Genomic DNA, 115343 nt, shown 5'->3' on the forward strand with positions numbered 1-115343 from the left:
TCCAATTTGCCGCCTTCGTCGCGGCCGGATCTTGCGCCGCTCTGGCAGGCGTCGTCTTTGCCGCCCAGATCGGCTTCATTCCGAACCAGGCGGGCAACGGCATCGAACTCAAGGCGATCGCGGTCAACGTTCTCGGCGGTGTCAGCCTTCTCGGTGGCACCGGATCGGTCGCAGGCGTTGTCGCCGCCGTGATCTTCATCACCTCGATCGACAGCGCACTCGTCTTCCTGAAAATTCCCGCCTACTGGAACGACTTCATCGCCGGTGCGCTCCTGCTCTCGGTACTCCTTCTCGATGGCCGCATTCGTCAACTTATCGATCGGCGCATTCGTGCGCGCCGCTACGCCATCCACGATCGTGCGCCCGCCCACGATACTAAGTCTACAACATCCAGGATTGCGGAGACGAGCCGATGAAAAAGTTGATCTTCCGCTGGGAGACCGCGTTGCTCGCCATGCTGGTGGCGGAGCTTGCAATCTTCGGCATCATCAATCCGCGCTTTCTCAATCCCGCGAACCTGATCTACGGCACCTCGGATTTCGTCCAGATCGGCATCGTCGCCTTGCCGTTGACTTTGGTGATCATCGCCGGCGGCATCGACGTCTCCTTCGCATCGGCCATCGGCCTTGCAGCAATTGTGTTCGGAGTCGCGACTTTCTACGCCGTACCGCTGCCGCTATCGATCCTGATATCGCTTGCGACCGGCGCGGTTTGCGGCCTGTTCAACGCCAGCGTTATTCACCTGTCGAAGATCCAGCCTCTCGTTGTCACCCTCGGCAGCCTCTATCTGTTTCAGGGAACCGCGACCGTCGCTTCGGGCTTTGTCGGGGCCGGCGGTTACGAGGGGATCGGCAACTTCCCGGAAGCCTTCAATGGGTTCGGCTACGCACAACTGTTCGGGCTGCCCGCGACCCTTGCCGTATTTCTCGGGCTTGCATTCGTGCTCGTAGTGCTCCTGCATTTCACGCGCTTCGGCCGTGCCGTCTTTCTTGTTGGCCAATCGGAGAGTGCGGCTCGTTTCGCCGGCATTCCCGTGGCCACCATCCAGACCGTCACCTACGTCGTCACCGGACTTTGCGCCGCGGTGGCGGGGCTGGTGATGTCCGCCTATTTCGGCTCTGCGCGCGTCGATCTCGGAGCCGCGACACTGCTTCCAGCCGTCACGGCGGCCGTGCTTGGTGGTGCGTCGATCTACGGCGGGCAGGGGTCCATTCTCGGCACGCTGATTGCCACATTCGTCATCGGCTACCTGCAGCAGGGCCTGCAGGCGAGCGGTGTTTCAAGCCAGATTTCCAGCGCACTTTCGGGAGGGTTGCTGGTTATAGCGGTCGCACTGCGCCACGGAAGCGCTTTGCTTTCCGATTTCGTCGCCGTTGCCCGGCAACAGAAGAGCCGGGCGGCTGTCACCTCAGGAGGAGAAAGAAAATGAACAACACAATCGTCAAAACCGCCGCCCTTGCGGCCAGCCTTCTTGCCGGCACCGTGCTTGCATCAGGCACGGCGCAGGCCGAATCCCAGATCGCCTTCATCCCCAAGCTAGTCGGTGTCGGCTTCTTTACTAGCGGTGGGGCCGGAGCGGTAAAGGCCGGCGAAGAGGTTGGCGCCAAGGTCACCTACGACGGTCCGACCGAGCCAAGCGTCTCCGGCCAAGTGCAGTTCATCAACAACTATGTGAACCAGGGCTACAACGCCATCATCGTTTCGTCCGTTTCGCCGGATGGACTTTGCCCGGCCCTGAAGCGTGCGATGGAGCGCGGTGTGCTGGTGATGACCTGGGATAGCGACGTCAATCCGGATTGCCGGAGCTACTACATCAATCAGGGCACGCCAGAACAACTCGGAGGTCTGCTTGTCGACATGGCCGGCGAGGGCGTGAAGAAGGAGAAGGCGAAGGTTGCCTTCTTCTATTCGAGCCCGACCGTCACCGACCAGAACGCCTGGGCGGAAGCTGCCAAGGCGAAGATCGCCAAGGAGCATCCCGGCTGGGAGATCGTAACCACGCAATATGGCTACAACGATGCGCAGAAGTCGCTGCAGACGGCAGAAAGCATCCTGCAGACTTACCCCGATCTCGACGCGATCATCGCGCCCGACGCCAACGCCTTGCCGGCCGCAGCCCAGGCCGCTGAAAACCTGAAGCGGGCAGATGGCGTCACGATCGTCGGGTTTTCGACACCGAACGTCATGCGGCCCTACATCGAGCGGGGCACGATCAAGCGGTTCGGTCTCTGGGATGTGACCCAGCAAGGCAAGATCTCGGTCTTCGTCGCGGACCACGTCTTGAAGAACGGTCCGATGAAGGTCGGTGACAAGCTGGAAGTCCCAGGCGTCGGCACGGTCGAAGTCTCGGCCAACAAGGTTCAAGGCTACGACTACGAGGCCGAAGGCAACGGTATCGTGCTGCTGCCCGCACGGACCGTCTTCACCAAGGACAATATCGGCAATTTCGATTTCTGATCTTGCAAGTACCATGCCGGGCGGCCAGCGAATGGCCGCCCGTTCTCATTGTGGAAATGGATAACCGTCATGAAAAGCCGCTGGAACGACATCGAAGCCGAAAGTTACAAGGAGGCGGCCCGTGCCACCGGACATGATGAGGCATTGGGTATGCGCATCTATACCTCGCGCATCATAGGCGGCGATCCGGACCTCGTGCTGCACGGTGGAGGCAATACCTCGGTCAAGGTGACGGGCGAGGACGGCCGCGCGCTCATGCATATCAAAGGCAGCGGCTGGGATCTCGACACGATCGAGGCGCCTGGCCTGCCAGCGGTGCGATTGCCGGAGCTTTTGGCCGCGCGCGACGGGCCGAGGCTCTCCGATCCCGATATGGTCACCTTGCTGCGCGCCAATCTGCTGGATGCCAGCGCGCCCAATCCTTCGGTCGAGGCGCTTTTGCATGCCTTCATCCCCCACGAGTTCGTCGACCATACGCATGCAACCGCGATCCTGGCGCTAGCGGATCAACCTGACATGCGGGATGCCGTCGAGCGCATCTACGGCGGTCGCGTAGCCTTCGTGCCGTATGTGATGCCAGGTTTTGACCTGTCTATCGAAGCAGCTCGCATCTTTCAGGCCTACCCCAATTGCGAGGGCCTCTGGCTCGAAAGCCATGGGTTGTTCACATTCGCTGATACGGCGCGGGGTTCGTACGAATTGATGATCGAGTTTGTAACATTGGCCGAGGAGGAACTGGCGAGCAAAGGGATTAAACTGACCGGTCCGCAACAGAGCGACCGGGGGTCGGATAGTGTGCTGCAAACACACCTTATCGCAGTGCTGTCTGGAGAAGGCACGCCCTTTGCCTCCGGCGTTTCGCTGGACTATCGCTCAACGGAGGCAATACGTCAGCACGTGCGCAAGAGCAATGTCGAAGAGATTGCCCTTCGCGGCACCGTTACGCCAGATCACGTCATTCGCATCAAGCCTTGGCCGATGTTCATTGACGCAGGTGCGCGTGATCTCGAAATCGAACAGGCGCTGGAGAGTTACAAGGAGCGCTACCGCGCTTACTTCAATCGCCACGCCGCGCACTCAGCAGAGCCGAAAACCATGCTCGATCCCTATCCGCGTGTCGTGGTCGTGCGTGGAGAGGGCATGTTTAACATCGGCACCAACGTAAAGGCCGCCAAAATCGGCGGAGATCTTTGCGAGCAGGCGACACGTGCGATCAATGCTGCTGAGTCGTATGGCCGATTCACGCCAATTGGAGAGGCCGACTTGTTCGCCATGGAGTACTGGGTTCTCGAACAGGCGAAACTGAAGGTCACTCAGGCAAACTGAGCCGGAAGACGGCAGCGGCGATTATGGCTGTATCGGCGCATGGCAAACACAAGAATTGGCGCCGTTTTCCGCGTGGCTGCTTGACCGGGGATCGTCTCTAACCTGCGGGTATGCCGCATGCCATCGCCGCGCATCAACTGTTTTTTTACTTGAAGAATTCTTCGATATTGGCCGGAGTTTTTTGCCGGTTATGTTGGGTACGTTGCACCCAACTCCTTGGTCATGCTGGCGACGTGTTTTCGCGAGGCGGATTGCCAAACTCTAGTCCAGAAGCGACAAGCCACCGGACATTCGCGTGGTAGTTTTAGAAAAAAACATGCTCCATAATGGGTCCGGTCTTTAACTTCCTCTTGTTGTCTCACGGACAGTCCCTATTACCTGCGACGACACGCCCTCTACTTCCTCACTGCCGATCTTCGGGGCGTTCCTTGCCGATCTCCTGATTACCCCGCCGCAGAACTTGGAAGAGCATCTTTCGGCCTTGCTCCGTCAACAAGTCCGTACCCTCCTGCAGAGCCTCGCGCCATGCAGGTCCGCGCTCTTCGGCTTCTTCATATGCAAGTGCAAAGTCGGATGCCCGCCGCGTCTCGTAGAGAGCTTCGAAGAGGAGTTCGGCCTGTTTAAGGTCTTTGTCGCGCTTCAGAACGAAGTGGCCGTCCGTTCGGCGCTTGGTCGCAATGATAAGCTTGTGAACAGCGTACCGAGACGGCTCCGGAACATTAACCGGGATACCGCTCTTGTGCAGCAGCACCGTTCTCATCGGATCTCGGATGAGGAAGTCCAAGTAGCGCAGCGGATCTGCGCTGGCACCGCCGAGAGCGGGCATCGTTGACGGCTGATCGCTATAGTCGTCGGAACCGCGGTTGGAGGTCAGGAACTCCACCCTGTAGCCGCGCTTGGTTTGGAACGCACTCGACGCTGCCGATCCCGATCGATGCGGGACAGGCCGGAAGGTGGGATCGACCGAGCGCAGGAGATCGAGGATCGGGGGGAGGGAATCTTCGACCTCCCGGCTGACGGCGTAGTCTTGAGCGATGTCAGCATCGCCCGTTAGGATCGCCGCCATGGGCAGGCGCACGCCGAGGATGCCGCTGTAGGTCTGGAAGGCCACCGTGCCGATGAGGACGCCGCGGAGCCGAAATAGGCCTCCGGCTGCGAGCGCCTCGACGATATCGCCGGACATGGGGTCGGGCGCGATCATGCCTCCTTGCCGGGTCAGCGAGGCCACGATGCGCCTGCGATCCCGCAGACTGTCCTTGTCACGTTTGAAGTCCTCGACGCGCTGCGCGATCTCCTCATCGTCAGCAGGACCGACGTAGCGGCGCTTCTTGCCGCCCGAGCCATCCGGCATGTCGAAATACCAGTAGCGCTTGCCCTTGACCTCTGATGTGATGAAACGGCCCTCGGGCGGGAAGTCTGCTGTCCATGCCGCGTCCATAGTCCTCTGCGCCAGCTCAGCAAGCATCGTCTGGTACATGAGGTCAATGTTCTTCAACGTCATCTCCTTCGAGTTGTGACCGTTTACGCAAATATGGTCATAACAGAAAGGAGGCAGGACGGGAACAGGTTGGAGACGGTTGTAGCGTGGACCGGGGTTCCGTCCGTGGTTACGATTTGAGACCAAGGTATTCAGCACCTTCGAGAAGGCATTTATGGTCTATCTGTATTTAACCAATCTCGGGGAGCCTTGGATAGCAGTTATTTAGCTCCCTTGTCGATTTCACGTCGCGTACGGCGCCGTGTGCTTCGTCAGTGCAGAGCGTGACTGCATTGAGGCAACATTGCAGTCAATGAAATCGAATAGGAAGGTCTGACTATGGCTATCCTGACAGCCTGATGAAGTGCACCGTGCATTGCGTGTTCGGGCAGCTAATCACGGCCGCAGCACAGAGGCGGAAGTACGCGAGATTTTGGAACGTGCGGTAAAGTCCGAACAGCGTGTCCGCATAGGCGACGCCTTGGCTGAGTTGAGCGGGCGGCTTGGATTGTCCAATGAGGATTTTGAAGTGTTTGACCAGGTGCGAGACAAAGCGCGGGCTGAGCCAATGAAGCCGGCCCCGAGCCGCCAGCAGATCCATGACTTTGGCGAGATAATGAAAGGAAAGAACCGACGCCTGCGATGGCGCAAACCCCGTGACCTAAAAGGCACCTTGACCAGCCCATCGAGCTCGGCAAGCTTCTCGGCTGCCAAGGTTGGACCCAAATCGGTTCCTGCTCGCCTGCCATTGGAACCCGCTTGATTAAAGCCGGAGTCACGCCAGCGTGTTGGTTGTCCTCAAGGCTTCGTCGAGTGCCCTGCGTCCGTTCCCGGCAAGCCAAGATCGGAAAGTGAGTAGCTCTGGGTTGATCTCACGCATGGCGTTCAGATCGACACATTCTGCAAGCGGACCATCTTCCAAGCTCTTCGCCATGTGTGCGAGGTCCGCATTCGCCGCGAGAACGTCATCGGAAAAGCGTGCGTAGGCGATTGGACGACCGGCGCCTTCGGTAAGGGCGGCTTCAAGCTCGTGCCCCGTCACGCGGTCGCTTGCGATCTTCAAAGTCATGCCGCCGAAGCGGGTCTTGTCGGCAAACACCGCAGCAACGAATTTGCCGATGTCCTCCACCGCGGTAAGCTGGATTGAATGATCCGGTCTGATCAGGGATACCAATCGTCCCTCATCCAAACCGAAACCAGGTCGTACGAGCATTTCCATGAAGATCATCGGCCGGACGATGGTCGTGGTGATGCGGAGTTCTCGAACGTGCGCTTCGATGCGAGGCTTGGCATCGAAACGCGCGACACCTGTCAGTTCATCCCCAACGCTAGCGCCTGAAGAATAAACGAGATGGTCGACACCGATTTCGGCTGCCAGATCAGCAATTGAGATACCGTAGCGGACTTCGTCTTCTGCCGCTAAGTTGGCCGGCAGTACGCTGAAAACACCATAGGTGTCTTTCATAGCTGCGCGGATCACGTCCGTGTCTTCGAAGGCGCCCTGCACAAGCTCGACGCCTGTAATCTCCAGCTCTAAAGACGCGGCATCAGTGGAATTCAAAACAAGCGCGCGAACAGGCCATCCCACCTTCAATAAGGCTTTGGCAACAGATCCTCCCTGCCGTCCGGTGGCGCCGAAAACAAAAATTGGCTGTTTGCCATTGGTCATTGAAAACCCTCGTGTTGAACAACAAGGGTCATCCATATATACGAATGGAAAACCGCTGGAAGACGGCACATTTTTCAGCGTCAGGCACAAGGATGATACCCTTGGACAAACAACTCCATGCCGATGCGCTGCAAGGATCAGAGGGTAATCGGCTGTTCAGACCTATCCCGGCAAACGGGGTGTGCACGCTGCTGGGCGACAAATGGACTGTTCAAGTCCTTTGGCGCCTTTCGCTCGCGGAGGAGCATCGGCTCCGCTTCTCAGCCCTTAAGAAAGAGGTTGATGGCGTCACCCAGCGGATGTTGACGCTTACACTGCGCAATCTGGAGCGTAACGGCCTCGTTGTGCGCCATTATTTTCCCGAAGTGCCGCCGCGTGTCGAATATGAGCTGACCGAGATGGGCGGCGGGGCTTTGCGCGCCCTTGAAGGGTTCAACTTTTGGGTCCGTGATAATCTGCACACCATCCAGGAATACCGTCGCGCTTACGACGATGCCAAGTAGTTAACACAAGCGTCGTTTTCTACTCGACGACTGCGGGACTACCGGTAGTTCCTCCCGCAAGATCCGCTTTCGGGCAATTTTGCGCTGTTCACTGTCGGTGCCGACTATCTCATCAAACTCTGTGCTTGGTCGGAAATCAGCCGGCATGCGTATCGGCTGCGTTGCGAAAACATTATAGCTGGTCGAAGTTATAATGTTTCTGCGTAAACGTTATAACTCTCCTGCTGGCATTAGCCGCGGTCGATCTTTGCAAGAGTCTGCGCCCGGTCGAGAACGCACGTGGAACTCGGAACTGGGAACTCGTTCATCGTTCGTGTTCTGTCGAGCGCTTTTATTCCGGGTAGGGGAGGCCATAACGCTCGCGGACCGTTCGCTCTTCATACCGAGTGCGGTAGACGCCGCGATCCTGCAGGATGGGCACGACCTTGTCGATGAACTCCTCGATATCGTCAGGGGCGCGTGGTGGCTGCAATGTATAGCCATCCACGGTTCCGTCAGCCCAAAGATCAATGATGGCTTCGGAGACCTCCTCCGGCGTGCCGAGCAGCAGACGGTGATGGCCCTCCGAGCGGCGCACGACTTGTCTTGCCGTAAGCTTCTCGTGTTTCAGCAGGTCCGAGAGCCCGAGGCCCATGCCCACCGCCTGAAGCCGGTTGGGATCGGGGACGAAGCGTTCGGCATCGAGAACGGCATCCGGGTCAAAGCCGCCAGGATTGATACCGTTCTCCTTGGCAAACCTCGCGATCAGCGCGTCTTCAGAGCCGGCGCCGCTGAACAGTTCGTGCTTGCGCAACGCCTCCTTTCTTGTCTCACCGAGGATGACCACGAGCCCGGGCACGATGCGGATGCCGGCCGGATCACGGCCAAGGGCGGCAGCGCGACCTCTGACTTTCGCGCCGAATGCCCGGCCGGCGGCGCGGGAGAGGATATTGCAGTAGATAATTTCGCCATGGCGCGCGGCGAGATCAATCCCGCCCTCCGATGCCCCTGCCTGCGCGATTACCGGGTGACCCTGAGGGCCGCGCGGCACATTGAGCGGTCCCCTGACGCTGAAGTGGTCGCCTTCGTGGTCGATCGCCTGGGCGCTTGCCGCGTCCCAGAACCGATCGTCGGGGACGCTGCCCTCGCGGGCAGGATCCCAGCTTGCCCAGAGTTTCTTGGCGACATCGAGAAACTCGGAAGCCTTGGCGTAGCGCTCGTTGCGCGGTGGCAGGGGTGCCGAGCCGAAATTGGCGGCGACATTCGGGTTAAAGGACGAGACGATGTTGATGATCAGCCGGCCGCCGGAAGTGATATCCGTCGACTGGGTGCGGCGAGCCAGATTGTAGGGTGAGTTGTAGGTGGACGACATCGTCGCCACGAAGCCGATGTCGGGCACCTGTGCCGCCAGGGCCGTACAAAGGATCAGCGGGTCGATCGTGTGGAACGGCCGGCTGTTCGGGTCGGTCATCATCGCCGGATGGTCGGAGAAGAACACGGCGTCGAACAGCCCCCTGTGCGCGAGCTCGGTCAGGCGGCGGTAATAGTCCGGATCGTAGATGTCGTGACGGTCGCCAGTGCGGTATTTCCAGGCGGCCGGCAAATAGCCTGTCGTGTTGATGCCGACATTGAGGTTGAGCTTGCGCGTCTTGCGGGACATGCCAATCACTGTCCTTCAATAGGCTGCGGTGAAGCGGCGGCGGATGAACTGTCCTTGGTCCAGCTCATCGAGAATGGCGATGGCGAAGTCGGCCTCCGAAATGCGACTTTCGCCCGCTTCGTCGCGCAACAGCCGGTCTTCGCCAAGCCTGTAGGTGCCGGTTCTCTCGCCGGCCTTGATCGAAAGCGGCGGAGAGACATAGGTCCAGTCGAGATCGTGTTCGCCGCGCTTCAAGCTGCGCAGGATCTCGCGGTTGCGCAACGTATGGGCCTTGTGTTCGACGGGATAAAAGTCGCTGTCGACAACGTCGACACCGGGGCTCGCCTCCAGGCTGCCCACGCCGCCGACGATGATGATGCGGCGGACGCCCGCTTGCTTCACGCCGGCAAATAGCGCCGCGTGGGCATCTCGGATCAGTTCCGCGGCCACTTCTGCGGAATGACGGCGCAAACCTGGGCTATAGGCACTGATGACGGCATCGTGTCCTTTGACGATGCTTGCGACCGCGCTCGCATCGGCGATATCGGCCTTGCGCAGGGTGAGGCGCTCTTCGGGTTCGATGTCGGTGGACCGGGTGACGGCTGTCACACGACGGCCACGCGACAGCGCCTCCCTGCGGATATTGCTGCCGATGTTTCCGGAGGCGCCGAAGACGACGATGGACATGATCAGATCTTTCCTGGGATTAGAGTGCAGGCACCGACTTTAGCGGCCGGTTTGCCCCGACATTGCGTTGCATGGCTGAGAGCGAGGAGCGGACGGCCTCGTAGCCGTGTTCTCGCATGGCGTTCTCATAGTCGTGGACGGCTGCGATCAGCGGCTTGTCATGGCGTCGCGCGGCGACGAGCTCGCGAACCAGCAGACCGGTGTCGTAGAGCGCGGTGTTGCCGCCGAGAGCGCGGAAATAGGTCATCGCGTGGATCGCATCGCCGAGCAGCGTGACCGGACCGGGCTGCCATTTCGCGCCGGGCGTCGAGCTTTTGACCTTGAGGAAGGCGACCGTCGACGGATCGCTGTGGCGGATGAGCTTCAGGATGCGCTCGTCCCAATGGCCGATACGTTGAAGTAGCGCTTGCAGCAGGCCGGCGCCATCGAGCGTTTCAAGGAGTTCATCCGGTCCCAGTTCGTCCGTATCGTAAGCGGTGTTCCACCAGGTGTAGCTGGTGGTGTTGTTGAAATGGAAACCGGGGATGTTGCGATGATCGGGGTCTTCGGCGCCAATGAAATCGTGCCGGGCATAGGCGGCTGGATCGACCCGGTGGCTGGTGATCATCAGGCCACGGCCGTCGCTCGGGCGGATATTGGTGTTGAACTCGGTAAGAAGCGGTGAGATGTCATGGTGCGCAGCCGCTTCAAGGCTGATCTTGCCCGCCAGGCGCCGAACACCGGTATCGATGCTCTTCAGATCCGGCAGCAGTTGGCGGCGAACGGCCGACCCCGCACCGTCGGCACCGACCAGAAGGTTGGCGCGGACAGTCGAGCCGTCAGCAAAATGCGCGATAACCGTGCCGTCTGGGAGCGGTTCATAGCGCTCGAAGCGTTTGCCCGTATGGAACCTGCCCTTCAGCCCGGAAAGAAGGATCTGCCGCAGCGTGATCCTGCTCACAGACTTTTCGATATGCGTGTCCTCGGTCTCCCGACTTTCGAGCCCGGCATTATCGAGACGCTCGAAGCCCTCGTCGAGAATCAGGTTCTCGGTCGGGGCAAACCCGAGCGTGTCCAGAAAGACCTGGAAGAGATGCGTCGGCAGATTGGCCTGAAGTGCGTCGATGCCACGCTGGCGGATACGCATGCGAAAGCCTTGCACGTAGTCGGCCCGGCCCGGATCGCGTTCGAACACGGCGGCATCGATGCCGTTCTTCTTCAGACCCTGGGCCAGCGCAAGGCCGCCTGGGCCCCCGCCAATAATGGCGATGTCAACAAAAGAGATGCTCATGACTGTTACTCGCTGAGCGCTGCCTCTGCGGCTGCATGTTCGGAGATGAAGGCTGCGACACTGCGCGGTGGTCGGCCCAGCAGCGATTTCACGACATCGGTCGTCGTGGCCGCACGACCGGCAGCGATCAACTTCGCGAATTGCGCTATGGCACGGTGTTCGAAGTCGGCATCGCCTGATGCCGCCAAAGGGGGCTTCTCGACGACGGCAAACCGCCGCTTCAAAGTCGTCGAGAGCAGATCGGCGAGCTGGCGCGCGCTGACGATGTCAGGACCGGTGAGATTGAGTGTTCGCCCAGTGACGGTGTCGGCGAGAAGCTGATCGACGGCGACATCGGCGATATCTCGTGCATCGATGTAGCCGACACCGGCGTCGGGATTGGCCGCTGCCACCGTATCGGTAGCGATTGCCTGGCGGACGGCGTTGGCGAGCGAGACCTGCATCCAAGCATTCGGTCGAAGCGAAACGGTATCCAGTGCAAGACTGTTGAGGTGCCGCTCGACAGCGGCGTGGGCATCGCCGGAGATGGAATGACCGGGCGGATCGATGGTCCAGTCGGAACCTGAGATCTTGACGATGCGCCGGACGCCGGCCGCTAAGGCGGCATCGGCTGCGCTGATCTGATCGGTGACGAGCCTGGCGCTGATGGGCGACAGGAGCAGGAGCCGTCCGGCGCCGCGTACCGCGGTATCGAGCGAAGTACGATCGCCGAAGTCGCCGACGGCAATCTGTACGCTTTCGCCAAACAGGCGGCGTGCGGCATCGGGCCGGCGCGTAAGGATGCGAACCGGTTGTTTCAGAGCGGCCAGCCTCCGAACGATGAGCTGGCCGAGCTTGCCGGTGGCGCCGGCGATGATGGTTGTCGCACCGGTGACAGGAACTGCTGCTTTGCTCATGCGGCCGCCCGCCGTGATGCGGCCTCCAGCGGCCGGTGATCGATCCAGCCAAACACGTCGAAGTCGGCCGGAAGGAAGCCCCATTCGAGCAGGAAGCGTTTGAAGTGGTCGAAGGCAGCCAACTGCTCATCGTCGAGTGTCAGCTTGAGATGGCTGTGGACATCCGGACCATTCGCAGCCCGGATCGCGTCTTCGCCCACGCCGATTTCATTGGCGATGAAGCGCACCGCTTCATTCGGGTTCGCCTCCGCCCATTCGGCAACACGTGCGACCGTTGCGACAAGGCCCGTGACAAGGTCGAAATGCTCGTCGAGAAATTTGAGGTCGACGGTCAAGGGCCTCGGCGTACCGTTGTTGATGCGGATCTTTGCATCAGAGTGGAAGCCGAATTCCGAGACGACGACGGCGCCGATCTGATTGGCTAGCACCAAACCTTCGGCACCCTTGACGAAGAAGGCATCGATCTTGCCGCCCGCCAGCGCCAGAAGCTCGTCGCCGTAGGGATAGCGGCGCTTCAACCCGAGAAACGCGGCATTGCCCCTTTCGATCAGGTTTGCCTCGCTGCTGTCGAGATAGACCAGTTCGACATCGCGATGGGTGAGCCCCTCAAGCTCCAATGCGGACACGATGCCTTTCAACGCGGTGGCGCGCTGGAAGTCGACGATGGCTTCATTCGGTTTGCGCGGCACCCCGATGCGCCGGCCCTTCAGATCCGAGCCTTTGGCGATGCCTGAGCCGGGAAGCGCGATGATCGCCTGGAATTCGTCCGTGGTCGTAATGCCGACCACTCGGGTCTGCCGTCCGCCCGATCGTGCCCAAAGGGGCGGGATGTTGCCACCCTGGCGGAACGAGTGGTCCAGCGTATGGGTGAAATGGCTCTCGCGGACGGTCTGATCCTTGCTGTCGCGGATCGATCGAACCGCGACACCGGTGGCTTCGAACTGCCGATCGACCCAGCCGAGTTGGTGGGCGATCGACAGGGGCGTGGGGGCCGGGCAACGGGTGTACCAGACGGAATTGAGTGATGACATCGCGAGGCTCCTAGCTGCGGCCGACAACGGCAAGGCGGGGTTGTTGATGGGTGCGAACCGGCACCGGCTCCAGCGGCAGCGCCGGGGCAGCGGCGTGCCGGCTGAGTGCCGCCTTGGCGAGCATCGTGCGGATCAGGTTGTTCTGCGGCGCATGGGCCTTGCCGGACAGCGCATCGCGGTGGTGACGCTCCAGCGGGTTGTCGCGGCTGATGCCGGGATTGCCGCCGAGTTCCAGTGCAAGCGTGGTTGCGGCGATCGCATTCTCGATGACGGTGTGCTTGACCGCCGCCGCATCCGGGCCGAATGGCCGACCGGCGTCGAAATCCTCGGCAATAGACCGGAGCAGCCGGCGATTGACCGTCAGCAGGACCTCGATCTGGCCGAGCCCGTCCTGGATGCGCGGCACGGTGGAGAGCGGTGCGCCGAGGCTTGTGGGTGCCCGCGTGGTGGTGAACTCGATCAGCCAGTCGCGGGCGCCGCGCGCAGCACCGTCGTAGATCGCTGGCACAAGGCTGAAGTACCAGGCGCCCATGCGTTCGTCGCGTTTCAGGCCTTCGCTCGCGGGCGCTATATCAAGCACATCCTCCACCGGAACGGCGACGTCGTCGAGGATCAGATCGTCGCTGTTGGTGGCGCGCATGCCGGTGGCGTTCCAGGTCTTTTCGACGCGAATGCCGTCGGCGGACGTCGGCACGAGAAACGACCCGAGGCGCGGCACCGGCTCGTCGGTAACGGCGAGCACGGCGACCCAACGCAACAGCGGAATGCCAGTCGCATAGGTCTTGTGGCCAGTAATCCGCCAGTGATCGCCGACCCGGCGCGCGATGGTCTCCGGTAAAGAGCCGTGTGACGGAGATCCGACACGCGGTTCGACCTGCGCAGCATTGATCAGCGCCACGCCCTCGCGGTTGGCCTTGATCACCCGTTCGACAAGATGCTCCGGCCATTTGCCCGAGGTGCGCAGCGAATAATGCTGGTTGTAATGCATCGAGAGAACGAGCGCTGTGGACGGCTCGCCGCGGGCAATCGCCGAGACGACCGAGAGCGCTTCGGTCAATCCGCCGCCCAGACCGCCTTGCTCCGTCGCGGTCACGAGGCCGAGCAGCCCGGCTTCGTGAAGCGCATCGAAATTGGCGAAGGGAAATTCGCCGGTTTCGTCATAATGCCGGGCGGTCAGCGCAAAGCGCTTTCCCAAGTCCTCGGCCCTTTCAATCGCCAACTCGATTTCAGTTGCGGCGGTCATCGGCTTCTCCGGTCAGGCAACGGCGCGTGTTTCGAGATCGGCCCAGGGACGACGATCAACCCAGGCTTCGATGTCGAAGTTCTGGGCAAGGAAGCCCCACTCGTGCAGGAAGTCCTTGTAGTGACCGATCGCGTCCACCAGCTCAGGCTCGAGACCGATCCCAAGATGGCGATGCAGGTCCGGGCCGTTGGCGGCGGCGACGACCTCTTCGGATGCGCCGACTTCGCGGGCAACGAAGCGGCGCACGTCATCCGGATGCGCTTCGGCCCAGGCGCTTGCGCGCTTGAGGGTCTCGATCAGCTTTGTCACCAGATCGGGCCGGTCCTCTGCCAGCCGCTCGTCGACCGTCAGGATGCGTGGTGAGCCCGAATTGATGCGGATTTTGGGGTCGGGGTGGAAACCGAACTCGGTCACGGTATGGGTGGCAAAAAGGTTGGCGACGCTGATGCCGGGCGTGCCCTTGACATAGATTGCATCGACATCGCCGCGAAGGAGCGCTGCGATTTCAGGGCCATAGGCCTGCCGGTTGCGCAGGCCGTAGAGCTGAGGTCCGTCTCGATTGTCGAGCACGGTATCTTCAAGCGGGATGTCGACGATTTCGACATCCGTATGCGTCAGCTCTTCGAGCGACAAAGCAGAGACAAGGCCCTTCAGAGCGGTAGCCGCCATGAAGTCGACGATGCCGGGAGGGCGCCGGGCAATGCCGAAGCGACGGCCGACAAGTTCCCGCGTCGTCTTGATGCCCGTTGCCGGCAAGGTGATGATGGCCTGGAACTCATCGGTCCAGGTAATGCCGACGAGCCGCGTCGGATTTCCTTCCGAACGGGCGCGGATTGGCGGGACGTTGCCGCCGTGGCGAAACGAGTAATCCAGATGATGGTTGAAGTGGCTGGACCGGATCGTCCGGTCCTTGCTGTCGATGATGGAGTTGAGGGTGATGCCCTCGCTGGCAAAGGCTTCGTCGAGCAGACCCAGCTGCGTCGCAAGGCCGACCGGGGTCGGGACCGGGCAGCGGGTATACCAGATTTGTGAGATAGTGTTCCTGCGCGTCATGGATCCTCTGCCGTCCTCAAGATGATATCAGGAAGCCTTTTCCGCTCAGGGCGCGCTTTGTAGTGAGCTGTTGCCGAGCGGTTCGCATTTTGAGAATAATCCACCGAAATCAGTGTCTTTTGAGAGCTGTATGGAAAACTGGTTCTCGCAGATCGCCGTTGTCGGGTCGAATTTACCAAAACACGTTTGACAAAGCCTATAGAGTTAGTCAACAATAAAATCATCGGCGGGGGAAATCCGGGGCCGACGACACGTTTCGCCTTGTGCGAATTTTCAAGTGAGAGACGACAGGCATGCCGGCTTTGATCAGAATTGTCAGAACGCTGCGACGCACGCTGGTCCAGGCAATTCCGACGCTGCTCGGGATCATCATCCTCAACTTCTTCCTGCTGCAGCTGGCGCCGGGAGATGCTGCCGACGTGCTTGCCGGCGAGGCGGGTTCGGCAACCGAGGAAAGCGTGGCAGCACTCAGGGCCCGCTTCGGGCTGGACAGCCCGGTGCTGGAGCAACTGGCGACATACCTCAACAATCTCGCGCATTTCAGTCTGGGATTTTCGCCGCGCTACGGCATGCCAGTCGCCGACCTGATCGCCCAGCGCCTACCGGGCACCTTGACTCTGATGGCGGTGGCGCTCGTCATCGCCATCTTCCTCGGCGTCGTTCTAGGATCCTTGATGGCGACATTTGCCGGACGTCTTCCCGATCGGCTGCTCTCGGTCTTCTCATTGCTGTTCTACTCGATCCCGAGCTTCTGGATCGGCCTGATGCTGATCGTCTTCTTCTCGGTCAAACTCGGCTGGCTGCCAAGCGGCGGCTCAGGCACCATCGGCTCGCGGCTCACAGGCTGGCCGGCACTGCTCGACACGGCGCGCTATATGGTGCTGCCGGCGACGTCGCTCGCGCTTTTCTACGTGGCGATCTATGCCAGGCTGACGCGGGCCTCCATGCTCGAAGTCAAAAACCAGGATTTCGTCCGCACCGCCTATGCCAAGGGACTGACGCCGTTCGGCGTTACTGCCAGGCATGTGCTGCGCAATGCCCTGATCCCGATCACCACCATGGCCGGCATGCACATCGGCGGCATGCTTGGCGGTGCCGTCGTGGTCGAGACGGTTTACAGCTGGCCGGGGCTCGGCAGGCTCGCCTTCGAAGCGGTCATGGGCCGTGATTTCACGGTGCTGCTCGGCATCCTCCTGTTGTCCTCGCTTCTCGTCATCATCGCAAACGCTGCCGTGGACCTCGTTCACGCCTGGCTCGATCCTCGAATTGGAGCACGCTGATGTCCTCGACCGGTGTCGGAGCACTCCGCAATATTCCAGGCGCCACCTATGCGCCTGCGACAGAAAATGAGCAGCCTGCCGGGGTTGCGCCGACGGAGGGCCCGGCCTGGTCCAACGTGAAGGCGCCGGACGCGCGCTCCCAGCAAAGTGCGACGATCGCAATTACCAATGGGCGACGCGCCATGAGGGTCTTCTTCGCCAATCCGAACGCGCTGTTCGGTACTGGCTTTCTCGGCCTCGTCATCGCCGTCGCGCTTCTGGCGCCCGTGTTTTTCCCCGACGACCCGCTTTCGATGGTGGGGCGGCCGTTCCTGTGGCCGGGACAGGATCCGGCCTTTCCTCTCGGAACGGATTCGCTGGGACGCGACGTGCTATCAGGCATCCTGCACGGCTCGCGCATCTCGCTGTTTGTCGGGCTGACGGCGACCGCACTCGGGCTGACGTTCGGCGTTCTGGTTGGCGCAGTTGCCGGCTATTTCGGCGGCTGGGTCGACGATATTCTCGTCAGGCTCGTTGAGATCTTCCAGACGCTGCCGAGCTTTGTCCTTCTTGTCGTCCTGGTGGCGATCGCCCAGCCCTCGGCGACCACCGTGACGCTTGCGATCGCCGTCATCTCCTGGCCGACCGTGGCACGGTTGACCCGCGCCGAGTTCCGCGCAATCCGCGAGAAGGACTTCGTCATGGCTGCCCGCAGCCTTGGCTTCGGCCATGCCCGCATCATTTTCCGCGAGATCCTGCCGAACGCCTTGCCGCCGATCATCGTCACGTCGTCGGTCATGGTCGCGACCGCCATCCTGATGGAATCGGCATTGTCCTTCATGGGGCTCGGCGATCCGAATGTGGTCAGTTGGGGCTCGATGATCGGGACCGGCCGAGAGCTGGTCAGAACCGCCTGGTATCTGACGGCACTGCCTGGGCTTGCGATTGTCTTCACGGTGCTGGCGCTCAACCTCATCGGTGACGGATTGAACGACGCCCTCAATCCCCGCTTTTCGCAGGATCGTTGACGATGGCTCCCTTGCTTCGGGTCGAAAACCTCACCATCGGCTTCCCACGTGCAGAACCGGTTCGCAACCTCTCCTTCGAGGTTGCTCAGGGCGAGACGCTTGCGATCGTCGGGGAATCCGGATCCGGAAAATCCCTGACCGCGCTGGCTTTGATGCAGCTGCTGCCGCGCGCGGCAAGGGTGACGAGCGGCCGTATCACGTTCGGCGACCGCGACCTGCTGGCACTCGATGCGCGCGAGATGCGGCGCCTGCGCGGGCGCGAGATCGCCATGATCTTTCAGGAACCGATGACCAGCCTCAATCCGGTGATGACGATTGGCGGTCAGATCGGCGAAGTGCTGAAGGTTCACGAAAGGCTTTCGGGAAAAGCGGCGCGGGCGCGCGCTATCGAACTCCTGCAGCTGGTCCGTATTCCGGGAGCCGACAAACGGGTCGACGACTATCCGCACCAGCTGTCCGGCGGCATGCGCCAGAGGGTGATGATCGCGATGGCGGTCGCCTGTCGGCCGAAGCTACTGATCGCCGACGAGCCGACCACCGCCCTTGACGTCACGATCCAGGCGCAAGTGCTCGATCTGCTCGACACGCTCAGGCGCGAGCTACAGATGGCCGTTGTGCTCATCACTCATGATCTGGGTGTGGTTGCGCAATGGGCCGACAGGGTAGTGGTGATGTATGCAGGCCGTAAGGTGGAGCAGGCACTGCCGGCAGACCTCTTCAAGGATCCGCTGCACCCCTACACGCGCGGGCTGCTTGCCGCTTCGCCGCGGTTGAAGAACGATTTCCACTATCGCAACGGCGCTTTGACCGAAATTCCAGGATCGATCGTCTCGGCGGTGGGCGAGGCGGGCTGTCCCTTCAGGCCGCGCTGCGCCCAGGCGCGGGCGAGCTGCGGCCACCATATCCCGCCCTTGACCGCCCCGGCACCCGATCGCCTCGTTGCCTGCCCCTTCACCTCGTCCATCAAGGCCGTGCCCGATGCCCTTGCTCTCAGCCACTGACCTCAAGACCCACTACCAGAGCCGTGATGGGCTTCTGCGCTCTGTCGATGGCGTCGATCTTCGCGTCGAGCGCGGGGAGACGGTGGGGCTGGTGGGTGAAAGCGGCTGCGGCAAGTCGACCCTCGGCAAAACTCTTCTTCGGCTGGTTGATCCGACCGAGGGGCGGATCGAATTCAAAGGCGAGGACATCACGCTCATCGACCAGCGGCGATTGAGGAGCGTGCGCAAGTCGATCCAGATGATTTTCCAGGATCCGTTCGCGTCGCTCAATCCGCGCCACACGATCGGTGAAATTCTCGAAGCGCCGCTGGTGGTGCACAAGGCAGGCGGGAGCATGGAGCGACGGCGGATCGTCGCCGGCATCGTATCGAAAGTCGGGTTGCCGGCCGATGCCATCAACCGATATCCGCACGAGTTTTCCGGCGGCCAGCGACAAAGGATCGGCATCGCCCGCGCGCTGTTGCTCAATCCGGAGCTGATCGTCTGTGACGAACCTGTCTCGGCCCTCGACCTCTCGATCCAGGCACAGATCCTCAATCTTCTGGTCGAGATGAAGAAGGAATTCGGCCTTTCCTACATCTTCATCAGCCACGACCTTTCAGTGGTGCGCTACTTCTGCGACCGGGTGATGGTCATGTATCTCGGCAGGATCGTCGAAAGCGCAGACAACGAGACGCTGTGGTCCGATCCGCGCCATCCCTATACGCGTGCTTTGATGGAGGCGGTGCCCGATCCATCGCGCCCGCGCCACGCCGCCCCGCTTGGCGGTGATCTGCCGAGCCCCAGCAACATTCCTTCCGGCTGTCGGTTCCACACCCGATGCCCATTGGCGGCGGATCTGTGCCGCACCGCCGAACCCGAATTCCGCTTCATAGCACCACGCCACGAGGTGGCCTGCCATTTTGCGGACAGCATCAACTGAAATGGAGATTTTAAATGGTTGAGTATCGTTATCTCGGGCGCAGTGCCCTCAAGGTATCACCGCTGACACTCGGGTCCATGATGTTCGGTAACCAGACGCCTGATGATGTGGCCTTCCGCATCATCGACAAGGCACGCGAACAGGGCATCAACTTCATCGATACGGCCGACGTCTATCACGACGGCAAGTCGGAAGAGGTGGTCGGGCGTGGCATCAAGGCCGACAGGGATCACTGGGTGCTGGCGACCAAGTTCGTCAATTCGCACAAGAAGGGACCCAACCTCGGCGGCTACTCGCGCAAATGGGTTTACCAGACGGTCGAGAACTCACTGCGCAATCTCGGCACCGATTACATCGACATCCTCTATTTCCATCGCGCCGTGTTCGACGCGCCGCTGGAGGAGCCGGTCAGGGCTATCGCCGATCTGATCAAGGCCGGCAAGTTGCGGTATTTCGGCGTCTCGAACTTCCGCGGCTGGCGCATTGCCGAGATCGCGCAGCTCGCCGATGAACTCGGCATCGACAGACCGGTCGCAAGCCAGCCGCTCTACAACATCGTCAACCGCACGGCGGAGGCCGAACAATTGCCGGCGGCAGCCGCCTATGGGCTCGGCGTCGTCACCTACAGCCCGCTGGCGCGCGGCGTTTTGACCGGCAAATACAATGTAGGCGAGGCACCTGGCGCTGATACGCGGGCGGGCCGCGGCGACAAGCGCATGCATGACGTCGAATTCCGCGACGAATCCATCGCGATTGCCAAGCAAATCGCTGCACACGCTCAGGCGAAAGGCATTCCCGCCGCGGATTTTGCGCTCGCCTGGGTCCTGAACAACCGTCTCGTCACCTCGACCATCGGCGGACCGCGGACCGAAGAGCAATGGGACGGCTATGTCCGTGCGCTAGACGTGAAGATCGATGCCGATGACGAAGCCCTGGTCGACCGGCTGGTCGCTGCTGGCCACCCATCGACCCCCGGTTTCACCGACCCTGGCCATCCGCTCGAAGGCCGGCTGCCGCGCTTTGGCGCGGCGGAGGCAGAGATCATTCCGCTCACACGGGCGCAGCGCGTCGCCTGAGGCGGCTTGCCCGGCTGTCTGCCGGGCAAGCTCCGCTCAAAAAAGGAAGCCCCGGACCGAAAATCCGGGCTTCGTTTTGTCGGGTGTCTATTCGGCGGCGGCAGCCCTTTGTCTCTCGCAAGCCGAGGAGGCGCCTGGCATTGCCGCCGGCAACACGTCGGAAATCCATGTCGTTTAGTCCGGCTTCCGCGAGGCTCTCGGTCAGGCTCTTGCCGTCGAGTGCGGCAAGGATCGGCCAGTCCGTTCCGGCCAGCACCCGCTCTGCGCCGAAGAAGCCGGTCAGGCTGCGGATGATCTCGGGATCGTGCCCCATCGTGTCGAAATAAATGTAGGGGCGTTTGCCGGCCGCGCGCTCGGGCGGCTCTCCGCGAAAGCGCGGTCGTAGCTTTCATCTGGTGCGCCACAGCTGATGGTAGGCCCTCTTACTTGAGCCAACAACTTCTTCGGTGGATCGGCATCTCTACGGACGACAGTCGAACCGCCCAAAACCAAACCAAAAATGGCAACCCCAATTATCGAGATGGTACATTCGGACGACAGGTTCTCGTTTCGACGATGAGCGGCGGGCTGGATACAGCGCTGCACATGTACAGCGACGGCCGTGATTGTGCGACCCACCCTATAGGCGACCGCGTTGTTGTCTGCTCGCAAAACCAGCGCTCCACCATCTGATCCGCAAAGGCGACCAGCGTTGTTCGGACTTCGCGGTTGTCGCAGGCTTGCCGGAACTCACCATCTCATCCTTCGGCGACTCGCAGTTTTCGTCGATCCATTCAAAGAACTGCGAACCCGTACGGTGATTGTGAACAAGCAAGGCGTCATCGACTTGCAAGGCGAATTCAGCATGCACTGGGTCGGTGAAGCCGATGAACAGCATCCTCTGCCGCATAGCTGAACCACTGATCGATGTCACGCGGGCATCCACCAGTCCGATAGTCGCGTCCCAATGTGCGTTCATCAGCGGACTGCGGTCGAAGGTCAGCGCCAGGTCGGAGTACGCGTAGACTTCCGGCAGCTTGAAGAAGTGTTCTATTTCCTCACGGCTGAGTGTGCCGTCGTCGTGCTTGAGCGCCTGACTATGGACCGGGCCAATTTTGTACTCGCTTACCAGGGATCGCTCTTGAAGCCGCTCCGTGCTCCTATAGGCATAGCCGTTCCGACAAATGGCTAGCTTTATGGTTGCACGCTCGAACAATGACGGCTTTTCACGAACCTGATCGATGGTCGTCTTCAGATCCCTGACGTACTGGGTGTAATGAGTTATTGTCATGCCGATCTGCCCGACCCGTTTTTGCGTCCGACAGCAAGAGACCGTCGCCGCGCGTGTTATGCCAAGATGTTGGTTACGGGCATGATAGCCTTCTCTGCCGCTTGTTTTAGCTATACGCATGTTTGATTCTGGCAATTCCTCTTGCAGACGCGGCCTTTGTTCGGAACACATCTGCTTGTAGAAAAGGCGTGGTCGCGGCGCACTAAGCAACTTGCTTCTCCAGGCTGACATACAGCTGGGGTGCGGTTCCCGATCCGTGCCAAACCTTCGTATAGCTTCGGTTTCGCCGCAGGGTACCTATCATTGCGTCCATGCCGGCACCATGTCCGACGGTCGGCGGGAACGAAGACGAGGTATCCTGAGTGCAATCGAATGACATATCCTCCCGCTGTTCACAGGAAGCGCGCCCTCTAGTGCGCGTTTCTGAATACTGCGAGCGTGCCGGAGTAGGTGAGGCGGAGGAGAGGCGACTGATTGTACAACTGGGTTGCCGCGCTTCTCAGAATGAATTGCAGATCAACCTCACGCTCTTGCCGTTCAGAACCCGATAATTTTGGGGCCACTTCTGCGAAAGGCTTCCGATCTTCGTGCGCGAAGACGCGGAGTGATCTTGATCGGTATGTCCGCCGTGGCTTCCATGCGAAGAGCTGGAGCGGGGCTAGGTAGCCACCAGGCAAAGGTCGCTGTTACGACTTCAATGGCTGCGCCTCCATTGCGAATTTTTCGGGCCGGCGCACGAACTCATTGTCGCGTCCTTTCAGTGAAAACATCCTCTCAAAGAAAGTGACTTCCATGTGGAAGCAGATCCAACCGCCGATACGGGTTTTCTTTGCTGGGGCAATTATCACCCTCGCGCCAATACCGGCATTCGCTCACGTGAAGTGGTTTGCCCCCTACATCGTTGGGGCACCGCCTGAGCTGGTCGGCGATACCTTGCAGGATACGTGGTTCTGGGCAGGAATTGCCCTGGTCCTGGTATTCTTCATTCTAACCCGCATCTTAGAGCGCACATCTGTGGGCGAAACAGCCATTAACGCTTTGAACTGGATGACCGATCCCCTGTGGATGCGCCAGGACGACTACATCAGGTCGATCATCGCCGCGTTCTTCATTGCCATTTTTGCCGTCGGCGGCGTGTATCTGACACCAGATCTCAAGACCCCAGCTGAGTGGGTCTCCTGGCTTCAGCTCGTGATTGCCTGTTGCATTTTCTCCAGACGCACCATGCCCATCGCCGGAACTGGAATTGTCGCCCTCTGGGTACTGGCGTTGCGAGACTATGATCTCTTCCACCTGTTCGACTACCTGGCGTTGGGTCTCGGTGTTGCCGGATATCTCATACTTGAGCCTCTCAAGAATGAAGAACTGAGGTCGCGCCGTTTTGAAGCGTTACGCTGGGGCCTTGCGATCGCTCTGATGTGGTCAAGTCTCGAAAAATTTGCTTTTCCAAGCTGGTTTTATCCTCTAGTCGTGGAGAAACCGTTTCTCACATTTGGCATGCCGAGAGACGTCTTCATTCCGATGGCCGGCGTCACCGAGTTCACACTTGGCTTCGGTTTGCTTTGGACCCCGTTGATCCGCAGGCTCTCCGCGATCGCACTGCTCGTCATCTTCACGGCCGCGGTCTGGCCATTCGGTCGTGTTGACCTGATCGGCCACGGCTTAATCATGGCCATTTTGATTGCTGTCGCCGCAGACCACCGCAGAGGCGTCGACCTGATGACTGCCTTCAAACGCCGGGTGGTCAATATCCCTGTCGGGCTCTCAGTCGCGTTGGTCGTCTTCTGTACCGCATACTGGGGTTTGCACTTCGCATTCTATGGCGTGGACGGTGGTGGCTCTGTTGGTGACGGAGCGAAGACAACTCATAGCTACAGTGTCGAGCATCCTCATGGTCCAGGCGGGCCAGATGACCACAAGTTGGAGCCGCATGCGCATCCATAAAGCAGTTTACAGCCGAGGTCCGGTGTCAGCTTGCCGCATTGAGCCCCGGTACTGTGCAGCACGAGACCGTTGTCGCCGGAAGCAGCGAGAGTTCGGGACCATTCTCGAGTGATCGGTGTTCCGGCGCGGCGCGTGAACGCAATGGTAGGAAGCGGTCGATAATCATGGCGACTGGCTGGCCCCGATCCTGATTTCAGGAGGCTCGATTTCCTTGAAACTGGCGATGACATATGAATAAACAGATCTGCAACAGCGTGTGGATATTTGCCTAAGTCGGCCATCGTTCCGGGCGAAGGCGATTTCTCTTGCCTTGTTGCCTAGCGCCGGCTTGCCTGCTCGACATTTTGGTGTCGAACTCGATGCCGCGGTCGGTCAGGAAGGTCTCGAAGAAGATTGGCTGGCAGTTGTCGCCGTCGCCCTAGAGCCATGCGGCAGATTTCGTGAGAAAAAAAGTCGCCCCCATTGGCCGCGATAGCGGCTTAACGATCGAGATCAATTCTCCGCGCAGGCCGGCCTATTCAACGCATTGGGGGCGCAGAGCCGCCTTGGATTTCGGCTGCTGTTTTTCGCAAGCAATCTCGCAGCCAGCAGTGTGCGAGATTGCTCGTGTGCCTTGGGTGCCAGAACATGCGTTCATGAATGTCTGGTAACAACATAGCCGGTTCCGCGCCTATTATGCCCGGCGCTGGACGGCTGATGCCCTCTCGCGCCAAATGCTGATCGGCCAGGTTTGGTCGCCGGTCGGGGCCGATGCCGTACGCAAGGTGCGACGAGCGAAGGAATGCATCCATCGAAATCTTGCCCGCGCCCCCAACTGCCTTGTTCCTGCATCGGCAGCACACAACCATCTGTCACTCAGAAGAGGCTCGGGCGGGAAGTCGCTATCGGGAAGCAATTCGCTCGGCTCGATCACAACGTCCACGAGGTCGTCGTGGAGCATCTTTTCGGTGTCTCGCGAACGCGGAACAAGATGGAGGGTGATCTGCGGCGCTTCAGTCTCCAAGCGTTTGATCAGTGGCCCCAGCAAGACGAGAACGGCGTAATCTGAGGCGCTTATGGTGGAAGTGCGAGCATCGTGCAGCGGATCGAAACCACCTTATTGCATAAGGGTTTGCTATACTTTGCTCAGAGCATCCCTTAGCGGCTCCACCAAGTTTTCCGCGATCTTGCGATAGATCTCCGGTGAGAAGCCGCCGGTGGGCTTGGCGCATCTTCCGCCTGGCCCCCAAGCCGGCGGCCAGAGATGGACATGGATGTCGACGATATCGAGCGGTGCGGTCATTCGGCGGCTACCTTTCTGGCTTCGCGCTCGGCAATGCCGGCTTTGACGAGCGGCACTACGTCCCGTCCGTAGGTCACGGTGTCCTCGGTCGGGTAGAAGCCGCGCACGAGGAAGTTGGAAACGCCGGCGTCGTAATAGTCGAGGATCGCGTCTGCCACCTGTTCCGGCGTCCCGACCAGAGCGGTCGAATTGCCACCCGCCCCGCTTGCCTCGGCGACCTCGGTCCACAGCCGCTTGTCCAGCACCTTGCCGCGTTTGGCAGCCTCGCGCAGGCGCACCGAGCCGGCGTTCGAGGGTAGCTTCTCGCCGTTGCCGCCGGCCGAACGCGCTACCTGCGACTTCACTTTCTCAAGGATATCGCCGGCCTTTGCCCATGCGGCATGTTCCGTCTCGGCCACGACGGTGCGGAAGGCGAGGGTGAAGCGGACGTCACTGGCCGACCGGCCATTGGCAATAGCGGCTGCACGCACCTTGGCGATTGTCTCTTTCGCTCCGTCCAGCGGTTCGCCCCAGAGCGCATAGATATCGGCGTGTTTGCCGGCGACCGCGATCGCGGCATCCGACGAGCCGCCAAAGGAGATCGGGATGCGCGGCTTCTGATAGGGCTTGACCTGGCTGAAGGCGCCCTTGAACTTGTAGAAGCGTCCTTCGTGGTCGAAGGGCTCGTCGCTCTCCCAGGTCTTCTTCAGCACCGACAGATATTCGTCGGTGCGGGCATATCGGGTGTCATGATCCTCGAAATCGCCATCGCGAGCCTGGTCGCTGTCGGACCCGCCGGTGATGATGTGCACCCATAGGCGACCCTCGGAGAACTGGTCGAGCGTTGCGAGCTGCCGGGCGCCGAGCGTCGGAGCCATCAGGCCAGGCCGATGGGCAAGTAGCGCCCCGAGCCGCTGTGTCTGGCCGAAGACGAAGGCGGCGATCTGGTTGTTGTCTGGCCACTGTGCGAACTGGCCGATCAACAGCCGGTCTATGCCGGCGGCTTCCGCTGCCTGCACGTGACTGCGAATATACGCCTTGTCGATGATCGGGCCGGTCGCCGGAACGATATCGGATCCCTCCCTGTTGGACGTGTGGCCGATGAATTCTGATGACATCGAAAACTCCTTGAAACTCACAGTCAGCGTTACTCCTTAGTCTATTTAATAGATCGATAATGTCGATTGCGTTTTGGGTGGCGATCTTGGGATGAGTTTTCAACGGCTTGCCAATGTCGGGATTTTTCGTTCAACCTCCTGCCCTGGGACGGTGGCCCATGCATCTGGTACCAGGAAGGAGATGGACATGCCCGCCGATGACCGTCGCCGCCATTCATCAGAGGATGTCCAAACCTCGTAAATTTGAGAGAGCATGGCTCCGACGTGAGATATTCCGTCGCGGTGTCCGCGGCCGTGCAGCATTTTCCAAAAGCCAGCGTGACTTTAGAAATCTATTATCACCATAAATTTGATAGATTATATATCGTGAAGCGGATCACCCAATGATGGGTGCACGAAAAGAAACCAGCGCTCTGCGTCTGCTTGGGGATATCCAGATGACATCAACACCTATCAGCCCACCGAAACCGACACGCCGCGCCTTTCTGCTCTCTTCCGTTGCGTTGGCGGCCGTCGTCGCCGTCGGGGCTATTCCGGAGATCTCGTTTGCCGCGGAAGAGCCGACACGCGGCGGTAGCGTCTCGATCAATATCGGCACCGAACCGCCGGTCCTTGTTCTGATCGCCCACAGTGCGGGCGCTGCCTACTATATCAGCGGCAAGGCGACCGAAAGCCTGCTGACTTATGACCGTGACTTCAATCCTCAGCCCTTGCTGGCGACCGAATGGACGGTCAGCGAGGACGGCCTGCGCTACTGGTTCAAGCTGCGCCAGGGTGTTCGCTGGCATGACGGGAAGGATTTCACCGCCGAGGATGTCGCTTTCTCGATCCTCGCGTTGAAGGAAAACCATCCGCGCGGGCGGGCGACATTCGCCCACATCCAGAAGGCAAACGTCCTCAACACGCATGAAGTTGAGCTGATCCTCTCCAAGCCCGCTCCCTACCTTCTGACGGCCTTTGCAAGCTTCGAAGCCCCAATCGTGCCGAAGCATCTCTATGAAGGCACGAAGATCGCCGAGAACCCGCACAATGTCGCGCCTGTTGGCACAGGACCCTACAAGTTCGTCGAATGGGTGCGCGGCAGCCACGCGCTTTTTTCGCGCAACGAGGACTATTGGGGATCTCCGAAGCCCTATCTCGACCAGATCATCTTTCGCTTCATCATCGATCCGGCGGCAGCGGTTGCCGCGATCGAGACCGGTGAAGTGCAAGTCTCCACCGCCAACTTGCCGCTGACCGATATCGAGCGCCTGAAGACGAACCCCAATCTCGTCGTCGATACCGATCCGGCGCCCTATTCGCCGAGCATCGCCCGAGCCGAGTTCAACCTCGAGAACAAGTATCTGGCCGATATCAAGGTGCGTCACGCGATCGCCCATGCAGTCGACAAGGACTTCATCGTCAACACCGTCTATCTCGGCTATGCGACGCGACTGGACGGTCCCGTCAGTCCCGACCTTGCGAAATTCTACACGCCGGACCTCCCGAAGTACGAGTTCGATCCTGCCAAGGCGGAGAAGCTCTTGGACGAGGCCGGCTACGCGCGAGGCGCCGACGGTTTCCGCTTCAAGCTGTTCATCGATCCCACTCAGCCCTCCGGCCCACCCAAGCAGACGGCGGAGTATATTGCCCAGGCGCTTGCCAAGGTCGGCATCAAGGTTGAACTGCGCACCCAGGACTTTGCGACCTTCGTGAAGCGGGTCTTCACCGATCGCGATTTCGATATCGCCATCGAAGGCATGAGCAATCTTTACGATCCGACCGTCGGCGTGCAGCGCTTATACTGGTCGAAGAACTTCAAACCGGGCGTGCCTTTTACCAACGGGTCTAAATATTCCAACCCGGAAGTCGACCGGCTCCTCGAGACCGCCGCCGTCGAAATCGATACCAGGAAACGGTTGGAGCTCTTCAACGCGTTCCAGAAACTGGTCGTGGAGGATCTGCCCACGCTCGACATCGTCACCCCGGCGGTGATCACCGTCTACGACAGGCGGGTGAAAAACCTAAAGCTGGGTGTCGAGCATCTCTGGGCCAACGGTTCCGACATCTATCTCGACGAGTGATCGATGGCGCGGTGCAGTCTGCGGGAGATCCGGCTGCACCGGTTTCTTCAGTCGAGGAGTTGACGAGTGACACTAACCAAAGTGCAGACTGCTTCACGCCCGACACGTGCGGAACTTCTTGCGCGCGTTCCTGGGTTCGCGGCGGAAGTCGCCACCGGCGCGGCCGAGCGCGACCTGTCGCGTGAACTTCCTTTCAAAGCCTTCGAGCGCTTTCGCCAGCTGGAACTTGGAACCCTGCGGATTCCGGTGGCGCTCGGGGGTCCAGGCGGTTCGGTTGCCGACTATATCGAGATGATCGCGGCGATCGGCGCTGCCGATTCCAATGTTGCGCATGCGCTCCGGTCGCACTTCAACTATGTCGAAAACGTCATTCTGAGTGAACCGCGGGAGAGGGATGCGGGTGCGATCGAGCTGATCCTCTCGGGAAAGCTCTTCGGCGGCGCCCACACCGAACAGGGTACCGCTCGGCCCGGCCAGGTGACGACGACGATCGTCAGGCAGGGCGATACTTATAGGCTCAATGGCCGCAAGTGGTATGCAACGGGAACGGCATTCTCCGATTTTGCCTCGTTCAGTGCGCTGGACGAGCACGGGCAGGCGGTCGGCGTTCTCTTGCCCGTCGATAGACACGGCATCACCATTCTCGACGATTGGGACGGAATGGGTCAGCGGCTGACCGCCAGCGGTGGCGTGATCCTCGAAAATGTCGAGGTGTTCCCGCACGAGTTTACCCGCCGCTCGCTCGACAATCTTGTCGGCCGCCATTGCTCGACATTGCGCCAGTTGCATCTCGCGGCAAGCGCTGCCGGTGCCGTCCGCAATGTTCTTTCCGACGGGCTTAGCTACGTCAGCCGCCAGGCGCGTTCCGCCGCCCACAGCATGGCGGAAACCGCGACCCAGGACCCCTTCGTCCAGCAGGTCATCGGCGAAATCGCCGCCAATTCGTTTGCCATCGACACAGCGGTGGCTGCGGGCGCCAGCGCCCTGGATCGGACGGTTGCGGTTTTAAACCGGGGCAACGAAGCGGAGATCGAAGATGCCCTCATCGCAAGTGCGCTTTCGACCGCCCGCGCTCAGCTTGTCCTTGGCCAGCTTGGTCTGCGAAGCGCCGAGCGCTTGTTCGATCTGGGTGGCGGGTCAGCGACGTCCCGTAACAACAACTTCGACCGGCATTGGCGCAATATTCGCACGGTGCTCAATCACAATCCGCTGCTGCACAAGGCGCGCGTAGTCGGCGACTATCTCCTCAATGGTACGACCATCCACCTGAAGGAAGGGAAGGTCTTCTGAGGGGATTACTCCAATTGACCGCCACACCGGACATCAGCTGGAGGGGCAGTGCATCGCGCGCGGCAGTCGACGCCGGTTAGGCCCCGAACGATTGGCTAGGCAGAAGAGCCCATAATGTGGGCGTATCCAAAAAATCCGAGCGAGGGAATTGCCGTCATCGATACGCAGCTTCAGTAGCCGGTGCGGATGATCGAAAGATTGCCGTTTGGAGGCGGATATCGGACAGCGCGTCAATGTCGAGGCCATCTCCGGAGGAAAAGTAGGTCTAAATTCTGCGGCCGAATGGAGCGCGGCGTTTGACGATCGGTCCAAAGCGTTCAAGCAGAGTGGCGCATTATCGCAAGGCGGCCTATTTGGGCAAACAGGACTTTGCTTTTGGCTGCTGTGGTTCGAGCAGACCGTAGCGGCGATCCGAATCGAAGACCGCAGGCAGCATAGCGCGGACCTTTTTGGACCGAAGACTGCCCGAGAGCTTTGGAGTACTTCTTTATATTGAATTCTCAACTGAACCGACACGCCTCTTCCGGCAGTTCGGGACTACTGGAAGAGGTCCAGGGTGGCGTCAAATTGCCAATGGTCCCTTCGTTTGGCTAATGTCTTCCAGGCAGGCCCGTTTCATTGAATCCCCAGGTATGTGTTCGATAAAGGCCTCGGTCACCTTTATTTCATGCCCAATCTGGCGTGCCAGGGGAGAGTAAAGCGTGCGTCCCAAATCCGTCGGTTCCATCGACAGCAATCCGTTCTCGCATGGCCGATCGTCGTCCCATCCCAGATGGTCCAGGATTGGGTAAAGACACACGCCCTCCACAGGTACTCCCGCCTTCATTGCGGCTCGTGTCTCTTCCGCCACATATTCGAGCCAATCCGGACGACGCTCACCCTCAATGCCGGTTTCAGCAATCAGCATCGGTCTTCCGTAACGGGCATAAGTTTCGACAAGGATTTTCCCGAGCGGCTTGTGGAGCGGGTGGTCGACGTCAATGTGAGAGCCGCCGTGGACCCATTGATTGTTGTGATAGTAGTTGACGCCGATGATATCGAGGTATCGTTCTGCGCCGCCGAGCTGCGGCCACAGGCGGCCGGCGATCATGTCCCACCCCTGGAATTGAGAGAGCCGATGCCCCTCGGCAGCGCCGCGGTCCTGCGGTCGATCAGGTGCTGCGACAATATTGATGACGGGGTCGCAATGGACGAATCGCGCGCGAGGGTCAACGCCCAAAATGGCTTTCATAGAAGCAAGTGATGACCGTGCGAGTTGCGCCTTCAACTCAAAACCCCTGCGCGTTGCCCACGGGTTGAGGTAGCCAACCTCGCCGCCAGCCCAGGACAAGAATGAGATTTCGTTAACCGGCGCATAAAATGGGGGAGCTTCGATTTCCTCTCGCATTACTTTGGCGACGGCGCCGGCAAAGAGGGCAAAACGTTCGACGAAAGCGGGCGACCAGATGTCGATATGATCCGGCCAACCGTAGTGGAGTAGATCCCATACGACCTGGGTGCCAGTGCGCCGGTTGGCCCGAATCATCGGCAACGCACTGTCCCACTCGTATCGTCCCGGCGATGGCTCGATGAGATGCCACCGCAATCCATCACGGACAGTGCGCATTCCGAGCGCATGCAGTTGGCGATAGTCGTTCTCCACGTAAAGGTCGTGTTTCGTTGATGCAATTACGTCGAGCCTTCTGTCGGGCTGCCCCTTGCTCTTGGCTCGGATTCGATGCGTCGAGCATTCGAAACCGGCTTGGAAAAAAGACGAAAACAAACCGGTTGGACCGCGTGCAATTCTCTCGGCGAGTACGTCGGCGAGCAATTTTTCCCACTGGGGAATGACCGCCTCCACGCTATAAAACTCTTCGACATGGGCGCGAAGCCGTCGGCCGAGCCGGGTGCGCAGGGTGGGCGAGTTCGCGAGAAGCATGATCTTTTCGGCGACCGCCTGCGGATCATCGTGCGGCACGAAGTACCCCGTGACGCCATGTTCGATTTGCTGGATCGAGCCATTATCCGCTGTTGCGACCACCGGGAGGCATGCGGCGCCTGCTTCTGCGAGGACATGAGGCATGCCTTCGCCACTAGAAAGCCAGACCAACATGTCGATCGAGACCAAGATGTCCGACACATCGGCTCGATCGCCGAGGAATGTCAAAGCGGAATCCAGCGCAAGTCCGTGGGTTAGGGCGCGCAATAGCTGCGCATATTGCGGAAAGAATGCATCCGGGCCGCCAACGATCAGGAAGCGAACATGTGGGCAATGGTCACGAACGATCGAGGCTGCACGTATGAACGTCTCGACGTTTTTCTTCGGATCGAGGCGTCCCACCCACCCGACGAGGATCTCGTCATCCGAAAATCCAAGCTGACGACGCATTGCGGATCGCCTCACCGGATTGAACTCCTTCAAGTCGACCATGGATGGGATTTCAATGGCGTGATGTTCTCGTCCAGGCATTCTGGAGGCTGCTGCCTCGCGGATGGTACGACATACCCCTACATACCGGCTGGTGAAATGCTTCGGACCACCCAATGCTTCTGAAACCAGTCCGCCATGCTCGATCAAGGGCGGACGCAAGTGAAGGCGTTCAAGAGCTGGGTAGAGGTCGGCAACGTTTTGACAGGAGACGACGATATCGTAGGACGGGATCTTGTCGGCGAGGTAGACGACGGTATCCTCCAACGAAAGCCCGTAGGGCGTCGTGTCCACTTCGACGCCCATGGCACGAAGCTGCTCGTGCGTTTGCTCGGGCATGTCGTCCTTTCGCAGACATGCAACAACTTCGATCTTGTAGAGGGAATGGTCGAGGTTGGCGGCAAGCAGGCGGACCTCCGTCTCTTCCCCGCCAACGACAAGCCATCCAAAGACGAAAAGCACGGTTTTCGGGCGCTCGGGCTCCTTCATTTCTGCACCTCGAATACAATCTGCAGGAACTCGAACTGCCGCGCCAAAACGCTTGAAAGAAATGCTGGAGCATCGTTGAATGGCACCACGTGAGTAATCAGATGTTCCTTGATCAGGGCGCCTTCATTGCGCAATAGCTTGATCGTCTCTTCGGCGAGACGACGCCGATCCCAGTGAGGAGAAAGCCCGCGAGGAACACGATTGATTTGCGCGCAAAGGATGTTCAGTCCGTTATGGTGGAATTCCTCGCCCAACCGCAGCGCGTCTGCGCCCGACTGGTAAAATGCGAGATCAATCACGCTTGCCTGCGGCCTTAGAGCTTTCAAGGCGACGTTGAGGCTTTCCGAATGCGCCCGTGTCTGGAAGACCAAATCGGCGCCCCGGTCACCACCGCCGTTGTGCCATCGTGCTTTTGCATACTGCCAAGCGTGATCCTCACTCATCCCAAGAATGCCTAAGGCCTCCGCTTTGCCGCGACGAAACTTCGACGGGTCGGCGATGACGATCTCCGTTGCACCAAGCGACTTGGCAAAGAGGGCAGTCAACAGGCCGACGGTCCCGGCTCCGACAACGAGAATCCGTCGCCCGGCCAGGCCGCTTCCGAGCGAAGGAACAAAGGTCCCGAAAGAAGCCGCATCGGCATGCAAGATGCCATTGGCGGCGATGGGACCCATTTGTGCGACGAATATCCCAAGAATGGGTTCAATCGCGGGGGGAAGAGGAACGAGAAGATCGTGATACGGGTTGGCTGTGTGGCCGGTCTTATGCGCGTAGGTCGTCGCCACGACATCGCCTTTTGCATAGCCCACAGACTTGCTGTCGGCGACGCGTGCCACTTCCATGTAGCCAAGAAATGGAACCGGATACTGAAGTCCAGGCTCGTTGGAAATGAATGAACACCGATCATTGTCGAAGCGGGAGAAGAAGTACGGGTTGGTGTTTTTGAGAAACGTCAGCTCGGTACCGGCAGAAAAGCCGGTGAACAGCGTCTCAAGTTGCACCTCCTCGTCGCCGGGGGGCCCCTCCTCATAGTCCAGGAAGTACAATTCGCCAGGGCCCGAGACACCAAGCGACCGAATAGTACGGCTCGTCATCGTTGGAACCTCCTAGAACGTGTTGAGATCGATTGGCAGGCCACTCTCCGCTGACCTGGCGATCGCCAGGGCAATGCGGTGGGTCGAGAGCGCCTCTTCATATGCACAGCGGATCTCATTGTCGCCGCCGCGTATCGCATCGACGAACGCACGATCCTCCAACCACACAGGATCTCTTTCCGCGCGGCGCACAGGGCGGCCTTCTCCGACATCCACCATGATGTCGCGATCCGTCAATTGAATCGCCAATCCGTCGGCAAACAGGTTCAGTCCTATGTGATGTCCCCACCGTAAAGCGCATGTGGAAGCGATGTTGCCGATGGCACCGGATGCGAATGCGAGGCTGGCTGTGCTTGAAGTCGCGACGTCGAGTTCGGGAAAATCGTCACGCCTCCTGTGTGCCGCCTGTCCGAACACGCGCGTGACATCGCCAACCAGGTAGCGGGCGAGATCGATGATGTGGGTGGCTTGTTCCACCATCTGGCCGCCTGAGGTCTCCTTCTTCCACCACCATTGCGGAGGGGGCGTCTGATCCAGCCAATAGCCGGAAAGGAGTTGGGCTGGGTTTTCGCTCAAACGCCAGCGCGCTTCCTGAACGATATCCAGATACCGCCAATGGTAACCGACCGCTGTGATCAAACCAGCGTCGGCGATAGCGGCAGCCAGTTCCGTGGCAAGCTCAAGGTCCAGTGTGATCGGTTTCTCGACAAAGAACGGAATCCTGCGGGCAATCAGTTCACGCTCGACCTTACCATGGGCGAACGGCGGGATGCAGATATAGGCGGCATCGATCTCCTGGTTCGCCAGCATCTCTGGACACCCCGGGAAGGCTTTGGCGCCAAACTGAAAAGCGGCTTGCCTTGCCCGATCGAACTCCGGGTCGCAGAATGCGACGAGGTGCACGTCGTCGAATCCCGCCAGAACTTCAAGGTGGCGTCTTGCGATTCCGCCCACCCCGACAAATCCGATACGCGTACGTTCCATGGGTCTGTACCCTCTCTGCATGCCCATTTCTGTTTTGGAAGTGGCTCGATAGATTTCTTCCGTTTGCGCGACCATCCTGGCTGCTGTGAAAAGTCGTTCGAACCTCGCTCGTTCTGCCCGTCCTGTGCGGGCTGCCGCGATCGGGTCACTCATGACCGAGCAAATTGCCTCAGCCAAAGCATGGGGCCGCCCCGGCTCCACGAGGTAGGGATGATCGTGCCCGAGAGCCTCGATGGTTCCCCCGATTGCCGTGGCGACGACAGGAACCCCCGCCGACATCGCCTCAAGAACGACCAGCGGAAGCCCCTCGAACCGAGAGGCCAGAACGAAGAGATCCGCCGAGGCCAGCAGGGACGCGATATCATCCCGCTGTCCGGCAAATCGCACCGCCTCTTTGATGGCGAGCTCGGCCACCAGATCTCTGACGGCAGCCATTTCGGGGCCGCTGCCAACCAGCAGTAAAACCGCATCTGGATATCTTGCCAGCACAGCCGGCATTGCTCGCACGAGCGTCGCGTGATCCTTTTGCGGTGAAAAACGGGCAATCGAGACGAGTGTTCTTGCCGAGGGCGAGCCCCACTGCGCGCGCGCGTCCTTGCCATCGTCCAGAGACAAGATGCCATTACGAATGACGCAGATCTTGTCGGGGTCAATGTCGGCCTCCAAGAAGGTGGCCCGTGAGGCATCAGAGACGACGATCAGTCTCGCCACAGCACTGAGGCCCTCCCGAAACTCCGATTTCTGCCTCTCATCGGTAAGGAGAAATGGCAGGTGCTCCGTTCGTATGACGGGAATGCCGGCTGCCTTGCCCGCATGGGCCAGTGCATGTCCTTCCCATCCGATCCCGGCGTGAATATGCAGCAGCTCCGTGCCGCTTGATCGCAGCCAATGGCCGAAACTATGGATGTCGCCGAGGGCTTTTACCGCGAGTCCCAAGGCGATTGCCTTCTCCACGAATGCGCCATCGCCGAGTGGCGCGGCCACCGTAATGTCGTATCGGTCGCGCAGCCGTTCGCCGAGCACCAGCATGTGGGCTCCCATACCGGAGGGATCGCAACTTTCCGTTGCGAGTACTAGTCTCCGCCTCTGTGGGAGCGGGCTCACCGGACACCCAACCCGGCGTTCACCTTTTCTTTGTTTTGCAATCTCTTAAATGCCGTCAAGGCCTGTCCGACGACCTGATCCATATTATAGTAGCGATAGGTGGCCAGCCTTCCGACGAACGTCACGTCCGTGCGCGAACGCGCAAGCTCAGCATATTGGCTGAAGAGTTTCTGATTTTCTGATCTGGGGATTGGGTAGTACGGATCGCCTTGCGAACAGGCATATTCAAAGCAGGCAGACGTCTTCGGATGGATTTGTCCGGTGATATGTTTGAATTCAGTCAGCCGTGTGTAAGGTACGGCTTCGGAAGGAAAGTTGACCACGCCGACAGGTAGCAGGCGCCGCTGATCGTACGTCACGTGCTCGAAGCGCAAGCTCCTATAGGGAAGACGGCCAAACTCGCAATCGAAGAATTCATCGATTGGTCCGGTGAATATCACGTGGGCGTCCGCAAACCGGGGACGAATATCGCGAAAATCTGTCTCCAGCAGGATCTCGATGTTTTCGCCAGCCAGCATGTTCTCGAACATGTCCGTGTAGCCGTTCTTCGGCATCGCTTGAAAAATGTCCTGGAAATACCGGTCGTCAGTGTTCGTGCGGGTCGGAATTCGCGCCGTCACTGCCTTGTCGAGCTGCGAAGGGTCCAGTCCCCATTGCTTGCGGGTGTAGCCTTCGAAAAATGTCCGATAAAGATCCGTTCCAACCTGGGCGATAACCACGTCCTTCGAGGTGCGGATCTCTTCAGTTGGCTCGGCCTTCCCGGCGAGGTATCGCGCGGCGGCAGCGTCGTCCTCAAGATCAAGGCTGTACAATTGGTTTAGGGTCGTCCGGTTGATGGGTATCGGCAACAGCTTGCCGTCTACCTGGGCTAGCACCCGGTGCTCGTAGTGCCTCCAGGCCGTGAAGCGCGACAAATAGTTAAAGATCGCTTCGCTATTGGTATGGAAAATGTGCGGTCCATATTTGTGAACCAGGATACCGTTTTCATTGTAGAAATCGTAGGCATTGCCTCCGATGTGGGGGCGCCGGTCACATACAAGAACTCTCTGCTTGCCCTCGTTGGCAAGACGCTCGGCCAAGACCGCCCCCGCAAATCCCGCCCCGACGATCAGGTAATCAATTCGGTGGTGCCTCGAGCTCTTTCGTGACGTCTTTCCCACGTGACGCAAAAGGGGCCCCGGCGCCCGCACAGCAGGATCCAAGACCTCATGAATTAGCCGATCCATACGACGGTGAGTGTCATCCCAGGAAAGTGTTGCCAGTCGTTCGTCGACGACCTTCAGCCAGTCCCCATGCTTGGGTCCCAATTGAAGCGCTGCCTCGCACGCCTGCACGAAGGCCGCGGCATCGGCTGCGACGAATAAGCCATTGATGTCTCCGTATTGCCTCACGACATCTGTGATCGGCGTGCTCACGACGGGAAGTCCTGCGGCAAGGTATTCAGGTGTCTTCGTCGGACTGATGAAACGGGTGGCGTCGTTGCGGGCAAACGGCATCAACGCGACATCCCAGCCGGCAAAATACGCAGGGAGCCTCGCATAATCCTTCTGCCCCAAGTAATGGATGTTGGGTGCCCGCGGCAGTTCCTCCGGTGCGATTTTGGCGATCGGCCCGATGAATACAATTGACCACCACGGACGCTGATCGGCCAAGGCCGCGACGAGGTCCAGATCGAGACGTTCATCGATAACCCCGCAGAAACCGAGTATCGGGCGTGCAAACGGCGCTTGATCGTCGGGGATGTCGGATATTGCGCGCGCCGACTGGAAATGACCGACGTCGACGGCAGAAGGGAAGGGATGTATGTTATCATGGAGAAGCCGCTTGGCTTCATACAGGCTATAGCCGCCCGTGAATACGACGTCGGCCCGGCGCATCAGCTCTTGCTCCAACTCGCCCACGAGCGGCGACGCAAATCTGAAATTCGCGAGTTCATCCATGCAGTCGTAGACGACAGCGGCGGCGGCGACATGCCGAGCCAATGGGAACATCATCGGCGTGTAAAACCACAGGATCGGCGGCTTTCGCCCGATGAGTTCGAGTAGGTCGTCAAGCAGCTCGGTCAATCCAGCCTGGCGCTCCGCTTCGCTCCAACGATCTGGCACTCTCGGGCGCACGGCTCTTACCTTCGAGCCGGCGAAGGAGTGAAATTCAAGATAGGGCAAATGATGATTGGTCGGGATAAACTCCTCGAAGAAGTATACGTTGCGCTCCCGCGAGAACCGCTGCATCAGATGTTGCGGCCGTTGCAGCACGAAATCCCACCGAAGATGGGAAAAACAGATTAGCGGTACATCAGAATTTCGGTGGATCTCATCTGTTGATAAAGAATTTGGCAATATATTCATAAATCAACCGCGCTTCAGACGTTCGAATGATCAAACGATCTCTGAGTCCCGCGCGCTCCTCTCTTGGTTTGAACGATGGGCTGCAATCAACTGTTGAAGTTTTCTGATCGAATGGTGCCACGTCCATTGACGCAGGACCGCCGCGCGAGGGGTAAAATCCTCAAGCCGCGTCAACATGTTGGCGATGCCCAGATGAAACCGGTCCGCTGTGGCCACGGCGCCGGTCTCTGGGGTGATATATTGGAGCCCGCAGCGCAACGCAGCATTGGCAAGAACGGGCAGATCGGCCAGCATGTATTCGGTGAGCACCGCTGGCGCTCCGTCATCGACACCGCAGACAACGCCCATGCGCGCTCGGTTCATCAAACGGTTGACCTCCGCGATGGGCACGGCCGGAGGTCCGACGAAATCGGCGTTCAGTCCGAGTTCGGCCGCGTCTTGACGCAATGCCGCTGCGTCCTCGCCATAACCGAATACGCAAAGCGTGCGCACGGTTCGTGGCAAACGGCTCAATGCTGCAAACAGAATGTCGTGACGTTTGTAGGGTTGAGCAGCGGCTACATAAATGACGTCGTAATCCTTCGGTCCTTCGATTGGATAAAACGTGGAGGGGGACGCGAACTCGGGTCCGATCGGAAGGATGGCGATCTGCGTCTCTGGATGGCGCGCGCGGATCTCGTCGCTCTGCTCTTTGGAAGCCGACAGGATGAGATCGAAGTGACGGCTTATGTTGGACGGAATTCGCAGGGCGGGCGCATCTATCGAGTTATAGATTTTGAAGCTGCGATGGCAGGGGAGAAGTATTTCCTCACTGACACCCAGCCCTAAGACGCAAAGGATGGTAGGAGCGCCATAAACCTCAATGTGAGCAAGCATATCATCAGAGGAGAACGGATGATCCGGGCCGTTCAAGATGAAGACGCGTCGCTTCAAATGCGCCTCAGCAGGACATTCATCGGGTGGGGCGTTGTTACGCCAGTGGCTCCAGATTTCCGCGCGATCAACCATTCCTTGAGCGAGGCACGCCAAAGGGAGACGCTCCAGATAGCCGCCCTCTACCACGATTTCATGGTCCCCAGACTGCCACTCCTCCTGCTCTTCCTTCAATCGCGTCGTCCAGGTCAGTAGACGTTCGGCCTTGGTGGGAACCGCAGAAGCAGGAGGCCAACCGTCCTGAAAATCGCTGATGACAACTACTTTCCGCATATCTGAGTTCACACGCATGTTTTCATGAGCGTCTTGTCGACGATCATGGGGGGATCGATTGGTTCTTAGGATTCCGTAGGTCGCGCTTTAACCAGCGCGGTGCGCATTTGTTCCGAAGCGAGGCAACTTCATGTGTTTTTATTCTAATATTCAAAAATGAGGGGTGAGGACGTGGGAAAAGGAGCCACTCGCGTCGCCGCGCTCTGGCTAGTCATTGTCCCCAACCCGCTTTGACAGGCTTACGGCGCCCACGTCCGCAAAGGGCGATTGATCACGCCCGTTTCACTTCGAAACTCCCGTGCGAATAACCCCTCAAATGATGGCGCCAGGCACTCGTCACAAATACCGCAGCCATCGGCGTCCATTCGCGAGGCCGAGCGCACTTCTTGACAACAAAGGCATACGGTTGTGTTTCCCGCGGGAACTTCATCACGCGCGGGCGGGATTACTTCGATCTCGGCGTCGGGAACGCCATTCGCTGCAAGCTCATCCATCTCGAGGCTCCATGTCGAGGACGCTACTTGAGATAGGAAGCCTCAAGACGAGCGGCAAGATGCTCGCGTGCGCGCTAAAATAGCCTTGGGAGCGGGAAGGCTTGAACCATCACACAAGCCGCGCGTTAACTTGTCTACTGACGAGGTGATATCATGGCACGAACCTTTAAAAGCAACAGCAGCGCAGCGCACTTTCTTCACGTCGGCGTAGCAGTACTTGCGATGGTGGCCATCGCAATAATGATCGCAATGCTCTAAATGCCGGGCGGGATTCGAGAACTGAGAGTGCTGGCGGTGTGCACTGGGAAAGCGGAAGTAAGACCGGGCAACCGGATGAAAACCGGAATCAACAAACGTCCGACCCGCCACAGCCCGTTAGTTGGATGTGAAGGACTTGAAGGCGACGCTGTCTGCAACCGGAAGCACCACGGCGGCCCCGACCAGGCCCTCTACATCGAGGGAGATGTGAGCCGTGCCTGGTGGGAAAAGAAACTGAACAGATCCATTGCCTACGGACTTTTCGGCGAAAATCTTTGCCTTGAAGGACTGGACAATCAAGTCGTAGCGGCCGGGGATCGTTTCACCACCGGCGATCTGGTGATGGAAGTGACAGCACCTCGGATGCCATGCCGAATCCTTTGCGAAAGAATGGATGACCCTTGTTTCTCAAAAATGTACATCAATGCTGCTCGACCCGGCTTCTATTGTCGTATCATCAAACCCGGCCGTATCGCTGCAGGAGCGTTGGTGAGGTACGAAGCGTTCGCGGGAGAGCGCATTTTGATGCCAGAAATGATGGTACACTATGGCAAGAAGGCATCGCCCGATTTGATCGAACGCTACCGGTCGGTACCGGTACATTACAAGCTGCGGGCTTCTCTCTCGGATGGCGTCATCAAGTTCTAGGCGAAATGATAATTGCCTCGGAATAGATGTCCGTTCCCAGCTACGCCCCGACTGACCCGGTGAGCCGCCAAGCGGACCACGTTAACGGAGAACGCGCCGATACCAGCTGGGTCCCATTCTCTGCGCCGCACTTTACGGACCTTGGATGTGCCGCGCTTAGCATCGGTCAATAAAGGCCGCCTCGGTTGCTTTCCAAGGAGCAGGCTCGGGAAATCGCTGGTTTAGATGGACCGATCCCCGTTCTCCGAAACGCCATAGCAGCTCGATCGCGCTGCTAATCCCTATCCGCGGCCCCCGGCAGACCTCCACGGCTATGAGCATCAGTAAAGCGAAGGGGCTGGCCAACAGTGATCGGCCAACAAAGTGCCGTGTGATTGCAAGAGCTTGGCAAAGACTGCCCGGTCCCGCACACAGAACTGTTTCTGCCACCGCTCCACGCCTGAGCCGCATGGTTCAAACCCATTCTCCGGCTTGATGGCCATGGATGGCGAAGAGATCATTACGGTCCACCCGCGGGGAGGGTCGACGCACTGGCTCTCGCCGCCGGCGCATTCGCAGGGGTTGAGCGATCGTCAGCACAACCTTGCTGCCGGTCTTCGGGTGAGGCTGGCCGTTGGCGGCGCGGCATTCCGGGAGCTTTGGCCTGCCCTCGCAAGCGTTGCGGGCGCGTTCGATTAGGGAGGCGCGGAAGGCCTTCCATTCCTTCGAGTGTGTTCCGCCGCCGGGGTAGAGCTTCATGCGATCGGATCTGATCGGCATAAGAATGCCTCCCGATAGGGAACATTCCCGATGGCCGTCGGTTCACTTTCCAACAGGAAAGGAGTCAGATGATGAGCGATCCGAAGGAACAGAACTGGACATCGAGCCCTCCCGAGACGATTCCGTTGCCAGACCGGTCCGGCGAATTCCCTTTGCACGATGCCGACAATCCGCCGGCCGATCAGGGCCGCGTGCCGCCGGTTCCGAGCCGGGATGAAGCCAATATGGACCCGGATGAAGCGTTGCCGGAAGACAGCGAGGAGGAGATCCTCGACGACGACCCGGGGCGCGAAAAGACCCGTTTCGACGAAGAGCTTCCTAAGAGCAGCCGATAGGCGTTGCTGTCGGTTCGACATCACGCTGGTAGTTGACCCGGTCAGTTGGCCACGGCGCGGCAAAAATGCATGCGGGTCTCGTCAACAATGAATTGCCCTCGCGCAGGCTGCGATTGTCGCTCCGCCGGAGGGAGCCGAAAAGGAAAAGGCTCCGATGGAGTGGGCTTCGCTCTTCGAGCGGGAGGTGTTTTGAATCGGTCAACGTCGATGATCAACATCCCAAAATCCACCCCAACACAATCCGTCGTGGTCTTTGCGGCTGCGTTACGCCCAACCTCGCGCTGACGGCAGCAGGGGGAGAGTAAGGGGATGCGAGCGGCCCATTGCCATGAACTCTGCCAGGAGGAATGCGGTCGTCGGGCCCAATGTGAAGCCCTGATGGCCGTGACCAAAATGGAACCACAAGCCCTTATGCCGGGTCGGGCCGACGACAGGCAGCATGTCGGGTATGCAGGGGCGGGTACCCGACCATGGCGTCGGTTCGATGGGCTCGCCCAGCGCAAAAAGCTCGCGCGCAGCGCTGGTCGCGTGTCGAATCTGTCGCGAGGCAGGCGCTGCTCCCGGCGGCGCAATATGCGCGCCGGTCAAAACCCGCCATCCCGCATTCATCGGCGCAATCAACGTGGAATTGTCGACATCGAGCATTGAGACGCGCGGCCCGTCCGGGCCTGAAAAATGCCTGTGATAACCGCGCTTGAACACCATGGGTATGCTATAGCCGAACATCTTCGCAAGCGGCGGCGACCATGGTCCCAGGGCAATGACCGCGTTTTCAGCGCCGACAACGCCATCTTCAGACAAGACCCGCCAACCGGCACCATTCTGCTGCAACGTCATGGCGTCACCCCGAGCCAGCGTCCCGCCGCGCGCCACGAAGAGAGCGGCGTAGCGCGCAACCAGTTCGCCCGGGTCACGGCAGGTCCAAGGCGAGGTCCAATGGACAGCACCCGCAAGCCGACGCAGCAGCGCGGGTTCGCTCGCCGCAAGTTCGTCCGCACCAAGCACATCTGAGGGCACGCCGTAGACACGCCTCAGCCGCTCCGCGGCCGCGGCAGCTGCTTCGAAATTCGCGGGCGTACGATAGACAGCGCGCCATCCCCGCCGCACGATCAGTTCACCAGCACCCGCGGGCTCGATGAAGCGCGCGTGATCGTCGCTCGCGCGCAGCGCGAGCTGGGAATAGGCAGCAATTGTTCTCGCGTAAGGCGCAGCCGCAGACTGTGTGAAATAGCGCCAGAGCGGCCCCGCCAGACGTCGCATATCGCCAAGCCGCCAATCGACGTCGTTGCCGCGCTTGAGCGCCACCCTGGCAATTTCGTTCAAGCTGCGTGGGAAGGCATAGGGCTCGACGGCTTCAGTTTGAATGATGCCGGCGTTGCCATAGCTTGTTTCCCGCCCTGGTGCCTGGCGATCCAGCAGCACCACCTGGTGCCCGCTCTCCTGCAATGCAAGCGCGGTGGAGACGCCGACCATGCCGGCGCCGAGGATAATGGAGGTGGTCATGGCGGGATTCCGTAGCGGAGTTGGTCAGAAAGTCAGGCGTGAATTGTAGCCGACCACGAATTGGATGAAGCGCGAGACGTCGATCATGTCGTCGCCCTGGTAGCGGATCGTATAACCGTCGGTGCGCTCGACGCCCTTGAGGTAAGAGAGATATTCGGCCGGCAGGCGATTTCGGAACACGATCTCCAGCGTCGGGTTTTCCAACTTGAACGGTTTCGCCGCGCCGGCTCTCGCCAGCGCCGCTTTGACGCCCTCGCGAATCCGGCGATGCGCGACGGCCGGCGTCAACGATATCGCCGATTGTGTGCTGTAAACCTGCTTGACCGGCACCGTCACGATATCGCCGATACGCGCTTTGATCTCGTCCAAGGCGATGTTGTCGCCTGAGGCGAGCAGGACCGGCACGTCGAAATGCCCGGCAATGGCAGCATTGATGCCGGCCTCCGGCATGACGACACCGTTGATCCGCACCTCGGCAAAGGCTGTGCCGCCGATCGTGTGCGACAGCACGCCACCCGGATGACTTGCCCCGGCATGGTAGCCGAGAAGCATCGCACCAACGAAGGAACCGAGCTCGACGCCCTGCATCATCATTAGCGGCCGCGGCCAGCTGCGGACGATTTGCACATAGTCGGGCAGACGGTCAATTAGGATACTCTCGCCATTTCCGTGGGAATCGCTGAGGATAACCTCTTCCACACCTTCCTCGTGAGCAGCCTCGCAGGCGTGAACGACGGTATCTGTCATCCAACGGCGCGCGTTTTCGTATTCGAAACCTTCCGGCATCAGCTGGTCGCGGCTGACGACCCCGACTATCCCCTCGATATCCGCGGAAATATATATGCGCATTCCTGCCTCCCCGGCCAGCCGCGCGATGGCGCGAATGATGCATTTGACTTTCCGACGATAAACATAGTTTTATGATTAGAAAATATCTTTCTTTGTTGGCGAGAGGCAAAAATGAAACTGTTTATTGCGGGGCTGGACACCGAAACCAATACGTTTTCGCCGATGCAGACGGGCCTTGAGGCCTTCCGGGAAAACCTGATCGCCTATGGCGACGCCACCAGCAGGCCGCTCACCTGCTGCTCGTCGCAAATGTCTGTCTGGCGCAATGGTGCCGACGAAGAAGCCTGGGACGTGGTGGAGAGCCTCTGCGCCGTGGCTGAGCCCGGCGGCAAGACCACGCGGGCGGTCTATGAAAGCTTCCGCTCCACCATCCTCGGCGACCTCGAGGCGGCGATGCCGGTCGACGCGGTCATGCTTGCCCTGCACGGCGCCTGCGTTGCCGAGGGCTATGACGATGTTGAGGGGGATCTGCTCGAGCATGTGCGCGGAGTGGTCGGGCCGAATGTCCCGGTTGCTGCCGAGCTTGATCTGCATTGCCACATCACCGATCGCATGCTCTCGAGCGCGACCATGATCTCCACCTACAAGGAGTATCCGCACACCGACATCGAGGAGGTCGCCGACCAATTGTTCCGGTTGATGAAGCGAACCCTTGCGGGCGAAGTGCGGCCGGTGATGGGCCTCTATGACTGCCGGATGATCAATACCTTCCACCCGCATCGCGCGCCGTTGCGCGGCATTGTCGACCGCATGAAGGCGATGGAGGGGCAGGATGGCATTCTCTCGGTCTCCTTCGGTCACGGCTTTCCCTGGGGAGACGTCGAAGATGTCGGCGCCAAGATGCTCGTCGTGACCGACAACGATACAGGGAAGGCGGCACGGACCGCGGAGGCCTTTGGCAGAGAGATATTCGATGCGCGTGAGGAAATGCGCGGCACCTACCTCGGTATCGATGACGCGCTGGATCGGGCCGTCGCCGCGAAGAGCGGACCGATCGTGCTGGCGGACGTCTCCGACAATGCCGGCGGCGGGGCGCCCGGAGACTCGACCTTCATCCTGCGCCGCATCATCGAACGCGGCATCGAGGACGTGGCGACCTGCCTCTACTGGGACCCGATTGCGGTGCGCATGTGCCGCGAGGCGGGAGAAGGGGCGACATTGGCGCTGAGGATCGGCGGCAAGGTCGGGCCGGCCTCCGGCGACCCCCTGGATCTGACCGTGAATGTCAGGCGCATCACCTCCGGCGTTACCCAGCGCTTCGGGCCGACGCCGCTCGGGATCGGCGACGCGGTGTGGGTTACGGCAGGCGGCATCGACATTGTGCTGAACACCGTGCGCACACAAGTCTTCCACCCGGAATGCATGACGGCGCTGGGCTTGAACCCGGCGCAGAGGAAGATTGTCGTGGTGAAGTCGAGCAACCACTTCCGCGCCGGCTTTGAACCGATCGCCAGCGAAATCCTCTATGTCGGCGGCCCCGGCGCCTTGCAACCCAGCTTTGAACAGCTGCCCTTCACAAAATTGAGACGCCCCTATTGGCCGAAGGTCGGCGACCCGTTCGCACAGTAGAAAGGAAGCCATTTGGCGCGGCTCAGCGCGGCGAAGATTTGGCAGCCATTGGGTCGTGCCGGTGACGCCTGGGTGCAAGGGTGTCGCTCGGCGCTCTAGCACTTTGATTCTAGGGCATCTTATCCGCCTTCGGCGATTCCACGTGAAAGCGGGATGCTCTAGTATGGGATTGCTTTTCAAGCCGATGTTGATTTCGGCCAAGTATTATAGGAAATGGTTTTCCTATCATGCCAGTCGGATTCTGCCCGCGTCGCGGGCTGAGCCGAGAGCGGCACGCGGTCCGGAACGGCTGCAGGTAAATTGGAGACGCCAACGATGACCGATGCGAAATCCAGCCTCGGCGATATCCTGAAGGAGATTCGCAACCGCAATCGCTGGACGCTGGCAGAGGTGAGCTCCATGACCGGGCTTGCGGTCTCGACCCTTTCCAAGGTCGAGAACAACCAGATGCAGCTCACCTACGACCGATTGATTCAGCTCGCCCAGGGCCTCAAGGTCGATATCGTCGAGCTTTTCGGGACCACGGCGGGTGCTGAGGAAGCCCCCAGTATGCTGGGGCGCCGCACTTATACCAGATCCGGCGATGGGCGGGAGATCATCACACAAAACTACGACTATCTCTATGTTTGTACGGAGATTTCGAAGAAGTCGATGGTTCCGATCGTGGCGGTGGCCCGCGCCCGCACGCTCGAGGAGTTCGGGCCGCTTATCCGGCACAAGGGCGAGGAGTTCTTCTACGTTATCGAAGGGGAACTCGAACTTCATACCGAGATCTATGCGCCCTTACGGCTCAAGAAAGGCGATTCCTGCTATTTCGATGCCATGACGGGGCACGCCTATCTCAGCGTGAGCGAAGAACCTGCGCAAATCCTGTGCGTTTGCTCGACCCCGGAAACCGAATTGGTCTCCACCTTGGCGAACGCACAAACGACCAAGCTCACAAGCTAATGTAACTAAAAACGAGTACGATAGGAAAAAATATTGCACTTAGGAAAATCATTTCCTACTCTAGTGCTGCGGTCGGTGCCGGGAGGGCATCGTGCGCCGCAGTTCTGGGGAGGACTACGAGATGAACGCTTCCAAGTGGAAATCGATTGGCGTCGCCTTGCTTCTGGCATCAACGCCTCTTTCCGGCGCGATCGCTGCGCAGGACGTGCTGGTACTGGCGCGAGCGGAAGATCCGCCGACCGCCGATCCTGGCGTCGAAATCAGCAACAGCGGCTACACACTGATTTACGCTGCCTATGAAAGGCTCGTGGCCTACAAGGGTGCGACAACGGAGGTCGGCCCCGAACTGGCTGAAAGCTGGACTGCCGACGACGCCGGCCTCGTGTGGACCTTCAAGCTCGCCAGCGGCCACAAGTTCGATGACGGCACACCGGTCGACGCCGCTGCGGTCAAATTCAGCTTCGATCGATTGATGAAGCTGAAGGCGGGACCCTCCGACGCGTTTCCGGTGCTGAAGGAGGTCGAGGTCGTCGATCCGCAGACGGTGAGATTCCATCTGACGGCGCCATTTGCGCCCTTCATCTCGACACTCGCCGTCTCCGGTGCGGCGATCATCAATCCCAAGGTGATGGAGCACGAGAAGGACGGCGACATGGCGAAGGCCTGGCTTGCGGAGCACTCCGCAGGTAGCGGCCCATACCGTATAGCTTCCTGGGAGCGCAACCAGAGCATCGTGCTCGATCGCAACGAGCACTACGCAGGCACCAAGCCGGCGCTGAAACAAGTGGTCGTCCGCATCGTCGGCGACGTCTCGGCCCGTCGTCTTCAACTGACCAACGGTGATGCCGACATCATCGAGCAGATCCCGCTCGATCAGGCGGAGGCGCTGCAGAAGGACGCCTCCGTCGTGGTCGAGAGCAATCCCAGCATGTATGTGAACTACATCTACATGAACAACCGCCAGCCGCCGCTGGATGACGCCAGGGTTCGCCAGGCGATTTCCTATGCGGTCGACTATCAGGGCATCATAGACGGCATCATGCTCGGCCAGGCCAAGCAGATGCGCGGCGCGGTGCCGAGCGGCATGTGGGGGCACGACCCGAAGGGTTTCCAGTACACATATGATGTCGAGAAGGCCAAGGCCCTGCTCGCCGACTCCGGCAAGAGTGACATTCGCCTGACCTACACTTTCTCTCAAGCCGATCCTGCCTGGGAGCCGGTCGGGCTTGCATTGCAGGCGTCTCTTGCGGAAATCGGCATCAAGCTCGATCTGCAGGCGGTCGCCGACACGACCAAACGCGAACTGGTGGCCAACGGCAAATTCGATATGGCTCCCGGCGCCTGGACGCCTGATTTCGCCGACCCCTACATGTTCATGAACTATTGGTTCGACGCCGACAAAATGGGCGGTCCGGGCAACCGTTCCTTCTACGACAACACCAAGGTGACCACGCTCGTGAAAGAGGCGGGATCCATCGTCGACGAGGAGAAGCGCAAGGAACTCTATGCCGAAGCGCAGAAGCTCTCGACTGAGGACGCGCCCTATCTCTACATCATGGAAAAGAACGACATCTTCGCCCGCCGCGCCGTCGTGCAAGGCTATGTCTACAACCCCATGCTGATCCAGGTCTACAACTTCGGAACGATGTCGAAAACGGAATGACGGAGCCGGATCAGGCCGATCCCGCGGCCTTGACGGGCCTCATTCCACGCAACACCTGCCGCCCGCCTCAACGGCTGTGGCGGCAGGGTTTCATCGTTTCCCAAGCAAGGTCAGGGTTCTCCTGCCGGAAGGGCTGACGTCCATGGCTATCACCCGCATCATCATCCCGCGCCTGGTACTTTTGCTTTTCGTGGTGTTAGGCGTCGCCGTCATCACCTTCACGATCTCCCATCTCATCCCGGGAGATCCGGCGCGCATGATCGCAGGCGACCGGGCGAGCGCCGAAACGCTTGAAAACGTCAGGCGCAATCTCGGCCTTGATCGACCTGTTGTCGAACAGTTCACCATCTATATCGGCAATCTGCTGCAGGGCGATCTGGGGACGTCCCTGCGGACCAATCGCCCGGTCGCCGGCGATATCCGCACCTTCCTGCCGGCGACGCTGGAGCTTGGAACGGTCGCGCTCTTCATCGCGATCTGTCTGGGTGTACCGCTTGGCGTGCTGTCGGCGGTCTACAAGGACGGTCCGATTGACCAGATTGCGCGCACTGTCTCCGTGTGCGGCATCTCGATGCCGGTATTCTGGTTCGGCCTTATCCTGATCTATCTCTTCTACGCCAAGTTTCAGATACTGCCCGGCAGCGGCCGTCTGGCCATGGGCATCGTTGCGCCCGAACGCATCACCGGGTTCCTGTTGATCGACTCGTTGCTGCAAGGCCGCTTCGATGCCTTCCGCAGCGCCGTCTACCACATCATCCTGCCGGGCTTTGTGTTGGCCTTTGCCAATATGGGTGTGATCACGCGCCAGATACGCGCCTCGATGCTGGATGTCCTGCAGGAAGACTACATTCGCACTGCGCGCGCCAGCGGCCTGCGCAAGGGCATGATCATCTTCAACTATGCGCTCAGAAACGCGCTGATCCCTTCCATCACCCTGCTCGGGCTGGCACTTGGCGATCTTCTCTATGGCGCGGTGCTGACCGAGACGATCTTTGCCTGGCCCGGCATGGGCACCTACGTCGTCACCTCCATTCAGACGCTCGATTTTCCCGCCATCATGGGCTTCACGATCGTCGCTTCCATTGGGTATGTGCTGATCAATCTCCTGGTCGATCTCGCCTACATGCTCGCCGACCCCCAGATCAGGGAGGTCTGATCATGTCTGCCGTCATCCCCACCGAACCTGTCGCTGCGAGTTCCGCAATGCGCAGGACCAGGTCCCTATCCGAGCGGCTGCGTTATCTCTGGTACCTCAGCCGCCGGAGCCCGCTGACCCTGGTTGGCGCTGCCATCATCCTGCTCGTCCTCATCATGATCATCGCCGCGCCGGTGATCGCGCCCTACAACCCGGACAAGGTCTCGCTGACGGCGCGTCTGCTGCCACCGAGTGCTGCCCATTGGTTCGGTACCGACGAGGTCGGCCGCGACCTGTTCTCGCGCGTCGTCTATGGGGCAAGGGCATCCTGCGGCGCCGCCTTCATGATTGTCCTGATCTCGATGTCGGTTGGGGTGCTGATCGGCTGTTTTTCCGGCGTGGTCGGCGGACGGGTCGACACCGCCGTCATGCGGCTGATGGACGTCGTCCTTGCCTTGCCGGCGCTCGTGTTGGCCATGGCGCTGGCCGCGGCCCTTGGGCCCAGCCTCTTCAACTCCATGCTAGCCGTGGCGATCGTGCGGATTCCCGCCTATGTGCGCCTGGCCCGCGGTCAAACGCTGTCCTTGCGCGAGCAGGTCTTCGTAAAGGCGTCGCGCACTTTCGGTGCCTCGCCGCTCTACATTCTGCGCTGGCATATCCTGCCAAACGCCATGTCGCCGATCATCGTGCAGGCGACGCTCGATCTTGGCGGTGTTGTGCTGATCGCAGCCGCCCTCAGCTTCATCGGCCTCGGTGCTCAGCCGCCCACCGCCGAATGGGGCGCGCTCGTCAGCAGCGGCCGCAGCTACATGCTCGATCAGTGGTGGTACGCGACCTTCCCGGGTCTCGCCATTCTGATCACGGCCATGGGATGTAACCTCGTTGGCGACGGCATCCGCGATATGCTCGACCCGCGCTTGAGGGGCAGATGATGACGACCGGTATTGTTGAATCTCGCGGTCAGGCGCTGGCCATTCACAATCTGTCGCTGGAGTTCCCAACCTTCAGCGGGGCGATCAAGGCGCTCGACAATGTGTCGATCAATGTCGCAAAGGCAGAGATCGTCGGGATCGTCGGCGAGTCCGGCTGCGGCAAATCGGTGACGACCATGGCAGCAACCGGGCTGCTGCCCAAGGGGCGCTACAGGATCACCGGCGGCTCCGTCAGGATCTTTGGTCATAGCACCCTCGCCATGAACGAGAGCCAACTGCAGGATGTGCGCGGCAAGATGGTCTCGACCATCTTCCAGGAGCCGATGAACGCGCTCAACCCGACGATCCGCATCGGCAAGCAGCTGACTGATGTCATCATGCGTCACGAGGAGGCAAGCTTGACGGATGCCAGGCGCATTGCCCGGGATATTCTTGCCGACATGCTGATCGGCGAGCCCGAGCGGGTCATGAAGCTCTATCCGTTCGAGCTCTCCGGCGGCATGCGGCAACGGGTTCTGATCGCGATGGCATTCTCCTGCAATCCCGGGCTCATCATCGCCGACGAGCCGACGACTGCGCTCGATGTCACCGTCCAGGCCGTGATACTGCGGCTTATCCAGAACCGCGCCCGCCGGACCGGGACGTCGGTGATCTTCATCTCGCATAACGTCGCGGTCGTGTCGCAGCTCTGCGATCGACTTTACGTGATGTATGCCGGAAGGATCGTGGAGCAGGGCGTGACGCGAGCCATTCTCGACGCGCCGCAGCACCCCTATACCCAGGCGCTGCTGCGCTGCCTGCCGGAACGGGTGGCGCCGAAGCAGGAACTCGAAGCGATCACCGGCGCGGTACCGAACCTGATGCACCCGCCTGCCGGCTGCTATTTCCAGCCACGATGCAAGGAAGCGGTTGATCTCTGTCGATCCCGGTCTCCGCAGTTGGAGGGCGCCAATGGCCGACAGGTGGCCTGCTGGCGGCGTGGTGTCGGACCGGAAACAGAGCAGGGGAGCCCGCAATGACCGAAGGTATTGACACGATAACCCGGCCCGTTCTGGAAGTTTCCGATCTCAAAGTCCGCTTCCCCGCGTCCCGAGACTGGCTCGGTCGCCCCACCTCGCATGTGCACGCCGTCAACGGCGTCACCCTTGAGGTTCGCGGCGGTAGAAGCCTCGGCATTGTCGGCGAGTCCGGTTGCGGCAAGAGCACGCTCGCCCAGGCGATCATCGGGCTTGCGCCTTACGAGCAGGGCAGGGTGACGATCGACGGCCAGGATTTGCAGGCAACACAGGGAAAGCAAAAGCGCGATCTGCGGCAGAAGATGCAGATCGTTTTCCAGGATCCGCAATCCTCGCTCGATCGGCGGCTGCCGGTCTGGCGGCTGATCAGCGAACCGCTGCACATTCGCGGCGGACACAGCAATGCCGAGTTGCATGCGAAGGCGGAGCAACTGGCCGCTGCCGTCGGCTTGAGGCCGGAACATCTGGATCGCCTGCCCCACGAGTTTTCAGGTGGCCAGCGCCAGCGCATCGCAATCGCCCGCGCGATCAGCACGGATCCCGATCTCATGGTGTTGGACGAGCCGACATCGGCGCTCGATGTGTCGGTGCAGGCGCAGATCGTCAACCTGCTTTTGAAGTTGCAGCGGGAGCGGGGGTTAACGTACCTCTTGATTTCGCACGATGTCGCGCTGGTGCGCCATTTTTGCGACGATGTCGCTGTGATGTATCTCGGCCAGATCGTTGAATCAGGTCCCGCCGACGAGGTTCTTGGCAATCCTCGGCACCCGTACACTCAAACGCTTCTGGCCTCAGCTCCGAGTTTCGCAAGCCCCTTGCCGACCCTTGCCGAGGTGCGGATCGGGGAGCTTCCAAACAACCGCAAATTGCCGGCCGGTTGCTTCTACAGGGAACGATGCGCCAAGGCTGCTGCTGGCTGCGAGGCACCGCAGGTTCTCCACCGCCTCGGCGATGGCCCGCGCCAGGCGAGGTGTCATCTGGCCGAGGGTTGAGACGCAGACGAGCGCTATAGGGCGTTCCGCCTTCCGTCCGCATGGGCGGCGCATGGCGGTTCGATGAATTGATGCTCGAGGTAGGTATTTTAAGAAATATAATTTTCTTATCCGAAAAATAATTTGATTGATATTTCCGACTGTGCAAATTTGGAGCTGTTCGCTCGGCGGAGCGGAGGCGAAGCCCGACCCACTGCTTGCCGGAGATAACAGTGACGCGAACCAACGCAAATCGGCGCCCCTCTGTCGGCCGCCGTTTCGGCATGTTTCGGAATGCTGGTCCGACGCAGTCAGGCGTGTGGCGGTCCAGGCGCCTGCGATCCGGACATGAACGTGATCTGATGAAAGAGGCCTGACATGACGAAGGAAGTTGAATGGGCGCGCATGACCGCACCCAGCCTGCGCGAAATTGCCGGCAAGCCCGGGGCGCTCGCCATTCTGCCGATCGGCTCGCTGGAACAGCACGGCCCGCATCTGCCGGTTATTACCGATACCGCCAGCGCATCGGCGGCGGCCATTCGCGCCGCCCGTCTGGTTGCCGATGATATCCCGGTCGCCGTTCTGCCTGGCCTCTGGCTTGGCATGAGCGAACACCACCTGCCTTTCGGGGGAACCATCACGCTCGACTACGATACGCTCAGCCGCGTCATCCGCTGCATCGTGCGCTCGCTGAAGACGCTCGGCTTCCAACGGCTCTTCATCGTCAATGGACACGGCGGAAACATGGATCCGCTCGCGGTTGCCGTGCGTGAGCTGGCGGTCGAGTTTGCCATGCCGATCGTCGCCACGACGCCTTGGATGCTGGCGCCGGAGGAGGCGGGGAAAATCTTCGAGGTCGACACCGGTGCGCATCATGCTTGCGAAGGCGAGGCATCTGTCATGTTGGCAATCGTCCCGGACGCGGTAAAGACCGAGATGTTCGGGCAGGCATATGGCAACCAGCAACATCCCGTCGATGTGCCGGCGGACGTGTCGCGCTTCTATTCCTTCGCCGAGCGTGCGCCGGTCACCGGCACCTGGGGCGATCCGCGCAGTGCAACAGCTGACAAGGGCGAGCGCTTCCTCGACCTGCAGGCGGGTGAACTGGTGAAACTGATCCGCAACGATGTGCTCTGGACCGCGCCAGACCCTGTCTGGACGCCCGGTCGCGGCCTCGGCACGACGGCCGGCAAAGCCGATTGACCTGTGCGCGCGAGCCATTCGCCGGGCATCTCGCATTCCATTCCTGAGGGAGGATAAGCCAATGACTCTAAAATTCGCACGGACGCGCAAGACCGTTGTTTCTCTGTTTGCAGCAACGATGCTTTCGGGCGTCGCCCTGACACCGGCCATGGCAAAGACGCTCGTTTATTGCTCGGAGGGCGCGCCAGAGGGGTTCGATGCAGCGCTCTACTCGGCCAACAGTACTTGGGACGCTTCGGCGGAGACGATCTATGATCGCCTGACCGAATTCGAAAGCGGTACGACCAAGGTTATTCCGGGCCTCGCTGAAAGCTGGACAATTTCCGACGATAATCTCGAATACACGCTGAAACTGCGTGAGGGCGTGAAGTTCCAGTCGACGGATGACTTCACACCGACGCGTGATTTCAACGCCGACGACGTGCTCTTCACCTATAATCGCCAGTTGGACAAGAACGATCCCTGGAACAGCTATTTCCCCGGTGCCAACTGGGAAATGTTCAATGCCATGGACATGCCATCGGTCATCAAGGCCATCGTCAAGGTGGACGAAAAGACCGTCAAGTTCGTCCTGAAGCAGCCGGATGCATCGCTTCCGTCAAAGCTTGCCCTGAACTTCGGCTCGATCATGTCGAAGGAATATGCCGACAAGCTGGCGGCTGAAGGACGGCGCGAGGATCTTGACCGTAAGCCGGTCGGAACCGGGCCGTTCCGCTTTGTCGATTATCAGCAAGATGCGGCAATTCGCTTTGCGGCCAATGCAGACTATTGGGCAGGCGCGCCGAAGATCGACAACCTCATCTTCGCGATCACTACCGATCCGACGACACGCATGCAGAAGCTCCAGGCGGGAGAATGCCATGTCGCTCCATACCCGGCGCCGGCTGACGTGGCCGGGCTGAAGGCAAATCCGGACCTTACTGTTCTGGAACAGCCAGGTCTCAACGTCTCCTATCTCGCGATGAATACCTTGATCGCGCCGTTCGACAAGCTGGAAGTACGCCGCGCCATCAATATGGCGATCGACCGCAAGGCGATTGTCGGTTCCGTTTATCAGGGCATGGGACAGGTCGCCAAAAGCGTCCTGCCGCCGACGATGTGGGGCTATAACGGCAAAATAGAGGGCTACAGCTACGATCCGGAAATGGCAAAGAAGCTGCTGGATGGGGCCGGCGTCAAAGATCTGAAGATGAAGATCTGGGCTATGCCTGTCAGCCGTCCCTATATGCCGAACGCTCGCCGCGCGGCAGAGCTGATGCAGGCGGACCTTGCCAAGGTGGGCATCGGCGTCGAAATCGTTTCCTACGAGTGGGGCGAGTATCTGAAGAAGGTGCGCGACGAAGCGCGCGATGGCGCCGTCATCTTGGGCGGCACGAGCGACAACGCCGATCCTGACAATTTGCTCAGCTATTTCTTCAGCTGCTCTGGCGTTGGCGGCAGCAACAATGCCAACTGGTGCTACAAGCCGCTCGATGAGATCTTCCAGAAGGCGCGTACCAGCTCGGATCAAAGCGAGCGGACGAAACTTTACGAAGAGGCACAGGCCATCATCAGCGATCAGGCACCTTGGGTTCCGATTGCCCACTCCACGGTTGTGCTGCCGATGTCGAAAAAGGTGAAGAACTACGTGATGGAGCCATTGGGCTCGCATCGCTTCGAGCAGGTCGACATCGAGGACTAACCCCGCAACTCTAGGCGACGCATGGCCCTTCCGTTGGTCCTGAAGGCCTGAAGCGGATCACTCGACCGCTTCTGGCTCGAAGGGCTTATGGGAACGGCTACCAGTCTCGATTTGACTAGCGGCTGATGGTCGTGGCCTGAGACCATACAACTATCCAGCGGCTGTTGCGCTCTTCATAAGTGTCTGTGTGCCAGTAGTCTGCGGCCGGCACGAGATGTCCGTTGAAGATTACTTCCAGGCGAGCGCGGTAGCGTATGACGGCGGCCGAGCCATAAAGACGGACGGCAATATCGTTTGGCTCCCATGCGCGGTATTTGATCTGGCCGGCGGCGATGGCACCGAGATATTCTTCCCGCGATAGAGCTACGCCGATGGGGGTAATTAACTGGAAGTCATCGGCATGAAGAGGTGCCGCCGCAGTGATATCGGCGGCGACGAGCGCACGCAATCGGCTGCGCTCGCTTTCACGGATGCGGTCTTCTTCGGTCTGAACATTGTTTATCATTCTAATCTCCTGGATGTTTCGTTGGCTCTTCGCGGCGAAAGTCAAATCCTCGGCCAGCGGTGCGGGCGGTCACCAGTCCTTTTTCGATCAGACTTTGACCGCAGGCGCGGATGGTTTCTTCTTCGGGACGCGGCCGCCATTGCAACACGCATTCTGCTTTTGAGGTGTCGATGCGGAGGTCCCTTCCAAGCTCATGCACGATCGTCCCCGCGTCGGCGTCGATGAGAGCCAGAATTCGAACCAACCAGTTTGGAAGTTCCGCAGTTGGTATCTGGGAAGTGTAGGCTGGAAAGGACTGGGCAAGTACGTGCGCAATGTCCCTCATCCAGAAGACGCGGCCTCCGACGATGAACCTGTGTCCAGTGGCCCCGGGCTCGACCATCGCACGGACATGGGCGAGCGCGACATCGCGAACGTCAGCGATTGCGCAACCGTAGCGCGGCAATCGCGTGAACTTGCCGTTCATCAATTTCCTGATTAGTCCGACGGACGTGCCGCAGTCATTGCCTAACAACGGACCAAGGATGAGACCCGGATTGATCACGGTCAATGCCAGATCATGTTCGTCGGCGAACGCCCAAGCGGCGCGCTCGGCCAGAGTCTTGGATTTGTAATAGGGTGTCGCGCGTTTGCTCTCTGTGTCCGTCCAGTCCTTTTCGCTGAACGGTGCACGCCCGCTGCCATGATTGGTGGCTGCGATTGATGAGGTGAGGACGACCCTTTTCGCCTTGCCTGCATGGGCCGCCCGCAACACGCGGAGAGCCCCTTCCTTTGCTGTCCGGATCAATCCTGTCTGATCGCGCACCGCGCCACTCGGAAATGGAGATGCGGTATGGATGATGTAATCGCAGTCCGAAACGGCTTCCGCCCAGCCGAGGTCGTGATCCAGATCGGCTTCGACGAAACCGAGATTTTCGGTGAACGGTTGAAAGCGGGACATCGTTGCAGGGGCTGACGCCATCCGTCTTAACGTTCCGCGAACACGATAACCCTGTTGCAACAGCTGCAGCGCCACATGACCGCCAAGGAAGCCACTGATCCCCGTGACTAGCACTGTGGTTTGTTGTGGCGGTCGCGCCTCTTTCATGATCGTGCTCCGATGCGAGTTCGGTTAATTGGACAAGTGGACTAATATTGTCCAATTGTCTCTTTGACATTTCAGACAGGGGGCGTCAACATGTCCAGATGGAAAATGAAAATCGCAAATCAGCTTTAATTTTGGATTCTGCGCTGCCGGTGTTCGCCCGGTACGGCTTTCAGAAGACCACCATGGCGGATATCGCTCGTGCTACAGGGATTTCGCGCGCTTCCCTCTACCTTGCCTTCAACAGTAAGGAGGAGCTTTTTCGGGCCGGCTCGGCGCGTGCACACGAACGGACAATGTCTGAGGTTGAGGCCGCGCTTGGCCGCACGGGAAATGTCGTGGACCGTATCGCGGCGGCGATCTCTGCCTTCCAGGAAGGACTGATCGCTCCGTTCAGCAAAAGCGATAACGCCAAGGAACTCTTCGACACCAATTTGAAACTGGCAAAGGATATAACGATTGCCGCCAGATCGAAGCTGCTTGACCTCCTGGCAAACGTACTGGCTGCAGCTCAAGCTCAAGGGGAGATCGACCTGAAGGCATTAGAGGTATCACCCGCGGACCTCGCCGCGCTGATTGCGGCTGCGATGGATGGCATCAAACACAGCTTCAGCGCCGATGGGCGGTCGGATGACGCGTTGCGGCTATTGATGCGTGTTTTGAGTGTAGCGCTCAAACCAGAAGAAAAAAATGCCGATGGAACAACCGGATAACCCGTTCACGTTGGGGCAACGTGGGGGGTGGCCGGATGTACGCGCGGGAATGGTCTCTGGCAGAGCTGCTGTGGCCGCTTAGGATGGTCATTGCGATTGGGCGAGATTGCTTAACGGGGAAGTTTCTCCGTCTGAAAAGCCGCGGTACCGAAGATGGCTCCGGTTTAGATGGGCGCGCATGGCTTCGCGGGCCTGTTCGGAGTTTCCGCTGCTGATCGCTTCGCAGATGGCCCTATGTTCTCGCACAGTGTTTTGAATGTACTCGGGCGTGATGAGCGCTGGATTGAGTTCCTTTGAGAATGCCGGTTGCGGGAGTATTTGAAGGCTCATCAAGTTGAAGAACTCTATAAAGGCACCATTATTCGTCGCCTCTGCGATCGAGCGGTGGAAAACAAAGTCCAGATTGTCGAGGGCGGTTTCGTCGTCGATCGATGCCTCGAATTGTCGGGCAGCATTCCAGATATTTGATTCCTGTGCCCAGGAGCGGCGGGTCGCCGCAAGACCGGCCGCATGAACCTCGAATGCCATTCGCAGTTCCAGAAGGTCGATGAATGACGTCTTCAGGCGGCGAAGCGGCGCCAGTGCCAGCTCGGAATCATAGCCGGTCAAATCTTCCGGCGTGGGCACATTCCGTACAAACACACCGACGCCATGACGCGCCTCTACTACTCCATCAGACCGCAATGCGGATATCGCTTCGCGAATGACGGTTCGGCTCACGCCAAAGCGTTGAGATAGGTCATTAAGCGATCCAAGCTTATCGCCCTTGTCGAGTTCACCCTCGATGATATGAGCCTTGAGTGCTTGTATGGTCCGACTTGTCAGTGTGTCCAAGATTCACCCGTTACTTAGCGTCACCTTTTACCGGTGCTTTTGACGATTAATAGGGTTTCGTTGTCCTTCTGACAAGATAGCACTACTTCAAGATGTGGTACTACCTGTATCGCGGTAATTGCACTCAAAGTGTGCGCACACAGGCTTCGATGAGCATATCGGCGAGCCTTATTCAAAGCTCTTTATGGGAAATGACTCAAAAATATTTTCGACGCTGATTAGCAACACGCACCGACAGAAACTTGAAAATCCACTATAAATAGCTGAATTAATACGATTATCGTCATGTAAATGCGTCAGCCTCTTGAGAGGTAGTATCTCTTGCGTCGGTATTGACATGAGATACTATTTCAATAATCTTTGGTCTCGGTAAGTGAGCCAGCGATACCTTGTCAGTCGAGACGAGGCGAATGGCTCCGGGAACGAAACAAGCGCTTTAAAGCGCTCGCAGAAAATCAGGTGGAATTTGCTATGGGTGTCGTCTCTGAACGTATCTCCAAGCTCGGCATCGTGTTGCCTTCTAATGCGCCGGCCTCCGGAAACTACGTTGCGCACCGGCTCGTGGGATCCCTTCTCTTTGTCTCAGGACAGATCCCGCGTATCGACGGTATCGAGCATTTCGTCGGCGTGGTGGGGCAGGACATCTCGCCTGAAGACGGCTATCAAGCCGCTCGTCTTTGCGCTTTGAACCTTGTGGCCCGGGTAAGTGCCGCCCTCGACGGGGACCTCGACCGAGTAATTGCGTGCGTGCAGCTTCGCGGTTTCGTGAACGCGCCGCCGCACTTCCAGGGACATCCCGCCGTAATTGATGGCGCTTCCGATCTTCTTGTCGAAATCTTCGGAGAAAATGGCCGCCACGTCCGTACGGCGCTCGGCGCCGGATCGCTTCCTCGCGGCTCATCCGTCGAGGTTGATGCCGTGTTTGAAGTCGCAATGAAATCCTGACGATAACAGGAAGGGGAACGAGGAATGAGCGAAAGCGCGAAGTCCGAAAAAGCCATAGATATGGTCGGCGTCAACAAATGGTATGGCCCTTTGCAAGTGTTAAAGGGCATAAATCTGAACGTCGCTCGCGGCGAGCACATTGTTCTTTGCGGTCCGTCGGGCTCTGGCAAGTCGACGCTTATCCGTTGCATCAACCACCTGGAGGAAATTCAGGAAGGCACAATCTTCGTCAACGGCACACGGCTCAACCAAAGCGGCGCGAATGCCGACCATATTAGACGCGACGTCGGTATGGTGTTCCAGCAGTTCAACCTTTTCCCTCATCTAACAGTGCTTGAAAACTGCATGCTGGCACAGCGGCGCGTTCGCAAGGCGTCGGGGGCAGAGGCCAAGGAAAAGGCCATGCGCCATCTTGAGCGCGTCCACATCGTCGAGCAGGCGCTGAAGTATCCAGCTCAGTTATCGGGCGGTCAGCAGCAGCGTGTCGCCATCGCACGCGCGCTCTGCATGGATCCAAAGATCATGTTGTTCGACGAGCCGACCTCAGCGCTCGATCCCGAGATGGTCAAGGAGGTGCTCGATACGATGGTGTCGCTCGCCGACGACGGCATTACCATGATCTGCGTCACGCACGAGATGGGCTTCGCCCGAGCCGTTGCGCATCGCGTCATCTTCATGGACCGCGGTGAGATCGTCGAAAGCGCTAAGCCCGACGTGTTCTTCAGTAACCCGAGCCATGAACGCACCAAGACGTTCCTCAGCCAGATCCTCAATCACTAGGGCAGAGGTGTATAGATGCAATATTCCTTCGATTTCGCCCCTGTTTTTGCCGCTTGGCCCATGTTTCTCGAGGGCGCCATTCAAACACTAAGGATGTCTGCCATCTCAATGGTTGCCGGCCTTTCGCTGGGCATTGTCTTCATGTTGATGCGCATGAGTAAACTTGCCGCCGTGCGGATGATTGCGGTCGGCTATATCGAGCTTATCCGCAACACACCGTTTCTCGTCCAGATCTTCTTTATCTATTTCGGCATGCCGACGCTCGGTATCAAGTTGGACGGCGAAGAGGCAGCGATCCTCGCAATGTCACTCAACTGCGCGGCATATGCCGCGGAGATCGTTCGCGGTGGCGTGCAGTCGATCCGGCCTGGCCAGATCGAGGCGGGCAGGGCGCTTGGCCTGCATACGATCGACATTTATCGTTTCATCGTTTTTCGACCGGCAATCCGTGCGGTCTATCCGGCGCTCTGCAGTCAGTTCATCCTGATGATGCTGAATTCGAGCCTTGTTGCGTCGGTCTCCGCGGAGGAACTGACCTACATGGCGCAGACGCTGGACGCCCAAACCTTCCGCAGTTTCGAGATCTATTTCGTCCTCGGTGCGGTCTACCTCCTGCTGTCCCAGTTCTTCTCTGTCGCATTGCAGCTGGTCGGCAGAACCTACTTCTCCTATCCGACAAAGTGAGGCCAAATCGATGATCCGTGAATTTGGTTTCGGAGAGTTTCTATTCCTGTTGGAAGGTGCTCGCTGGACAGTCTTCCTCTCTCTTCTCGCGTTCACTTTTGGCGGAGCGCTCGGTCTCGCAGTAGCGCTCGGTCGTACCAGCAAATGGACAGTCCTGCGCGGCCTTATGGCAACCTACATCCAGATCTTCCAAGGGACGCCGCTCTTGGTGCAGCTGTTCTTCGTCTATTTTGGAATGCCGGTATTTGGCCTCAAAGTCGATATCTGGGTGGCGCTGACCGTTGGCCTGTCGCTGCACACCAGCGCGTTTCTCGGCGAGATCTGGCGTGGCAGCATCCAGGCCGTGGCGCCGGGTCAAAGCGAGGCCGCCCGCGCGCTTGGTATCGGCTATGTCTACCGCATGATCGACGTGGTCCTGCCTCAGGCCTTCCGGATCGGTTTGCCCGCCACCATCGGCTTCCTGGTGAACCTTATCAAGGGGACTGCTCTTGCTGCACTCTTAGGCCTGACTGAGCTTACCCGCTCGGGCCAGCTAATGGCGAACATCACGTTTCAACCACTGCAAGTCTACGGGGCGGTCGGGCTCGTCTACTTCTTTATCTGCCTGCCCCTGACATACTTCAGCGCAAGAGTCGAACGGCGCCTCAACGCCGCGAGATAACAAGAAGAACGCATATCAAAACCAACCAGAGGTAACCAACATGTTCAATTCAGCACGGACCATCTCGCGTTCCAGGTTCCTGTCCGGTCTTACGGCGGTCATTCTGACGGCGACTGCCTTTACCAACACTGCAGGGGCTGTAACGCCGGAAGAGATCAAGGCAAAGGGCACGGCCGTCATTGGGGTTCAGATGGATCAGTTTCCCTGGGGCTTCATCGACCAGAACGGTCAAAACGAGGGTTTCGACATCGAGCTTTCCAAGCTGATTGCCCAGGAACTCGGCGTCGAGGTGAAGTTCGAACGCATCACCGGCCAGAACCGCATTCCTCTGCTCGTCAACGGCAATGTCGATTTCCTCGTGCCTTCTATGACCATTACGCAAGAGCGCGCCAAGGTCATCCAATATGTCATTCCCTACTCGTCGAACGACATCACCGTCTGGGCAAAAAAGGATGCTGAAATCAAGGGTAACGAGGATCTCGGTAAATACGTAATCGGCGTCAACCGAGGCAGCGTGTTCGAACCGGTTTTGGTCAAGGCTGCGCCGCCGGAGACAGAAATCAAGCGCTTCGACGATGATGCGACGACAGTGCAAGCACTGCTTTCAGGCCAGGTCGATGCGATCCTTGGGAGCGTCACATACGGCCTGGTAATCAAGGAAACAGGACACAGCGCCGAATTCGAGCGCAAGTACAAAGTTGCCGACAATTTCCAGGGAATGGCGGTGCGCAAGGGCGATCAGGATATGCTCGCCTACCTCACAGATTTTGTGACCCGGCATACCGCGGACGGATCGCTTGACGCGCTCTACAAGAAATGGATTGGCGTGGATCGCGCCGCGCTTCCGACGACATTGCCGGGTGTCGATTTCACCGGCAAGCAATAACGCTTAAGCTCTGCGCGTTGATTTAGCCGTCGCGCAGCGCACCCGAAACATCAACCACTGAAGAGCTTTTTGCCCCCGCCTGTCTGTGCGGGCGGGGAGTGCCGCCGCACGTCGAAAAACAAGCCTTCCCGGGCGCGGCGCAACAACAGCTCGTTTACGGAGCATGAGTGAAGAAAATGGCGAAAGATGGCAAGCAAATTAGGGTCGGCGCCGATATCGGTGGAACCTTTACCGATGTCGCGATGGAAGTGGGAGCCACGCTCCATTCGATCAAAGTGCTGACCGACTACTCGTTCCCCGAAAACGCAATCGTTGAAGGCATTCGACAGGTCGCTGAGGTCGCGGGCGTGGATCTCTCCGAGATCGATACGATCATCCACGGCACCACGCTCGCCACCAATGCCTTGATCGAGCGCCGGGGTGCGAAAACTGCCTTCATCACCACCAAGGGGTTCCGTGACGTCATCGAAATGCGCACGGAGAGCCGTTTCGAACAATATGATCTCGATATCGTACTGCCCGCACCACTGGTTTCGCGCAACGAGCGCTTTGTACTTGACGAGCGCATCGGCGCCGACGGTTCGGTGCTCAAGGCGCTGGACCTTTCCGAAGTCGATGCCCTCTGCGATCGCATTGTTGCTGCCGGTTATAAAAGCGTCGCGATTGGCTTCATACATTCCTACTTGAACGGCGCGCATGAAAAAACCGTTCGAGACCGGCTACTTGCCAAAAACCCGGACATCTCGGTGTCAGTGTCGTTCGAGGTCTCGCCGCAAATGCGCGAGTTCCAGCGCTTCAACACGGTGTGCGCCAACGCCTTCGTCAAGCCCCTGATGGCTTCCTATCTCAACCGCCTCGTTGGTCGCTTGACGGATGAGGGAACCCGATGCCCGATCTTTATGATCCATTCTGGCGGCGGGATCATCAGCGTCGAAAGCGCGATCGAATTCCCGGTTCGCCTTCTTGAATCCGGTCCCGCAGGCGGCGCAATTTTCGCCGCTCATATCGCCAGCAGCTACGGGCTCGACCAGGTCCTCTCCTACGACATGGGCGGGACAACGGCCAAGATCTGCCTGATCGAAAAACAGACGCCCAAGACGTCTAAGACATTCGAGGTCGCTCGCACCTGGCGCTTCAAGAAGGGCAGCGGCATGCCCATATCCATTCCGGTCATCGAAATGGTCGAGATCGGCGCCGGGGGCGGTTCGATTGCAACCGTCGACAGCATGCGCCAGATCCGCGTTGGACCCCACAGCGCCGGTTCCGAGCCAGGGCCCGCCTGCTATGGCCGTGGCGGTAAGAACCCGACCGTCACTGATGCCGATCTCATTCTCGGTCGTCTTGACCCCGACGAGTTTGCCGGCGGTGCAATGAAGCTCGATCGCTGTGCCTCTGACAAGGCAATGGATCAGGATGTGGCGTCTAAGCTTGAGACCAATGTTGCGACTGCTGCTTACGGGCTTAGCGAAGTGGTTGACGAGAACATGAGCAACGCCGCGCGAATGCATGCCGTTGAAAACGGCAAGGAGCTTTCGGAGTTCACGATGATTGCCTTCGGCGGTGCGGCACCCATCCATGCCGCCCGGCTGTGCGAAAAGCTTGGAATGTCGGATCTTTTGATTCCACCAGGAGCTGGTGTCGGCTCGGCAATCGGTTTCCTGAGGGCTCCATTCGGCTTTGAATCCGTTCGAAGCGCCTATAGCCGTCTAAGCCGCTTCGAGGCGAAAGCGATCAACACCACCATCAGCGACTTGATCGCTGAAGCGACATCCTTCGTGCGCTCAGGAGCGCCGGACGCGGAACCGGGTCTCGAATGCACTGCCTACATGCGCTATGTCGGTCAGGGCTGGGAAGTACCAGTCACCATTGAGGTGCGTGATTACATCGATAGTGACGGCGCACTGTTTCGCAAATTGTTTGACGAACAGTATGAGCAGTTCTTCGGCCGCGTGATTGACGGGCTTGATGTCGAGATCGTCAGTTGGTCGCTGCGTGCCACTTCAAAGGTGATCCCGCCTGAGCGGATCGGCAAGACCGCTAAGGGAGCAGCCGCCGAGGTTCGCGGCACGCGTGAAATCTTCGACGTGCAGGAAGGCAACTTCCAAAGTGCCGCGATTGTCTCCCGCAATGACATGAAGCCAGGCGATTGGGTCGCCGGTCCGGCGGTCATCACCGAACGCGAAACCTCGACCATCATCACAGCGAGCCGCGAAGTCGTCATGCAGTCCGATGGCTGCCTGCTCGTGCGTGCCAAGCAAGCTGCCTGAACAGAGGGAAAACCATGAAAACCAATGCACTTTCTGACGTCCACATGCAGATCATGTGGAACCGGCTAATCTCCGTAGTTGAGGAGCAAGCGCTTACGCTGATCCGCACCGCGTTCAGCACCAGCGTGCGTGAGTCGGGCGACCTGTCTGCCGGCGTGTTCAACCGCGGCGGAAAGATGATAGCTCAGGCCGTGACCGGTACACCCGGCCACGTCAACGCTATGGCGGAAGCCGTCGGCCACTTCATCCGCGACATCGGCCCTGAAAACATCTTCGAGGGTGACGTCTATATCACCAACGACCCGTGGAAGGGCACGGGCCACCTGCACGACTTCACTGTCGTCTCGCCGAGTTTCCGGAAAGGGGATCTGGTTGGCTACTTCGCCTGCACCGCGCACGTAGTCGATGTTGGCGGTCGCGGTTTCGGGCCGGATGCCAACGAGGTCTACGAAGAAGGCATCTTCGTCCCGATCATGAAGTTTGCCGAACGCGGCGTTGTCAACAAGGACCTCGTCAACATCTTGCGCAACAATGTGCGCGAGAGTCATCAGGTGGTCGGCGATGTCTATTCGCTCGCAGCTTGCAACGAGATCGGCCATCGCCGGCTCATGGACATGATGGACGAATTCGGTCTTACGGATCTCGAAACCTTGGCCGACTTCATCTTCAAGCGCAGCTACGATGCGACAATCGAACGGATTGCGGCCCTGCCGAAGGGTTCCTATTCCAACGTAATGCGGGTCGACGGCTATGGCTCGCCGATCGACATCGCCGTGCGCCTCGATGTGGCGAACGATCATATCCTTGCGGATTTCGAAGGGACCTCGCCGCCCAGTCCGAAGGGTATCAATTGCCCGATCATCTACTCCGCAGCCTATGCCTGTTACGGTCTCAAATGCTCGATCGCGCCGGAGATCCCGAACAATCACGCCTCCCTGCTACCGTTCCGCGTCACGGCTCCGCAAAACTGCATTCTCAATGCGCAACATCCCGCACCGGTCTCGGTGCGCCACGTCCTCGGGCATCTCGTTCCGGACGCCGTACTTGGCGCCGTGCACAAGATGCTTCCTGGTCGCGTACCGGCGGAAGGGGCGGGTGCCTTGTGGAACCTGCACGTCAGCGTGCGGCCGTTGCAGGGTGAAAGGGCGCCGGCTGATGGCGGCCAGCGCGCAGAAGTCCTGCTCTTCAACAGTGGCGGCGCCGGTGCACGTTCCACGCTTGACGGTTTGAATGCCACGGCATTTCCAAGCGGCGTGCACTCGATGTCGATCGAGGCGACAGAGCACGTCGGTCCGGTCATCTTCTGGCGTAAGGAACTGCGCGACGGTTCGGGCGGCGCCGGCCAGTTCCGAGGCGGCCTGGGGCAGGTCGTGGAAATCTCGCCGACCGAAGGTCACGAGATGCATTTCAACGCCATGTTCGACCGCGTCGAACACCCCGCGCGCGGCCGCAATGGCGGCGAGAACGGCGCTCCTGGCGCAGTGTTGCTCGACGACGGAACGCGCTTGGCCTCGAAGGGTCGGCAACATGTTCCCGCTGGTCGCCGGTTAATTCTCCAGCTTCCTGGCGGCGGCGGCTATGGCCTGGCAGACACGCGCGATCCAACAGCCGCTAAGCGGGACAGCGATTTCGACTACGTCCCTACCAGATAATCCTCCCGGGGGCCGGGCGGGGCGGAAGCTTCGTCCGGCTCTAAATGTCAATCAGTCCAAGGAAGCCGGAGATGAACTTCGAGAACAAGCGCGCAGCGGGCATAAAGTCATCGCCCAGCATGGCGATCGCAATGGCTGCGAAGAAATTGATTGCCGAGGGCCGCGATATCATCGACCTGTCGCTTGGCGAGCCGGATTTCGAGCCGCCGGCACACGTTGCTGAGGCGGCCTGCGAAGCCATTCGTCAGGGGCGGGTGCGCTATGGCGTGCCGGCGGGTATGGAGAGCCTGCGACAGGCGATCGTGAGCAAGTTCAAAACGGAAAATCAGCTGAACTATGCCGCTGACGAGGTGATGGTCGCCAATGGCGCCAAGCAAATCCTGTTTGACGTATTCCTCGCCACGCTTGAGCTTGGCGATGAGGTCATAATCCCGACGCCTTGCTGGGTGTCCTACGGCGACATCGTCTCGCTGCACGGAGGCGACCCAGTCTATGTGAGTTGCGGGCCCGAGGTCGGTTTCAAGATCGACCCTGAGCGGCTGGAAGCATCGATCACGTCCAAGACCCGATGGTTGCTGCTGAACTCGCCATCTAACCCTACCGGCGCTATCTATTCGGCGCAGGAGTACCGAGGACTTGCCGAAGTGCTCGCCCGCCATCCGCAGGTGTTGGTGCTTTCGGACGAAATCTACGAGCACATCCTGCTTAGGGAGGCACCCTTTATATCTTTCGCGTCGGCCTGCCCAGAACTGCGTGAACGAACGCTGATCGTCAACGGTGTGTCCAAGGCATATGCGATGACCGGCTGGCGCGTTGGCTATGCTGCCGGCCCAAAAGCGCTCATCGCGTCGCTTAATAAGATGCAGTCGCAGAGCGTAACGTCCGTCTCGACCGTAGCGCAGGCGGCAGCCCTCGCGGCACTAACCGGCGATCAGGCTTTCGTTGCCAAAGCTGCTCGAACCTTCGCGGACAGGGCGAAAATCATGTCGCAAAGGCTTGCAGGGATCGAGGGCATCGATTTCACTCCGCCGGAGGGCGCGTTTTACGCGTTCATCGGCGTGGGGAAGCTGTTCGGGCGGAAGCTAAGCGGAGAGGTGGTCGTAGACGACACAACGTTTGCCGCTCACCTACTCCAGCAGTTCGGCCTATCGAGTGTGCCAGGTGCGGCTTTTGGCGCGCCGGGTTTCATTCGTCTGTCAATCGCCGCCTCCGAGCGCGAGCTGGAACGGGCCTGCGAACGCCTGGCCAGCATGGTGCGATCGCTGAAAGCCTGAAGAGGCGCACACCCAATCCAATCAAATCAAATCAACTAGGAGCATCGCTATTCGGTGCTTCCTTCAAAGGAGGGCTACACCCATGAGAACTGAAGAATTGAAAAAGGTGCTTGGCGCCGGTCTACTTTCCTTCCCCGTCACGCATTTCGATGCGGAGGGAAAGTTCAATGCCAAGAGCTACGGTGTGCACGTCAACTGGCTCTCAGGCTACGATGCAGCTACGCTATTTGCTGCCGGCGGTACAGGCGAGTTCTTTTCGCTCGCGCCAGAGGAAATTCCGCAAATCGTGCGCGTTGCCAAGGAAGCCGCCGGCAAGACGCCGATTGTTTCAGGCTGCGGCTATGGCACGAATATAGCCGTCTCCATTGCAAGGTCTGTTGAAAAGGCCGGGGCCGACGGAATTCTTCTCCTTCCGCACTACCTTATCGACGCTCCGCAAGAGGGACTCTACCAACATATCAAGGCCGTTTGCCAATCCACCGGTATGGGCGTGATGGTCTACAATCGCGACAATTCAGTGCTCCAGGCCGATACGCTCGCGCGGCTTTGCGACGAATGCCCCAACCTCGTCGGCTTTAAGGATGGTACCGGGGACATCGCTCTTGTGCGCCAGATTACGGCGAAGATGGGTGACCGATTGACCTACCTTGGCGGTATGCCGACCGCCGAGCTCTTCGCAGAAGCCTATCTCGGAGCTGGGTTCACAACCTACTCGTCCGCCGTGTTCAACTTCGTGCCCGGTCTGGCAATGGAGTTCTATAAGGCGTTGCGCGCCGGCGAACGCGCGAAGTGCGAAAAGATCCTTCTCGACTTCTTCTACCCCTTCATGGCGATCCGCAACCGCGCCAAAGGCTATGCAGTTTCGGCGGTAAAAGCGGGTGTACGCCTACAGGGCTTCGATGCTGGTCCTGTCCGCTCACCGCTTCACGACCTGACGGGGGAGGAAATGTCCATGATGGAAACCTTGATTGGTCAGCACAGGCGTTAATGGGTAAAACGGTCGCCCTTGTCCCGCGTGATGAGGGCGAACCTATTCATTTTCTCGCAGGAGGTCCCATGACATTGCACCAGAACCTGATTGCCGGCGAATGGGTTGGCGGTAATGGCGTTGCCAATATCAATCCGTCCGACACCAACGACGTGATCGGGGAATATGCCCGCGCCTCGGCCGAGGATGCGAAGGCGGCGATCGCCGCGGCCAAGGCCGCCCTTCCGGCCTGGTCACGCTCCGGCATCCTCGAGCGTCATGCGATCCTTCGAAAGACCGCCGACGAGATCCTGGCGCGCAAGGACGAGCTCGGGCGGCTGTTGTCGCGCGAGGAGGGCAAGACGCTGGCAGAAGGCATCGGCGAGACCGTGCGCGCCGGCCAGATCTTCGACTTCTTTGCCGGCGAGGCGCTGCGGTTGGCTGGCGAAATCATCCCCTCGGTGCGCCCTGATATCGGCGTCGAGATCACCCGCGAGCCGGTCGGCGTCGTCGGCATCATCACGCCATGGAATTTCCCGATCGCCATTCCCGCCTGGAAGATCGCGCCGGCGCTCTGCTACGGCAACACCGTCGTCTTCAAGCCTGCCGACCTCGTGCCGGGCTCGGCATGGTCGATTGTCGACATTCTCCATCGTGCCGGCCTGCCGAAGGGCGTGTTGAACTTGGTGATGGGCAAGGGTTCGGTCGTCGGCCAGACGATGCTCGACAGCCCCGACATTCACGCGATCACCTTTACCGGCTCGACCGGCACCGGCAAACGCGTGGCACTGGCCTCGGTCGAGCACAATCGCAAATACCAGCTGGAAATGGGCGGCAAGAACCCGTTCGTGGTGCTCGACGACGCCGATCTTAGCGTTGCCGTCGAAGCCGCCGTCAATTCCGCCTTTTTCTCCACCGGCCAGCGTTGCACCGCCTCGTCGCGGGTGATCGTGACCGAAGGCATTCACGACCGGTTCGTGGCGGCAATGGGCGAGCGCATGAAGGGGCTCACCATCGACGATGCGCTGAAGGCCGGCACCCATATCGGCCCGGTGGTCGACCAGAGCCAGCTCAACCAGGACACCGACTACATCGCCATCGGCAAACGGGAAGGCGCCAAACTCGCCTTCGGCGGCGAGCTTTTGAAGCGCGACACGCCCGGCTTCTACCTGCAGCCGGCGCTGTTTACCGAGGCAACCAACCAGATGCGCATCTCGCGCGAAGAAATCTTCGGACCAGTCGCTTCGGTAATCCGGGTGAAGGATTATGACGAGGCGCTTGCCGTTGCCAATGACACGCCGTTCGGGCTGTCGTCGGGCATTGCCACCACCAGCCTGAAACATGCGACGCATTTCAAGCGCAATGCCGAGGCCGGCATGGTGATGGTCAACCTGCCGACCGCCGGCGTCGATTTCCACGTGCCCTTCGGTGGCCGCAAAGGCTCCTCCCATGGCTCGCGCGAGCAAGGTCGCTATGCCGCCGAATTCTACACAACCGTCAAGACGGCATACACATCGGCGTAGGTGCTGTCAGAGATGCGAGGGGCGCGCGCGTGGGAACGCTGTTACATGCTCGATGCTCTTGAACAACGCCAGCGCGATGAGGGCGTTGCTTTTTAGATCAGTGTGGGAATGTCCCTATTCGTTAGAATGGCGTAGCGTCAACACCGCCTCCACTTCGATCTGTGCGCCCTTTGGCAGGGCGGACACTTCGAAGCATGCGCGAGCGGGAAACGGTGCCTTGAAGAAGGTAGCGTACTCCGCGTTGAGTGCGCCGAATTTCGACATGTCAGTAATCAGCACAGTCGTTTTCACTGTCCGGGCAAGGTTGGTTCCGGCTTCCGTTGCGATGGCGGAGATGTTCTTTAGGCACTGGCGCAGTTGTAGCACCGGGTCTTTCGAAACGATCTCACCCGTGGCCGGATCGATCGGCAATTGGCCAGAAACAAACAGAAGTTGTCCCGTGCTTATCGCCTGTGAAAAGGGGCCAACTGCGGCGGGGGCGTTGGTGGTGGATATGGCTGAAAGCAAATTGGTCTCCATTACCGGTTTGTATCGTTTCAGAGTGCGCCAAGGATAATCCCACAAGACGTGAAGCGACTTTGGGTTGAGATTTGCAAGGAAGGGGCCAGGCGCCAAATGCGAACATGTCTCTGCTGAGTTCTTTAGTCTTCGGCCTCGGCAGCGGCGTTGCCACCCAAGGCCGAGGCCAGCTAGCCTTCAACAGCATCCATCTCGATTTCGATGGTGAGGGAACGGATACATGACCATCGACTACAACGAGACTACCAATCCTGCGCTCACCGGATTCAAGGGGCGTTGTCCGCGTTGTCAACGGGGACACCTGTTTAACGGGCTCCTGTCATTGGCGTCGTCTTGTGAGGTCAGTGGTCTGGACTATGCGTTCGCTGACCCTGCGGACGGCCCGCATTTTTCGCCATGAGTATCGTCGCCGTTCCTGCGCTTGCTTTCGCTCTGTGGCTCCAACTGACATTCGAGCCCTCGCTCTGGGTACATCTTTCAACTCTACCTTTAACCACGGCAGCATGTGTCGTGCTGTTGAGGCCTTTGAAAGGCTGGCTGGTATGCTCCCAATACTTTCATAAAGCCGAAGAAGGCCACATCGATCGGAACTGGCGAAGTTGAATGGAAGACCTCGCGTCGGCGCGGAGGCAGTCTTGTTCGCCGTCGGGATCACGGTCCGTTCGAACGACAGGTCCTTTGCTGCTAAACCAGACACACCAGATCTGTTCCACCCAGCCGTCCCCGCATGATCTTTTGCGAGCGAGACAAAGAGAAGGACATCCTCGCGTCTGGGTGTATGCAGAACTCGATGGGATTGCAGGGCAAACGGGTCCCGGCCATGATGACGCGGGACCCTGGCCTTTAAGCGATGTCTACGACGAGCTTTCCGTCAACCTGGCCGGCTTCAATCAACTCGTGGGCCGCCATCACATTCTCAAGTGTGAAGGACCGATCGTCGAGACGCGGCATCAACTGACCCCTTTCTGCAAGGCGCGTTGCTTCCCGCATGATGTCCCCGTGATGCTCACGACCTTCGCCAGTGAGTAGCGGAAGCAGTGTGAACACGCCGGAGTATGTCGCCGCCTTGAATGAAAGCGGGGCGAGGGCGTGCGAGCCCCAGCCGAGGCAGCTAACCACATGCCCAAAGCGGGCGACTGCCTTGAACGCAGTGTCCAGACCAGCGCCGCCAATCGTGTCGTAGACGACGTCGAATCCTTGCCCTTGTGTGTATTTGGCGACGTATTCTTCAACGGTTTCCGTGGCGTAGTCGATCGGCGTCGCATTGAGGCTCTTGATGTAGTCAGCCTTCCGGGCTCCATCGACTGCATAGACGTCCGCACCAAGAGATTTGCCAATCTGAACTGCTACGTGTCCGACCCCGCCACCGCCACCGAGGACGAGCACCTTCTGGCCAGCCCGGACGCCCACACGGTCCACGAGGCCTTCCCACGCCGTGATGAAGATGAGCGGTAGCGCAGCCGCTTCACGCATGGAAAGGTGAGATGGCTTAATGGCCAGCAGCCGTGCATCGACGGCCGCAAGTTCTGCCAGCGAACCTTGCACGCCGGCTACGCCGCCTGTCATGCCATAGACTTCATCTCCGCGGCGAAACCCCGTCACGCCTGCACCGACTTCTTCAACAATCCCGGCAAGGTCGATACCTAGGATTGCGGGAAGCGGATGACGGGCGTGAGCGGCTGCACCTGCGCGGATTTTCGTGTCCAATGGGTTTACGCCACTCACCTTTACGCGGACGAGCACCTGACCTTCGCCCGCAACCGGTCGTGCAATCTGCGCGACACGGAATTCGGTACCGTGATTTTCAAGAACTAATGCTTTCATCGTGCCCATAGGATTGATCCCTTTCACTTGATGTCAGCACTTTGCTCTGGAAGCTTCCGAATGGACATCATATAGCTTGCATGTTGATCATGCATTTTTGAATGGGTCGTAAGTCATGATGGAATGGAGCGACATTCGTCTTTTCCTTGCGATCGCGAGGGAAGGAACGCTGGGTGCGGCCGCGAGAAAGTTGGGCCTGACGCAGCCGACTATGGGAAGACGACTAAAGACTCTTGAGGCCGCGGTCGGCCACTCGCTGTTCCAACGCACACCGGACGGGTTTGTCCTGACAGATGAGGGTGCCGTCGTAATGGGGCACGCCGAGCGGATGGAGGAGGAGGCGATCGCACTCCAGCGCCAACTTGCGGGTACCGAGAACACGTTGTCCGGCACCTTGCGGATATCCTGCTCTGACTGGTTCGGCGTCCATGTTCTCGCCCCCATCCTTGCCGACTTCAGACGTGTGCATCCCAATGTAATCATCGAGATTCTCACTGACTCCAGGCTTTTGAACCTGGCGCGTCGCGAAGCCGATCTGGTTTTCCGGATACGGTCCTTCACGGAGCCGGAAGTCATTTCACGCAAGCTACTGCATATTCCCTATGGCCTGTATGTCGCCAAAGGATCGGACGACCCTTCGCCCGGCACAGGAGCGGGATTCAGCGTGATCATTATGGATGAGGCACTTGGAAGCATGCCCGATGTGGCTTGGCTTAAGGGCCGGTTCCCGAATGCGAAAGTTTCGATTCGAAGCAACAATCGCGATGTTCAGGCACGGTTATGCGCAGATGGTGCAGGTATGGCCGTTCTTCCGAGGCCGCTGGGGGACTCGATGGAGGGGTTGAAGCGTGTCGACGTGTCGGAGGCTCCCCCTGGAAGGGATACCTGGCTAGGGTATCATCAGGATCTACGACGCCTTCCACGGCTTCGAGCGGTTATTCAGTTTGTTGGTGAGCAAGCGCAAATAATACAGCGCCTATATCGCTAATGCCGCCTCTGCGCGCAGCGGGCGTATTTGAACGCTTGTCAGACCGCGGCCTACCCGCATCCAAGGCGTCCAAGGCTAGATCTGACTGGCCTCGTCCAGCAGGTCGACTCTCGTAGTCCGGGCGGAAGAAATTGCGCGTCGCAGGTCATGCTGCGCGCCTCTCCGGCGACAGACTTTGAAGCCAGTGTTCATGACGAGCCCGCGAATGCCCGCTCGTGGCTTATGAGGACTGCTGCGAAAACAGGATGCGATGGACGTCGGACATCTGCGCGCGGTGGATTCGAGATCGCTTCTAAAAAACAATTCGGCGGACGGCCCGTGATCCGAGCTTCTGATCTGGGCAGCAGCGAAAACAGGCCCGATGGCCGCCGGAAACGAGGCAATTCAAGCGTCCGTTGTTGGACCGGCGACACCTTGTAGTCTGGAGCAACACATTGGAGATTGGACACATGGCGCTCAGGCGGATGGACAACGTAGGAATCGTCGTCGAAGATCTGGGAGGGTCGATTGATTTCTTTCGCGAACTCGGCCTCGAGCTCGAAGGGCGGACCACGATCGAAGGTGAATGGGCCGGACGTGTCACTGGACTGGGCGATCAGCATGTCGAGATTGCCATGATGCGTACGCCAGACGGCCATAGTCGGCTAGAGCTCTCCCGCTTCCTCTCCCCGCCTGTGATTGCAGATCACCGGAACGCTCCGGTTAACGCCCTAGGCTACCTGCGCGTCATGTTCGCGGTGGACGACATTGACGAGACGCTTGAAAGGCTCCGCACCCGCGGCGCGCAGCTCGTAGGCGAAGTAGTCCAGTATAGAGACGCTTACCGCCTCTGCTACGTCCGTGGGCCTGAAGGACTTCTCATCGGGCTCGCCCAAATGTCTGCGAGTGCGTCCGAGGCGGGCCTGTTCGGGCCGGCTCGCCCACTAACGTCACCGTCAACTGCCTCGCGCCCAGCGCTCCCGCCGGCTCAAGGGTTGGAGATCGGGGCAACAGGCCGTTCAAACCTATCGGCAACGCCGTTGCTCGCGAGACTGTCGCGGATCTGCTGTCGAACCCAGTAATTTGCGGCGTCGCTGTCGGCGTGTTTTGCCCAAACCATGTTCACGGGCGGGAAGGTCAATGATACTGGCAACGGGCTGACCTCCAATCCCAATAGCGGCCCGTATCGTTCTGCAATCCGCGCAGGCACTGTGGCTATGACGGGGCTGAGCTGCGCCGCGGACAGAACGGACATGTAGCCTGGTGCCGCTGCAACAACGTTGAGATCCACCCCCGCAATCTCCAGCGCATCTTTGATGCACCCATGCAAGGTTTCATTCTGGGATATAGTCGAATGTTCAGCGGACAGATATTCGTCAAGTCCAACGGGATTAGACAGTGCGATAAGGTCTGGATTGAAGCAACAAGCCACTCCCGTCTCGTAAAGCTTCTCAAACGATCGGCGGCTTGTCAGGGTATAGGTGCAGCCAACGGCAAGATCTATCGACCCGTCCTCAAGGGAAGGCTCCATCGCCTCGTACGGGAAGACGCGCGCGAGTATCTTGATGCCGGGAGCGAGCCGTCGCAAACGCGCCGTCAAATCCGGAATAAGCAAGAGTTCGATTTCCGGAGACATTGCAACGCGAAAAATTCGTTCCTCTGTAGCCGGATCGAACTCCTCGCCGCCTGTCAGCGCCAATTGGGCTTGCCGCAACGCCTTGCGCACGGGCACGGCGAGGCTCCGGGCTCGCGCGGTAGGTTGCATAACCTGTCCGACGCGTATGAATAACTCGTCCTGTAACAGCACGCGCAATGTCGAAAGCGAATGGCTCATCGCTGGCTGTTGGATTTTCAAGCGTCGCGCGGCTTTCGTAACATTTCCTTCAGCCATCAACGCATCGAAAGCGACGAGGAGATTGAGATCGAAGGAGCGAAGATTGAAATGATCGATAGTTGTCATGACCTGCATCGATTTGCGTGCTGATGCCCCGGAACATATTTGCTCTCCAGGTCAGTTCAAGGCCTGAGTTCTGGAAACCTGACAGCATCTGGAGTTTTTTAATGCACACACGCCGTTCGCTTCTCATCAACACAGCTGGATTTGCGGTCGCCGCCGGGACCGTGTCAGCGTTTCCGGCTGGCGTCTTTGCCAAGGCGCCCATCGTCGGCACGCAAGCCGCTGGCTTTTATAGGATAAGGCTCGGCGACTACGAGATTACCGCCCTCTCCGACGGCACGGTGAAGCTGCCGATGTCCAAAATCTACAGAAACATGGATGAAAAGGAGATCGGCACTTACCTGACTGACCGGTTTCAATCGAGCTCTAGCGAAACGTCTGTCAATGCCTTCCTTGTCAACACGGGCGGGCGCCTGGTTCTCATCGATACCGGCACGGGCGACCTGATGGGCCCGGCGTTGGGCAAGCTTGCGACCAATATCCGTGCAGCGGGTTACAACGTCTCCGACATCGACGACGTCATTCTGACCCACATCCACGCCGACCACTCAGGCGGGCTCGTTGCCAACGGCAGCCGCGTGTATGAAAACGCCGTTCTACATGTCAACCAGCGAGAGGCCAAGTTTTGGCTAAACGCAGATGCCAAGGCTAAAACAGACAAGGTGCTCGGCCCGCAGATCGCTCAGGCTGAGAAATGTGTCGGCCCCTATGTCGACGCCGGCAAATTTGAAACCTTCGATGACAATGGTACGCCTGTTGCGGGTTTTGGAACAATCCTGCTGGCCGGTCATACACCTGGTCACAGCGGTATCGTCGTGGAGAGCAATAGCGAAAAGATCGTGTTCTGGGGTGATATCGCCCATGGCGATGTTCTCCAGTATGATCATCCGGAAGTGACTGTCGAATTCGACGTGGATCAGAGCGCAGCAGCATCGACCCGGGCAGCCGCGTTCGCCGAAGCCGCTGATCAGCGGTATTTGGTCGCCGGTGCCCATCATGCGTTTCCTGGGATCGGCCACGTTCGTCGGGATGAGAGCAATTATGACTGGGTGCCGCTGGTCTATCGTGCCCAGTACTAACGCCGTCAGACCCTGCCAGGTGGGCACGGCTTTATCGAAAAACAGACCGCCATTCACAACGAAAGTTGTGGATGGTGTTTCGTTGGCTGCAGAGCCCAGTCCCACAGTGGTCTGTTTGGGCTTTTGTCGGCATCATTCGGTTCGAAGTCTAATTGTGACGGGTGGATCGTTGGAGAAATGGGCAATGGTTCGAGAGCAACGTTCTACCGCCTACCCCGGAGTTCCCGCAGGATAGTTATCGGCACATGACCTGCCTTGTGATCCCTGAGGGGGTGAATTTCTTTCCCGGCTCATGAAACCAAATACTTCATGTCAGCATTGAGAATGTCATGGGCGGACTAGTGAAACGAGGGGCATTCCAAGAATGCTCGCTCGTCAAGCACGAGGGCGTAGCTTCATGCCCTCTAAAAAGGGGTTCAAGTTGGAAATCGCAGATGCAACAAAATCGGAAGCACTCCCCCCCATCCGCAACCGCGTTGAAGATGGGCTCCACGTTGCGTCGCCTCTCCCTCTCTTAGACGAAATCACCCCGGATCGGACCTCGCCCCTTGGTCTCGAACAATATATCGCCGGCCGCATTCTGGTGAGCGGGGACAGTCCAGCATGGACCGATATGTTCGTGCAGGTCTACTCCCGCCACATTAAGCAAGAACCGTTTCTTGTACCGGCTGTCGCCGAACCGCTCATCGTTTGGGTCATGTCGGGGGAAGCCATCGTCGAAGAACGAGAGCTGGATGGAGAATGGGTCTCCAATATCGTAACAGTCGGTGACTTCTTCCTCACCCGCTCTCCGACACCCTATGAAATGCGTTGGCGCGCGACCGGCCCGGCCCCTTTTCAGGTGATGCACCTTTATCTGTCAGTTCCTCTCTTCGAACGCGTGGCAAAAGAGGTGCTTAGCGGCGATGCGCCTCCCGCGCTGCGTGATGTATCGGGCGGCAAAGACGAGCAGCTTTCGCATCTTCTGGCGTTGATTCATCAGGAACTTACCGCTGAAGGCAAAGGTAGTCAGTTGTTCGTCCAGGGGCTCGCTCAGAGCCTGGCCGTCCACCTCATCCGTAACTATGCGTCGAGTGAGACTGAGATCGGCCGGCAGACAGCACTTCCAGGCTTCAAGCTTCGACGGGCTATTGCCTACCTCGAAGGCCACCTGGCCGACCCGTTCAATCTCGCTCAGCTCGCCGGAACAGTCGGCATGAGCGAATTCCATTTCAGCCGTCTGTTCAAAAAGGCAACAGGCCTTTCGCCCTCCCGATACTTCATCCGCCAGCGCGTTGCTAAGGCACAGCAGCTCCTGCAGGAAACGGACACGAGCATTATCGAGATCGGCATGTCCGTCGGCTACTCGAGCCCCAGCCACTTTGCTCAGGTCTTCCGGCGCGAGACGGGTCTGCCGCCGAGCCACTACCGCCGGGGTTAGTTTCTTCGCCTGTTGCGATTTGAGCAAAATCGCAACAGGTCGAGCAAGGCCCCGAGAGAAGGGCAAGCATGAAACACTTAGGTTCCTCCTTGTCGAAACGAAACGCCCACCGAGGTGGTGGGCTTCAAGACAAGGAATGAAGACAATGACCAACCTCAACGGAAAGATCGCACTGGTAACCGGCGCATCGAGCGGCATTGGCGCCGCTACCGCGGTAAAGCTAGCTGAAGCTGGCGCAAAGGTCGGCCTCGCGGCTCGCCGCACCGAAAAGCTCGAAGATCTCAAGAGCCGGATTGAAGCCAAGGGCGGTGAAGCTCTTGTGATCGAGATGGATGTGGTCGATGCGGCGTCGATCGAAATGGGCGTCAAGAAGCTTGTCGATACCTACGGCTCGATCGACATCCTGGTCAACAATGCCGGCCTGATGCCGCTCTCCGACATCGACCAGTTCAAGGTCAACGAGTGGCACCGGATGGTGGACGTGAATGTGAAGGGCCTGCTCAACACGACGGCCGCCGTTCTGCCCCAGATGATCAAGCAGCATTCCGGCCATATCTTCAACATGTCGTCGATTGCTGGTCGCAAAGTGTTCAAGGGTCTGTCTGTCTACTGCGCCACAAAACATGCGGTAACTGCCTTCTCGGACGGGATGCGCATGGAAGTCGGACAGAAGCACGGTATCCGCGTCACCTGCATCCAGCCAGGCGCTGTCGCAACCGAGCTCTATGACCACATCACCGACCCGGGCTACCGCAAGCAGATGGATGAGCTTGCCGGTCAGATGACCTTCCTCCAGGGCGAGGATATCGGCGACACCATCGTGTTTGCCGCTCAGGCCCCGGCTCACGTGGATGTCGCCGAGCTGTTCGTCCTGCCCGTTGAACAGGGTTGGTGAAAGCCGGCCTTAATAGGGACCCCGCCTATGCGCGGGGGCTCCCTTCGAGGGAGAAAACAATGAAGGAAATACCTGCATCTCAAGCCTATCGTCTTCTCGAGCCAGGACCCATTGTCTTGGTCACGACAAGCCAAAATGGAAAGCCAAACGTGATGACGATGGGCTTTCACATGATGATCCAACACGCCCCGCCGCTGATCGGATGCGTCATCGGTCCCTGGGACCACAGTTATCAGACCCTTCGGAACACTGGCGAATGCGTGATTGCTGTTCCGGGTCTCGATCTCGGTGAGACGGTCGTTGACGTCGGAAACTGCTCCGGCGACCGGATGGACAAGTTCCAGAGGTTTGGCCTCAAGACACGGCCGGCCAAGGACGTTTCCGCCCCGCTCATCAACGATTGTCTGGCAAACATCGAGTGTCGGATCGTTGATACCACCCTCACTGATCCCTACAACCTCTTCGTCCTTGAGGCGACGAGGGTCTGGATCAACGAAGACCGCAAAGAGCGTCGGATGATGCATCACCGGGGTGACGGCACCTTTACTGTCGACGGCGGCACGCTCGATCTCAAGGACCGCATGGTGAAATGGCGCCATCTCCCGTGACGGGCGCCGTTCGCAACAAACCTCATCATTTCAAAACCAGAAGGAGACCGTCATGTCCGCATATCTCGTGGTCGATCTCGACATCCACAACCCACAGGCGATCGAAGACTATCGATCCAAGGCATTGCCGCTTGTCGCAAAGACAGGTGGGCGCCTTATCTCTCTCGACGCCGAGCCGCTTGAGCTCGAAGGCTGGCAGGCGACCAATATGCTGATCATCGAGTTTCCCGACAAGGAAGCGATCCGCCAGCTGTTTTCATCGCCTGAATACGCACCGCTTGCGACGCAACGCCAAGCCGCTGCGCGCTCTCGCATCATTGCCCTCGCCGGGGTCTAAAAAGCGTAAAATCCCGACAGGTCCTGCGAGGGTCAGCGAGAGTTAAACTCGAGGATCAATCACAATGGCCCGGATCGGAATGAACTGAAAGGAGACCCGAAATGGCCGAACTGACCAACATGGCCCACTTCACTGCAAAGCCGGGCCGCTCGACAGATCTGGGTAAGGAGCTGCTTCAACTCGTTACCCCTTCCAGACGTGAACCGGGCTGCCTCCGCTATGAGATCCACCAATCCAACGACGTCTCAGAAGTTTGGATGGTGCTCGAAGAGTGGCGGTACGCATCCGACTTCGATCTGCACATGGGGACGGGTTACGTCCAGGCCTTTATGGCGAAGCTACCGGATCTGTGCGCCGAAGACGTGGAAATTTGCGGCTATCAGCAACGGCAGGTCTGAGACAAGAAAGGAGTACATCAAATGAGCACGCAAAACGCAAAAGTCTGGCTCGTGACCGGTTGCTCTACGGGCTTCGGTCGCTACATCGCGGAGCATCTCCTGGAAGCCGTTGTCCGCGACGATCGCTGCTTATGCAGTCACTGTGCTCTTGTTGCGGCGTTCCATACTGACGGAAAAAATTGCCCGCAGCGGACAGCACAATTCCCGCGAATACGGTGTGATCCCTCCGAGTCCACGCGCGCCCGCGACATCATGGTCAACACCGTCGACACTTTACCAGCAACCATGCATGCATTTCGCCTTAACGGACGAAGCGCACCTGACCTATCCGGTCGTGGATGGCGATGGCGCGCTCATCGGCGTCGTGTCCCGGTCCGACGCGCTGCGGTGGCAGCGGGAGCCTGACGTCGGCGTCGAACTGTTGAAAGACAAGGGTGTGTCATCATCCGTGACGCGGACGAGACGCTGGCCGACCTTGTAGCGGCCCACCGCGAAGTTGACGCGGTTCTACCGACCGATGGAAGCGGCGGTCGAGAGGTCGTCCATACCTGGGGCAACACCTTCTCGCTGGTGTCACTCGTCTCGGCCGGTCTTGGTATCGGCTTTGCCCCGGAATGGACGCTTGATCTTCCCAACGGCAATTTCGAACTGAGAAAGGTGAGGGGGGCGACTTCAGGATCGGGCTTGGGTCGCCTGGTCCAATAATGAACCGACTGCCGCCAGAGACGACATTATCGATATAGCACGAGCTCTGGACAGAGCGGGAAGTGATAGGCGAGGTGGCGAAAACCTCGTTGTCTGGGGTCCCTCAATCAAACGGATCGGCTTGACCGGGCTTCCCGGATCCCCGCCGTTGCAATGCTGATCCTCCGAGACGAGGCTTTTATCCGGTCAAATCGCGCGCGAACGGGCCCTGGCTTACGCTGCTGCCGCCGCTCGATCCGCTCATTTCCGGCCTGGGCTGTCAGCGATGGCCCGTCGTTCTACTCCGTTCAAAAGAAGAGATTCGTTAGTCGGCGCCCCGCACGACGCTGCCCTACCGCAGATCGCTTCGAAGTTCGGAAAAGCGATCATCGCAAGGCCTGCTGGACATCAGTTACTCGCCAGAAAGGGCGTTTGATCTCGACGATTTGCCGACGTGGATCGCCAGCCTTCACTCTATCGCGGATGAGCGCAACGAAGTCCGCCTTAACAGCCGGATCAGACAAGAAATAACTATGGCCAATCAACCCGCCGCCCGAAAACTCGATGAAATCGACCAAACCGCCCATCTGCGACCCCGCCCACCTGGTCGCCGCCTCGCTCCTGTCCTTGGGCACCCTATCAACAGCGAGCTGCCCCAGCCGCAAGGCGCTGCCAAAGAGTAGTGTTGATGCCCCCAACGCTTTGTCACCGGGAGACGAATAGACCGTAAGATGCAGAGGGCCCTGAGGCGGGATCTCGCTTGGCCTTGATATGCTGCCGAAGGCAAGGTCTGGATCCGATACCCACGCGAACATCTTGGAGGAAGCCACGTCGAGATCGATATCGGGAGCGAAAAATACCACATTCGCGATTTTGAAACGCTGCCATATTGAGGATCGGCCAACATAAGCCTCAATGCCGAGTTGCTGGATCACGCTGGCGAGGACATCGGTTCCGCGGCTATGGGCCATGAGGTGAAGTCGCTCGACACCCTGTGTTTCTGCGATGATCCGGATGGCTTTCTTGAGGTCCGCGACTGAAAATTCGCTCGACTCGCGGTCGATATTGTAACCGAAAAATAAGCCGCCGGAGCCTCCCGCGGGCCACGTCAGGACAACGCAAACAAACTGGTTCTGCAGCGACCTGCAAATCTCGCCAGTCGCGAGCGCGGCGTCGTCGAAACTGTTACCGTATCCGTGAATAAAGACCACGACTTCTTTACGATCGGCTGTTGCGAGACGACGAGCGACTTCAGCCTGTAGGGATGCGGCGGCTTGGTGGTGGGCCGCTAGTGCCGCCGGAGGGCGGCGTAGCCCGTTTGCGGTCGCCTCGACGCCGTAGGGTGTCGCCGGAAACCGTCCGGTCTCGGAAAACGCGCTGGCACGTAACCGCTTTTTGCTGCTGAGAGAGCTACGTGTCGGGGTGATCGACACCGAGCCAAAGCTCAAGAAACTGGCCCTTTCGGCACCATAAGCCAGTGCACTTTCCGAAGCGGCTACACGTGCGCGATCGGTAACGTAGAGGAGGTCGAAGGTTTCGGAACTTGCGTGAATGGTCTGAGGGCTTTGCAAGGTGGGAGACACAGTTTTGGGCAGCGTTGCAAGCTCCACGCGCTGCGTTGCACAACCAGCGAGGCAGAAAAGGAAGACGAACACTGCCATGGCCCGCCAAAAAATCAACCCGAGCTGTTCGGAAGAGCTGGTCAACTTGCGGCCAAGCCCACGTTCAGCAACGCGATAGCAGTTTGCCAAATGTTTTCCCCTTCGATTCATTTTACGGTGTCTGCGTAAATCCGCTCCGGCGCGCTTAGGTGATCGTAGCTTCGTGAACTGCGGCGACCAGGTCGGCACGGCGACACATGCCTCACACAGCCGCCTCGATTTCTACCGGCTTACTGGCCAGCGTCATGTTTGCCGCCGCAGCCTCCGCTTCACCAATACCGGCGGCACCAGAGCGAACGGTGACAGCGTTCGAGGCAAGGTCGAGGCCGGCTTCGCGCAATGCAGGAAGAAGGCGTTTCATCGCCTCACGCTGGAGTATGCTTGGGTTGCCGGGCCGCGCGGTGAACTTGAGGCGGACGACGAGAGAGTTTTCGGTCACGTCCTGGATACCCTGCATCTTCAAGGGCACGAGGAACTCGCCGCCGGTTTCCGGGTCTTCGAGCATGGCCAGTCCGACCTTCTTGATGGTCTTGCGGATCTTTTCGGGATCGGCGTCGCGCTCGAATTTGAGTTCGAACTTCACCGTACTCCAGTCGCGGCTGTAGTTGGTCACCGCTTGAAGCTGGCCATAGGGGACGGTGTGCACTTGACCGTTCTGGTGGCGGAGCCTCAGGGAACGGAGCGAGATCCGCTCGACCGTGCCCTTGAGCTTGCCGCTTTCGACATATTCGCCGACGCGGAAGGCGTCGTCGGCGATGAAGAAAATGCCGGAGACGACATCCTTTACCAGCGTTTGTGAACCGAAGGAAAGGGCTAGACCGAGCACGCCGAAGCCTGCGAGCAGTGGCGCGATATTTATGCCGAGGGCGGAGAGAATGACGAGGCTGGTGACGGCCAAGATGCCACCGAAAATGAGGTTGCGGATGAGCGGCAGGATGGTCGCGATCCGGCTTCGCTGGTGGGCATCCGTGTCGTCCTCCTGGTCGCCGGGTATCGCGACGCGGACGGAAGGTGAGAAAGCCTCGAAACTCTTCCACAGGAAGCTGCAGATTACCCAGGCAGCCACGATCGCAAGACTGATGCGCTCGAGGACGGCGATCCAGCCGACGGCGCCAGAGGTCTCGTGCCCGTCCATTACCGGCCGCCACAGGCCGATGATGGCATGCAGGCCGATCAGCCAGATAGCGCCGGCAAGCGCCGTCTGCACGCTGCCCGAGATCGCCGCATGAAGCGGCGAGGAGGTCAGCGTGCGGCGGCGCGCGGCGGCGGCTCCGGCTAACGAATGGATCCCGAAGGCCAGGATCGGTAGGGCGAGCAGGATGATCTGTGTGGCGCCGCCGGCAAAGCTCCAGGCGGCGCTGTGGGGACTGCCGGCGACGATGGCGGTCATTAGCCACAGTACCATTGCGCTCAGCGCATAGAATTCCGGCACACCGAAGGCGATGGCGCGGCGCAAATGTCCGGGATTCGAGCCGGCAAACAGCGTGCGGATATCGCGGGCGCCGGTGATGAACCAGTAGAGCTTCACGAATGTCAGCGCCGTGACGCCGATCAGCAAGCAGCCGTCGATGGCGACCGGGTCTAGTGCGCGCTGGTGGGCAAAGCGCACGCTGGCGCTGACGACGGCGACCATCGCGCCATAAGCTGACAGCATGTTGGCGTGAAAGCGGGGATGGGCGATATCGAGCAGACGGATTGCAGGGCGTGTCGGCGCGAAGAGGAAATGGGCGCCCGCAATGTAGGCCGCCGATATCAGCGCGATGGTGACGACAGCGTGAGCCAATTCAGCCGAAGCGGTCCCCCGCCCTAGGAAGACCCTGATGACGCCGTGTGCGACGGTTGCAAGGAGCGCGAGATAGGCGATATCGAAGCAGAGTCTGATCATCGAGGCCCGCACACGGTGCAGCCCGTCGACAACCTCAACCGATGCACCGAAAAGCCGGTTCATGAGGAGGCGGCTGGCCAGTGCTGCGGCGAGGCCAGCCGTGATGGCGCAGAGGGCAGTTGTGGCAACAGAAATCACCGACCATCCCTCGGCATGGATCCCCGCCACGACGTCTGCCATCGCCCCAGCGATACCGTAGATGCCGGCAAAACCGATTTGCAGCCCATTGAGAAGGTGGCCGGAAACGCTGTCGAAGGATTCCACTGAATCCGCGGCTTGAAAAGCTGGCAGCGTCCTGGCCGCTATCTCATTTTCGTCGGTGTCGGCGGAAGGTGCAATGTGGGGCGTTGTCTCGCTCGTTCCAGTGCTTGGTATTGTCGCATTGCCGGAGCCTGCATTTTCATTTGACTCGTCGCGCCATTCGACCGTCACCGACCCGCCGACTTTTAAGGCGGCGCCCAGCGTTTGTTCGATCTCGATGGCACTCTGATCAGGTGTGAGAATGACGGTGATCGAGGACGGTGGCATCTGGGCCAGCGTTAAATGGGCACTGCCAAGGGCGAAGAGGAGCGCGAGGCTTGCCAGCAACCAACAGCGGCTGAGCGGGCTATCTGACATGAAAATCTAACCCTCGAAAGCCAACTGAACGGACGCAGTTTCGGAAGAGGCGCCGCGCGCTTTTTCCGAATTGTCTCGAGCCGCGCTGCGCCAGTCTGACGTAAGCTGACACAACGTGTTAAAATTCCAATTGTCTGTTGGTATAGGGCGACGCGGCGTGCGTGGCGTCGAGTTTGAGGTCTGGCATTGTCGCGCCGGCAACAAAGGCTCATGCCAGCTGCCGAAACCATTGATGCTGCCCAATCCCGGCTGGTCGAGCAACAACGTGCAATGTTTGATTACGCCCGGCCGCAGGGGCGGGCACGTATGCATAACACCACCAACCTACGTATAGCTCCTCCTTTCGGAGCGCCGGGCATACGATCGCACCCGAGATTAATCGAATATGAAGCAGAAGGAGATATTCATGCGAAAGTTGGCGACTGGCTTGATGTTTGCGGCGCTGATTACACCTGCAGCAGCCTCGGACCAGCCCTATAATGCCAAGGTCTCAGTGGTGTTCGACCAAGCGCTTCCCAACGTGCCAGGAAAGAGCATGCGCTGTGTTCTGGTCGAATATGGCCCTGGTGGTCACAACCCTTCACACACGCATCCCAGGAGCGCCTTTATCTATGCCACGGTAATCGAAGGCAGCATCAAGAGCCAGATCAACGACGGCGAAATCAAGGTATACAAGACTGGCGAAAACTGGGTCGAAGTTCCCGGCGACCATCACCGCGTAAGCGCGAATGCCAGCGATAGCGAGCCAGCAAAGATCCTGGCTGTCTTCGTTCTTGATACTGCCGAAACGGAGCTCGTAACACCGGCAAAGTAGGCCGCTAACGGCCGGGGCCGAGGTGCGGCTCCTCTAGACCGGCGATATAACTCCATGTAAGTCTCGCCTCAAGCGACTGTTATTGGCTCAGTCGGCAATGTGAAGAAAAAGATGGTGCCCTGCGGCTCGTTTTTCTCCGCCCAAAGCCGCCCACCGTGTGATTCGACTATCGAACGGCAGATCGCCAGCCCCATGCCCATGCCGTCGTCCTTCGTTGTAAAGAATGGCTCGAAGATCCTGTCCGGGAACTCCACGCCTGTGCCCAGATCGCTCACCGCGATCTGTACCGCGTTGACCATCGGATACACGCTTAGACCTAGAACCCTGGGCGCATCCGAGGATGTCATGGCTTCGATGCCATTTCTCATCAGATTGACCAGCACCTGCTGGACCTGAACGCGATCCATAGGAACAAACGGAAGTTCGTTCGCAATGTTCACCTCGATCCGGACACGACGTCGTGCAGCCTCGTCGGCCATCAGGCTCTGGGCCTCCGCGATGACCTCGTGGGGGGTGGCGCTCGCTTCGGTCTCCAGGGATCGCTTGAACAATGCGCGGATACGGCTCACAACATCAGCCGCAGCGTTTGCATCGCGCGTAATGCGTCCGATCGTCTTTTGCGCTCGCTCAAGATTTGGAGGGTCGGCTGTGAGCCAGCGTTGACATGCGTGCGAGTTTGCCACGATCGCTGCCAGCGGCTGGTTCACCTCATGGGCGATCGAAGCGGAAAGTTCGGCAAGGCTTGCCGCCTGAAATGCTCGCGCCAGGCCCTCTCGCGTCAAACGCAATTCCTCTTGCGTCCTGACCTCGCTATCGATGTCCAGGCAGATAACATTCCATTGAATAATCGAAGAGTCGGTGTCTCGCATGGGTGCAGCTCGGGTTTCCACCCAGCGGTACTCACCATCCGAACGCCGCAGACGATGCTTCTGCGCATAAGGGGTGCCGTTTTCCAATGCGCGCTCATGGTTCTCGCGGACGAGGGGCATATCCTCACGATGGACAGCGGCCCTGAGCGTTGCGGACGGCCGCGGCTCTCCCGATCCGACCGGCGCTTCAAGTTTGTATCCTAGGAAATCGCAAAGCTGCTCACTTCGATAGACCGGATGGCCGTCTGGCCCCGTGCATTCGACCATTGCGGGCAAGGTTTCAATAAGTTGGCGCAGCGAGCGCTCCCTCTCGCGCAGGACCTGTTCGACGCGAAGTTGATCGTCGATGTCGTGACAAATGCCGAACCATTGCAGGATGCGCCCGCCGGTGTCCCGCAGAGGCGCTCCGCGGCCAGACATCCAGCGATACAGGCCGTCGGCGCGGCGCATGCGATAGTTCACGGAGAAGCTCTCGCCAGTGGCAAGTGCCTTGTTCAGTGATGCTTCAAGCGCTGTCATGTCATCTGGGTGGATCGCAGACACAAGAGCAGCGGCCAATGCTTTGCGCCGCCCATCTCCAACATCATGGCCCAGGAATTCAATCAAGCTCTTGTTGAAGAAGACCGGCTCCCCTTCTGGGGTCAACCGCCAGAGCGGGCTGGGTACCATATCCACCAGTTGCGAAAGCTCTCGCTCCCGATCGTACAACCTTTGCTGCGCGCGCACTTCATCATCGACGTCGATGGCGACCGCATACCACTGCATTATCGTCCCGCGCTCATCACGCAACGGCTCGGCGCGCCCGTCCATCCAGCGATACTCACCGTCGGCGCGAAGCATACGATATCGATTCGAGAAGGGTTCGCCCGTCGAGAAGCCGCGTGTGGCGTTCTCCCTCACCAGGGAAACATCGTCGGGATGGACGACAGCTTGGATCATGGCGGTCACGCGCCTCATCCCCAACTTGTCCGCATGCGCAACGTCTAGCCCGAGGAAGTCTACCAACCGCTTGTTAAAGAACGTCAACGCTCCGTCTGAAGCCTGACGTGCGATGAAAGCCGGCACCATGTCCACAAGCAGCGATAGCTCGCGTTCCCGTTCGCGCAACGCGTCTTGGGCACGCATTTGATCGTCAATGTCATGACAAATGCCGTACCATTGGACGATAAGCCCGGACTGATCCCGACGCGGTTCGGCGCGGCTGGACATCCAGCGGTAAACGCCGTCCGCCCGGCGCAGACGGTATCGCATGGCAAAGACTTCCCCGGTGGCGAGCGCGCGGGAAAGCAAATCGTTGAACGGAACCGCGTCTTCCGGATGAACGGATGCCTCCACCAAGGCGGCTAACCGCGTCATACCCGGTTTGACCGTATCTGAAACATTCAAGCCAAGGAAGTCGATCATGCGTTTGTTGAAGAATGCTGGTTCGCCCGAAGGGGTCAGACGCCAAACGTGGCTTGGAACCATATTGACAAGCTGGGAGAGCTCCTCCTCTCGTTCACTCAGGGCCTCCTGCGCCCTCACCATGTCTTCAATGTCAACAGACACGCCATACCACTGAATGATCGTGCCGGATTCGTCGCGCAATGGTTCGGCGCGCGCCTCAACCCATCTGTGGGGTCCGTCCGCTCGGCATTGGCGATACCTACCCACAAAGGACGCGCCCGTCTCGAACGAGCGCTTAAGTGCCTCATCTGTTGATTGCCGGTCGTCTGGATGAATGTCTGTCAGAGACCTTGACCCGTCGGGCGCGATCACCTGCTTGAGAGTCATGCCTGTGATGTCCGTGGCCTGTTTGTTGAGGTAGCTGGGTATACCTTCTGGAGTTGTGCACCATATGAGCGCTGGAACTGCATCGATCAATTGCTGAAGGCGGCGCTCGCTTTCGCGCACAGTCAGCAACGCCAGTTGATATTGTCGCGAGATGGCGGCGACAATCAGCGCTGAAAACGCTGATATCGCCAGGAAAAGCTGCAGCATCACCTGCCTTTGCCTTTGGGACTCGCCGACAAACTGACTGTCACCAGATATTGTAAGTGCCATCGTCATTAAGCCGAGGAGTGTCAGCGCGACTGCGGCTCCCCGGAACTCGAAACGCGCTGAGGCCCAAAGAAGCAATGGCAGGATGATGTAGGGAGACGGAAGATAGTTATCACTCAGGGAGAGAGCGGCGACTCCCAAAAAAATCAGACCGAGCACTCCGGCTTCTGCCAACTGCGCGGCAGATAGTTTGGACTTGCTGCGCCAGTATTGGACCAAAACCAATACAAGTGGCGCAACGAGCAGGATGCCGGTAGCATCTCCAATCCAAAATAGCGGCCACACGCCTGTGAAAGTCTGCGCTTTTACACCGAACCAAGCAAGCGTCGCACTTCCCACCGTCGCACTTATGAGCGGCGCAATTCCCGCTCCAAAAACGACGAATGCAAGGACCTGCTGCAAGGTCTCCAACTTGACCGGCTTGCCGGTCGCCCGGCTGACGAGAGCAGCGCCGGCAATAGCACACAGGGCATTGCCCACGTAGATCAAAAAGCCGGCAGGCAGCGGACTGTGAAACCACACGATCTGCGCGAACATCTCAGCGAGGCAGCCCCCCAATATCCACCAGGGCCAACTGTATGGAGATGTTAGGATCAGGGTAGCGACGAAGACCCCGCCAGGAGGCCAAATCGAAACAGTTATGCCAGGCACGATCGCCAGCACATTTGCGAATCCGCATCCCAACACATAGGCTGCGAAAAATAGCGCGAGATGCGCGAACCGCGGGCGGTGCAGCCCGACCCCACGCCATCGGCGCATTGCTGGAAAATCGCGCCGGGCCGATTCTCTTTCAACTGGCGGCACAACGACTGCTTCCCCACTTGATCCTGGTTCGGATCTATCTCGGTGTTGCGTTTGTGCACGCGCTGCTTCTGAATTGGTTTTGCTAACTGGGCGAAACGTTGATTTCATTGGCTTCTCCAACCGGACAGAGAAAGCCTGGGCTTTATTAGCCCTTCAACTTGCAGCCCCGCCACCGCTCTACCCCTCATGCCAAAGTTTCAATCTATCGAAATCTACGCCGCGAGGCAGCAAAAACCACTAGCCTAGCTTGGTCGGCCGTCGATATTTGTGGGCGATAAACGGCGCCTTGGCTCGGTATCGCTTGTGAGTCCAGAACGATGATCAACGTGAGGTAGAGCGCGAAGGCGCCCTGGACGCCGACACGTAACGTAGGTCAACTCGTTGTCCGGCGGCTCCCACCCCGTCGCAACGATCCAGACCAAGCTATCCTGAAGTACAGGTTAGATTGCACCACCCGGTTGTCATAGATTTCCATAGGGTGCACAGGAGGCGCAGCGGGAATAGGATAAGTGACGAGTTCACCCGGTCCTGATCTCAAGACAAGTGCTATGCAGAGCGCTGACAATGGCTTTCCTCGTCCGGCAGGAGAAGGCAATGACGAAGGCGTTCAACCAACCTGGCAAAATCGCGCCCGATGTATTGCAAGCTGTGCGGTTCATCGAGAGCGTGGTCGGCAACGCTTGGGCCGCCGATGCGTCCGGCAAGATCATTTACGTGAGCGCTGCGGTTCTGTCGCACCTGGCGATTACGCTCGAAGAGTTCAGTTCGCCGGCAGATGGCGGCTTGCTTGGCTGGAGGCGCATGATCCACCCGGACGATTACGGGCTCGTTACTGCTCAATGGAGCAGGTGCCTTGAAACGGGTCAGCATTTCAACGTCGAGCATCGCTTGTTGCGTGAAAGCGGCGCTTACGGATGGAGCAGGAGTTCGGCCCAGCCCTTACGCGATGGTCAAGGCCGTGTGCTCGGTTGGTACGGCACGTTCATTGATGGAGATACCTCGGTTGCCAGCGAGCGGTTTGCCGATGTCGCAACCGCGGCCTTGGAGAGGAAGGTCACGCAAGACCAGCCGCATTCGTTGAGCAGTATTCATCCAGCCGACCGGACGACGGCCGCTCATGCGGCCGCCCGCGCCTTCTGGACGGGCGTTCCCCAGGTCACCAGGCACCGCCAGCTCCAGGCAAACGGCAAATACCGATGGACGGAGACCCGCGCAGAACCAGGATACAGTGTCAGCGTCGACATCGACGATCTGGTAACAGATCGAGAGCCGCATATTGCTGCGGTTTCCGACCTGTCGGCGGTGGATGACACCGAGCCGATGCGGTCGGCCAGGGCCGTCGAGAGCATATTCGGCAACGGGTGGGCATTCGATGCCGCCGGACGTTGGATCTACCTGCATCCCTTCGCCCAAAGCTCGCTGGGTGTGACGCCGGAGCAGCTGAACACCTCGCTGGATCAGGGAGATACCGCCTGGAAGCAACTGCTACATCCCGATGACTATGATCACGTCGCGGCGAGATGGCGTCATTGTCTGGAAACTGGCGACGACTTCAATGTCGAGTTTCGCTTTCGTCGTGTCAGTGGAAGTTATGTCTGGGCCAGAACCGCCGCACGGCCCGCGCGCGACAAACAGGGCCGTGTCGTCGGGTGGTTCGGCATAGCGCTCGACATCGATGTCTACAAGAAAACCGTTGAGGCGTTGCGCGGCCGGGAGCGCGAGCTATCGCAGCTTGTTGACATGGTACCGGTGCAGATCAGGCGTCTTACACCCGACGGCGAACCGACCTTTTTCAACAAGCGCCTGCTCGATTTCTTTGGCTGGGCCGATCTTGCGCAGCTGGAAAGGCAAGGCGAGAGCCGACTGGCCCGGGCGATGGAAAAGCTCATTCACCCTGACGATGCCGGGCGCCTTCTGAAAGCCGTCCGCCATTCAGTGGTAACAGGTGAGCCTTACTCCATGAAGTATCGCTTGCGCCGCGCCGACGGCGCCTATCGTTGGGTCGACGGCCGCGCAGAGCCCCTGGTCGATCCAAATGGAGCGATCGCGCATTGGTACGCGATCTCGATCGACATCGATGACGAGATGCGAGCGCAGGAAGCGCTTCGCGATCGGGAGCGAGAACTTTCGCAACTGGTCGATATGGTCCCAAGCCTGCTTTGGCGATTGAACCGACAAGGTGAACCGACCTTTTTCAACAAACGGATGATGGCTTTTCTGGGTTTGGATGCTGCGGATACACAGCAGCCAGACACAGACCGGCTGGCAGCAACTCTGAAGGCAGCGGTCCACCCCGACGACGCGACCGGCCTCGAAAAATCGCTCAGACTATCTGTCGCGACCGGCGAGAACTTCTCCAAGAGGTTTCGCCTGCGCCGGGCGGACGGCGTCTACCGTTGGGTCGAGGGCAACGCTGAACCGCTGCGCGACGAGAATGGCGATATCCTGCAATGGTACGGCCTGTCCCATGACATCGACGATCAGTTGCGGATCGAAGAGGCGCTACGTGAACGGGAGCGGTCGCTGTGGCAGCTGGTGGAGACCCTTCCGGCGATGATCGACTGCGCCCTGCCGAATGGTGAACCGGTCTATCGCAGCCAGCAGCTTCGGGAGTTTCTCGGATACAACCTGGAGGAATTGGACGGCTCTGGAAAGTCCCGACTGAACGGTACGCTTGATGCCGGAGTGCACCCCGATGACGTTGCCGGCGTGAAGGAGAAATATGCGCATTCTCTTGCAACCGGCGAGCCCTACGCGCGCAAGCATCGTCTGCGGCGCTATGATGGTGAATACCGATGGGTTGAAACAAGAGCCGCCGCGATGCGGGACTCGGAGGACAGGATCATCCAGTGGAACGTCATTTGCCTGGACATTCATGGTGAGGTTCAGGTGCAGGAAGAGTTGCGGCTGGCGCAAGAAAGGCTCTCCCGCGCTGCCCAGGCGGCAAGCCTTGCCGAACTGTCGGCGTCGATCGCGCATGAGGTCAATCAGCCGCTGGCCGCGATCGTTGCCAATTCCAACGCTTGCCATCGCTGGTTATCGGCCAAGCCTGCGAATCTGGAGCGGGCCAAGATCACCGCCGAGCGCATCATCCGTGACGCAAACTCCGCCGCGGACGTCGTCAGCCGGATCCGCGCACTGTTCAAACATCCCGTCGAAGCGAGGAGCAATACCAACCTGGCAAGCGTAATTGGTGAAGCAATCAATCTCATTGCAGAGGAGGCATTACGACGTCGTGTTCGCGTCGACGTTGATATCGCGCTCGACCTTCCACACATCGCTCTGGATCGGGTGCATATTCAGCAGGTTCTGGTGAACCTTATCCGCAACGGAATGGACGCGATGGACGAAGTTGCGACCGATCGGGTGGTGAAGGTGCGCACACGTCGCGTCGCAGGGATGATTCAAACCGAAGTCAGCGACCACGGCACGGGCGTCGAGTATCCGGAACGGATCTTTGAAGCCTTCTTTACCACGAAAGTGAACGGAATGGGCATGGGCCTGGCAATTTGTCGTTCGATCATCGAGTCGCACGGAGGGCGGTTGTGGGCGCAGAACAACGAGTCTGAGGGTGCCACGTTTGCGTTTACGCTGCCGATCAAAGTGGATGCTTCGGTATGATGAGAGACGAGCATATTGTGTTCATTGTCGATGACGACAGCCGAATTCGTGAGGCGCTCTGCGAGCTCCTGGCCTCGCACGGCATTCGCGCGATGGCGTTCGGATCCGCCGGGGACTATGTCAACTTTGAAAAGCCGGATGCACCCGCTTGTCTGATCCTCGATATCGAACTGCCCGACATCAACGGTCTCGACCTCCAAAGTGAGATTGCTGAAGGGGAGCATCCACCGATTGTGTTCATAACCGGCCACGGTGATATCCGATCCTCCGTGCGCGCGATAAAGGACGGCGCGGTAGACTTCCTGACCAAGCCGTTTACCGACGCGGATCTGATGAACGCCATAAACGCGGCAATTGCACTGGATAAGGAAAAGAGGGCAGAGCGTGCCGAGTCAGGGAAATTGAAGCGTCGCTATCTTGACCTGACGCCGCGCGAACGCGAGGTTCTGCCTCTGGTGGTGAGCGGTCTTCTCAACAAGCAGGCGGCCGCCGCGCTCGGCATCAGTGAAGTGACGCTGCAGATTCACCGACGCAATGTGATGCAGAAGATGGAGGCGGCCTCGCTTGCCGACCTCGTGCGTATCGCAGAACGCCTGGAAATACCGATCACGCACTCTCGCAGGGCGGGGAAGCCTAGAATGACCAAGCATCGGCGGGTGGTGGCAATTGTCGATGATGATCTGAGACTACTGGAGTCGCTGGAGGATCTTTTGGAGTCCGCTGGCTATCTGGCTCGCAGCTTCTCATCGGCAGGCTCGTTTCTTGCCAGCGGTCTGTCTGGCGTGGATGCAGTTATCACGGATATTGGCATGCCCGGTATGGACGGGTTTGAACTACGAGATTTCGTGAGGAAAGTGCGTCCCGATCTGCCCGTCTTCCTAATAACCGGACGTCACGAGCTTGCCGAACAGCATAGCGGCCAGGACATTGGTGGTTGCTTCCGAAAACCGTTCGACGCGCAGGTTCTGCTTGCTACGCTCGCCAACGCCCTGCGTGATCCAGAAATGGAGGGTAATGATGAAATCTGACCAGTCACTACAGCGAAAGGCAGGTTCGTGGCACCGGAGTGACGGCGAACAGCCGCTCGTCATCATTGTCGATGATGACGCCTCTGTCCGTGAGGCACTGTCCGAGTTGATTGCATCAGCGGGATTCCAATCAGCCTGCTTCGCCTCGACCCGAGAATTGCTCGCTTCCGACACGCTGCATAGCCCCGGCTGCCTGATCCTGGATGTTCGCATGCCGGGAGCGAGCGGTCTCGATTTGCAGCGTCACCTGACACAAACTGGAAACCCGAAACCGGTGATTTTCCTCACGGGACACGGGGATATTCCGATGACCGTGCAGGCGATGAAGGCTGGCGCCGTCGATTTCCTGATAAAGCCGGTACGAGACCAGACACTGCTGGATGCAATCACGACCGCGATCGACCTGGATGCGGCGCGGCGGATGGAGACGATGCTCGTCAAACGCAACATGGAGCGGCACGAGACACTGACGCCACGAGAGCGCGAAGTCTTGCAGGAGGTGGCGCATGGACGGCTTAACAAGCAGATCGCTTTTGACCTCGGCATCAGCGAAGTGACGGTGAAGCTTCATCGGGGCAACGTCATGCGCAAGATGGAAGTCGCATCCCTGAGTGAACTTATCCGCGCCTGGGATAGCCTTCCTGGATCGATGCGCGATGCAGGGCTAACCAAGAGAGCGACTGAAGCATTTTGAAACGTTCTCGTCCGACGCCGGCAGCCGGAGCCAAGCCTGCGAACGGCGTTCCGTCTGGTTGAATACGAGAGTGGCGGTCACCGTCCTCATAGCAATGCTGCTCCGGTGAAAGCGCTTTGTCCCGCGCATTCAACGGGCCTCCCGTTCGAGGCGATGGTGTCTTGGCAGTGCATGCATGTCTCAAATTGGCTTTGCGTCATGCCACAACAAGGAGTGACCGATCAGTGATCTGGAAATGATCGGGCCGCTTGGCAGTCGGCTGTCCGGTCACTCTGCGTATCCAATCTTTGGAAATAAGGTAACTGTACCTGCCTCTACAGGGACACTTCCCCGGAGCCACGATCAAGGAGAAGTAGTCAGCATCGTCAAGCGTGAAACGTCGGTATAGGTTTCATTCCTGGACGACCGCCAGCATAATCAAGGTGCACTCGGCTTCGGCAACATCTCAAGCGTGTTGCCGGACGAGGCCTGCGGCGGCGTTCCCCTCCGCGCCGCAAAGCGGACGTTGTCCGCCAGAAGGCCGTCCCAGCCGCCCCTTGCGGACGGCCTTCTCCCCCATTCTGCGTGCCGGCGGCGTCGCTCCGATTACAAAGGGCGACCTGTCAAACTGCGTCGATTGCGAATTCGCTCGTCATCGCGAGATCAACGCGTTCGAAAGCTAGAGGGCAGCGAGTCCTCTCTAACAGCGCGCTCCATGGCTCTATGCCGGGCAGAGGTACGTCGAGGATCGTCAGAGTCGTCACTTCCTCGCGATACTGAGCCGCGTAGGCGTATGCGACCATGCCGTGGCCGGCCAGATTGATGGGCGGGCCGAGTTTGAGCACTTTCACGAGCTTCTCGATATCCGCAGCGATCGCCGCTTTCTCATAGCCCGCCGGAGGCTTTGCGGTGTCGTCCAGTCTGCGCCGATCCGGCGCAAGTCTTCCGGAAGAAACGCGCCCGGGCCCAGGCGAAGAAGACCTGTCGTGCCTGCAGCCGGCTTTTTATCATTGGCTTCCGTGTATATAGATATGCCCGATAGGTGTTGAGCGGGCCGGCTCGGGAAAGAAGACCGATGCCGCGGCCAAGCAGGGGATCGCCGGGGTATGCCAAAACGCGCTCGCACACGCAGCGTTGATGCCGTTGAATGCATAATCCGGTTCGACTTCGACAGGAACAGGTCTTGATGAGCGTCCGATCACATCGCCCCCAAGCGCTCCACGCGGGGCTGTTTGTCGCGGCCTACGTTGCGGGTAGCGGGTTTGCCCACCTTCTTGCAATCATTCCTGGGACAGGAATATCAATCTGGCCGCCGAGCGGCTTGTTCCTTGCGACCCTTGTCCTTGCCTCGCAACGCAGTTGGCCCTGGTGGATACTGGTGGGGCTCACAGGCGAACTTCTTGGAAATCTCGCCTGGTTTCACAATTCCATTCCCGTCGCGACCCTGATCTACGTTGGAAACGCTTGCGAAGCTGCGTTCGGCGCATGGCTTTTAAAGCGATTTTGCGGCGAACCGGTTCGGCTAGAGACTTTGCGCGAGGTACTGGCGCTGCTTGTACTGGGTGCCAGTGTCGCACCAATCTTGAGTGCAACGGTAGGTAGCGCGACGCTTGCTTGGTTTGACATCCAAGCCTTTGCCACAGCTTGGCCGCTATGGTGGATCGGCGATGCCACCGGGGTTGCCATCATCGCACCCCTGGCTCTTGTGGTGTTCCAGAATTGGCGTGGAAAGAGTGAATTTCTCGCGGCGCGCTGGACCGAGGTCTGCGCTCTGGCGCTGGTGTTTCTTGGAATCGCCGCTCTTTCCTTGAGCGGCTTTCTGCCCTACGCATACATCATCATGCCGCCGCTTCTCTGGGTCGCGGTCCGTTTCGAATTCAAGGGTACAGTTCTCGCCCTGTCTTTCCTCGCGCTCATCACTGCGGCCTTCACGATTTCCGGCACAAGCCAGTTTGCGGGCGACGCCGAATCTCAACAACACAAACAAATCATGCTGCAGCTGTTTCTGGGCATCTCTGCGTTTTCTGCGTTGGTCGTGGCAGCGATCTCTAGGCAGCACCAACTGGCACTCGTTACATTGCGTCGGAGTGTTGAGACTTTGCGGGAACGCGAACGTGAACTTTCGCAGTTGGTCGACCTTGTGCCCGTGCAGATCAGGCGACTGACCCCAGAGGGTCAGCCGATTTTCTTTAACCGCCGACTACTCGATTTCTTTGGTTTGAGTGACGTAAATCAACTGGACCGGCCGGGCATAAGTCGTCTGAGCGCGGCGATTCACTCTCTCGTGCATCCCGAGGACGCAACGCGCCTGTTTGATGCCGTCAGAAACTCGCTGGTGACCGGCGAGCCATATTCCATGAAGTATCGCATGCGGCGGGCGGATGGAGCTTATCGTTGGGTTGATGGGCGTGCGGAGGCGTTGCGCGATGACGACGGAACGATCGTGCAATGGCTCGTCATCTCGCTCGATATCGACGACGAGGTGCGCGCACAGGAGGCATTGCGCGACAGTGAGCGGCAGCTTCGGCGCCTGGTCGATGCCGTTCCTGCGCAGATCTGGTGTTCGAACACCGAGGGAGATCCAACCTACGTCAACAAGAGGCTAAGGGATTTCATTGGCTTTGATCTCGAGGACTTCGATTCCCCGGATGAGCCAAGAGGGGAGGTCGCGCGTCGGCAACAGGTCCATCCCGACGATCTGGTGGCTGTCCGTGATCATTTGGCCAAGTGTCGGCGCACCGGTCAGGCGTTCGTTATGCGGTACCGAATGCGACGCGCTGACGGGACGTACCGATGGGTGGAGGGCCGTTCGGAGCCTTTCCGCGATGAGGACGGCTCCATTCTGCAATGGTACGGTGTGCTTCTGGATATCGACGACCAGGTGCAGGCCGAGGCAGCCTTGAGGGAGAGGGAGCGCTTTCTCTGGCAATTGGTAGAAACCCTGCCGCTCATGATCGACTGCGCCGCCCCCGATGGGGAGCCAATATTCCGCGGGCAAGGCCTGAGAGAGTTCCTCGGCTACGAATTGCAGGCGCTTGATGGTTCCGGAAAATCCCGGCTTGAGGGGACACTGGATGCCGGGGTTCATCCCGATGACGTCGAGGGCGTCAAGCAGCAATATGCGCGTTGCCTCGCATCGGGCGAACCTTACGCGCGCCGACATCGTCTTCGCCGGTTCGACGGTGAATACCGTTGGGTAGAGACCCGAGCAGCTCCAATGCGCGATGCCTCGGGCGCGATCATCCAATGGAATGTCATCTACCTGGATATAGACGGGGAGGTTAAGGCCCAAGAGAATCTGCGCATGGCACAAGAGGGACTGGCACGCGCGGCCCAGGCGGCCAGTCTGGCCGAGTTGTCAGCGTCCATCGCACACGAAGTCAGCCAGCCGCTCTCGGCCATCGTCAACTCGACGGATGCTTGCGTGCGCTGGCTTGACGCGGACCCACCAAACGTGGAGCGAGCAAGGAAATCGGCCGAGCGCATCATTCGCAGCGCGAATTCAGCCGCGGAGGTCGTGCGACGGATCCGCGCCCTTTTCCAGCATTCCATGGATGTTCGCGACGCTACCTCGCTGGAGGGCATCATTGACGAGGTGGCCGATCTTGTGGCGGCTGAAGCCTCCAGGCAGCGTATCCGCGTTCAGGTCGAGATCGAGAGCAGCCAGCAACTGGTGGCATTCGATCGCGTGCAGATCCAGCAGGTCCTGATGAACCTTGTTCAAAACGGCTTGGATGCAATGGTGTCGGCGCCGGATGACAGGCTGCTTGAAATTCGGGTCTATCGCAAGGACGATGAGGTCTTCACCGAGGTTATTGATCGAGGTGGAGGTATTGAGTTTCCGGAGCGGATATTCGACCCGTTTTTCACGACAAAGGAAAGAGGGATGGGCATGGGTCTGGCTATCTGTCGCTCCATCGTGGAAGCCCATGGCGGAAAGCTATGGGCGGAGCAAAATGAACCCCGCGGCGCGAGGTTCATTTTCACGCTGCCAGCCGCGGCAATGGCCTCAGCAGGCTCTGGCGCAGGCTCTAACGAGAGCCATTCCATCGTGGAAAAGCTATCAGAAGGAGTACCATGAGGCACTTTTCTGAGAGATTACCTTCGGCCGCTCAGGCGGCAAGAAGTTCGTCCGATGGCCCGAAGAACTCGTAGTGCACCCGCTCGCTTGAAACGCCTTCCCTGACAAGCGCCGGGACGAGGGCACGAAGGAACGGTTTGGGTCCACAGAGGTAGTATTCGGCCTCGTGAACAGGTGTGTTTTCCCGAAGCCATTCCGCCGTGATGAAGCCATCAAAGTCGTGAGACAAGCCGGCCGCATCTTCGCTGCGGGGATCACTATAGAAACTGCTGATCCTGATGTTGCCGTGAGCGTTGGCGAGCTTGCGGACATGCTGATCCATGGCGTGAGTAGTGCTGTTCAACGCGCCGTGGACGAAGTGAGCTTCGAGGTTCGGATGCTCTTCGACGATTGTCTCCAGGATGCTGACCATGGGTGTCAGCCCGACGCCACCCGACAACAAGACGACCGGTGCCCGAGGGATTTCCGGAAGATAGAAGTCACCCGCCGGAGGCGTGACGCTCAAGACCGTACCGACCGTCGCCGTATCGTGAAGATGGCGCGATCCACCTTGTCCACGCGCTTCCCGCTTTACAGAAATCCGGTAGGAACTGTCGCTCGGGCCGCTGGAGATTGAATAGTTCCGCTTGATCTCCAGGCCACTCTGAAGCTTGAAGCGCAATGTGAGGTATTGGCCGGGTTTGTGCCTCAAGATGCGACCGCCGTCCTTGGGCTCCAAGACGAATGATGTGACAACCTCACTTTCGCGAACCTTTGAGGTGATGACGAAATCTCTCCAGCCGTTCCAGCCGCCGGATTTCTTCACAAGCTCATCGCGTATTTCAGCCTCGCGTTCCTGAAGAACATCCGCCAGGAACCAGTAGGCCTCGCCCCAGGCATCCAGGAGTTCAGGTGTTGCCGCGCTTCCGAGCACGTCCTCGATGGCGGCAAGCAGTGCCTTTGCGACATAGGGGTAGTGGTCCGGCAGGATATGATAGCCAATATGCTTGTGAGCAATGCGCTCAACCACAGGGCCGAGCACGCCAAGGTTATCGATGTTCTGCGCATAGGCCAGAATGGCCGCGGCGAGCGCGTTGACTTGCGAGCCACCTTCACCCTGGTTGGCGTGATTGAACAGCTCCCGAATATGATCGTCGCGGAACATGCGGGCATACATGCTCTTTGTAATGTTCGTGCCGTGCGCGGCGAGCGCCGGGACGCTGGCCTTTACAATTTGGACTGTCTGGGACGAGAGGGGTTTCGGCATGGTCTTTCCTTTCGATACGATGTGTCACAGGGGGCTGGGCTGGTGATCGTAGAAGTGCAGCTGGCATTTTACCGGGCCCACGATCTGAAGATGATGAGCAACGTCCGGCGGGATAATGATTGTGGCGCCAGCGCCTGCGTTGATCGCCGGCTGCGTATCACGGTGATAGATCAGACTGCCCTCGATCACGCTGAGCTTGACCCAGGTCCCGGGTCGAAGCTGATGGCATTTCAGCAGTGGTCCGGGGATTGTGGCCTCGTTGAAGACCGGCGTGCTTCTATACGGTCGGCAGGAGATCTGGGGGGCCAAGGTCTTACAATCTGGGCGCTGTGCTCCAAACAAGGCAGCCGACAAACGCGCGGCTATTCTAGCGGCCCTTCGCTGGATCTCTGTCGCTACTTCGGGCTTGAGTGCGTCTGACGTGACCTTCTCCCAAAGTGCCAACCAGCGCTCGAACATTTCCGGCCGAATGTGTTTCAGGTGGATCAGATGCATTGCAACTGGGCTTCCCTTGTAACGCCCTGTCGACAGCATCATCGAACTCCAGAACTCCGTCATGCGTTCGAGATGATCGTCCCATTCGGTTATGGCGGTGAATGCTTCGTTGAGGAGCTGATCAACCCGAACTTCTCCGTAAAAGCGTTCCACGACCATCCGGATGTCTGCTTCGGTTATCGCGTCGGTACTCATCGCTTTTGCCTTAAAGATGTATCTGAGATGCATCTATTCGCTCGAGAGAAAAGATGCTAACGAAATGCATGTTTTTGGATTGGACTTTTTGACGCAGACCCCCGATGAAGCTCACGAAATACACCGACTACGCCATGCGATTGATGATCTATCTGGGCTCACGGTCATCGGGGCTTAGCTCGATCCGCGAAATATCGGATACATTCTCGGTCTCACAAAACCACATGATGAAGGTGGTTCAGGACCTTGCAAACGCACACTTCCTGGTGTCCGTGCGCGGCCGCAACGGGGGCATAAGGCTTGCCCGCCCTGCAAACGAAATCAATCTGGGAGCTCTGCTTCGCCACACCGAGGGCTTGACGGACCTGATCGATTGCGAAGGATGTCGTATCGCACCGGCCTGCACCTTGCCGATCGTTCTTTCGGAAGCCACTGCGGCCTTTGTGGCGGTTTTCGACAAGTATACGCTGGCGGATCTCGTCGAGAGACGCTCGGCGCTCGGCACGCTTCTGGGCTTCAAGCCCGCAGACCTCCAGAACGCTTCCGGTTCTTAAGAGCGAGCTGGTGCCGCTGGCGCGCCATGTGTTGCCGCGGGATGGAAGCAGGAAATGGCGTTGCAACTATCGTTTCTGCGGCTTGTCGCCTGCGGCTGCAAACCGCCGCCACTCAAGTGCTAACCCGCTGTTTTGACATGTATGTTTGAGAGCGCGGCGGATTTAGCCATGCCTCGCCGACGCCAATTGGGGGCACGGCTACCCTATCCATTGGTTTGGCTCGACCGCCAACACGCTTCAACATAGCGTCGATGTCGTGGCTCGTGATCGACCCGTCTCGGTCACTCAAAACAGGAGTGCACCATGTCGCAGGCAGAAGCCGCACTCCGTACGATTGGTCAAAAGGAGACAAAAATGAGCTTGGACAACACCGTTAATACCGGCAGGCCGGTTCCCGAGGAGCTGGTTCCGTCGCGCTATGCGCTGCGAATCGGCGAGATTGAAGTGCTGGTGGTCAGCGATGGGGTGCTGCCGCTTCCAACCAAGATGTTGGGACACAACGCTGACCCGGCGGTGCGGGCGGCCTGGCTGGACGACATGTTCCTTCCGCAGGACGCTTTCGACTGGTCACTGAATGTGGTCGTAGTACGCAGCGGCAGTCAAACCATACTCATCGACGCTGGGCTGGGCTTGGACCCCGACTTGAACCTCCCGCGGGCCGGCCAACTGGTCAAACGGCTCGAGGCGGCCGGCATCGATCTTGCATCCGTTACCGACGTGGTACTCACCCACATGCACATGGACCACGTTGGCGGGTTGCTCGTCGACGGGGTGAAGGACCGGCTTCGTCCGGACCTGCGCATCCACGTGGCCGCCGCCGAGGTCAAATTCTGGGAATCGCCCGACTTTACCCACGTCTCCATGCCGCCGGGGTTCCCGGACGCGCTTCGAGCGGCCGCGAAAAAGTTCGCGAAAGAGTACCGTAACCAGCTGCGGCTGTTCGACGAGCAACATGAGGTGGCGCCGGGGGTGGTTGCCGTTCGCACCGGCGGCCACACCCCCGGGCACAGCGTTGTCCGCCTGGCGTCTGGCGGCGACCGGCTCACGTTCGCCGGCGATGCTGTGTTCGCGGTCGGGTTCGACCATCCCGACTGGCACAACGGTTTCGAGCACGACCCCGAGGAGGCGGCCCGCGTCCGGGTCCGGCTGTTGACGGAGTTGGCGGAGACCGGCGAACAGCTGGTGGCCACACACCTGCCGTTCCCGTCCGTTGGCCGCGTGGCGGTTGACGGAGACGCCTTCCGTTGGGTGCCGATTTTCTGGGATTACTGACAGTTGCTGAGCTGGCACTGACAGAAATGACCACCGCGTTTGAACCCAGTCGAACGCTGCCAGGTGCGACGCCAGCCTATGTGCCGGCGTGCGCCTTGCGATTGCGAGCAGAGCTCGCAATCGCGCTATATATGACGGTGGGCCCTAACCCAACCCAGTCCGGCCTTGCAACGGAAGCGTCATACGCGATGCTGAGAGGAAGCTTTCCTTTTCGGCGGCAATAGCCCTTCAGTGCGTCCGTGCAACGCTCATGACAGCCATTGGGCTTTCGTATTGGTTCGCGGCAAGCGCTACTCCAGGTCCGCTTTGCGAGCAGAGCGTCCATTCCGCGAACCTGAATGCCCGAACAAACGAATATGCGCTCCAGAACGCCCATGGCACCGTCTCTTCCGGGTCAGCAGCCGCGCGACCTGAATGCGGTGCCGCGGCGGATGAGAGCAACCAACGACGACCGCCGGCTCGCTTGTGGGCGACAACGTCGACACCGAGATGGCGAGGCTCAGTGCTTTGACCGGCGCTGTTGCCACGAGCCGACAGGCGCCGGGGATGCGCGCACCTGCCAGACAATGCGCATTACCCGTTGCCGGGAACACATCTTGTTCCCAGGGGGCCGCTAATCGCGGGCCCAGACAAGATCTATCTCTGGCACGCAAACACGGAGATCAAAAAATGAAAATGCTTCAAGACAAGGTAGCCATCATCACCGGCGGTAACAGTGGTATCGGCAAGGAAACCGCTCGGCTGTTCGCCAGTGAAGGGGCCAAAGTCGTGATTACCGGCAGGCGGCAAAACGTTGTGGACGCGGCTGTCGATGAGATCGGCAACGGTGCCACCGGCTTTTGCGGCGATGCTGCCGACATCGCCGATCACCAGCGCCTCGCCGCAAGAGTTCGCGACCAGTTCGGCGCAATCGACATTTATATGGCAAATGCCGGCGTGATAAACCTCCTGCCTTCTTCCATGGTGACGGAAGAAGAATATGACCGCCATTTCGCCACCAATACGCGTGGCGTCTTCTTTGGAGTCCAGACGTTGGCTCCTCTCATCCGCGAAGGCGGAAACATCATCGTCACGAGCTCGCTCGCAGCGACGAAAATCCTGCCGCAGCATACAGTATACGCGGGATCGAAGGCCGCGCTTGCGGCCTTCGCACGCAATTGGGCGCTTGAATTCAAGGATCGCAAGATCCGGGTGAACATCCTGAGCCCTGGCCCGGTCGAGACGGAGATTCTTGGCAAACTGGGCATAGGTGAGGCTGAACGTCCCGCGTTCGAGCAACAGATGTCGGAGCTTATCCCAGCGGGCAGGCTGGGGCGTCCTGAGGAACTGGCGCGTGCAGCCCTATTCCTGGCGGCCACTGGAACGTTTGTGAACGGCATCGAACTGCACGTGGATGGTGGAATGTCGCTCACCTGATGACACCGAGGTCGGTTGCTGAACCCTTCTCGGCAACCGACCGCCTCCGCACAAAGTGGTAAGCCGTCATTGATCGGTGCCGCTCGGCTTCACTTCAAAGGCTTCAGGTTTGAAGCCGTGGTGCCGAATTCCATCGAATGCGGGTCGGCGCCTTTTGCCAATCAGGGGTTGTCGAAGGCGCGTCTTCCTAAGCGGCCCGGTCGAGCAACGCTGGTGACTGGACGGGTCATTTCCGGATGAATGTGCGGTCCCTGGACAGCGTTCGCCCCTCCCGCGCGCGCTGTTGCTCTGTCCACACCTGCCGTCAGCGGGGGGCGCCCATACCTAGGTTTGGGTTGAAGCATCCGGAAAAACCAATCCAAATCACGCGTAGCCTCAGGGAATGCGCCTGATGGCCACCGCCGCATTAGGAATGTGGGCAACGGACAGCAGTCGAGCGGCGAAAACACATCCTCCGGCAAAATTAGAAGGACAAGGGAATGCACAAGATCGCAAAACTGGCTTTGGCTTTGGCGCTCTACACCACGTCGGCAATACCGGGCTTCACGCAATCGAACAAGCCGACGATCGTCCTGGTTCACGGGGCGTTCGCCGATTCGTCGAGCTGGAACGAGGTCATTTCACATTTGGAAAAGCATGGATATCCGGTCCTAGCGGTGGCCAATCCGCTCCGTGGCGTAAAGCGCGACGGGGATTATGTCCGGCGTGCCGTGAAGGACATCAAGGCGCCAATTGTCCTTGTCGGACATTCCTACGGCGGCTCTGTGATCAGTGATGCCGCCGCCGGCATGGAAAACGTTCAAGCACTGGTCTTCGTGGCCGCATTCGCTCCGGAAATCGGGGAGTCGGCGGTGGATCTCTCGGGTAAATTCCCGGGCAGCACACTCGCCTCGGCTCTGGGTGAGGCGGTCGCACTCGCCAACGGGGAGGGCAAGGACCTTTACATCGATCAAAGGAAGTTCCCGGCGCAATTTGCAGCCGACGTGCCGTTGGCGGAGGCGAAGCTCATGGCTGCGACCCAGCGCCCTATCACCGATGCGGCATTGGCGGAGCCCGCTCCGAAGGCGGCATGGAAGGAAATACCATCCTGGTTCATCCACGGAGATGCCGACAGGAATATTCCGCCCCATACGCTGCAGTGGATGGCCGACCGCGCAAACTCCAGGAAAACAGTTGTCGTTAAAGGTGGCTCACATGTCGTCATGATCTCTCATCCCGGCGAAGTTGCAAAGCTCATCGAGCAAGCCGCGTCGGCGAAGTAATTCTTTGCTGCGATGGGCCGGTGTCGGGAGGCGGGTTCCCAAACGATCGTCCATATCGCGTAGCGTGACTTTGGCGCGCGCGCCGCCTCTCCAAAGGTGGCCGGGCGACGCTCCGGCCAGCATGGGTCGCGATCTCCTAAACCTTGGTTTGGGAGGCACAGCCCAACTCTCGGTGTTACCCTGTTGCCTATCGAAAGCAGGAGAGAAGAATGGAACCCCTCAGATACACCGTCCTTGCCATGGTATGGTTTAACATACTGCTCGCCGCCTGGCTCTCGGTATACATGCTCTATGATCCGGAAGGATGGTATTATTTCGTCCCCGGAGTAACCGATACGGGCCTCTACAATCAGCATTTCATTCGAGACATCGGCATCATTCAGGGTTTCATCGCTCTGGCCTTCGCGATCGGCTGGTTCAGGCCGGGCCGCCGAATCGAGCTTTGGGGAGCTGCAACTCTCTGGCTGATCGCACACGCCATCTTTCATCTCTGGGAAGTTGCGGTCGGGATATGTTCGGCTTCCGTTATCCTGCGCGATTTTCCTGCTGTGAGCTTGCCGGCACTTTTCGGCATTGCCGCCACTGGCTGGGCATGCGCTCGCGGTCAAGGATTGGCTACTCTGCCAAATGCAAAAGAGATCGTCTCCTGAAAGGACGAAATCGTTCATGGAAAGGGCGATGCAGTTTGCACCGCTCTTTCCATCATCTAACCGAACGGAAGCTGCGGGTACTCTCTAACCGGCAATGCTCTTGGTAAGCCACTCGTGGAAAGACAGCTTGCCAGAGATGGTTTGCTTCATGGGCAAAAGCCCGTCTGGAGGTAATGCCACACCGAAGTATAGTGCGTCCTTGTCGAGACTGACCGGGCGATTGTCCGCGGTGGCAGTGAGCAATTCGCGGGCCAGATCGGCGAGTTCGATGGATTGCGGTCCGCCAAGTTCGACGATGGTGTTTTGCGGCACGGCCACCGCCAGCTTTGTGATCCAGTTTGCCGCTTCGTCTGCTGAGACCGGACGTACGGCGATCGCCGGCAGGCGTAAATCTCCGTTGACCGCCGCAGCGTTCACGATACCGCTGAAGAACTCGAAGAATTGGGTGGAACGGACGATCGTGTAAGGCAATCCGGAGGACCGGATCAGGTTTTCCTGGACGAGTTTGGCGCGGAAGTAGTCATTCTCAACCATGCGGTCCGTTCCCACGACGGAGAGCGTCAGATAATGCCGGACCCCGGACGTCTTGGCTGCTCCGAGCAGGTTCTTCCCCGATTGCCTGAAGAAGGTCAGCGCATCGCCATCTCCGAACGAGCCGGAATTTGTAACGTCGATAACGACATCGACACCTTCCAGTGCCTTTTCCAGACCCTCACCGGACAAGGCATCGACCCCTGTTTTCTTCGATGCAGCCACGACATCGTGTCCGTCCCCTTGCAGTCTGCCGACGATCCTGGAACCCATGGCGCCGCTCGCGCCGATTACCGCTACTTTCATCTCGAACTCCATCCGATACATGCCGAGCGGATGATAGGCCTTTGGCCCGGGCGTTCGACTAAACGAAGTTATGGGTTGACCGCCGATTGCTGCAATCTAGCCTCCAATCCCTGCACCTTATCCATTAGCTCAAGCTCCGGTTTCCACGACCCACGTGACAGTGAAGAACATGCCGCAGGGTATAGGACCGCATAGACCAAGGTGTACGGTCACGAGCTCCCTCATCCGTGTTAAATATAGCTTCAACGGCAAGACAAGCCGTCATAACCTTCGCTGTGCGTGCGGGTTTGAACCGTCGGTCGGACAACGCCATATCTCGAATGTATGACGGGCCGTTGCGCGATAAAAGTTGAGGGCAATCTGATGCAACACACTCAACCCAAGATAGAAGACGCGGCCGAGCCGATTGTGTACGTCGTTGACGACGACGAGGCGATGCGAGAAGCATTGCTTGATCTGTTCATGGTGACCAACAAGCGGGCGACCGCATTTTCCAACGGTCCCGAGTTTTTGGAAACGGCTGACATCTGTGCGCCAGGTTGCCTCGTACTCGATTTCCGAATGCCGGGAGGAACTGGCCTGGATCTTCAAGAGCGTCTGTCGAAGGCCGGTAGTCGTCTTCCCGTGATCTTTCTGACAGGTCATGCGGACATCCTGACGAGTGTAAAGGCGATGAAGGCGGGGGCGATGGATTTCATCATCAAACCTTTCGCCGATCAGGATCTCCTTGATGCGGTGGATCGAGCCATCAAGCTCGATTCCGAACGACGCAAGGTGGACGCGGAACGGAATCGAATCCAAGCATTGGTCGACACCCTCACGCCCCGCGAATTGGAGGTGATGTTTGCGGTCGTCAGCGGGCTGATGAACAAACAGGTCGCGTATCAGCTCGGTATCAGCGAAATGACCGTGAAGCTCCATCGCATGAGCCTCATGCGCAAGATGCAGGCTCGCTCGCTCGCGGATCTCGTTCGGAAGGTCGAGCAAGTTCGACGGAACTGAGAAGCCGACACCAGCAATCGGGAAAAGTTGGCCAGCGGAGCATCGCCGTGCCTTTGATGCGGAGCCACCTTGTCACTTCCTTAGTACCACCACATCAGAAGCAAATTGATACTTTTGCCGAAGGCCGCAGGGGTGGAAATCCCCGTAGCCAGGATAACGCGATTAAGCAAGCCGCACACGCCCCCCAAACCTATGGTTAGCTATGAGCCCAATCGTAATTCCCTAGATTTGCATCTGCCGACAGTCACACCAGTGGACCGACGGATCAAATATAGGAACTACATAATGACACAGCGCATTAATTTCGCGAAGGAATCGCCGAATCTCATGAAGAAGTTCATGGAATTCGTGACGGCGACCAAGGAAAACTCCGTCGAGGAATCCATTCGCAACCTGGTCAACGTTCGCATCGCGCAGCTCAACAACTGCACCTATTGCCTCGACATGCACATCAAGCAGGCGAAGATCCAGGGCGAGCGTGAACTGCGCCTCTACCACGTGGCATCGTGGCGTGAATCCACGCTTTTTGCACCCCGGGAGCGCGCAGCCCTCGCATGGGCGGAAATCGTGACGAAACTGCCGGATCTCGGCGTTCCCGACGAAATCTATGAACGCGTTCGTTCGCATCTCAGCGAGAAGGAAATCTCCGATCTCACTTTTGCTGTCATGTCGGCGAACGCGTGGACCCGCGTAAATGCCGCGTTCAAGTCAGTACCGGGCTCGTCCGATGCCATGCTCGGCCTCGACAAAGCAGACCTGAAGTAATTAACGCGGCGCACCCGACTGGTGCGCTTTCCAGCTGGAATTCTCATACTCAAGGAGCGAACTATGAAGATCGTCGTTATCGGTGGAACCGGCCTCATCGGCTCGAAATTGGTCAAGCGCCTTCAGGGGAAGGGGCATGAAGTCATTGCCGCATCGCCGGCATCCGGAGTGAATACAATCACCGGCGAGGGGCTGGAGAAGACATTGGCCGGAGCGCAAGTCGTGGTGGACGTTGCAAACTCGCCGTCCTTTGAAGACAACGCGGTCATGGAATTCTTCCAGACATCCGGCCGCAACCTGATGGCCGCTGAAGAAGTCGCCGGCGTGAGGCATCACGTCGCGCTTTCGGTCGTTGGAACCGAACGTCTTCAGGCGAGCGGCTATTTTCGGGCGAAACTGGCCCAGGAAAAGATTATCAAGGAAGCGAAAATTCCTTACACGCTGGTTCACTCGACGCAATTTTTCGAGTTCATGTTCGGCATCGCCCAATCTGGGACCGAGGGTGAAAAAGTTCATCTCTCGCCGGCCATGATGCAGCCGATCTTGTCGGATGACGTGGCTGACGCTCTGGCCGATCTGGTGCTTGGCCAACCTCGCAATGCCATCGTTGAAATTGCAGGCCCGGAGCCCATCAAGATCGCAGATGCCGTCACGAAATACCTCCGGCAGATCGGAGACCACCGGGAGATCGTCGTTGACAACAAGACGCGATACTTCGGCGCTCTTCTAGACGACACGACCCTGATGCCTGCCGCCGGTGTCCGGCTCGGCGCAGTTGGCTTTTCGGAGTGGGTCAAGACGGCCACTCCGCCGCCCGCGCGCTAACGCCTTTGCCGGAGCCGATGAAGGCTCCGGCTCTCCCTCGCATGCGCGAGCGCTCGTACCGTTTTGCTCGCTATTAGCACCTATCACGGTCAGTCTATTCCCTTGCCGAGGATCGCATCAACGTTGCGATGAAGTCGGTAAACAACTGCAGGCGGAAGCTCGGCAATCTGCCTGATGCATGCACAGCCTGGAACGGAACCGTTTGCAATTTCACGTGCGGAAGGAGCTCGACAAGAAGACCCCGATCGAGATCGTCCTGGACCGTCCGCTTTATCAGATGTGCTGCACCGACGCCGCTCAGCGCCGCATCGCGGATGGCCGTGGCTGAATCCAGGTCGATCCGGCCTGACGGCAAGATGCTGCCGCCGTCAACAAAGCCGATGGGATAGGGTTTGCCATCTGCGACATATCGGGCGAATGGTATGTTCTTCAGTTGGCCAAGGCTCTCAATATCTCCATGCTTACGGAGAAAGGAAGGCGATGCGACAAGCGTCATGTCGAGGTGCGAGAGTGTCTTGCACATCAGGCCTGCCTGCTCGACCTGGCCGACCCTGAATGCCACGTCATAGTTTTCCCTCAGGAGATCGACGTGCCGGTCCGTCATGCCAACAGACAACGAAATCTCCGGGTACATCGGGACGAACTCGGTGAATATCGGTTCCAGAATCATCCTGCCGAGTTCGCTGGGCAAACTGGCACGCAGATGACCTGCGGGCGCCCGATAAGACTGAACCGTCTCTGCCGAACTGTCGATCTGCTCGAGCAACGGCATTATCTTGTCGTAGAAGGCTTCACCTTCCTGCGTCATCGCCAGAAGTCGGGTCGAGCGGCGGAACAGATGCACGCCCAGCAGGCGTTCCAATCGCGAAATGCTTTTAGAAATTGACGATGGCGTCGCTCCGAGGCTCCGCGCAGCCGCACTGAAGGAGCCTGTCTGAACCGTGCGAACGAATGCTATCAGTCCGGTTGCTTCCCTCAGCAGCCTAAGCATGTCGTGATCTCCGACTTGTTGTGACGCTCTGATCGTTGGCAGGGCGCCGCCAGTCTTACCGCTCTCTTCCTGATCGAGACATCAAACAGAAGTTTGGGTTGCCTTGCATGCGCCAGAAGCACCTATCAAGCTTTGTCGAAGCGATCGGCGACATGGACGCCGGGCGAAACGACCCACTCCGTCCGATACCTTCTATCCGTGCCTGTCGCCGTTCGCCTAAACTTAGGTGTACGAAACGAACGTATAGCTACAACCAATCGTATCGATTGGTACGGTTAGTCGCCGGATTTGTAGATCGATGAAGTTTAGATCCTCAGATTTACACGGTTTATTTTCCAATATTTCTTTGAATAGGAGATGAACATGAACCTGGGTTCCACCACGCCGACGCGGCGAGACATGATGACAGGCACACTGGGTATTGCCGCCGCCACAACGGCAGTTGCCGCCAGCTCGGCGCGAGCCAAGGAGCCCGCCAAGGGTGCCGGACATCGGTCCGATGGCGAATACGTCACGTCGAAAGATGGTACTGCGATTTTCTACAAGGACTGGGGTCCGAAAAGCGCGCAGCCGCTCGTATTCCATCATGGATGGCCCCTCAGCGGCGATGACTGGGACGCCCAGATGTTGTTCTTCCTCGGCAAGGGCTTCCGAGTCGTCGCGCATGACCGACGCGGCCACGGTCGCTCCGCCCAGGTAAGCGATGGACACGATATGGATCACTATGCAGCGGATGTTGCTGCTGTGGTAGAGCACCTCGATCTTCGCAACGCGGTTCACATCGGTCACTCCACCGGGGGCGGTGAGGCGGCTCACTATGCGGCCCGCCATGGAAAGGGGCGCATTTCCAAGCTTGTCCTTATCGGCGCTGTCCCCCCGATCATGGTCAAGACTTCGGCCAACCCTGGCGGCCTTCCAGTCGAGGTCTTCGACGGCTTGCGCTCCGGTCTGGCGGCTGACAGGTCTCAATTCTACCTCGATTTTGCCGGCGGCCCCTTCTATGGTTTCAACCGGGAGGGAGCGAAACGCTCTGAGGCGATGGTCCAAAACTGGTGGCGCCAGGGCATGGCTGGTGCCGCAAACGCCCACTATCTTGGCATTAAGGCGTTCTCTGAAACCGACTTTACTGACGATCTGAAATCAATCGATGTACCGACCCTCGTACTCCACGGAGATGACGATCAGATCGTCCCGATCGCAGACTCCGCCCTCCTTTCGGCAAAGCTCCTGAAGAACGCGACGCTGAAGGTTTACAAGGGTCTTCCCCATGGGATGGCGACCACCCACGCCGGTCTTATCAACGAGGATCTGCTGGAATTTATCGCGGCTTGATGATGCGAGAGGGTGCCGTCGGCGCCCTCTCTTCCTCGAAAGCGTATCGATACCTGTTTAGCGGGCGGGTTATCCCCGCCTGTAAGGCACCTTTGAGGAATTTTGCGGCATCGAACCGGCGGCAAGCCAAACAGACGTATAGCTATTCGCCCGAGGATCGCTTGGGCACGATGCTTGCGTCGCAGCAAAGCTTGTTTGCGCGTGGAAAATTTCATTCCTCACCATGGATGATGGACAATGACCCAACGCCTCAATTACGCTCAACTTTCGCCGGACCTCTTCAAGGCTCTTATGGCGCTTAGCAACGAAGTCAAGAAAGGCACGATCGAGCAGTCTATTCTCGACTTGGTCGACATTCGCGCATCGCAGATCAACGGCTGCGCGTTCTGCCTCGATATGCACTCCAAGGAAGCGACTATGCATGGCGAGCGCCCGCTTCGCCTTCACCACGTTGCCGTGTGGCGCGACTCGACCCTTTTCTCCTCCCGCGAGCGGGCAGCGCTTGCCTGGACCGAAGCCTTGACCAAGGTCTCTGATAGCGGCGTCCCGGACGAGCTCTACGAAAAGGTCCGGGGGCAATTGTCTGAGAAGGAAATTTCCGATCTCACCTTCCAGATCATGGCGATCAATGCATGGAATCGCGCCAGCATCGCGGTCAAAGCTGTGCCCGGCTCCGCCGACAAGGTTTTCGGCCTCGATAAGGCGCAACTGGCCTAACGAGCAATGGGTGGCCGGTGACCTCACGGCCGCCCTCCAATTCACTGCGGTCCTGACCTCGGTCAGCGACCGCGATGGGACCTCCTATCTCAATCGCCAGCTGCTTCAATGGGCCGGCATCGAGGATAAGGAGGGTGGAGCGACGCAAAAGTGCCAACCAGTTGGCAGGGTTGATCGTCGAAATCGTCCACCCGGACGATCGTAAACGCGTTTCGGGCCAATCTCGATCGCTCGTTCAAGTCGAGTGCTGACGCGCGAGCCGCTGATGGCTGAAACAAGGACGGGTAGGAAGGGATGTCGATCGAAGCGTCGACGTTCTCATCTTGCGGCTGAGACGCAAGATTGAAGAGAAGCCTTCGAACCCGCTATTGATCAAGACGCTGCGTGGAGCCAGGTATCTCCTCGACGCGGACGTGTCCGTCATTACCCAGGCTCGACAGCGGTGATACTGACACTGCCAATCTGCCACCAACCGGAGTTCGTTGTGAAGTGTCGCTCGAGGCATGCACGTGCGATGTTCACTGAAGCAGTTCGGATTTTCTCACGAGGTCACTGAGAGAGCGGGCCTGCATCTTTCTCATGGCGCTCCCGCGATGAAGCTTGACCATGATTTCGCTGATCCCCAATTCATAGGCGACCTGCTTGTTCATCAGCCCATCTGTCACAAGCTTCATCACTTGTCTTTCGCGCGGTGTGAGGCTTGCCGCACATTCGCGAACATGTCTCCGTCTGAAAGCGATTTCACGCTGTTTTTTGCCTTCTTCGATCGCCGTGGTGACCGCGCTAATGAGGTCGTCTGGCTGGAATGGCTTCAAGAGAAAGTCGATGGCTCCCGCTTTCATGGCGGAGACGCTCGTCGTCACGTCTCCGTCTCCAGTCATGAAGACGATTGGTACATCGAAGCCGGCTTCCGACAGCCTCCGCTGAAATTCTATACCGCTTACGCCCGGCAAATTGACATCAAGCAACAGGCAACCGACAGTCTGTGGGTCGCCCCGGTGGTCGAAATCGATTGTGTCGACGAAGGCCACGGCCTGCATCCCTACGGCTTCGAAAAGTTCGAGCAGCGACAAGCGAAGTTGCTCGTCGTCGTCGATAATGTTTACCACCGGAATGTCGGTGATTGTCTCAACGGTGTTTGCGTGTTCAGGCACGGCATCGCTCCCTTAGTTGTCACGCTTCGACACTTCGTGGACCGCGATTTTACTCCAAGGGACTAAGCTGGCTATAAAACCAACGTTTGCTTCGTTCGAGCGGCGGCGGCCGAGCTGCCTCCGCCGTCGGCAATCGAACTCACACCTTCGTTCCTACAGCAAGCTGTACCTTCGTTTGGGTTCCTGCGTGTCCGTGCGAAGGCTACAGCCTTGCACAGTGGCTCCCGTCGTTCTGTGCCGCCGCGCTGACGCGAGTCTCCCATATTTTCGCGCGATGCCGGCGAACCGTTAATCGGAGCAAACCATGCCGACGCCCCTTCCTTTAGTGCCGCTCGTAATGCTGAACCTGCTTGGGGTGGCGGGAATCATAGTATGGCATCTGCAGGGACGAGGTCGTCCCAATGCACGACTTATCGTTCAGATCATCTTCTTCGCCGCGATGACGGCAGCTCTTTTCACTGCACAGGTTGCACCTTTTCGGTTTGAGAGGATCCACGAAGAAGTGTTCGCGCGGTTTCTCGTCGACTGCGGTAAGGTCTTGTGGTGGACGCACCTTGCCTGGGCAGTGATCGGTTTTACGCGCATCTACATAGTGCTGGACAAGCGCCCCAGGGAAGCGCGTCTTATCCAAGATCTCCTGGTGGCCGTCGTCTATCTCGGCACTACTCTTTCAATGATGGCCTTCGTCTTCGGCGTGCCGATCGGTACACTTCTTGCAACCTCCGGCGTCGTGGCGATCATTCTGGGCCTTGCCTTGCAGAATACGCTGTCGGACGTCTTCTCCGGCATCGCCCTGACGATTGGGCGTCCCTATGTTCTGGGCGACTGGATTCTGCTGGCAGATGGAACCGAGGGAAGAGTTGTCGCAAGCAATTGGCGGGCGACCTGCATCCTTACATCGGCAAACAATCTCATCGTGCTTCCAAATAGTGTGCTTGCGAAGCTCGGCCTGACGAATTTCAGCCGCCCGACCGAAACGCACCAGATCAAACTGCCAATGAGGATCGCTCCTACACTCCCACCGGGCGTATCGATGGAGGTCCTGAGTCTGGCTCTCGATAGCTGCAAGCTGATTTCCAAAGAGGTGCCGCCAACGGTGGCGCTCAAAAAGATGGATGCTATGGGCATAGACGTGGAGCTGCTCTTCTATGTCTCCGCTCCGGGCGAACGCGTGGCTGCATGCAATGAGGTCATCGATGTTGTCTTCCGCCATTGCGCGGAAAATGGCGTCTCGCTCGCGATGCCGGCCGGCTCCTATGTGTTTGGCACACAATCTCCCATCGGGAGCCACCTGACGCCGACGATGCTCTCTACGAGGGAGTTGCTGCGGGCCGTGCCTGCTTTTGCTGCATTGCCTCTCGACGAGCGCAACGCGCTTGGTAGTCAAGCGACGACCCGCCAGTTTCCTGCAGGCGCGACAATCGTGGCAGAGAATGAAACGTTTTCGAGCTTGATGATCATACAGTCCGGTGTCGTTTGCAGGCGGCAAAACGGAAAGGATATCGAGCGGCTTTATCCTGGCGAAATCTTCGGCGCGCGCCATCTGCTTTCGGACACACCGGAGAGCGGCAGTTTCGAGGCGCTGACCGAAATCTCCGTCTTCGTCATCGCAAAGGAGGCGCTCGATAAAGTTGTCGGATCTCACCCAGAATTGGCGGAAGATCTCGCATCGAGGCTTTCCAGGACCATATCCGACGGGCAATCAGATACTCCTCCCTCCCAGACGGAAAAAACACCCGTTCTATGGGCGATGCCCAACGGGTAGAGATTTAGATCCGTGTTGAGTTTTCGACCGTTCGGTGCCGCGAAAACCCAAAGCCATAGTGGCCGTTAACGGCGGCTCTGTATAGCGTTGGCCCGGAACGTTGTCACGGACACGCCTTCCGGCTCCGCGTCCCAACTTCGGCAGCACCTTGACTAACTTCCGTATAGTTTCGGCTCCTATCACCTCGGTCTAGCATTGCGACACCTCATGTTTCCCATGTCTTTGCCCAAGGGAGCTGGTGGTGAGTGAG

At 59.1% G+C, this 115343-nt stretch carries 96 protein-coding genes and 7 pseudogenes (1 of these 103 only partly in view); 66 read left to right on the forward strand and 37 right to left on the reverse strand.

Annotated elements, in window-relative coordinates:
* The 4 genes from lsrC to J3R84_RS32720 all read left to right on the forward strand — a co-directional run.
* Positions 1 to 416: the end of an autoinducer 2 ABC transporter permease LsrC gene (gene lsrC, locus J3R84_RS32705; RefSeq protein WP_057209584.1), read on the forward strand. The gene continues 616 nt to the left of window position 1, outside the view; 416 of the gene's 1032 nt are visible here — the last part of the coding sequence; its start codon lies beyond the left edge, outside the window; it ends in the stop codon at positions 414 to 416.
* On the forward strand, positions 413 to 1429 hold the full coding sequence (locus J3R84_RS32710) for an ABC transporter permease subunit (protein WP_057225502.1): 1017 nt from the start codon (positions 413 to 415) through the stop codon (positions 1427 to 1429). The genes lsrC and J3R84_RS32710 overlap by 4 nt, the downstream gene beginning before the upstream one ends.
* A complete protein-coding gene (lsrB, locus tag J3R84_RS32715) occupies positions 1426 to 2457 on the forward strand; it encodes an autoinducer 2 ABC transporter substrate-binding protein LsrB (RefSeq protein ID WP_171520984.1) in 1032 nt (343 codons plus the stop codon). Before J3R84_RS32710 ends, lsrB begins: the two co-directional genes overlap by 4 nt.
* Before the next feature lie 69 nt (positions 2458 to 2526).
* The gene (locus J3R84_RS32720; RefSeq protein WP_203528364.1) at positions 2527 to 3783 is read left to right on the forward strand and encodes a class II aldolase; all 1257 of its coding nucleotides are present in this window, start codon (positions 2527 to 2529) and stop codon (positions 3781 to 3783) included.
* 403 nt (positions 3784 to 4186) lie between these two features.
* On the opposite strand, the gene J3R84_RS32725 is transcribed toward J3R84_RS32720, so the two are convergent.
* Positions 4187 to 5278, reverse strand: a complete 1092-nt coding sequence (locus J3R84_RS32725; protein ID WP_171520982.1) for a nucleotidyltransferase family protein — start codon at positions 5276 to 5278, stop codon at positions 4187 to 4189.
* Positions 5279 to 5624: 346 nt separating this feature from the next.
* On the opposite strand from J3R84_RS32725, the pseudogene J3R84_RS32730 reads away from it, so the two are divergent.
* Positions 5625 to 5834, forward strand: a pseudogene (locus J3R84_RS32730) (FitA-like ribbon-helix-helix domain-containing protein); the annotation flags it as partial.
* A 201-nt stretch (positions 5835 to 6035) separates the two neighbouring features.
* Here the strand turns inward: J3R84_RS32730 and J3R84_RS32735 are convergent.
* Positions 6036 to 6929 carry an NmrA/HSCARG family protein gene (locus J3R84_RS32735; protein WP_203528366.1) on the reverse strand — a complete coding sequence of 298 codons (894 nt, stop codon included), beginning with the start codon at positions 6927 to 6929 and terminating at the stop codon, positions 6036 to 6038.
* A gap of 92 nt (positions 6930 to 7021) precedes the next feature.
* On the opposite strand from J3R84_RS32735, the gene J3R84_RS32740 reads away from it, so the two are divergent.
* On the forward strand, positions 7022 to 7432 hold the full coding sequence (locus J3R84_RS32740) for a winged helix-turn-helix transcriptional regulator (RefSeq protein ID WP_171521023.1): 411 nt from the start codon (positions 7022 to 7024) through the stop codon (positions 7430 to 7432).
* Between the two features lie 331 nt (positions 7433 to 7763).
* Here the strand turns inward: J3R84_RS32740 and J3R84_RS32745 are convergent, their stop codons facing one another.
* From J3R84_RS32745 to J3R84_RS32775, 7 genes are read right to left on the reverse strand one after another with little or no spacing between them, the layout of a single operon-like run.
* Complete coding sequence (locus J3R84_RS32745; RefSeq protein WP_057213595.1) at positions 7764 to 9071, reverse strand: NtaA/DmoA family FMN-dependent monooxygenase; 1308 nt, start codon at positions 9069 to 9071, stop codon at positions 7764 to 7766.
* Positions 9072 to 9086: 15 nt separating this feature from the next.
* A complete protein-coding gene (locus tag J3R84_RS32750) occupies positions 9087 to 9737 on the reverse strand; it encodes an NAD(P)-dependent oxidoreductase (RefSeq protein WP_057213598.1) in 651 nt (216 codons plus the stop codon).
* A 19-nt stretch (positions 9738 to 9756) separates the two neighbouring features.
* Entirely contained in the window at positions 9757 to 11007 is a 1251-nt protein-coding gene (locus tag J3R84_RS32755) for an FAD-dependent oxidoreductase (RefSeq protein WP_203528368.1), read from the reverse strand.
* Positions 11008 to 11012: 5 nt separating this feature from the next.
* Positions 11013 to 11903, reverse strand: coding sequence for an NmrA family NAD(P)-binding protein (locus J3R84_RS32760; RefSeq protein WP_057213605.1), 891 nt, complete (start codon positions 11901 to 11903; stop codon positions 11013 to 11015).
* Complete coding sequence (locus J3R84_RS32765; protein WP_057209634.1) at positions 11900 to 12934, reverse strand: ABC transporter substrate-binding protein; 1035 nt, start codon at positions 12932 to 12934, stop codon at positions 11900 to 11902. The genes J3R84_RS32760 and J3R84_RS32765 overlap by 4 nt, the downstream gene beginning before the upstream one ends.
* A 10-nt stretch (positions 12935 to 12944) precedes the next feature.
* Positions 12945 to 14177 carry an acyl-CoA dehydrogenase family protein gene (locus J3R84_RS32770; protein WP_057209636.1) on the reverse strand — a complete coding sequence of 411 codons (1233 nt, stop codon included), beginning with the start codon at positions 14175 to 14177 and terminating at the stop codon, positions 12945 to 12947.
* A gap of 12 nt (positions 14178 to 14189) precedes the next feature.
* Positions 14190 to 15230, reverse strand: coding sequence for an ABC transporter substrate-binding protein (locus tag J3R84_RS32775; protein WP_057225508.1), 1041 nt, complete (start codon positions 15228 to 15230; stop codon positions 14190 to 14192).
* 293 nt (positions 15231 to 15523) lie between these two features.
* Here J3R84_RS32775 and J3R84_RS32780 point away from each other — a divergent pair, with 293 nt between their 5' ends.
* From J3R84_RS32780 to J3R84_RS32800, 5 genes are read left to right on the forward strand one after another with little or no spacing between them, the layout of a single operon-like run.
* On the forward strand, positions 15524 to 16510 hold the full coding sequence (locus J3R84_RS32780) for an ABC transporter permease (protein WP_203528370.1): 987 nt from the start codon (positions 15524 to 15526) through the stop codon (positions 16508 to 16510).
* Positions 16510 to 17517, forward strand: a complete 1008-nt coding sequence (locus J3R84_RS32785) for an ABC transporter permease (protein WP_057209639.1) — start codon at positions 16510 to 16512, stop codon at positions 17515 to 17517. The genes J3R84_RS32780 and J3R84_RS32785 overlap by 1 nt, the downstream gene beginning before the upstream one ends.
* Positions 17518 to 17519: 2 nt before the next feature.
* Positions 17520 to 18518, forward strand: a complete 999-nt coding sequence (locus J3R84_RS32790; protein ID WP_057213614.1) for an ABC transporter ATP-binding protein — start codon at positions 17520 to 17522, stop codon at positions 18516 to 18518.
* Positions 18496 to 19440 (forward strand): ABC transporter ATP-binding protein, encoded by a 945-nt coding sequence (locus J3R84_RS32795; protein ID WP_057213617.1) that lies wholly within the window; start codon positions 18496 to 18498, stop codon positions 19438 to 19440. Before J3R84_RS32790 ends, J3R84_RS32795 begins: the two co-directional genes overlap by 23 nt.
* Positions 19441 to 19454: 14 nt before the next feature.
* Complete coding sequence (locus J3R84_RS32800; protein ID WP_057209644.1) at positions 19455 to 20516, forward strand: aldo/keto reductase; 1062 nt, start codon at positions 19455 to 19457, stop codon at positions 20514 to 20516.
* Here J3R84_RS32800 and J3R84_RS32805 read toward each other — a convergent pair.
* Positions 20491 to 20844: an amidohydrolase family protein gene (locus J3R84_RS32805; protein WP_225968612.1), complete on the reverse strand. Its 354-nt coding sequence runs from the start codon at positions 20842 to 20844 to the stop codon at positions 20491 to 20493. The genes J3R84_RS32800 and J3R84_RS32805 overlap by 26 nt on opposite strands.
* A 291-nt stretch (positions 20845 to 21135) precedes the next feature.
* A complete protein-coding gene (locus J3R84_RS32810; protein ID WP_156407937.1) occupies positions 21136 to 21996 on the reverse strand; it encodes a hypothetical protein in 861 nt (286 codons plus the stop codon).
* 582 nt (positions 21997 to 22578) lie between these two features.
* Between J3R84_RS32810 and J3R84_RS32815 the strand changes: the two genes are divergently transcribed.
* The gene (locus J3R84_RS32815; RefSeq protein ID WP_225906344.1) at positions 22579 to 23730 is read left to right on the forward strand and encodes a hypothetical protein; all 1152 of its coding nucleotides are present in this window, start codon (positions 22579 to 22581) and stop codon (positions 23728 to 23730) included.
* A gap of 673 nt (positions 23731 to 24403) precedes the next feature.
* Here J3R84_RS32815 and J3R84_RS38945 read toward each other — a convergent pair.
* From J3R84_RS38945 to J3R84_RS32825, 3 genes are read right to left on the reverse strand one after another with little or no spacing between them, the layout of a single operon-like run.
* On the reverse strand, positions 24404 to 24811 hold the full coding sequence (locus J3R84_RS38945) for a LysR substrate-binding domain-containing protein (RefSeq protein ID WP_203528474.1): 408 nt from the start codon (positions 24809 to 24811) through the stop codon (positions 24404 to 24406).
* 33 nt (positions 24812 to 24844) lie between these two features.
* Complete coding sequence (locus J3R84_RS32820) at positions 24845 to 25012, reverse strand: hypothetical protein (protein ID WP_207932907.1); 168 nt, start codon at positions 25010 to 25012, stop codon at positions 24845 to 24847.
* Positions 25009 to 26109 (reverse strand): LLM class flavin-dependent oxidoreductase, encoded by a 1101-nt coding sequence (locus J3R84_RS32825; RefSeq protein WP_203528372.1) that lies wholly within the window; start codon positions 26107 to 26109, stop codon positions 25009 to 25011. The genes J3R84_RS32820 and J3R84_RS32825 overlap by 4 nt, the downstream gene beginning before the upstream one ends.
* Before the next feature lie 437 nt (positions 26110 to 26546).
* Here J3R84_RS32825 and J3R84_RS32830 point away from each other — a divergent pair, with 437 nt between their 5' ends.
* Positions 26547 to 28172: an ABC transporter substrate-binding protein gene (locus J3R84_RS32830; protein WP_203528373.1), complete on the forward strand. Its 1626-nt coding sequence runs from the start codon at positions 26547 to 26549 to the stop codon at positions 28170 to 28172.
* A gap of 66 nt (positions 28173 to 28238) precedes the next feature.
* Complete coding sequence (locus J3R84_RS32835; RefSeq protein WP_203528375.1) at positions 28239 to 29462, forward strand: acyl-CoA dehydrogenase family protein; 1224 nt, start codon at positions 28239 to 28241, stop codon at positions 29460 to 29462.
* A gap of 562 nt (positions 29463 to 30024) precedes the next feature.
* Here the strand turns inward: J3R84_RS32835 and J3R84_RS32840 are convergent.
* The 4 genes and pseudogenes from J3R84_RS32840 to J3R84_RS32855 form a co-directional block, all read right to left on the reverse strand.
* A complete protein-coding gene (locus tag J3R84_RS32840; protein WP_057209700.1) occupies positions 30025 to 32358 on the reverse strand; it encodes a glycosyltransferase family 4 protein in 2334 nt (777 codons plus the stop codon).
* Positions 32355 to 35477: pseudogene (locus tag J3R84_RS32845) on the reverse strand (glycosyltransferase). Before J3R84_RS32845 ends, J3R84_RS32840 begins: the two are co-directional and overlap by 4 nt.
* Positions 35478 to 35536: 59 nt before the next feature.
* A complete protein-coding gene (gene glf, locus J3R84_RS32850) occupies positions 35537 to 37771 on the reverse strand; it encodes a UDP-galactopyranose mutase (RefSeq protein ID WP_203528476.1) in 2235 nt (744 codons plus the stop codon).
* Between the two features lie 147 nt (positions 37772 to 37918).
* A complete protein-coding gene (locus tag J3R84_RS32855) occupies positions 37919 to 39094 on the reverse strand; it encodes a glycosyltransferase (RefSeq protein ID WP_225906345.1) in 1176 nt (391 codons plus the stop codon).
* Between the two features lie 827 nt (positions 39095 to 39921).
* Between J3R84_RS32855 and J3R84_RS32860 the strand changes: the two genes are divergently transcribed.
* A complete protein-coding gene (locus J3R84_RS32860; RefSeq protein ID WP_225906346.1) occupies positions 39922 to 40494 on the forward strand; it encodes an MOSC domain-containing protein in 573 nt (190 codons plus the stop codon).
* A gap of 156 nt (positions 40495 to 40650) precedes the next feature.
* Here the strand turns inward: J3R84_RS32860 and J3R84_RS32865 are convergent, their stop codons facing one another.
* Entirely contained in the window at positions 40651 to 40944 is a 294-nt protein-coding gene (locus J3R84_RS32865; RefSeq protein WP_225906347.1) for a DNA-3-methyladenine glycosylase, read from the reverse strand.
* A 3-nt stretch (positions 40945 to 40947) separates the two neighbouring features.
* Entirely contained in the window at positions 40948 to 41253 is a 306-nt protein-coding gene (locus J3R84_RS32870) for a hypothetical protein (RefSeq protein WP_162249752.1), read from the reverse strand.
* A 71-nt stretch (positions 41254 to 41324) separates the two neighbouring features.
* On the opposite strand from J3R84_RS32870, the gene J3R84_RS32875 reads away from it, so the two are divergent.
* On the forward strand, positions 41325 to 41588 hold the full coding sequence (locus tag J3R84_RS32875; RefSeq protein WP_203528379.1) for a hypothetical protein: 264 nt from the start codon (positions 41325 to 41327) through the stop codon (positions 41586 to 41588).
* 264 nt (positions 41589 to 41852) lie between these two features.
* Here J3R84_RS32875 and J3R84_RS32880 read toward each other — a convergent pair whose 3' ends face one another.
* Both J3R84_RS32880 and J3R84_RS32885 read right to left on the reverse strand, forming a co-directional pair.
* Positions 41853 to 43091 carry an NAD(P)/FAD-dependent oxidoreductase gene (locus tag J3R84_RS32880; protein ID WP_057209692.1) on the reverse strand — a complete coding sequence of 413 codons (1239 nt, stop codon included), beginning with the start codon at positions 43089 to 43091 and terminating at the stop codon, positions 41853 to 41855.
* A 24-nt stretch (positions 43092 to 43115) separates the two neighbouring features.
* Positions 43116 to 43940 carry a M55 family metallopeptidase gene (locus J3R84_RS32885; protein ID WP_057209691.1) on the reverse strand — a complete coding sequence of 275 codons (825 nt, stop codon included), beginning with the start codon at positions 43938 to 43940 and terminating at the stop codon, positions 43116 to 43118.
* Between the two features lie 111 nt (positions 43941 to 44051).
* Here J3R84_RS32885 and J3R84_RS32890 point away from each other — a divergent pair, with 111 nt between their 5' ends.
* The 9 genes from J3R84_RS32890 (at position 44052) to J3R84_RS32930 (ending at position 55058) form a co-directional block, all read left to right on the forward strand.
* Positions 44052 to 45509: a M81 family metallopeptidase gene (locus J3R84_RS32890; RefSeq protein ID WP_057220885.1), complete on the forward strand. Its 1458-nt coding sequence runs from the start codon at positions 44052 to 44054 to the stop codon at positions 45507 to 45509.
* Between the two features lie 315 nt (positions 45510 to 45824).
* Positions 45825 to 46457, forward strand: coding sequence for a helix-turn-helix domain-containing protein (locus J3R84_RS32895; protein ID WP_025430711.1), 633 nt, complete (start codon positions 45825 to 45827; stop codon positions 46455 to 46457).
* A 91-nt stretch (positions 46458 to 46548) separates the two neighbouring features.
* The gene (locus J3R84_RS32900) at positions 46549 to 48120 is read left to right on the forward strand and encodes an ABC transporter substrate-binding protein (RefSeq protein WP_225968568.1); all 1572 of its coding nucleotides are present in this window, start codon (positions 46549 to 46551) and stop codon (positions 48118 to 48120) included.
* A 142-nt stretch (positions 48121 to 48262) separates the two neighbouring features.
* The gene (locus tag J3R84_RS32905; RefSeq protein WP_025430709.1) at positions 48263 to 49276 is read left to right on the forward strand and encodes an ABC transporter permease; all 1014 of its coding nucleotides are present in this window, start codon (positions 48263 to 48265) and stop codon (positions 49274 to 49276) included.
* 47 nt (positions 49277 to 49323) lie between these two features.
* Positions 49324 to 50187, forward strand: a complete 864-nt coding sequence (ddpC, locus tag J3R84_RS32910; RefSeq protein ID WP_200951492.1) for a D,D-dipeptide ABC transporter permease — start codon at positions 49324 to 49326, stop codon at positions 50185 to 50187.
* Positions 50187 to 51206, forward strand: coding sequence for an ABC transporter ATP-binding protein (locus J3R84_RS32915; protein WP_057209719.1), 1020 nt, complete (start codon positions 50187 to 50189; stop codon positions 51204 to 51206). The genes ddpC and J3R84_RS32915 overlap by 1 nt, the downstream gene beginning before the upstream one ends.
* Complete coding sequence (locus J3R84_RS32920; protein WP_057209687.1) at positions 51203 to 52195, forward strand: ABC transporter ATP-binding protein; 993 nt, start codon at positions 51203 to 51205, stop codon at positions 52193 to 52195. The genes J3R84_RS32915 and J3R84_RS32920 overlap by 4 nt, the downstream gene beginning before the upstream one ends.
* A 357-nt stretch (positions 52196 to 52552) precedes the next feature.
* Positions 52553 to 53377 carry a creatininase family protein gene (locus J3R84_RS32925; RefSeq protein ID WP_057213664.1) on the forward strand — a complete coding sequence of 275 codons (825 nt, stop codon included), beginning with the start codon at positions 52553 to 52555 and terminating at the stop codon, positions 53375 to 53377.
* Positions 53378 to 53438: 61 nt separating this feature from the next.
* Complete coding sequence (locus tag J3R84_RS32930; protein ID WP_057213667.1) at positions 53439 to 55058, forward strand: ABC transporter substrate-binding protein; 1620 nt, start codon at positions 53439 to 53441, stop codon at positions 55056 to 55058.
* Positions 55059 to 55173: 115 nt separating this feature from the next.
* On the opposite strand, the gene J3R84_RS32935 is transcribed toward J3R84_RS32930, so the two are convergent.
* Positions 55174 to 55563 (reverse strand): nuclear transport factor 2 family protein, encoded by a 390-nt coding sequence (locus tag J3R84_RS32935; RefSeq protein WP_057213670.1) that lies wholly within the window; start codon positions 55561 to 55563, stop codon positions 55174 to 55176.
* A gap of 1 nt (position 55564) precedes the next feature.
* The gene (locus J3R84_RS32940; RefSeq protein WP_203528381.1) at positions 55565 to 56650 is read right to left on the reverse strand and encodes an SDR family oxidoreductase; all 1086 of its coding nucleotides are present in this window, start codon (positions 56648 to 56650) and stop codon (positions 55565 to 55567) included.
* A gap of 98 nt (positions 56651 to 56748) precedes the next feature.
* On the opposite strand from J3R84_RS32940, the gene J3R84_RS32945 reads away from it, so the two are divergent.
* Positions 56749 to 57360: a TetR/AcrR family transcriptional regulator gene (locus J3R84_RS32945; protein WP_057213673.1), complete on the forward strand. Its 612-nt coding sequence runs from the start codon at positions 56749 to 56751 to the stop codon at positions 57358 to 57360.
* 87 nt (positions 57361 to 57447) lie between these two features.
* On the opposite strand, the gene J3R84_RS32950 is transcribed toward J3R84_RS32945, so the two are convergent.
* Positions 57448 to 58194, reverse strand: coding sequence for a FadR/GntR family transcriptional regulator (locus J3R84_RS32950; RefSeq protein WP_057213676.1), 747 nt, complete (start codon positions 58192 to 58194; stop codon positions 57448 to 57450).
* A gap of 471 nt (positions 58195 to 58665) precedes the next feature.
* On the opposite strand from J3R84_RS32950, the gene J3R84_RS32955 reads away from it, so the two are divergent.
* From J3R84_RS32955 to J3R84_RS33000, 10 genes are all read left to right on the forward strand, one after another.
* Positions 58666 to 59139, forward strand: coding sequence for a RidA family protein (locus tag J3R84_RS32955; RefSeq protein ID WP_057209679.1), 474 nt, complete (start codon positions 58666 to 58668; stop codon positions 59137 to 59139).
* Between the two features lie 24 nt (positions 59140 to 59163).
* A complete protein-coding gene (locus J3R84_RS32960; protein ID WP_057209677.1) occupies positions 59164 to 59919 on the forward strand; it encodes an amino acid ABC transporter ATP-binding protein in 756 nt (251 codons plus the stop codon).
* 15 nt (positions 59920 to 59934) lie between these two features.
* The gene (locus J3R84_RS32965) at positions 59935 to 60603 is read left to right on the forward strand and encodes an amino acid ABC transporter permease (protein WP_057209675.1); all 669 of its coding nucleotides are present in this window, start codon (positions 59935 to 59937) and stop codon (positions 60601 to 60603) included.
* Positions 60604 to 60613: 10 nt separating this feature from the next.
* Positions 60614 to 61264 carry an amino acid ABC transporter permease gene (locus J3R84_RS32970; RefSeq protein WP_057213682.1) on the forward strand — a complete coding sequence of 217 codons (651 nt, stop codon included), beginning with the start codon at positions 60614 to 60616 and terminating at the stop codon, positions 61262 to 61264.
* Between the two features lie 40 nt (positions 61265 to 61304).
* Entirely contained in the window at positions 61305 to 62150 is an 846-nt protein-coding gene (locus J3R84_RS32975) for a transporter substrate-binding domain-containing protein (protein ID WP_057213685.1), read from the forward strand.
* Between the two features lie 176 nt (positions 62151 to 62326).
* Positions 62327 to 64417, forward strand: coding sequence for a hydantoinase/oxoprolinase family protein (locus J3R84_RS32980; RefSeq protein WP_057213689.1), 2091 nt, complete (start codon positions 62327 to 62329; stop codon positions 64415 to 64417).
* Positions 64418 to 64431: 14 nt separating this feature from the next.
* Positions 64432 to 66069 (forward strand): hydantoinase B/oxoprolinase family protein, encoded by a 1638-nt coding sequence (locus J3R84_RS32985; RefSeq protein ID WP_057213692.1) that lies wholly within the window; start codon positions 64432 to 64434, stop codon positions 66067 to 66069.
* A 71-nt stretch (positions 66070 to 66140) separates the two neighbouring features.
* A complete protein-coding gene (locus tag J3R84_RS32990) occupies positions 66141 to 67343 on the forward strand; it encodes a pyridoxal phosphate-dependent aminotransferase (protein WP_057213695.1) in 1203 nt (400 codons plus the stop codon).
* 82 nt (positions 67344 to 67425) lie between these two features.
* Positions 67426 to 68331, forward strand: a complete 906-nt coding sequence (gene kdgD / locus J3R84_RS32995; RefSeq protein ID WP_057213698.1) for a 5-dehydro-4-deoxyglucarate dehydratase — start codon at positions 67426 to 67428, stop codon at positions 68329 to 68331.
* A 68-nt stretch (positions 68332 to 68399) separates the two neighbouring features.
* Positions 68400 to 69833 carry an aldehyde dehydrogenase family protein gene (locus J3R84_RS33000; RefSeq protein WP_203528383.1) on the forward strand — a complete coding sequence of 478 codons (1434 nt, stop codon included), beginning with the start codon at positions 68400 to 68402 and terminating at the stop codon, positions 69831 to 69833.
* Positions 69834 to 69947: 114 nt separating this feature from the next.
* On the opposite strand, the gene J3R84_RS33005 is transcribed toward J3R84_RS33000, so the two are convergent.
* Positions 69948 to 70352, reverse strand: coding sequence for a Rid family detoxifying hydrolase (locus tag J3R84_RS33005; RefSeq protein WP_255569861.1), 405 nt, complete (start codon positions 70350 to 70352; stop codon positions 69948 to 69950).
* 220 nt (positions 70353 to 70572) lie between these two features.
* Here J3R84_RS33005 and J3R84_RS33010 point away from each other — a divergent pair.
* Positions 70573 to 70955: pseudogene (locus tag J3R84_RS33010) on the forward strand (DUF983 domain-containing protein).
* Between the two features lie 240 nt (positions 70956 to 71195).
* Here J3R84_RS33010 and J3R84_RS33015 read toward each other — a convergent pair.
* Complete coding sequence (locus J3R84_RS33015) at positions 71196 to 72185, reverse strand: zinc-dependent alcohol dehydrogenase family protein (RefSeq protein ID WP_200951726.1); 990 nt, start codon at positions 72183 to 72185, stop codon at positions 71196 to 71198.
* 109 nt (positions 72186 to 72294) lie between these two features.
* On the opposite strand from J3R84_RS33015, the gene J3R84_RS33020 reads away from it, so the two are divergent.
* Complete coding sequence (locus J3R84_RS33020; RefSeq protein ID WP_057216382.1) at positions 72295 to 73164, forward strand: LysR family transcriptional regulator; 870 nt, start codon at positions 72295 to 72297, stop codon at positions 73162 to 73164.
* Between the two features lie 449 nt (positions 73165 to 73613).
* A pseudogene (locus tag J3R84_RS33025) lies at positions 73614 to 74039 on the forward strand (VOC family protein); the annotation flags it as partial.
* A gap of 92 nt (positions 74040 to 74131) precedes the next feature.
* Here the strand turns inward: J3R84_RS33025 and J3R84_RS33030 are convergent.
* On the reverse strand, positions 74132 to 75103 hold the full coding sequence (locus J3R84_RS33030) for a LysR family transcriptional regulator (protein WP_057216378.1): 972 nt from the start codon (positions 75101 to 75103) through the stop codon (positions 74132 to 74134).
* A 101-nt stretch (positions 75104 to 75204) separates the two neighbouring features.
* Here J3R84_RS33030 and J3R84_RS33035 point away from each other — a divergent pair, with 101 nt between their 5' ends.
* From J3R84_RS33035 to J3R84_RS33075, 9 genes and pseudogenes are all read left to right on the forward strand, one after another.
* Positions 75205 to 76179, forward strand: a complete 975-nt coding sequence (locus J3R84_RS33035) for an MBL fold metallo-hydrolase (RefSeq protein ID WP_203528387.1) — start codon at positions 75205 to 75207, stop codon at positions 76177 to 76179.
* 523 nt (positions 76180 to 76702) lie between these two features.
* Positions 76703 to 77599: a helix-turn-helix domain-containing protein gene (locus tag J3R84_RS33040; protein WP_373688533.1), complete on the forward strand. Its 897-nt coding sequence runs from the start codon at positions 76703 to 76705 to the stop codon at positions 77597 to 77599.
* 145 nt (positions 77600 to 77744) lie between these two features.
* Positions 77745 to 78494 carry an SDR family oxidoreductase gene (locus J3R84_RS33045; protein ID WP_203528391.1) on the forward strand — a complete coding sequence of 250 codons (750 nt, stop codon included), beginning with the start codon at positions 77745 to 77747 and terminating at the stop codon, positions 78492 to 78494.
* A gap of 59 nt (positions 78495 to 78553) precedes the next feature.
* Positions 78554 to 79102 (forward strand): flavin reductase family protein, encoded by a 549-nt coding sequence (locus tag J3R84_RS33050; RefSeq protein ID WP_203528393.1) that lies wholly within the window; start codon positions 78554 to 78556, stop codon positions 79100 to 79102.
* A gap of 52 nt (positions 79103 to 79154) precedes the next feature.
* Positions 79155 to 79439: a DUF1330 domain-containing protein gene (locus J3R84_RS33055; protein ID WP_203528395.1), complete on the forward strand. Its 285-nt coding sequence runs from the start codon at positions 79155 to 79157 to the stop codon at positions 79437 to 79439.
* A 101-nt stretch (positions 79440 to 79540) separates the two neighbouring features.
* The gene (locus J3R84_RS33060) at positions 79541 to 79837 is read left to right on the forward strand and encodes a putative quinol monooxygenase (RefSeq protein ID WP_203528397.1); all 297 of its coding nucleotides are present in this window, start codon (positions 79541 to 79543) and stop codon (positions 79835 to 79837) included.
* Positions 79838 to 79858: 21 nt separating this feature from the next.
* Positions 79859 to 79942, forward strand: a pseudogene (locus J3R84_RS33065) (short-chain dehydrogenase/reductase); the annotation flags it as partial.
* Positions 79943 to 80126: 184 nt separating this feature from the next.
* Positions 80127 to 80318 carry a CBS domain-containing protein gene (locus J3R84_RS39190; protein ID WP_203528401.1) on the forward strand — a complete coding sequence of 64 codons (192 nt, stop codon included), beginning with the start codon at positions 80127 to 80129 and terminating at the stop codon, positions 80316 to 80318.
* A 77-nt stretch (positions 80319 to 80395) separates the two neighbouring features.
* Positions 80396 to 80603, forward strand: a pseudogene (locus J3R84_RS33075) (hypothetical protein); the annotation flags it as partial.
* A 304-nt stretch (positions 80604 to 80907) separates the two neighbouring features.
* Here J3R84_RS33075 and J3R84_RS33080 read toward each other — a convergent pair.
* Positions 80908 to 82272: an alpha/beta hydrolase gene (locus J3R84_RS33080; RefSeq protein ID WP_373688530.1), complete on the reverse strand. Its 1365-nt coding sequence runs from the start codon at positions 82270 to 82272 to the stop codon at positions 80908 to 80910.
* A 112-nt stretch (positions 82273 to 82384) separates the two neighbouring features.
* Entirely contained in the window at positions 82385 to 84685 is a 2301-nt protein-coding gene (locus J3R84_RS33085) for a mechanosensitive ion channel family protein (protein ID WP_203528403.1), read from the reverse strand.
* A 406-nt stretch (positions 84686 to 85091) separates the two neighbouring features.
* Here J3R84_RS33085 and J3R84_RS33090 point away from each other — a divergent pair, with 406 nt between their 5' ends.
* Complete coding sequence (locus J3R84_RS33090) at positions 85092 to 85499, forward strand: cupin domain-containing protein (protein ID WP_203528405.1); 408 nt, start codon at positions 85092 to 85094, stop codon at positions 85497 to 85499.
* A gap of 68 nt (positions 85500 to 85567) precedes the next feature.
* Here J3R84_RS33090 and J3R84_RS33095 read toward each other — a convergent pair whose 3' ends face one another.
* Positions 85568 to 89167: a PAS domain-containing protein gene (locus J3R84_RS33095; protein ID WP_203528480.1), complete on the reverse strand. Its 3600-nt coding sequence runs from the start codon at positions 89165 to 89167 to the stop codon at positions 85568 to 85570.
* A gap of 639 nt (positions 89168 to 89806) precedes the next feature.
* On the opposite strand from J3R84_RS33095, the gene J3R84_RS33100 reads away from it, so the two are divergent.
* The 4 genes and pseudogenes from J3R84_RS33100 to J3R84_RS33115 all read left to right on the forward strand — a co-directional run bounded on the left by J3R84_RS33100 (position 89807) and on the right by J3R84_RS33115 (position 94555).
* The gene (locus tag J3R84_RS33100; protein ID WP_203528407.1) at positions 89807 to 92833 is read left to right on the forward strand and encodes a PAS domain-containing protein; all 3027 of its coding nucleotides are present in this window, start codon (positions 89807 to 89809) and stop codon (positions 92831 to 92833) included.
* Positions 92830 to 93462 (forward strand): annotated as a pseudogene (locus J3R84_RS33105) (response regulator transcription factor); the annotation flags it as partial. The gene J3R84_RS33100 and the pseudogene J3R84_RS33105, both read left to right, overlap by 4 nt.
* Positions 93439 to 93861: a response regulator gene (locus J3R84_RS33110; protein WP_347369218.1), complete on the forward strand. Its 423-nt coding sequence runs from the start codon at positions 93439 to 93441 to the stop codon at positions 93859 to 93861. The pseudogene J3R84_RS33105 and the gene J3R84_RS33110, both read left to right, overlap by 24 nt.
* Positions 93851 to 94555, forward strand: a complete 705-nt coding sequence (locus J3R84_RS33115; RefSeq protein ID WP_203528409.1) for a response regulator transcription factor — start codon at positions 93851 to 93853, stop codon at positions 94553 to 94555. Before J3R84_RS33110 ends, J3R84_RS33115 begins: the two co-directional genes overlap by 11 nt.
* A gap of 602 nt (positions 94556 to 95157) precedes the next feature.
* On the opposite strand, the gene J3R84_RS33120 is transcribed toward J3R84_RS33115, so the two are convergent.
* Positions 95158 to 95385, reverse strand: coding sequence for a hypothetical protein (locus J3R84_RS33120; RefSeq protein WP_057223512.1), 228 nt, complete (start codon positions 95383 to 95385; stop codon positions 95158 to 95160).
* A gap of 332 nt (positions 95386 to 95717) precedes the next feature.
* Here J3R84_RS33120 and J3R84_RS33125 point away from each other — a divergent pair, with 332 nt between their 5' ends.
* Positions 95718 to 98615, forward strand: coding sequence for an MASE1 domain-containing protein (locus J3R84_RS33125; RefSeq protein ID WP_203528411.1), 2898 nt, complete (start codon positions 95718 to 95720; stop codon positions 98613 to 98615).
* A gap of 31 nt (positions 98616 to 98646) precedes the next feature.
* Here the strand turns inward: J3R84_RS33125 and hmpA are convergent, their stop codons facing one another.
* Entirely contained in the window at positions 98647 to 99861 is a 1215-nt protein-coding gene (hmpA, locus tag J3R84_RS33130) for an NO-inducible flavohemoprotein (protein WP_203528413.1), read from the reverse strand.
* 24 nt (positions 99862 to 99885) lie between these two features.
* Entirely contained in the window at positions 99886 to 100584 is a 699-nt protein-coding gene (locus tag J3R84_RS33135) for a TehB-like domain-containing protein (protein WP_203528414.1), read from the reverse strand.
* 71 nt (positions 100585 to 100655) lie between these two features.
* Here J3R84_RS33135 and J3R84_RS33140 point away from each other — a divergent pair, with 71 nt between their 5' ends.
* The 5 genes from J3R84_RS33140 (at position 100656) to J3R84_RS33160 (ending at position 105705) form a co-directional block, all read left to right on the forward strand.
* Positions 100656 to 101105, forward strand: a complete 450-nt coding sequence (locus tag J3R84_RS33140; protein ID WP_057221629.1) for an Rrf2 family transcriptional regulator — start codon at positions 100656 to 100658, stop codon at positions 101103 to 101105.
* Positions 101106 to 101408: 303 nt separating this feature from the next.
* Entirely contained in the window at positions 101409 to 102377 is a 969-nt protein-coding gene (locus tag J3R84_RS33145; protein WP_057221630.1) for an MBL fold metallo-hydrolase, read from the forward strand.
* Between the two features lie 669 nt (positions 102378 to 103046).
* Positions 103047 to 103793 (forward strand): SDR family oxidoreductase, encoded by a 747-nt coding sequence (locus J3R84_RS33150; protein ID WP_057221631.1) that lies wholly within the window; start codon positions 103047 to 103049, stop codon positions 103791 to 103793.
* A 479-nt stretch (positions 103794 to 104272) separates the two neighbouring features.
* Positions 104273 to 105055, forward strand: coding sequence for an alpha/beta fold hydrolase (locus tag J3R84_RS33155; protein WP_057221632.1), 783 nt, complete (start codon positions 104273 to 104275; stop codon positions 105053 to 105055).
* A gap of 209 nt (positions 105056 to 105264) precedes the next feature.
* Positions 105265 to 105705, forward strand: a complete 441-nt coding sequence (locus tag J3R84_RS33160; RefSeq protein WP_057221633.1) for a hypothetical protein — start codon at positions 105265 to 105267, stop codon at positions 105703 to 105705.
* An 84-nt stretch (positions 105706 to 105789) separates the two neighbouring features.
* On the opposite strand, the gene J3R84_RS33165 is transcribed toward J3R84_RS33160, so the two are convergent.
* Entirely contained in the window at positions 105790 to 106554 is a 765-nt protein-coding gene (locus J3R84_RS33165; RefSeq protein WP_225906349.1) for an SDR family oxidoreductase, read from the reverse strand.
* 351 nt (positions 106555 to 106905) lie between these two features.
* Here J3R84_RS33165 and J3R84_RS33170 point away from each other — a divergent pair, with 351 nt between their 5' ends.
* The 3 genes from J3R84_RS33170 (at position 106906) to J3R84_RS33180 (ending at position 109134) form a co-directional block, all read left to right on the forward strand.
* Entirely contained in the window at positions 106906 to 107544 is a 639-nt protein-coding gene (locus tag J3R84_RS33170; RefSeq protein ID WP_057221634.1) for a response regulator transcription factor, read from the forward strand.
* Between the two features lie 285 nt (positions 107545 to 107829).
* A complete protein-coding gene (locus J3R84_RS33175; RefSeq protein ID WP_057221635.1) occupies positions 107830 to 108309 on the forward strand; it encodes a carboxymuconolactone decarboxylase family protein in 480 nt (159 codons plus the stop codon).
* Positions 108310 to 108372: 63 nt separating this feature from the next.
* Entirely contained in the window at positions 108373 to 109134 is a 762-nt protein-coding gene (locus J3R84_RS33180; protein ID WP_057221636.1) for an SDR family oxidoreductase, read from the forward strand.
* A 94-nt stretch (positions 109135 to 109228) separates the two neighbouring features.
* Here the strand turns inward: J3R84_RS33180 and J3R84_RS33185 are convergent, their stop codons facing one another.
* A complete protein-coding gene (locus J3R84_RS33185) occupies positions 109229 to 110125 on the reverse strand; it encodes a LysR family transcriptional regulator (protein WP_057221637.1) in 897 nt (298 codons plus the stop codon).
* Positions 110126 to 110488: 363 nt separating this feature from the next.
* On the opposite strand from J3R84_RS33185, the gene J3R84_RS33190 reads away from it, so the two are divergent.
* The 3 genes from J3R84_RS33190 to J3R84_RS33200 all read left to right on the forward strand — a co-directional run bounded on the left by J3R84_RS33190 (position 110489) and on the right by J3R84_RS33200 (position 112620).
* Positions 110489 to 111457, forward strand: coding sequence for an alpha/beta fold hydrolase (locus J3R84_RS33190; RefSeq protein ID WP_057221754.1), 969 nt, complete (start codon positions 110489 to 110491; stop codon positions 111455 to 111457).
* Positions 111458 to 111694: 237 nt separating this feature from the next.
* Positions 111695 to 112174: a carboxymuconolactone decarboxylase family protein gene (locus tag J3R84_RS33195; protein ID WP_057218632.1), complete on the forward strand. Its 480-nt coding sequence runs from the start codon at positions 111695 to 111697 to the stop codon at positions 112172 to 112174.
* Positions 112175 to 112497: 323 nt separating this feature from the next.
* Positions 112498 to 112620 (forward strand): hypothetical protein, encoded by a 123-nt coding sequence (locus J3R84_RS33200; RefSeq protein WP_373688531.1) that lies wholly within the window; start codon positions 112498 to 112500, stop codon positions 112618 to 112620.
* A gap of 72 nt (positions 112621 to 112692) precedes the next feature.
* Here J3R84_RS33200 and J3R84_RS33205 read toward each other — a convergent pair whose 3' ends face one another.
* Positions 112693 to 113328, reverse strand: a complete 636-nt coding sequence (locus J3R84_RS33205) for a response regulator transcription factor (protein ID WP_057221638.1) — start codon at positions 113326 to 113328, stop codon at positions 112693 to 112695.
* Between the two features lie 304 nt (positions 113329 to 113632).
* Here J3R84_RS33205 and J3R84_RS33210 point away from each other — a divergent pair, with 304 nt between their 5' ends.
* Positions 113633 to 115093, forward strand: coding sequence for a cyclic nucleotide-binding domain-containing protein (locus J3R84_RS33210; protein WP_203528416.1), 1461 nt, complete (start codon positions 113633 to 113635; stop codon positions 115091 to 115093).
* Positions 115094 to 115343: the final 250 nt, after the last annotated feature.

The organism is Ensifer canadensis, assembly GCF_017488845.2.
Classification (GTDB): domain Bacteria; phylum Pseudomonadota; class Alphaproteobacteria; order Rhizobiales; family Rhizobiaceae; genus Ensifer; species Ensifer canadensis.

Coding starts and splice junctions, on each gene's coding strand:
- J3R84_RS32710 (WP_057225502.1), top strand. CDS start 413: ATGAAAAAGTTGATCTTCCGCTGGGAGACCGCGTTGCTCGCCATGCTG.
- lsrB (WP_171520984.1), top strand. CDS start 1,426: ATGAACAACACAATCGTCAAAACCGCCGCCCTTGCGGCCAGCCTTCTT.
- J3R84_RS32720 (WP_203528364.1), top strand. CDS start 2,527: ATGAAAAGCCGCTGGAACGACATCGAAGCCGAAAGTTACAAGGAGGCG.
- J3R84_RS32735 (WP_203528366.1), bottom strand. CDS start 6,929: ATGACCAATGGCAAACAGCCAATTTTTGTTTTCGGCGCCACCGGACGG.
- J3R84_RS32740 (WP_171521023.1), top strand. CDS start 7,022: ATGATACCCTTGGACAAACAACTCCATGCCGATGCGCTGCAAGGATCA.
- J3R84_RS32745 (WP_057213595.1), bottom strand. CDS start 9,071: ATGTCCCGCAAGACGCGCAAGCTCAACCTCAATGTCGGCATCAACACG.
- J3R84_RS32750 (WP_057213598.1), bottom strand. CDS start 9,737: ATGTCCATCGTCGTCTTCGGCGCCTCCGGAAACATCGGCAGCAATATC.
- J3R84_RS32755 (WP_203528368.1), bottom strand. CDS start 11,007: ATGAGCATCTCTTTTGTTGACATCGCCATTATTGGCGGGGGCCCAGGC.
- J3R84_RS32760 (WP_057213605.1), bottom strand. CDS start 11,903: ATGAGCAAAGCAGCAGTTCCTGTCACCGGTGCGACAACCATCATCGCC.
- J3R84_RS32765 (WP_057209634.1), bottom strand. CDS start 12,934: ATGTCATCACTCAATTCCGTCTGGTACACCCGTTGCCCGGCCCCCACG.
- J3R84_RS32770 (WP_057209636.1), bottom strand. CDS start 14,177: ATGACCGCCGCAACTGAAATCGAGTTGGCGATTGAAAGGGCCGAGGAC.
- J3R84_RS32775 (WP_057225508.1), bottom strand. CDS start 15,230: ATGACGCGCAGGAACACTATCTCACAAATCTGGTATACCCGCTGCCCG.
- J3R84_RS32780 (WP_203528370.1), top strand. CDS start 15,524: ATGCCGGCTTTGATCAGAATTGTCAGAACGCTGCGACGCACGCTGGTC.
- J3R84_RS32785 (WP_057209639.1), top strand. CDS start 16,510: ATGTCCTCGACCGGTGTCGGAGCACTCCGCAATATTCCAGGCGCCACC.
- J3R84_RS32790 (WP_057213614.1), top strand. CDS start 17,520: ATGGCTCCCTTGCTTCGGGTCGAAAACCTCACCATCGGCTTCCCACGT.
- J3R84_RS32795 (WP_057213617.1), top strand. CDS start 18,496: ATGCCCTTGCTCTCAGCCACTGACCTCAAGACCCACTACCAGAGCCGT.
- J3R84_RS32800 (WP_057209644.1), top strand. CDS start 19,455: ATGGTTGAGTATCGTTATCTCGGGCGCAGTGCCCTCAAGGTATCACCG.
- J3R84_RS32815 (WP_225906344.1), top strand. CDS start 22,579: ATGTGGAAGCAGATCCAACCGCCGATACGGGTTTTCTTTGCTGGGGCA.
- J3R84_RS32820 (WP_207932907.1), bottom strand. CDS start 25,012: ATGACCGCACCGCTCGATATCGTCGACATCCATGTCCATCTCTGGCCG.
- J3R84_RS32825 (WP_203528372.1), bottom strand. CDS start 26,109: ATGTCATCAGAATTCATCGGCCACACGTCCAACAGGGAGGGATCCGAT.
- J3R84_RS32830 (WP_203528373.1), top strand. CDS start 26,547: ATGACATCAACACCTATCAGCCCACCGAAACCGACACGCCGCGCCTTT.
- J3R84_RS32840 (WP_057209700.1), bottom strand. CDS start 32,358: ATGAAGGAGCCCGAGCGCCCGAAAACCGTGCTTTTCGTCTTTGGATGG.
- glf (WP_203528476.1), bottom strand. CDS start 37,771: ATGCAGCGGTTCTCGCGGGAGCGCAACGTATACTTCTTCGAGGAGTTT.
- J3R84_RS32855 (WP_225906345.1), bottom strand. CDS start 39,094: ATGCGGAAAGTAGTTGTCATCAGCGATTTTCAGGACGGTTGGCCTCCT.
- J3R84_RS32860 (WP_225906346.1), top strand. CDS start 39,922: ATGAAAACCGGAATCAACAAACGTCCGACCCGCCACAGCCCGTTAGTT.
- J3R84_RS32865 (WP_225906347.1), bottom strand. CDS start 40,944: ATGCGGCTCAGGCGTGGAGCGGTGGCAGAAACAGTTCTGTGTGCGGGA.
- J3R84_RS32870 (WP_162249752.1), bottom strand. CDS start 41,253: ATGCCGATCAGATCCGATCGCATGAAGCTCTACCCCGGCGGCGGAACA.
- J3R84_RS32875 (WP_203528379.1), top strand. CDS start 41,325: ATGAGCGATCCGAAGGAACAGAACTGGACATCGAGCCCTCCCGAGACG.
- J3R84_RS32880 (WP_057209692.1), bottom strand. CDS start 43,091: ATGACCACCTCCATTATCCTCGGCGCCGGCATGGTCGGCGTCTCCACC.
- J3R84_RS32885 (WP_057209691.1), bottom strand. CDS start 43,940: ATGCGCATATATATTTCCGCGGATATCGAGGGGATAGTCGGGGTCGTC.
- J3R84_RS32890 (WP_057220885.1), top strand. CDS start 44,052: ATGAAACTGTTTATTGCGGGGCTGGACACCGAAACCAATACGTTTTCG.
- J3R84_RS32895 (WP_025430711.1), top strand. CDS start 45,825: ATGACCGATGCGAAATCCAGCCTCGGCGATATCCTGAAGGAGATTCGC.
- J3R84_RS32905 (WP_025430709.1), top strand. CDS start 48,263: ATGGCTATCACCCGCATCATCATCCCGCGCCTGGTACTTTTGCTTTTC.
- ddpC (WP_200951492.1), top strand. CDS start 49,324: ATGCGCAGGACCAGGTCCCTATCCGAGCGGCTGCGTTATCTCTGGTAC.
- J3R84_RS32915 (WP_057209719.1), top strand. CDS start 50,187: ATGACGACCGGTATTGTTGAATCTCGCGGTCAGGCGCTGGCCATTCAC.
- J3R84_RS32920 (WP_057209687.1), top strand. CDS start 51,203: ATGACCGAAGGTATTGACACGATAACCCGGCCCGTTCTGGAAGTTTCC.
- J3R84_RS32925 (WP_057213664.1), top strand. CDS start 52,553: ATGACGAAGGAAGTTGAATGGGCGCGCATGACCGCACCCAGCCTGCGC.
- J3R84_RS32930 (WP_057213667.1), top strand. CDS start 53,439: ATGACTCTAAAATTCGCACGGACGCGCAAGACCGTTGTTTCTCTGTTT.
- J3R84_RS32935 (WP_057213670.1), bottom strand. CDS start 55,563: ATGATAAACAATGTTCAGACCGAAGAAGACCGCATCCGTGAAAGCGAG.
- J3R84_RS32940 (WP_203528381.1), bottom strand. CDS start 56,650: ATGAAAGAGGCGCGACCGCCACAACAAACCACAGTGCTAGTCACGGGG.
- J3R84_RS32945 (WP_057213673.1), top strand. CDS start 56,749: ATGGAAAATGAAAATCGCAAATCAGCTTTAATTTTGGATTCTGCGCTG.
- J3R84_RS32955 (WP_057209679.1), top strand. CDS start 58,666: ATGGGTGTCGTCTCTGAACGTATCTCCAAGCTCGGCATCGTGTTGCCT.
- J3R84_RS32960 (WP_057209677.1), top strand. CDS start 59,164: ATGAGCGAAAGCGCGAAGTCCGAAAAAGCCATAGATATGGTCGGCGTC.
- J3R84_RS32965 (WP_057209675.1), top strand. CDS start 59,935: ATGCAATATTCCTTCGATTTCGCCCCTGTTTTTGCCGCTTGGCCCATG.
- J3R84_RS32970 (WP_057213682.1), top strand. CDS start 60,614: ATGATCCGTGAATTTGGTTTCGGAGAGTTTCTATTCCTGTTGGAAGGT.
- J3R84_RS32975 (WP_057213685.1), top strand. CDS start 61,305: ATGTTCAATTCAGCACGGACCATCTCGCGTTCCAGGTTCCTGTCCGGT.
- J3R84_RS32980 (WP_057213689.1), top strand. CDS start 62,327: ATGGCGAAAGATGGCAAGCAAATTAGGGTCGGCGCCGATATCGGTGGA.
- J3R84_RS32985 (WP_057213692.1), top strand. CDS start 64,432: ATGAAAACCAATGCACTTTCTGACGTCCACATGCAGATCATGTGGAAC.
- J3R84_RS32990 (WP_057213695.1), top strand. CDS start 66,141: ATGAACTTCGAGAACAAGCGCGCAGCGGGCATAAAGTCATCGCCCAGC.
- kdgD (WP_057213698.1), top strand. CDS start 67,426: ATGAGAACTGAAGAATTGAAAAAGGTGCTTGGCGCCGGTCTACTTTCC.
- J3R84_RS33000 (WP_203528383.1), top strand. CDS start 68,400: ATGACATTGCACCAGAACCTGATTGCCGGCGAATGGGTTGGCGGTAAT.
- J3R84_RS33005 (WP_255569861.1), bottom strand. CDS start 70,352: ATGGAGACCAATTTGCTTTCAGCCATATCCACCACCAACGCCCCCGCC.
- J3R84_RS33015 (WP_200951726.1), bottom strand. CDS start 72,185: ATGGGCACGATGAAAGCATTAGTTCTTGAAAATCACGGTACCGAATTC.
- J3R84_RS33020 (WP_057216382.1), top strand. CDS start 72,295: ATGGAATGGAGCGACATTCGTCTTTTCCTTGCGATCGCGAGGGAAGGA.
- J3R84_RS33030 (WP_057216378.1), bottom strand. CDS start 75,103: ATGACAACTATCGATCATTTCAATCTTCGCTCCTTCGATCTCAATCTC.
- J3R84_RS33035 (WP_203528387.1), top strand. CDS start 75,205: ATGCACACACGCCGTTCGCTTCTCATCAACACAGCTGGATTTGCGGTC.
- J3R84_RS33045 (WP_203528391.1), top strand. CDS start 77,745: ATGACCAACCTCAACGGAAAGATCGCACTGGTAACCGGCGCATCGAGC.
- J3R84_RS33050 (WP_203528393.1), top strand. CDS start 78,554: ATGAAGGAAATACCTGCATCTCAAGCCTATCGTCTTCTCGAGCCAGGA.
- J3R84_RS33055 (WP_203528395.1), top strand. CDS start 79,155: ATGTCCGCATATCTCGTGGTCGATCTCGACATCCACAACCCACAGGCG.
- J3R84_RS33060 (WP_203528397.1), top strand. CDS start 79,541: ATGGCCGAACTGACCAACATGGCCCACTTCACTGCAAAGCCGGGCCGC.
- J3R84_RS39190 (WP_203528401.1), top strand. CDS start 80,127: ATGCATTTCGCCTTAACGGACGAAGCGCACCTGACCTATCCGGTCGTG.
- J3R84_RS33085 (WP_203528403.1), bottom strand. CDS start 84,685: ATGTCAGATAGCCCGCTCAGCCGCTGTTGGTTGCTGGCAAGCCTCGCG.
- J3R84_RS33090 (WP_203528405.1), top strand. CDS start 85,092: ATGCGAAAGTTGGCGACTGGCTTGATGTTTGCGGCGCTGATTACACCT.
- J3R84_RS33095 (WP_203528480.1), bottom strand. CDS start 89,167: ATGCGCCGATGGCGTGGGGTCGGGCTGCACCGCCCGCGGTTCGCGCAT.
- J3R84_RS33100 (WP_203528407.1), top strand. CDS start 89,807: ATGACGAAGGCGTTCAACCAACCTGGCAAAATCGCGCCCGATGTATTG.
- J3R84_RS33115 (WP_203528409.1), top strand. CDS start 93,851: ATGAAATCTGACCAGTCACTACAGCGAAAGGCAGGTTCGTGGCACCGG.
- hmpA (WP_203528413.1), bottom strand. CDS start 99,861: ATGCCGAAACCCCTCTCGTCCCAGACAGTCCAAATTGTAAAGGCCAGC.
- J3R84_RS33135 (WP_203528414.1), bottom strand. CDS start 100,584: ATGCATCTCAGATACATCTTTAAGGCAAAAGCGATGAGTACCGACGCG.
- J3R84_RS33140 (WP_057221629.1), top strand. CDS start 100,656: ATGAAGCTCACGAAATACACCGACTACGCCATGCGATTGATGATCTAT.
- J3R84_RS33145 (WP_057221630.1), top strand. CDS start 101,409: ATGTCGCAGGCAGAAGCCGCACTCCGTACGATTGGTCAAAAGGAGACA.
- J3R84_RS33150 (WP_057221631.1), top strand. CDS start 103,047: ATGAAAATGCTTCAAGACAAGGTAGCCATCATCACCGGCGGTAACAGT.
- J3R84_RS33155 (WP_057221632.1), top strand. CDS start 104,273: ATGCACAAGATCGCAAAACTGGCTTTGGCTTTGGCGCTCTACACCACG.
- J3R84_RS33160 (WP_057221633.1), top strand. CDS start 105,265: ATGGAACCCCTCAGATACACCGTCCTTGCCATGGTATGGTTTAACATA.
- J3R84_RS33165 (WP_225906349.1), bottom strand. CDS start 106,554: ATGGAGTTCGAGATGAAAGTAGCGGTAATCGGCGCGAGCGGCGCCATG.
- J3R84_RS33170 (WP_057221634.1), top strand. CDS start 106,906: ATGCAACACACTCAACCCAAGATAGAAGACGCGGCCGAGCCGATTGTG.
- J3R84_RS33175 (WP_057221635.1), top strand. CDS start 107,830: ATGACACAGCGCATTAATTTCGCGAAGGAATCGCCGAATCTCATGAAG.
- J3R84_RS33180 (WP_057221636.1), top strand. CDS start 108,373: ATGAAGATCGTCGTTATCGGTGGAACCGGCCTCATCGGCTCGAAATTG.
- J3R84_RS33185 (WP_057221637.1), bottom strand. CDS start 110,125: ATGCTTAGGCTGCTGAGGGAAGCAACCGGACTGATAGCATTCGTTCGC.
- J3R84_RS33190 (WP_057221754.1), top strand. CDS start 110,489: ATGAACCTGGGTTCCACCACGCCGACGCGGCGAGACATGATGACAGGC.
- J3R84_RS33195 (WP_057218632.1), top strand. CDS start 111,695: ATGACCCAACGCCTCAATTACGCTCAACTTTCGCCGGACCTCTTCAAG.
- J3R84_RS33210 (WP_203528416.1), top strand. CDS start 113,633: ATGCCGACGCCCCTTCCTTTAGTGCCGCTCGTAATGCTGAACCTGCTT.